Source organism: Gemmatimonadaceae bacterium (assembly GCA_036496605.1).
Taxonomy (GTDB): Bacteria; Gemmatimonadota; Gemmatimonadetes; order Gemmatimonadales; family Gemmatimonadaceae; genus AG2.
The window spans coordinates 1-95,956 of the sequence record DASXKV010000001.1 but is presented as its reverse complement, the minus strand read 5'-3'; the positions used below and the strand labels follow the sequence as shown (position 1 = coordinate 95,956).

General features: G+C 63.7%; 85 protein-coding genes and 1 tRNA gene. 48 read left to right on the top strand and 38 right to left on the bottom strand.

Translation table 11 applies throughout. The annotated features are described in order from the left end of the window. The 5 genes from VGH98_00430 to VGH98_00410 form a co-directional block, all read left to right on the top strand. The coding region (locus VGH98_00430) for a hypothetical protein (GenBank protein HEY2374412.1) at positions 1-292 on the top strand (292 nt) is incomplete at its 5' end. Between the two features lie 16 nt (positions 293-308). Continuing rightward, the gene (locus tag VGH98_00425) at positions 309-1,844 is read left to right on the top strand and encodes a glucoamylase family protein (protein ID HEY2374411.1); all 1,536 of its coding nucleotides are present in this window, start codon (positions 309-311) and stop codon (positions 1,842-1,844) included. A gap of 1,407 nt (positions 1,845-3,251) precedes the next feature. Further along, complete coding sequence (locus tag VGH98_00420; protein HEY2374410.1) at positions 3,252-4,562, top strand: sugar ABC transporter substrate-binding protein; 1,311 nt, start codon at positions 3,252-3,254, stop codon at positions 4,560-4,562. Next, a complete protein-coding gene (locus VGH98_00415; protein HEY2374409.1) occupies positions 4,559-5,449 on the top strand; it encodes a sugar ABC transporter permease in 891 nt (296 codons plus the stop codon). The genes VGH98_00420 and VGH98_00415 overlap by 4 nt, the downstream gene beginning before the upstream one ends. Before the next feature lie 2 nt (positions 5,450-5,451). After that, on the top strand, positions 5,452-6,312 hold the full coding sequence (locus VGH98_00410; GenBank protein HEY2374408.1) for a carbohydrate ABC transporter permease: 861 nt from the start codon (positions 5,452-5,454) through the stop codon (positions 6,310-6,312). A gap of 9 nt (positions 6,313-6,321) precedes the next feature. Here the strand turns inward: VGH98_00410 and VGH98_00405 are convergent, their stop codons facing one another. Beyond that, on the bottom strand, positions 6,322-7,668 hold the full coding sequence (locus VGH98_00405) for a GH1 family beta-glucosidase (protein HEY2374407.1): 1,347 nt from the start codon (positions 7,666-7,668) through the stop codon (positions 6,322-6,324). 26 nt (positions 7,669-7,694) lie between these two features. Between VGH98_00405 and ugpC the strand changes: the two genes are divergently transcribed. The 5 genes from ugpC (at position 7,695) to pth (ending at position 11,546) form a co-directional block, all read left to right on the top strand. Then, positions 7,695-8,792, top strand: a complete 1,098-nt coding sequence (gene ugpC / locus VGH98_00400; protein HEY2374406.1) for a sn-glycerol-3-phosphate ABC transporter ATP-binding protein UgpC — start codon at positions 7,695-7,697, stop codon at positions 8,790-8,792. A 72-nt stretch (positions 8,793-8,864) separates the two neighbouring features. Further along, positions 8,865-8,935: transfer RNA gene (locus VGH98_00395), tRNA-Gln, on the top strand. A gap of 48 nt (positions 8,936-8,983) precedes the next feature. Continuing rightward, on the top strand, positions 8,984-9,937 hold the full coding sequence (locus VGH98_00390) for a ribose-phosphate pyrophosphokinase (protein HEY2374405.1): 954 nt from the start codon (positions 8,984-8,986) through the stop codon (positions 9,935-9,937). Positions 9,938-10,221: 284 nt separating this feature from the next. Next, complete coding sequence (locus VGH98_00385; protein ID HEY2374404.1) at positions 10,222-10,884, top strand: 50S ribosomal protein L25/general stress protein Ctc; 663 nt, start codon at positions 10,222-10,224, stop codon at positions 10,882-10,884. A gap of 68 nt (positions 10,885-10,952) precedes the next feature. Beyond that, a complete protein-coding gene (gene pth / locus VGH98_00380; GenBank protein HEY2374403.1) occupies positions 10,953-11,546 on the top strand; it encodes an aminoacyl-tRNA hydrolase in 594 nt (197 codons plus the stop codon). A gap of 161 nt (positions 11,547-11,707) precedes the next feature. Here pth and VGH98_00375 read toward each other — a convergent pair whose 3' ends face one another. Next, the gene (locus VGH98_00375) at positions 11,708-12,079 is read right to left on the bottom strand and encodes a four helix bundle protein (protein ID HEY2374402.1); all 372 of its coding nucleotides are present in this window, start codon (positions 12,077-12,079) and stop codon (positions 11,708-11,710) included. 87 nt (positions 12,080-12,166) lie between these two features. On the opposite strand from VGH98_00375, the gene ychF reads away from it, so the two are divergent. Continuing rightward, positions 12,167-13,267, top strand: coding sequence for a redox-regulated ATPase YchF (ychF, locus tag VGH98_00370; protein ID HEY2374401.1), 1,101 nt, complete (start codon positions 12,167-12,169; stop codon positions 13,265-13,267). Positions 13,268-13,281: 14 nt separating this feature from the next. On the opposite strand, the gene VGH98_00365 is transcribed toward ychF, so the two are convergent. Next, positions 13,282-13,698: a hypothetical protein gene (locus VGH98_00365; GenBank protein HEY2374400.1), complete on the bottom strand. Its 417-nt coding sequence runs from the start codon at positions 13,696-13,698 to the stop codon at positions 13,282-13,284. A gap of 290 nt (positions 13,699-13,988) precedes the next feature. Here VGH98_00365 and VGH98_00360 point away from each other — a divergent pair, with 290 nt between their 5' ends. The 13 genes from VGH98_00360 to lolA all read left to right on the top strand — a co-directional run bounded on the left by VGH98_00360 (position 13,989) and on the right by lolA (position 29,767). Then, entirely contained in the window at positions 13,989-14,381 is a 393-nt protein-coding gene (locus tag VGH98_00360) for a lipocalin family protein (protein HEY2374399.1), read from the top strand. A gap of 239 nt (positions 14,382-14,620) precedes the next feature. After that, on the top strand, positions 14,621-14,986 hold the full coding sequence (rpsF, locus tag VGH98_00355) for a 30S ribosomal protein S6 (GenBank protein ID HEY2374398.1): 366 nt from the start codon (positions 14,621-14,623) through the stop codon (positions 14,984-14,986). Positions 14,987-14,988: 2 nt separating this feature from the next. Beyond that, positions 14,989-15,210, top strand: a complete 222-nt coding sequence (gene rpsR, locus VGH98_00350; GenBank protein ID HEY2374397.1) for a 30S ribosomal protein S18 — start codon at positions 14,989-14,991, stop codon at positions 15,208-15,210. Between the two features lie 10 nt (positions 15,211-15,220). Next, positions 15,221-16,294, top strand: coding sequence for a DUF2232 domain-containing protein (locus VGH98_00345; GenBank protein ID HEY2374396.1), 1,074 nt, complete (start codon positions 15,221-15,223; stop codon positions 16,292-16,294). A gap of 96 nt (positions 16,295-16,390) precedes the next feature. Next, positions 16,391-16,834: a 50S ribosomal protein L9 gene (rplI, locus tag VGH98_00340; GenBank protein ID HEY2374395.1), complete on the top strand. Its 444-nt coding sequence runs from the start codon at positions 16,391-16,393 to the stop codon at positions 16,832-16,834. A gap of 262 nt (positions 16,835-17,096) precedes the next feature. Further along, on the top strand, positions 17,097-17,474 hold the full coding sequence (gene rsfS / locus VGH98_00335) for a ribosome silencing factor (GenBank protein ID HEY2374394.1): 378 nt from the start codon (positions 17,097-17,099) through the stop codon (positions 17,472-17,474). After that, positions 17,471-20,692: a hypothetical protein gene (locus tag VGH98_00330; GenBank protein HEY2374393.1), complete on the top strand. Its 3,222-nt coding sequence runs from the start codon at positions 17,471-17,473 to the stop codon at positions 20,690-20,692. The genes rsfS and VGH98_00330 overlap by 4 nt, the downstream gene beginning before the upstream one ends. A gap of 98 nt (positions 20,693-20,790) precedes the next feature. Next, positions 20,791-22,248, top strand: a complete 1,458-nt coding sequence (locus tag VGH98_00325) for an SPOR domain-containing protein (GenBank protein ID HEY2374392.1) — start codon at positions 20,791-20,793, stop codon at positions 22,246-22,248. Positions 22,249-22,250: 2 nt separating this feature from the next. After that, positions 22,251-23,606, top strand: a complete 1,356-nt coding sequence (locus VGH98_00320; protein HEY2374391.1) for an SPOR domain-containing protein — start codon at positions 22,251-22,253, stop codon at positions 23,604-23,606. Continuing rightward, complete coding sequence (gene smc, locus VGH98_00315; GenBank protein ID HEY2374390.1) at positions 23,606-27,151, top strand: chromosome segregation protein SMC; 3,546 nt, start codon at positions 23,606-23,608, stop codon at positions 27,149-27,151. The genes VGH98_00320 and smc overlap by 1 nt, the downstream gene beginning before the upstream one ends. Then, entirely contained in the window at positions 27,148-27,933 is a 786-nt protein-coding gene (locus VGH98_00310; GenBank protein ID HEY2374389.1) for a ribonuclease Z, read from the top strand. Before smc ends, VGH98_00310 begins: the two co-directional genes overlap by 4 nt. A gap of 32 nt (positions 27,934-27,965) precedes the next feature. Continuing rightward, complete coding sequence (gene aroF / locus VGH98_00305; GenBank protein ID HEY2374388.1) at positions 27,966-29,033, top strand: 3-deoxy-7-phosphoheptulonate synthase; 1,068 nt, start codon at positions 27,966-27,968, stop codon at positions 29,031-29,033. 74 nt (positions 29,034-29,107) lie between these two features. After that, positions 29,108-29,767 carry an outer membrane lipoprotein chaperone LolA gene (lolA, locus tag VGH98_00300; protein ID HEY2374387.1) on the top strand — a complete coding sequence of 220 codons (660 nt, stop codon included), beginning with the start codon at positions 29,108-29,110 and terminating at the stop codon, positions 29,765-29,767. 3 nt (positions 29,768-29,770) lie between these two features. Here lolA and VGH98_00295 read toward each other — a convergent pair whose 3' ends face one another. From VGH98_00295 to rpmE, 6 genes are all read right to left on the bottom strand, one after another. Further along, positions 29,771-31,357: a S41 family peptidase gene (locus VGH98_00295; GenBank protein HEY2374386.1), complete on the bottom strand. Its 1,587-nt coding sequence runs from the start codon at positions 31,355-31,357 to the stop codon at positions 29,771-29,773. A gap of 51 nt (positions 31,358-31,408) precedes the next feature. Next, complete coding sequence (tmk, locus tag VGH98_00290; GenBank protein ID HEY2374385.1) at positions 31,409-32,059, bottom strand: dTMP kinase; 651 nt, start codon at positions 32,057-32,059, stop codon at positions 31,409-31,411. 101 nt (positions 32,060-32,160) lie between these two features. Then, positions 32,161-32,511, bottom strand: a complete 351-nt coding sequence (locus VGH98_00285; GenBank protein ID HEY2374384.1) for a YlbF family regulator — start codon at positions 32,509-32,511, stop codon at positions 32,161-32,163. 27 nt (positions 32,512-32,538) lie between these two features. Continuing rightward, positions 32,539-33,453 (bottom strand): peptide chain release factor N(5)-glutamine methyltransferase, encoded by a 915-nt coding sequence (gene prmC / locus VGH98_00280; GenBank protein ID HEY2374383.1) that lies wholly within the window; start codon positions 33,451-33,453, stop codon positions 32,539-32,541. After that, positions 33,450-34,448 (bottom strand): peptide chain release factor 1, encoded by a 999-nt coding sequence (gene prfA / locus VGH98_00275; protein ID HEY2374382.1) that lies wholly within the window; start codon positions 34,446-34,448, stop codon positions 33,450-33,452. The genes prmC and prfA overlap by 4 nt, the downstream gene beginning before the upstream one ends. 69 nt (positions 34,449-34,517) lie before the next feature. Further along, on the bottom strand, positions 34,518-34,724 hold the full coding sequence (rpmE, locus tag VGH98_00270; GenBank protein ID HEY2374381.1) for a 50S ribosomal protein L31: 207 nt from the start codon (positions 34,722-34,724) through the stop codon (positions 34,518-34,520). 182 nt (positions 34,725-34,906) lie between these two features. Between rpmE and VGH98_00265 the strand changes: the two genes are divergently transcribed. The 4 genes from VGH98_00265 to VGH98_00250 all read left to right on the top strand — a co-directional run bounded on the left by VGH98_00265 (position 34,907) and on the right by VGH98_00250 (position 39,408). After that, on the top strand, positions 34,907-35,587 hold the full coding sequence (locus VGH98_00265; GenBank protein ID HEY2374380.1) for a Crp/Fnr family transcriptional regulator: 681 nt from the start codon (positions 34,907-34,909) through the stop codon (positions 35,585-35,587). A 192-nt stretch (positions 35,588-35,779) separates the two neighbouring features. Continuing rightward, entirely contained in the window at positions 35,780-36,556 is a 777-nt protein-coding gene (locus tag VGH98_00260; GenBank protein ID HEY2374379.1) for an MBL fold metallo-hydrolase, read from the top strand. Positions 36,557-36,581: 25 nt separating this feature from the next. Next, entirely contained in the window at positions 36,582-37,373 is a 792-nt protein-coding gene (locus VGH98_00255) for a CsgG/HfaB family protein (protein HEY2374378.1), read from the top strand. A 151-nt stretch (positions 37,374-37,524) separates the two neighbouring features. Continuing rightward, on the top strand, positions 37,525-39,408 hold the full coding sequence (locus tag VGH98_00250) for an HD domain-containing phosphohydrolase (GenBank protein ID HEY2374377.1): 1,884 nt from the start codon (positions 37,525-37,527) through the stop codon (positions 39,406-39,408). Between the two features lie 48 nt (positions 39,409-39,456). Here VGH98_00250 and VGH98_00245 read toward each other — a convergent pair whose 3' ends face one another. The 16 genes from VGH98_00245 to VGH98_00170 form a co-directional block, all read right to left on the bottom strand. Beyond that, the gene (locus tag VGH98_00245) at positions 39,457-40,479 is read right to left on the bottom strand and encodes a Gfo/Idh/MocA family oxidoreductase (GenBank protein HEY2374376.1); all 1,023 of its coding nucleotides are present in this window, start codon (positions 40,477-40,479) and stop codon (positions 39,457-39,459) included. Beyond that, positions 40,466-41,140, bottom strand: coding sequence for a hypothetical protein (locus tag VGH98_00240; protein ID HEY2374375.1), 675 nt, complete (start codon positions 41,138-41,140; stop codon positions 40,466-40,468). Before VGH98_00240 ends, VGH98_00245 begins: the two co-directional genes overlap by 14 nt. Continuing rightward, the gene (locus VGH98_00235; protein HEY2374374.1) at positions 41,124-42,422 is read right to left on the bottom strand and encodes a SpoIID/LytB domain-containing protein; all 1,299 of its coding nucleotides are present in this window, start codon (positions 42,420-42,422) and stop codon (positions 41,124-41,126) included. The genes VGH98_00240 and VGH98_00235 overlap by 17 nt, the downstream gene beginning before the upstream one ends. Then, positions 42,419-43,708: a glutamate-1-semialdehyde 2,1-aminomutase gene (gene hemL, locus VGH98_00230; protein HEY2374373.1), complete on the bottom strand. Its 1,290-nt coding sequence runs from the start codon at positions 43,706-43,708 to the stop codon at positions 42,419-42,421. The genes VGH98_00235 and hemL overlap by 4 nt, the downstream gene beginning before the upstream one ends. Then, entirely contained in the window at positions 43,705-45,090 is a 1,386-nt protein-coding gene (rimO, locus tag VGH98_00225; GenBank protein ID HEY2374372.1) for a 30S ribosomal protein S12 methylthiotransferase RimO, read from the bottom strand. Before rimO ends, hemL begins: the two co-directional genes overlap by 4 nt. A 109-nt stretch (positions 45,091-45,199) precedes the next feature. Continuing rightward, complete coding sequence (locus VGH98_00220; protein HEY2374371.1) at positions 45,200-45,700, bottom strand: YajQ family cyclic di-GMP-binding protein; 501 nt, start codon at positions 45,698-45,700, stop codon at positions 45,200-45,202. Between the two features lie 136 nt (positions 45,701-45,836). Then, positions 45,837-46,697 (bottom strand): RNA polymerase sigma factor RpoD/SigA, encoded by an 861-nt coding sequence (locus VGH98_00215; GenBank protein HEY2374370.1) that lies wholly within the window; start codon positions 46,695-46,697, stop codon positions 45,837-45,839. A 91-nt stretch (positions 46,698-46,788) separates the two neighbouring features. Continuing rightward, positions 46,789-47,571, bottom strand: coding sequence for a signal peptidase I (gene lepB / locus VGH98_00210; GenBank protein HEY2374369.1), 783 nt, complete (start codon positions 47,569-47,571; stop codon positions 46,789-46,791). 162 nt (positions 47,572-47,733) lie between these two features. Beyond that, positions 47,734-49,233 carry an aldehyde dehydrogenase family protein gene (locus tag VGH98_00205; protein HEY2374368.1) on the bottom strand — a complete coding sequence of 500 codons (1,500 nt, stop codon included), beginning with the start codon at positions 49,231-49,233 and terminating at the stop codon, positions 47,734-47,736. Between the two features lie 141 nt (positions 49,234-49,374). Further along, positions 49,375-49,833 (bottom strand): hypothetical protein, encoded by a 459-nt coding sequence (locus VGH98_00200; GenBank protein ID HEY2374367.1) that lies wholly within the window; start codon positions 49,831-49,833, stop codon positions 49,375-49,377. A 22-nt stretch (positions 49,834-49,855) separates the two neighbouring features. Beyond that, positions 49,856-51,223: a sigma-54 dependent transcriptional regulator gene (locus VGH98_00195; protein HEY2374366.1), complete on the bottom strand. Its 1,368-nt coding sequence runs from the start codon at positions 51,221-51,223 to the stop codon at positions 49,856-49,858. 127 nt (positions 51,224-51,350) lie between these two features. Then, entirely contained in the window at positions 51,351-52,010 is a 660-nt protein-coding gene (locus tag VGH98_00190) for a hypothetical protein (protein ID HEY2374365.1), read from the bottom strand. Next, a complete protein-coding gene (gene thpR, locus VGH98_00185) occupies positions 52,010-52,573 on the bottom strand; it encodes an RNA 2',3'-cyclic phosphodiesterase (GenBank protein HEY2374364.1) in 564 nt (187 codons plus the stop codon). Before thpR ends, VGH98_00190 begins: the two co-directional genes overlap by 1 nt. Next, a complete protein-coding gene (locus tag VGH98_00180; GenBank protein ID HEY2374363.1) occupies positions 52,551-52,796 on the bottom strand; it encodes a hypothetical protein in 246 nt (81 codons plus the stop codon). The genes thpR and VGH98_00180 overlap by 23 nt, the downstream gene beginning before the upstream one ends. Continuing rightward, positions 52,793-53,683, bottom strand: coding sequence for an ATP-dependent sacrificial sulfur transferase LarE (gene larE / locus VGH98_00175; GenBank protein HEY2374362.1), 891 nt, complete (start codon positions 53,681-53,683; stop codon positions 52,793-52,795). The genes VGH98_00180 and larE overlap by 4 nt, the downstream gene beginning before the upstream one ends. A 55-nt stretch (positions 53,684-53,738) precedes the next feature. After that, complete coding sequence (locus VGH98_00170; protein HEY2374361.1) at positions 53,739-54,260, bottom strand: isoprenylcysteine carboxylmethyltransferase family protein; 522 nt, start codon at positions 54,258-54,260, stop codon at positions 53,739-53,741. A 105-nt stretch (positions 54,261-54,365) separates the two neighbouring features. On the opposite strand from VGH98_00170, the gene VGH98_00165 reads away from it, so the two are divergent. Continuing rightward, positions 54,366-55,952 carry a M28 family peptidase gene (locus VGH98_00165; GenBank protein HEY2374360.1) on the top strand — a complete coding sequence of 529 codons (1,587 nt, stop codon included), beginning with the start codon at positions 54,366-54,368 and terminating at the stop codon, positions 55,950-55,952. Here the strand turns inward: VGH98_00165 and VGH98_00160 are convergent. Continuing rightward, positions 55,949-57,568, bottom strand: a complete 1,620-nt coding sequence (locus tag VGH98_00160; GenBank protein HEY2374359.1) for a YifB family Mg chelatase-like AAA ATPase — start codon at positions 57,566-57,568, stop codon at positions 55,949-55,951. The genes VGH98_00165 and VGH98_00160 overlap by 4 nt on opposite strands. A gap of 87 nt (positions 57,569-57,655) precedes the next feature. On the opposite strand from VGH98_00160, the gene VGH98_00155 reads away from it, so the two are divergent. Then, the gene (locus VGH98_00155) at positions 57,656-60,232 is read left to right on the top strand and encodes an ATP-binding protein (GenBank protein ID HEY2374358.1); all 2,577 of its coding nucleotides are present in this window, start codon (positions 57,656-57,658) and stop codon (positions 60,230-60,232) included. Positions 60,233-60,308: 76 nt separating this feature from the next. On the opposite strand, the gene VGH98_00150 is transcribed toward VGH98_00155, so the two are convergent. The 4 genes from VGH98_00150 to VGH98_00135 all read right to left on the bottom strand — a co-directional run bounded on the left by VGH98_00150 (position 60,309) and on the right by VGH98_00135 (position 64,279). Then, positions 60,309-62,990 (bottom strand): M56 family metallopeptidase, encoded by a 2,682-nt coding sequence (locus VGH98_00150; protein HEY2374357.1) that lies wholly within the window; start codon positions 62,988-62,990, stop codon positions 60,309-60,311. A gap of 2 nt (positions 62,991-62,992) precedes the next feature. After that, complete coding sequence (locus tag VGH98_00145) at positions 62,993-63,382, bottom strand: BlaI/MecI/CopY family transcriptional regulator (protein ID HEY2374356.1); 390 nt, start codon at positions 63,380-63,382, stop codon at positions 62,993-62,995. Positions 63,383-63,548: 166 nt separating this feature from the next. Beyond that, entirely contained in the window at positions 63,549-63,905 is a 357-nt protein-coding gene (locus VGH98_00140) for a hypothetical protein (protein HEY2374355.1), read from the bottom strand. 89 nt (positions 63,906-63,994) lie between these two features. After that, entirely contained in the window at positions 63,995-64,279 is a 285-nt protein-coding gene (locus VGH98_00135) for a hypothetical protein (protein ID HEY2374354.1), read from the bottom strand. Between the two features lie 260 nt (positions 64,280-64,539). On the opposite strand from VGH98_00135, the gene VGH98_00130 reads away from it, so the two are divergent. The 3 genes from VGH98_00130 to VGH98_00120 are packed head-to-tail and all read left to right on the top strand — an operon-like array spanning position 64,540 to position 68,025. Beyond that, on the top strand, positions 64,540-64,851 hold the full coding sequence (locus VGH98_00130) for a hypothetical protein (protein HEY2374353.1): 312 nt from the start codon (positions 64,540-64,542) through the stop codon (positions 64,849-64,851). 5 nt (positions 64,852-64,856) lie between these two features. Beyond that, positions 64,857-66,623 carry a serine/threonine-protein kinase gene (locus VGH98_00125; GenBank protein HEY2374352.1) on the top strand — a complete coding sequence of 589 codons (1,767 nt, stop codon included), beginning with the start codon at positions 64,857-64,859 and terminating at the stop codon, positions 66,621-66,623. Between the two features lie 4 nt (positions 66,624-66,627). After that, entirely contained in the window at positions 66,628-68,025 is a 1,398-nt protein-coding gene (locus VGH98_00120; GenBank protein ID HEY2374351.1) for an NAD-dependent succinate-semialdehyde dehydrogenase, read from the top strand. Positions 68,026-68,089: 64 nt separating this feature from the next. Here the strand turns inward: VGH98_00120 and VGH98_00115 are convergent, their stop codons facing one another. Then, complete coding sequence (locus VGH98_00115) at positions 68,090-72,175, bottom strand: ATP-binding protein (GenBank protein ID HEY2374350.1); 4,086 nt, start codon at positions 72,173-72,175, stop codon at positions 68,090-68,092. 16 nt (positions 72,176-72,191) lie between these two features. Between VGH98_00115 and VGH98_00110 the strand changes: the two genes are divergently transcribed. The 13 genes from VGH98_00110 (at position 72,192) to VGH98_00050 (ending at position 86,929) form a co-directional block, all read left to right on the top strand. After that, positions 72,192-72,953 (top strand): creatininase family protein, encoded by a 762-nt coding sequence (locus tag VGH98_00110; protein HEY2374349.1) that lies wholly within the window; start codon positions 72,192-72,194, stop codon positions 72,951-72,953. Positions 72,954-73,046: 93 nt separating this feature from the next. Then, positions 73,047-73,700: a hypothetical protein gene (locus tag VGH98_00105; GenBank protein ID HEY2374348.1), complete on the top strand. Its 654-nt coding sequence runs from the start codon at positions 73,047-73,049 to the stop codon at positions 73,698-73,700. 140 nt (positions 73,701-73,840) lie between these two features. Next, positions 73,841-75,352 carry a TolC family protein gene (locus VGH98_00100; protein ID HEY2374347.1) on the top strand — a complete coding sequence of 504 codons (1,512 nt, stop codon included), beginning with the start codon at positions 73,841-73,843 and terminating at the stop codon, positions 75,350-75,352. Between the two features lie 17 nt (positions 75,353-75,369). Continuing rightward, on the top strand, positions 75,370-76,647 hold the full coding sequence (locus tag VGH98_00095; GenBank protein ID HEY2374346.1) for an efflux RND transporter periplasmic adaptor subunit: 1,278 nt from the start codon (positions 75,370-75,372) through the stop codon (positions 76,645-76,647). 2 nt (positions 76,648-76,649) lie between these two features. Further along, a complete protein-coding gene (locus VGH98_00090; protein HEY2374345.1) occupies positions 76,650-77,444 on the top strand; it encodes an ABC transporter ATP-binding protein in 795 nt (264 codons plus the stop codon). 79 nt (positions 77,445-77,523) lie between these two features. After that, positions 77,524-78,765, top strand: a complete 1,242-nt coding sequence (locus tag VGH98_00085) for an ABC transporter permease (GenBank protein ID HEY2374344.1) — start codon at positions 77,524-77,526, stop codon at positions 78,763-78,765. A gap of 10 nt (positions 78,766-78,775) precedes the next feature. Next, the gene (locus VGH98_00080) at positions 78,776-80,032 is read left to right on the top strand and encodes an ABC transporter permease (GenBank protein HEY2374343.1); all 1,257 of its coding nucleotides are present in this window, start codon (positions 78,776-78,778) and stop codon (positions 80,030-80,032) included. A gap of 111 nt (positions 80,033-80,143) precedes the next feature. Further along, positions 80,144-81,385, top strand: a complete 1,242-nt coding sequence (locus VGH98_00075; GenBank protein ID HEY2374342.1) for an ABC transporter permease — start codon at positions 80,144-80,146, stop codon at positions 81,383-81,385. 4 nt (positions 81,386-81,389) lie between these two features. Next, on the top strand, positions 81,390-82,661 hold the full coding sequence (locus tag VGH98_00070; protein HEY2374341.1) for an ABC transporter permease: 1,272 nt from the start codon (positions 81,390-81,392) through the stop codon (positions 82,659-82,661). 77 nt (positions 82,662-82,738) lie between these two features. Continuing rightward, on the top strand, positions 82,739-84,031 hold the full coding sequence (locus VGH98_00065; GenBank protein HEY2374340.1) for an ABC transporter permease: 1,293 nt from the start codon (positions 82,739-82,741) through the stop codon (positions 84,029-84,031). Then, complete coding sequence (locus VGH98_00060; GenBank protein HEY2374339.1) at positions 84,028-85,326, top strand: ABC transporter permease; 1,299 nt, start codon at positions 84,028-84,030, stop codon at positions 85,324-85,326. The genes VGH98_00065 and VGH98_00060 overlap by 4 nt, the downstream gene beginning before the upstream one ends. 95 nt (positions 85,327-85,421) lie before the next feature. Then, positions 85,422-86,141, top strand: a complete 720-nt coding sequence (gene bshB1, locus VGH98_00055) for a bacillithiol biosynthesis deacetylase BshB1 (protein HEY2374338.1) — start codon at positions 85,422-85,424, stop codon at positions 86,139-86,141. After that, positions 86,138-86,929 carry a tryptophan 2,3-dioxygenase family protein gene (locus VGH98_00050; GenBank protein ID HEY2374337.1) on the top strand — a complete coding sequence of 264 codons (792 nt, stop codon included), beginning with the start codon at positions 86,138-86,140 and terminating at the stop codon, positions 86,927-86,929. Before bshB1 ends, VGH98_00050 begins: the two co-directional genes overlap by 4 nt. A gap of 797 nt (positions 86,930-87,726) precedes the next feature. Here the strand turns inward: VGH98_00050 and VGH98_00045 are convergent. Beyond that, a complete protein-coding gene (locus VGH98_00045) occupies positions 87,727-88,515 on the bottom strand; it encodes a hypothetical protein (protein ID HEY2374336.1) in 789 nt (262 codons plus the stop codon). Between the two features lie 80 nt (positions 88,516-88,595). On the opposite strand from VGH98_00045, the gene VGH98_00040 reads away from it, so the two are divergent. Both VGH98_00040 and mnmA read left to right on the top strand, forming a co-directional pair. Then, positions 88,596-89,777 carry a cysteine desulfurase family protein gene (locus tag VGH98_00040; GenBank protein HEY2374335.1) on the top strand — a complete coding sequence of 394 codons (1,182 nt, stop codon included), beginning with the start codon at positions 88,596-88,598 and terminating at the stop codon, positions 89,775-89,777. Between the two features lie 2 nt (positions 89,778-89,779). Then, complete coding sequence (gene mnmA, locus VGH98_00035) at positions 89,780-90,880, top strand: tRNA 2-thiouridine(34) synthase MnmA (protein ID HEY2374334.1); 1,101 nt, start codon at positions 89,780-89,782, stop codon at positions 90,878-90,880. Here the strand turns inward: mnmA and VGH98_00030 are convergent. The 6 genes from VGH98_00030 to VGH98_00005 all read right to left on the bottom strand — a co-directional run bounded on the left by VGH98_00030 (position 90,877) and on the right by VGH98_00005 (position 95,927). Then, positions 90,877-91,194, bottom strand: coding sequence for a hypothetical protein (locus VGH98_00030; protein ID HEY2374333.1), 318 nt, complete (start codon positions 91,192-91,194; stop codon positions 90,877-90,879). The genes mnmA and VGH98_00030 overlap by 4 nt on opposite strands. A 52-nt stretch (positions 91,195-91,246) precedes the next feature. Then, complete coding sequence (locus VGH98_00025) at positions 91,247-92,377, bottom strand: J domain-containing protein (protein ID HEY2374332.1); 1,131 nt, start codon at positions 92,375-92,377, stop codon at positions 91,247-91,249. A gap of 16 nt (positions 92,378-92,393) precedes the next feature. After that, positions 92,394-92,996, bottom strand: a complete 603-nt coding sequence (locus VGH98_00020; GenBank protein ID HEY2374331.1) for a nucleotide exchange factor GrpE — start codon at positions 92,994-92,996, stop codon at positions 92,394-92,396. A 131-nt stretch (positions 92,997-93,127) separates the two neighbouring features. Further along, entirely contained in the window at positions 93,128-94,387 is a 1,260-nt protein-coding gene (locus VGH98_00015; GenBank protein ID HEY2374330.1) for a competence/damage-inducible protein A, read from the bottom strand. A 27-nt stretch (positions 94,388-94,414) separates the two neighbouring features. Further along, positions 94,415-95,107, bottom strand: coding sequence for a CDP-alcohol phosphatidyltransferase family protein (locus tag VGH98_00010; GenBank protein ID HEY2374329.1), 693 nt, complete (start codon positions 95,105-95,107; stop codon positions 94,415-94,417). Between the two features lie 142 nt (positions 95,108-95,249). Then, positions 95,250-95,927 carry an ADP-ribosylation factor-like protein gene (locus VGH98_00005; protein ID HEY2374328.1) on the bottom strand — a complete coding sequence of 226 codons (678 nt, stop codon included), beginning with the start codon at positions 95,925-95,927 and terminating at the stop codon, positions 95,250-95,252. Positions 95,928-95,956 lie beyond the last annotated feature (29 nt).

The following is a 95,956-nucleotide window of genomic DNA, read 5'->3' as shown; positions in this document are numbered from 1 at the left end:
CCTCAATCCATATGTACGTGGTGGCTTCACTGTCCCGGGAACGTTCCCGTATCAGAATGTCGACGTCCGCTTCCGAAAGGATTTCCCCAACCTCGGACAGCAGCGCCTCTCGTACGGCGTCACGTTCGATCTGTTCAACGTGTTCAACCGAGCGAACCTCGGTTGCTACGAAACGGGTTCCCCTCTCATCAACCCCGGTGGCGTCGTGAAAAACAATCCGGCGTTTGGTACGGCGGACTGCACGCTCAACGACCCTCGGCGGTACCAGCTCGGCCTGGAGGTGAACTGGTAGAAACGACGATCGGGCGGTGGGCGCAACCCACCGCCCTGCCGTTAGGCAGTATCTGCTGGCGCAGCATCTGCACCACGTGCAGTGGTCCGGCCTCAATCCCCGTTGCGTGACAGGAACCTCGCCACTGCCGAGCTGCGCGCGAGCCGGCTGCATCGCTCTCCTGGCCGTGATCGCTCTCCTTCCCGGCTGCAATAGCCGGGGCACGACGGCGATTGCTGGCCCCGCGCCCGACTTCCGCGCCGATCCCTTCCTCGACACGCTCGAGAACCGAACCTTCAGTTGGTTCTGGGAAACCACGAACCCCACGAACGGACTCATTCCCGATCGCTGGCCGACGCAATCCTTCTCGTCGGTCGCGGCGATCGGGTTCGGCCTAACGGCATACCCGATCGGCGTCGAGCGCGGCTACGTCTCGCGCGCCGACGCCCGCGCGCGCGTCCGCACAACGCTCACCTTCCTCTATCAAGCACCGCAGGGACCGGCAGCCACCGGCGTCACCGGCTACAAAGGCTTCTACTATCACTTTCTCGACATGAACACCGGTCTGCGCTTCCAACAGGTCGAGCTTTCCACCATCGACACGGCTCTGTTGTTAGGCGGTATCTTGGTTTGTCGCGAATATTTCACTGGCAGCGATTCCGACGAGACGGCCATTCGCGCCCTCGCCGATTCCATCTATTCGCGCGTCGACTGGACGTGGGCGTCGCCTAACGCACCACTCGTCAGCATGGGGTGGCACCCGGAGTCCAATTTTATCGCGGCCGATTGGCGCGGGTTCAACGAGGCAATGCTCCTCTATGTCCTCGCGTTAGGCTCACCGACGCATCCGATCGATTCGACGGCGTGGAATCAGTGGACGTCGACGTACCAATGGAACACGTTCTACGGCCAGGCGCACGTCAACTTCGCGCCGCTCTTTGGCCACCAGTATTCACAACTGTTCATCGACTTCCGCGGCATTCAGGACGCGTATATGCGCGCCCGAAATATCGACTACTTCGAGAACTCGCGTCGCGCGACGCTGTCGCAGCGCGCGTATGCGATCGACAATCCGTCGAAGTTTCGCGACTACGGCGCCGACATTTGGGGACTCACGGCCTCGGATGGACCTCTCGATACGACGATGGTCGTCGCCGGCGTCACGCGGCAATTCCACACCTACAACGCGCGTGGCGCGGCCGCCAACGATATTCGCGACGACGGCACCATCGCACCGACCGCCGCCGCCGGCTCGATCGCCTTCGCGCCAGAGATTGTCGTGCCGGCCCTCAAGGCAATGCGCGCCAAATATGGCGATCCGCTATTCGGCCAATACGGATTTCTCGACGCATTCAATCCCACGTACGACAACGCGAGCGTGCGCGTGCAGCAGGGTCGCGTCGTGAACGGCGTCGGCTGGTTCGACACCGACTACCTCGGGATCGACCAGGGCCCGATCGTCGGCATGATCGAGAATTATCGGACCGGCTTGATCTGGAGACTGATGAGGCAGAGTCCCTATATCAGACGCGGGCTCCAGCGGGCCGGATTCACAGGCGCCTGGCTCCAGTAATTCCCCGAAGCGTGAGCACACAACCCAGCGTTCGCTAACGGCCGACGTCAGTGAGCGAAAGCTCATTTACATTCAGCACCGGGAATCGCACAAAACTGACTGTCTCGTCCTTTTGCGCTTGGCACGCGCTGACATACACCGATTCAGGCGCGACATCCATCGACATGTGCGCCACTTCGCCGAGACGACAGCCGATTTCCGTCGGGATCTTCGATTTTACAGAAGTTTGCGGGAGACTTTCATTGCTCGGCGCGGCACAATCACCACGCGAACGCCCACTTTTTACGTCCGTCGCCGACTTTTGGCAATCGTGCCGCGGACAATCGCCACGCGGTCTCATAGAAGCCGTTCGATGGCTCGCAATTGCTCGGACGTAACGCGTACTTAGGCAACGACGGCATCTATTATGACTGGGCGGGGATAGACTCGAGTCGCGTGCTCTTCCACTATCACGAGGGCGTTTAGAGTTAGCCTTTCCTTATACTCGACAAGCACGCAGCGAACGAGGATTAACATCTCGAGGGGTGGCTCTTTCAGATGGCCGACGGCGGCATGCCTCGCGAGCGTGTGACATCTCATCGCGAAGCTCGGCTCTTCACGCAGCGGTCGCGGGCCGGCACGCGCCGAGTACCAGCGATCACACGCGGACTCTTACGCGCGCGGCCGCGCACCCACCGCATCACCGCGCCAACACACTCCGACAGGCAGCGTCCTCGCGCGACAACGTGTCCCGTCCCTTCCGTCAGCCCCGGCTCCTGCGAGAACACGCCTCTTGCCCAGCGCACCACGCTGTGCACATCATTGCAACGCTCCGGCCTTCGAGTGTCCACGACCAGACCCTGGTGAGGTACCACCGTCACTGCTACCGCCACTCACGACGCCTCACCAACCACTTCGCACTCTCCCGCCACTCGGCGGCTTTCCCAGATAGGCACGACCAGTCCCCATCGCTCCACGCGTCTTCCCCTGTCGCACACGAACCGTTCGGAGCCTTACACCCGCAGACCTGAGTGCAACACCTCATTTGCCTCGCTTCATGAGCACCGTACTCGGCGAATCACGCACAGTCCTTCGCGCACGATCACCGTGACTCCACCACCCACCATCCACCCCCCAGACCCGCTACTCGCGTGAAGGAGCGCCAGGAACGTCAAATCCGGACGCTCGCGGACATCGTGAGTTACCTTCGGAGTATTACGTTCACGAACGCGCGGGTGCTGCATCTCAAGGAGTAAGTGCTTGCGCATCACGCCCGCGTTAAGATACTGGCCGGCGAAAACTGGGCCGCCAGGACGGACCCCAAAGTGCGGCGCCGAGGAAACGCCGACTTGCGGCGCGCGAACGCGCGGCGGCGAAGGCACAGCATTGGCGTTGACCGGCGTCCACGGCCCGCGCTGGAGTGACGGCGTGCCATGTTTGTCCGTGTTCCGTCGGCGTTTGTCGGTTTGTGCGATGTTGGTGTTGGCGGGGGCCTGTCGCACGGTTCCCGACAACAGCATCACCCTTCGCTTCTGGGCGATGGGCGCCGAAGGCGAAGTCGTCGCCCGGATGATGCCGGAGTTCGAGCGGGAGAATCCCGGCGTCCACGTGCGCGTCCAGACCATGCCGTGGTCCGCGGCGCACGAGAAGTTGCTCACGTCGTTCGTCGGCGAAGCGACGCCGGACGTCGCACAGCTCGGGAACACGTGGGTGCCCGAGTTTCAGGCGATTCACGCTCTGGAGCCTCTCGAGAGCTACATCGCGCGATCGAACGTCGTTAGGCCCGATGCCTTCTTCCGCGGAATCTGGGACACGAACGTCATCGACGATACGACATTCGGGATTCCATGGTACGTCGACACGCGCGTCATCTTCTATCGCAAGGATCTCCTCGCAAAGGCGGGCTACCCCTCGATTCCTGACACATGGGCGGGATGGCGCTCGGCGATGGAGGCGGTGAAGCGACAACAGGGACTGACTCGTTATGCAATCTTTCTCCCCACGAATGAATGGGCGCAGCCGATGGTCCTCGGCCTCCAAGCTGGGTCGCCGATTCTCAAGGACGGAGGGCGATATGGCGCCTTCAGCGACAGCGCCTTCGCTCGGGCCTTTGATTTTTACCTGAGCCTGTTTCGCGACCATCTCGCTCCGGTGGCCGGGACGAACGACGTCGCGAATGTCTATCAGGAATTCTCGCGCGGAATGTTCGCGATGTGGATCACGGGACCGTGGAACGTCGGCGAGATGCGTAAACGACTGCCCGCGGAGCTTCAGCACGCCTGGGGTACCGCTCCCCTGCCCGGCCCAACTGGCGATGCCTCCGGTGTGTCCCTCGCCGGCGGATCGAGCATCGTCATTTTCCACGCGTCGCCGCACAAGGAGGCGGCGTGGAAGCTCGTCGAATATCTCGCTCGACCGGAACAGCAGCTTCGGTTCTCGCGCCTAACGGGCGACCTCCCCGCGAGCATCGCCGCCTGGCGCGATAGCTCGCTCAGTGGCGACGAGCATTTCCGCGCGTTTTACACCCAGCTCCAGCGCGTGCGCCCGATTCCGAAAGTCGCCGAGGTCGAGATCATCTCGAGCAAGTTGATCGAGGCATCGGAGTCGGTGATTCGCGGCCACGTGCCGCCGCAACGGGCGCTGGCGTCGCTCGACCGCGACGTGGACCAGATCCTCGAGAAGCGTCGCTGGATTCTCGCGCACGAAGCCAAGGCCGTCGCCCGCGAGGCGGCACGGTGAAGCGAGGGCCGGAAGGCGCCCAGGCGCGTGCCGCCTGGTACTTCCTTGCGCCGGCACTCGTTCTCATCGGTCTCTTCTTCTTTCTCCCGGTTGCCGCGTCGCTCCTCCTGAGCGTCACCGACTTTGATATCTACGCGCTCGGGAACGCGTCGCTCGCCCGCTTCGTTGGCCTCGGCAATTACGCGAACCTGATTCACAATCCAACGTTCTGGACCGCGGTCAAGAACACCTTCTACTTCGCGCTCGTCGGCGGCCCGCTCACGGTCGCCGTGTCGTTAGGTGCTGCGCTGCTCGTGAACGCCCGCGCCGTGCGGCTGCGTGGTGTGTTTCGCACGGTCTACTTCACGCCATTCGTGACGACGCTCGTCGCCATCGCCGTGGTGTGGCGGTATCTCTACCACCCGCGGTACGGTTTGCTCAACTACCTGCTCGCCCACGTCGGCATCGGGCCGATCGACTGGCTCGGCGATCCGCGCTGGGCGATGCCGGCGATCATTGTGATGGCCATCTGGAAGAACTTTGGCTATAACATGCTCATCTTCATCGCCGGCCTCCAAAGCATCCCCGAAGAGCTGTACGAAGCGGCGCGTATCGATGGCGCGGGTGCGCTCCGGCGCTTCCGGCACGTGACCATCCCGCAGCTCGCGCCGACGTTCCTCTTCGTCGGCGTCGTCACGATGATCGGCTACTTCCAGCTCTTCGCGGAGCCATACGTCATGACCGGCGGCGGCCCGCTCAGGGCAACGACGAGTCTCGTCCTCTTCATGTACGAAGAGGGGTTTCGGTGGTGGCGGATGGGCGTCGCGGCAGCGATCGCGTTCGTGCTATTTGCCATCATACTGATCTGGACGCTGCTTCAGATGCGCCTCCAACGGGAGCGCGCCTGACGATGACCACGGCCGCCAAGCCGGTCGTCGCTCGGAGCCCCGGCGCGGCAGTACTCGCAAGAGGACTGCTGTATGGCTTGCTCATCGGCGGCGCCATTGTCGCGCTCCTACCGACGTTGTGGATGATTTCCGCCTCGTTCATGGCGACCGGTGAGGCCAACTCGTACCCGCCGCACTTCCTGCCGCACGCTCCGACTCTAGATCACTATCGAACGCTCTTCAGTCGGCTCAGCCTCGGCCGCTATCTCGCCAACAGCACTTTCGTGTCGATCGTCGTGACCGTGCTCTCGCTCGCCGTGAACTCACTCGCCGGATATGCACTCGCGAAACTGCGTTTCAAAGGCCGCGATCGACTCTTTCGTGGCCTGGCATTGGGCCTCGTAATTCCGGTGCAGGTCTCGATGCTCCCGCTGTTCCTCCTGATGAAATCACTGCACCTCGTGAACACGTACTGGGGCGTGATCATTCCGGGCATGGCGAGCATCTTCGGAATCTTCCTCATCCGCCAGTATGCGCTTGCCATTCCGGAGGATCTGCTCGACGCCGCGCGCGTCGACGGCGCGAGTGAGTTGCGGATCTACCGATCGGTGGTGCTGCCGGTGATCACGCCGATTCTCGCGACGCTCGCGATCTGGACCTTCCTCGCGACGTGGAACGACTTCATGTGGCCGTTGATCATCCTCAGCGACGATCGGCGATTCACGTTGCCCGTCGCGCTCGCAGCGCTCTCGGGTGAGCACGTGCAAGACACGGAACTCATGATGGCCGGATCGGTGGTGACGGTCTTGCCGGTGCTATTGGCGTTTCTGATTCTGCAACGCTATTACGTGGCCGGCATCATGATGGGGAGTGTGAAGGAATGAGCAGCCCTGTCAGGCGTCGAGCGCGCCCCCATGCGTCCTGATCACCTCGGAATAGAACCGCGCGCTGGCCTTCGGCGTTCGTTGCTGCGTCGCGTAATCGACGTGCACGATTCCGAAACGCTTCGAGTAGCCGAGGCTCCACTCGTAGTTGTCGAGCAGCGACCAGGCATAGTATCCGCGCAGATCGACGCCCTGGCAGAGTGCTTCGTGAGCAGCGCGAAGGTGCGACCGGTAGTACGCGACGCGGAGTGGGTCCTCGACGCGACCGTCGATCGCCTGCGGCGGATCATAGAACGCAGCGCCATTCTCGGTGACGTACAACGGCATGCGGCCGTACCGCTCGGTCACCCATTTGAGCGTATCCATGAGGCCATCGGCGTAGACCTCCCAATTCGTCGCCGTGTACGCGTGCCGTGGTTGATCGACTCGTCCCGCGCGCACCGGCCACGCAGTGGGATCGTTTCGCGTGACGCTCCGCGTGTAGTAGTTCACGCCGACGAAATCGAGCGGCTGCTGGAGATGCTCGAGCTCCGCGGCCGGATGATCCGGCCACGCCTCGCCGAAGATCTCGCGCAACTCGTTAGGGTAGCCGCCGCGAAAAAGCGGATCGAGATATTGCCGATTCATGTACGCGTCGGCGCGACGCGTCGCCGCGTGATCCTCTTCCCTCTCCGACGCCACGTACTTCGGCTCGAGGTTGACGACGATGCCGATGCGGTGCGTCCCGCTCGCGCGGTATGCTTCCACGGCCGCGGCATGCGCGCGCAGCAGATTGTGCGTCGCGATCGGTACCTCGTAGAGATTGCTGTGCCCCGGTGCGAGGGCGCCACGCAGGTAGCCGCCATCGGTGACGACCCAGGGCTCGTTCAGCGTCGCCCACATTCCCACGCGGTCGTCCAGCGTATCGAACACGACGCGCGCGTATTCGGCGAACCACTGAGCGATGTCGGGATTGAGCCAACCGCCGCGGTCGTCCAGCGCGGCGGGCAGATCCCAGTGATACAGTGTGACGTTAGGCGCGATGCCCGCCGCGAGGAGCTCGTCGACGAGGCGATCGTAGAATCCGATGCCCGCGGAGTTGACGCGCCCTCGTCCCTCGGGCAGCACGCGACCCCAGGAGATGCTGAAGCGATATGCGTTCAGGCCGAGCTTTCGCATCAGCTCGACGTCGTCTGCATAACGATTGTAGTGGTCGCACGCCACGTCGCCGGTCTCGCCATTGGCGGTGCGACCGGCGCTGTGCGAAAAGCGGTGCCAGATACTCGGGCCAGCCCCATCGGCCAGCGGCGACCCTTCGATCTGATACGCCGACGTCGCCGCTCCCCACAGAAAGCCATCTGGAAAACGAATCGTCAAAGCATCTGCCTCATCGAGAGGAGCCGATGGCCCGGGTAACGCTCACGGGAGTGAGAAAGGTATACGAAAACGGCTTCGTCGCCGTGCACGGTGTCGACCTCGTCGTCGAAGATGGCGAGTTCGTCGTCCTCGTGGGGCCATCCGGTTCGGGCAAGAGCACGACACTGCGCATCATCGCCGGACTGGAATCGCTCACGGACGGTCAGCTCACCATCGGTGGACGCGTCGTCAACGACGTGCCGCCCAACGAGCGCGACATCGCGATGGTCTTTCAGAGCTACGCGCTGTATCCGCACATGTCGGTGTATGAGAACATGGCGTTCGCGCTGCATCTGCGGAAACTGCCGCGCCCCGAGATCGAGACTCGCGTTCGCGAAGCCGCGAATATCCTCGGCATTACCGCCGTCCTCGACCGTCGTCCCCGGCAACTGTCGGGTGGACAAAGGCAACGCGTTGCGATCGGACGCGCGATCGTGCGACAGCCGCGCGTTTTCCTCTTCGACGAGCCACTCTCGAATCTCGACGCGAAGCTCCGCGTGCAGATGCGTCGCGAGATCGCGCGGATTCGGCGCGATCTCAAGGCGACGGTCGTATACGTCACGCACGACCAGGTCGAGGCGATGACGCTCGGTGACCGCATCGTCGTGATGAACGAGGGACGCGTCGAGCAGATCGGCTCGCCGCTCGAGCTTTACGATCACCCGCAGACTCTCTTTGTCGCGACCTTCATCGGAAGCCCTGCCATGAACCTGTTCGACGGCGCGGCGGAGTTCGACGGAACACCGCGTTTCGTAGCCGCGGACGACGAGGCATTTTCGATTCCTCTCGCCCCCAGCCAAACCGAGCGGTTGGCGGCAATGACACCGGAGCGACTCGTCGCCGGCATCCGCCCTGAAGACTTGCGCGTAGCCTCGTCCGCGAGCTCCAGATCGGCGATCCAGGCGGTCGTGGACGCGAGTGAGCCGTTGGGCAACGAGGTTCTTCTCTATCTGCGTGTGGGCGGGCAGGACGTCACGGCGCGTGCGGCGCCCCAGGCGCTTGCACGGCCGGGAGATCGGCTCTCGCTCACGATCGATCCGGCGAGGGTGCATTACTTCGATCGCGCGAGCGGTCAAAGTATTTGACCCAGCTTCTGCCATCGGTTTATTTCAACTGCTCCGGACGTCCTTCGTCGCTGGCGCTTCTCAGGACAAGTCTGCCCCGTCGTCCAATGGCAGGACATGCGGCTTTGGACCGCAGAATCGTGGTTCGAATCCACGCGGGGCAATTCGCTGCTCGCTGACGCTCGCTCCTCACTGCCACGTACACTGCGTCAATGGACGGACTCGCAGTACCTAGTCACGGCCTGAAGCTGCTGTCTGGCTCGGCCAATCGCGCGCTCACCGAGACTATCGCCGATCACCTCGGCGTCGATGTCGGCCGAGTGAGCCTTGGGCGGTTTGCCGACGGCGAGATTTCCGTCCGCATCGACGAGAACGTGCGCGGGCTCGACGTGTTCATCGTCCAGCCGACGAACCCGCCGGCCGAGAACGTTCTCGAGCTGCTGCTTCTGATCGACGCCGCACGACGCGCCTCGGCGGCGCGCATCACCTGCGTCATGCCGTACTACGGCTACGCCCGACAGGACCGTAAGGATCAACCACGGGTACCGATCGGCGCAAAGTTGTTGGCGAACATGATCGTCTCCGCGGGCGCGGATCGCGTCCTCGGAGTCGATTTTCACCAGCACCAGCTACAGGGCTTCTTCGACATCCCCGTCGACCATCTGTATGCGATGCCGGTGTTCGTGAATCACTATCGTCGCAAGCAGCTCACGAATCCCGTCGTCGTCGCCCCCGACGTGGGTTCGGCGAAGATGGCGCGCGGGTTCGCGAAGCGGCTCAATGCGTCGCTTGCGATTATCGACAAGCGGCGTCCCGCCCCGAACGTGTCGGAGGTGGTGAACGTCGTCGGTGAAGTCGAGGGAATGGATTGCATTCTCGTCGACGACATGATCGACACCGCGGGCACAGTGTCCGAGGCGTCGAGCGCGCTCAAGAACCTCGGCGCGCGCGACATTTATTGTTGCGCGACGCACGCGCTTTTGTCGGGCCCGGCCACCAAGCGCTTATGCGAGTCGGCGATCGCGGAGGTCGCGGTCACCGATACGATTGCGATCCCACCGGAGCGATGCTTTTCGACGTTACGCGTGCTTTCAGTCGGGGAACTGTTGTCGAAGGCGATCCGCTTCACGCACAGCGAGCAGTCGGTGAGTAGCTTGTTCGATTAGTTTTGATGGTGGTGAATGGTGAATGGTGGTTGGTGGTTGGTGAATGGTGGTTGGTGAATGGTGGTTGGCGAACTGCATCAACAACCAACAACCAGCCGCCAACGACCAAGAACCAGCCACTAACGACCAACAACCAGCCACCAACAACCAACAACGCTGATGTTCGCCGCGGTGACTCGTGCGCGGCCCGGTATGGTAGGAAGGATGCAGCCTTCCGAGAGTAGCAGCCGTTCATCAGCCGATCGCTGCTTGACGAGTCGGTTTTAAACTTTGGTAATTCAGCAATGGCAACAGCAAATCTCAATGCCAACGTCCGAAGCGACCGCGGCACCGGCGTCGCGCGGAAACTGCGGCAGAGCGGACAGGTACCGGCGATCATCTACGGCCACAGCCGGCAGCCGCAGTCACTGGCGATCAACACGCGTGACCTCGAGAAGCTGCTCGAGCGAGTCGCCGCCGCGAGCACAGTGATCGAGCTTTCGATCGATGGCCGATCGGCGCGCACGCTCATCCGTGAGATCCAGCGCCACCCCGTAAAGCGGTCAATCCTGCACGTCGATTTCCAGGAGCTGGTCGCGGGCGAGAAAGTGACGGTGAGCATCCCGCTCGTTTTCACTGGCTCGGCCGAGGGCGTACGCGAGGGCGGCATTCTCGATCAGGTCATGCACGAGCTGCGCATTCACGTCGATCCAGCGAGCATTCCGAATCACGTCGACGTCGATGTCACGCCGCTCGCGATCGGGCACTCGATTCACGTTCGCGAGCTGAACATTCCAGCGGGCGTCGACGTGCTGGACGAGGGGGACGCGACCGTGTGTACGGTGTCGGCGCCACGCGCGGCGGAGACGCCGGCTGCTGGTGTTGCAGTGGTCCCCGAGGCAGCCGTTGAGCCGGAGCTCATCCGCAAGCCGAAGGAAGGCGAGGAGGAGGGCGGCGAAGAGGCGTAAGGCTCTTCGCTATGCTCCGCGCGCTCGCTCGTCTTTTTGCACGCCAGAACACAGGAGACCCGGGCCCGATGAAAGTGATCGTCGGTCTCGGCAATCCAGGGAAGGAGTACGAGCGCACGCGACATAACGTCGGCTGGTGGGTGCTCGACCACCTGGCCGACGTTTGGCGTTTCGAGGGGTGGCGCCGAGACGGCGACGCCCGTGTCGCGAGTGGACAGGTCGGCGCTGCGAGCGTGCGCCTGGTGAAACCGCAGACGTACATGAATCTGAGCGGCGCGGTGCTGAGGCCATACCTGCGTCGTGCGGGGTGGTCGCCGCAGCACGATCTGCTCGTGATCCTCGACGAAGCGGCATTGTCGTTAGGTACGATCCGGTTTCGAGCGCGTGGCAGCTCGGCGGGTCACAACGGGTTGAAGAGCATCGAGGGGGCGTTGGGCCATCAGGACTACGCGCGGCTGCGGATCGGAATTGCTCCTCCGCCTGGGCGGCATCGTGGGAACCTGGCGGATTATGTGTTGAGTGAATTTGGAAAGTCGGATGCGAAGGTGGTCGAGGAGCTGATGCCGACGTTCGTCGAGGCAATGGAGACATGGATCAGGGATGGGATCGAGCCGGTGATGAATCGATTCAACCGCAAAGCTCGTGGCGAAGAGGCGCCCTAGGCGGAGATCTGGGCGCCGGGTGGGAGATCGCGACCTCTAGCCGTCAGTGCGACAGTAGGTCAGTACGGCGTAACGAGTAGCCCAGCCCGCAAGCGGCGAGATACGAGAAGATCCTCGGCGAGTACGCAATACTCGCTACTGGCGTACTGTCGCACTGAGGGCTAGCGGTCGCCGCCGTGTTGGCGGCGAACTTCCCCAGCAAGAGACCAAAGCATCCGGCGAATCTCGTCGATCCGTCCTTCAAATTCCTCATACTTTCGGTGCGACAAGAACCCCTGGTCCCTAGCTCTGAGTAACTGCCCCAACGTCTCGTTCGCGGACGCCGCGGACATGTCGGCGTATCTCGCAAGCTCTAGCGGTGACTTCTTGCCACATCCTTCTGCAATCGTGTCAGCAATCGATCCGGCACCCCTGAGTGTTTTACCGCGCAATCCGGGAAAATTCCACCTTGGCCCCTTGTCGATCTCACGCTTCAGATCGATCGCAAGGCGGTGGGCCTTTTGCCACACCTTAAGCTTGGTGAAGTCTTGCATCGCCACCCCTTCGTAGGCGGCGGCATTTTGAGGCCATTTCCACCGTCCATCGCACTCGTTTCGTCGCAACTCGCCTCATAGTTCCGCATGCTCAAACTCGGAATCGTCGGCCTTCCGAACGTCGGTAAGTCAACGCTCTTCAACGCGCTCACCGCCGCCGGCGCGGAAGCGGCGAACTATCCCTTTTGCACCGTCGAGCCTAACGTGGGCATGGTCGAGGTGCCCGACGAGCGGCTTCACAGGCTCGCCGACATTGTACAACCCAAGAAGGTGGTGCCCGCAGTCGTGCAGTTCGTCGACATTGCTGGACTCGTGAAGGGTGCGGCGGAAGGCGAAGGGCTCGGCAACAAGTTCCTCGCCAACATTCGCGAGACCGACGCGATCGTGCACGTCGTTCGTTGTTTCGAGGACGCTGACGTCGCGCACGTCATGGGACCGGTCGACCCGGCGCGGGATCGCGAGGTCATCGAGTTCGAGCTCGCGCTCGCCGATCTGTCGGTCGTCGAGAAGCGGCTCGATCGGACGCAGCGCGCGGCGAAAACGGGCGACAAGGACGCGAAGGCAGAGCTCGCGGTGCTCGAGCTCGCGTTGGGAGTTCTGCGCGAAGGACGCGGGCTCTGGGAGGCGCGTCTCTCATCCGGGCAGTTGGCCGCACTGCAGCCGTTGTCGCTGCTCACAACGAAGCCGGTACTCTACGCGGCCAATGTCACCGATCACGAGCTCGCGGGCGACGAAGGGCCGCATCTGCGGCGGTTGCGCGAGGCGGTGGCGGCGAGCGGTGAGCACGCCGAGATCGTTCCCTTCTCCGCCAAGATCGAAGCGGAGCTCGCCGAGCTGGCGCCCGACGAGCGCAAGGAGTTTCTCGCGTCGTTAGGCATCGACTCGGCCGGGCTCGATCGACTCATCCACGCGGGCTATCACCTGCTCGGCCTGCAGACGTATTTCACGGCCGGCGAGCAAGAGGTGCGCGCGTGGACCATTCATCTCGGCGACACCGCACCCGTCGCGGCCGGCGCGATTCACACGGACTTCGAGCGTGGCTTTATCCGCGCCGAAACGGTCGCCTATCCAGACTTCGTCGCCAATGGCGGATGGAAAGGCGCGCGCGAGAAAGGTGTCGCGCGCGCCGAAGGCAAGGAGTATGTCGTTGCCGATGGAGATGTGATGCTGTTCCGCTTCAATGTTTGAGCGTTAGACTTCACTCATCTCCCATCCCGGTTCCACCGCCCGTCGCGATTGCCGTTCGTCGAGCGCGAGCGCGACGCCGAGTCGTGGTCGCCGACGCGCGACGGAATGCCGGCTGCCCCATAGGCGCCATACCCGTTCGTGGACCGCTGGCCATACTGCCCGTACTGGTCGCGGCTGTCGTTGCGCCCGTTGCGATCATCGTCATCGCGGTCGCGATCCCGACGCGCCTTGTCGTCGTCATGATGCCGCTTCCGCGACGTCGTCGAGTACTGCCCTGGGTACGTCGGATACTGCGATGGATATGCGTAGCCGCCCTGCACGCGAGCCGGCACGTCCGTCGTCTTCGGATAGAACGCCTGCGCCTGGGCGCGACCAGCCATGCCAAGTGTCGCCACAGCGCCAATTGCGGCTACGACCAAGAACTTTCTCATCTCTTCCTCCTCATCGTGTCGTGCGACCAGCCGTCGAACGCAACGGCTTCACATCGTGAGACGCCGCGACGCATCAAAAGATCCGGCCCCATGCACCAGTTGCAGCCCCACGTCACGAATCGCTCATCCATGATCTGAGTTGTGGACGGGCCGGTGATCCACGTCGAGGACACGCTCCAGCACGCTCTGCGTCCCTCGGCTACGCTCGACGCCGCAACGCAGCGGTACGGTTCCTGACTAATGAACAGCTTCGATAGAGCAGTTCGCATCAACCTCAGCAGGAACCCTCTATGCGAAAGTTTGTTCTCTTGGCGGCTGGGCTCGTGGCGCTTGCCGCGTGCAACAACGACTCGACGTCGCCTAACGGCAACGTCACCGGTACATATTCGCTGCGCACCGTGAACGGCAATCCGTTGCCCTACACGTTCTCGGATGGGTCCGTGCTGGTGAGCGACCGCCTGAGCCTGAACGGAGACGGGACCTATGTCGACATCGCGACGTTCTCGAACGCGGGCAGCGCCACCGAGCAGGGTCTCTGGTCGGTCAACAACAACCTCATCACGTTCAACGATCAGACCGATGCCTTCAATTACAACGGCTCACTGAGCGGCAACGTGCTCACCGAATCGTTTCCGAGCTCGCAATCCGGCGGCAGTGTCACCGAGGTGTATCAGAAGGACTGAGCAGAGGGTAGAGGGTAGAGCGTAGAGAGCAGAGGGTAGAGAGCAGAGAGTTGAGAGAAGAGAGTTGAGAGTAGAAGGGCCTCTACCCCTCTACCCTCTACCCTCTACCCTCTACCCTCTAGCGCGCGCTACATTACGCGTCTCAATCGGCCGCGCCTCGGCGGCCGGTCACATTTCCCCTCCTCGCGCTTCGGCAACCAGCGTGGGGCGGTCACGACCAAAGGGAGGATTGCCCACGCATGTCCCGCCAATATGAGGCGGTGTATGTCTTCGATTCTCAACTCGAGGACGCCGCCATCAACGATCGGCTCGGCCGCTTCCACGCTCTCCTCGGTAAGGCCGAGGACATTCAGGTAAATCACTGGGGCCGCCGCCAGCTCGCATTTCCCATTAAGCGCCGCGAGAGCGGCTACTACGTTGTCGCCCGCTTCGGCGTCGACTCCGAGCTGCTCCCTGAGTACGAGCGCGCGATAAAGCTCGACGACGGGATCCTCCGCCATCTGCTCACCCTGTACGAACACGAGCTGGGCGCTCCACCGATGAGCGAAGAAGAGCTTGCCGCGGCGAACCGTCGCCGTGATGACGAAGACGAGGACGAGGAATAACCATGCGTCGACCGACCAAGACCTGCCCATTCTGCGAGACGCGCGTTCACTTCATCGATTACAAGGACGATCGCGCGCTCGGCCGCTTCATCACCGATCACGGCAAGATCCTGCCGAGCCGTCTCAGCGGCGTCTGTGCGCGCCATCAGCGCCAACTGTCGACGGCGATCAAGCGTGCGCGGTATCTCGCGCTCATTCCGTACATCCGCGGCATGCAAAGCTGAGCACGTCTCGATGACGACGCCCGACACGTCTGTCACATCAGTTCCCGTCGCGGCGGGAGAGCGAGGTTGGCGCAAGCTGATCCTCGCTCTCGTGGCATTCGTCCTCGTTCCACAGATCCCGCATCTGCGCGCAATTCTGCCCATCGAGCAAACGATCTACCTGCTCGTTCCCGCCCTGGCCGCCTGCTTTCTGGTCGGTTGGTGGGCAGGCGGACGCGCCTTGTTGGCGCTCGGTTGGGTCGCGCTTGCCGCGTGGATGATGTGGCAGCGGCCGGGCCTGCCGGATGCGTTTCACAACCTCGAACGTGGCTGGAGTCTTCTGCTGGCCGGTGCGTTCGGAATGACCTGTCTGTTCGGTGAGCGCCGTCCCCTCTTTGCCCGAGCGCTCGGTGCACTGTCGATTGCGATCTTCCTCGCAATTGCCATGAGTACGATGGGACCAGTGCCGGTGAGCGCGGCGAAGGAAACGATCGCGAGCGAGTTCGTGCAGCGAAATGCCGAGTACATGTCGCGCATCAATAGTGTCATTGGCGAACACCCCAAGGAGTGGAACGACCTGGTCGCGCGCTTTCCGACGTTCGCTTCGATGCCGGCGGAAACTGACAAGCAGCTGACGACGTTGTCGCGCGTCGGCCTAACGGTGTTCCCGTCGTTGCTGGCGCTCGAGTCCTTGATCGCGCTGGCGCTCGCGTGGGCGATCTATCATCGACTGAGCCGGGCGCGGCTCGGCGCGCCGTTACGACCTCTGCGCGAATTCCGTTTTAACGATCAGCTGGTCTGGGGCTTGATGGTTGGCCTCACGATCGTGGTCTTGCCGACATTGCAGAGCTTCCGTGGTGTCGGACGCAATCTTCTCGTCTTCTTCTACGCGCTCTACGCCATTCGCGGTCTTGCCGTGCTCGCGTGGTTCCTCGCGCCAGGTGCGCTCGCAGCGACATTCACCGTCGCGTTCGCGATGCTCTGGCTCCCGATCGTCCAGTATGCGGCCGCCGCGGGCTTCATCGTGCTGCTCTTCGCCTCATTCGTGCTTGGCCTCGGCGATACCTGGGCCGACTGGCGCCGGCGCGTACGTCCAACTTCGTGATCGCCCGCTTCGCTCGCGGGAAGCTGACTGGTATCGCTCGCGCGTTGCGCTCGCTCCCGCTCCTCTATCCAAACGCCAACCATTGGAGCACTTGAAATGGAAGTCATTCTTCGCCACGCCGTCGAGAACCTCGGCAAGCCGGGCGACGTCGTGAAGGTCAAAAACGGATACGCTCGCAATTACCTACTTCCTCACAACCTCGCGTACGAAGCGACGCCTGGAAATCTGAAACGCATCCAACAGGAACGTGCACGCCTCGAGGCTGCCGAAGGCCAGCGCCGCGATTCAGCGCAGGAAGTGGCGACGAAGCTCGAGCAGGTTTCGCTCACCTTCTCGGCGCGCGTTGGCGAAGAGGGAAAGTTGTTCGGTTCCGTGACTGCGTCGGATATCGCGCAGCAACTCGATCAGCAGGGCTTCCATGTCGAGAAGCGGCAGATCGACCTTCACGAGCCCATCAAGTCACTCGGCGTGTACCGGGTACCCATCCGATTGCACGCGGACGTGAAGCCCGAGATTCGAGTTTGGGTCATCAAACAGTAGATCGAGCGTTCCACGAGGACTTGACAGAATGACATTCGGCCCCGCGCGGCAGCGCGGGGCCGACTTTTTTACTTGAGGACCCAATCACACAAGCGCCATGGGCGGGCGTTTTGCCCCGAGTCCTAACTGCAAGAACTTGGTGGCCTGATATCTGATAGCTCACTTCACCGTGTTGCAGTTTGGTTCCGCGCATTATGCTAAGGGACCGGCCTGCGACGCCGGTTCCAAGACAACCGAAATCACCGGAGCACCCAGGACGCTGATGAACACGACCACTTCGCTTCCTTCTTTGGCGCTTGCTCAACGGGCCGCCCAGATCTGCCTCGAAAACAAAGCGAACGACGTCGTGATTCTCGACCTGCGTGGTGTCTCCGATATGACTGATTTTTTTGTCCTGGCGAGTGGCACGTCCGATACGCACGTGCGCGCGCTAGGTGAGCATGTGTTGGAGGAGTTGAAGCGGGATGGGGCGGCGGCGCATCACGTAGAAGGTTTGACCCAGGGCCGCTGGGTATTGCTCGACTACGTGGATTTTGTTGTTCACCTTTTTCATCCCACGCTGCGGAGTTTCTATCAGCTCGAGCGCCTCTGGAACGACGCGGCGCTGATCCCGGTAGAGTCTCAAGGAGCCGGTGCGTGACGTCGCAGAAAAGTGTGGTACTCGCCGCTGTAGTTGTCGCGGCGCTGCTGCCACACACGCCTGCAAAGGCGCAGAGTTACTTCGGTCAGAACCAGGTTCAGTACGATCGGTTCAACTGGCGGATCAAGGAAACTGAGCACTTCCTGATTTACTACTATCCGGAAGAAGCTCAGGCCACGATGGACGCCGCGCGCATGGCTGAGCGAGCCTACGCGCGCCTATCGCGCGTTCTCGATCACCAGTTCCGCGAGAAGAAGCCGATCATGCTGTTCGAGTCGCGCAACGACTTTGGACAGAACAACGTGACGGGCGACCTCGGCGAAGGAACCGGCGGCGTCACCGAAGCGCTGCGGCATCGCATGCTGCTGAACTTCACCGGCGACTACAAGAGTTTTGAGCATGTACTAACGCACGAGATGGTACACGCATTTCAGTACGACATCTTTGCGCATGGAAAGGCGGGCGCCGGGTTGCAGACGCTGCAGCAGGTCAATCCTCCTCTCTGGTTCGCGGAGGGCATGGCGGAGTATCTCTCGCTCGGCCCGAACAGCTCGCTCACCGATGCCTGGATGCGCGATGCAGCCCTCAACGGAAAGATCCCGACGATCGATCAGCTCACCGATTATCCCGAGCGCTTTTTCCCCTACCGCTACGGACACGCACTCTGGGCATTTGTCGGCCGCAAATGGGGGGATGAAGCAATTGGTCAGATCATGAACGCGGCGCCCAGCGTCGGCATCGAGCGCGCGTTCAAGCGCGAGCTGGGCATCTCGCTCGAGGATCTCGGCGACGAGTGGAAGGAGGACATGCAGCAGCGCTACCTCCCGGCGGTCGCCACACTCGATCGTGCGCGCAAGTTCGCGAGCCCATTGTTGACGCAGCGCCGCAGCGGGGGCGAGATCTTCCTTGCACCGTCGCTCTCGAACGATGGGAAGTACATTGCCTTTCTCTCGAACGGCAGCTTCATGCGCGGCGAGGTTTTCATCGACCTCTGGCTCGGCGACGCCGAGACCGGCAAGCGCATAACGAGACTCGTCAAGAGCACGTTCGATCCGAATTTCGAGGAGCTCCGGCTTCTCTACTCACAGAGCGCCTTCTCGCCAGACGGACGTCTGTTGGCATTCACGGCGCAGCGCGAAGGACGCGATGTGCTGTACTTGCTGGACGTGAAGTCGCGGAAGGAGATCAAGCGCTTCGACCTGCCCCTCGAGGGTGTCACGGGTCCGAGCTGGTCGCCGGACGGCAAGCGGATCGTCTTCAGCGGCAGCAACGGCGGTCTCACCGATCTCTACATCGTCGACGTCGAGACGAATAACCTCGAGCGCCTAACGAGCGATCGCTACGGCGACCTGCAGCCGCAATGGTCACCCGACGGGAAGATGATCGCGTTCGCGAGCGACCGCGGTGACACGACGAGCTTCACCTACCTTCGCTTCCCGAAGTGGCGCATCACCGTGCTCGATCTCGAGAAGGGCACGATGACCGTGCTGCCTGCTCAGTCAGGGCTGAACATCAATCCGCAGTGGTCGCCCGACGGACGGTCGTTGGCGTATGTCTCCGACCGCACGGGCATCGCGAACATCTTCCTGTACGAGTTCGACTCCGGGGAGCATTATCAGCTCACCAACGTCGTGGGCGCCGTCTCCGCGATTACGGAGTACAGTCCCGCGATCAGCTGGGCGCGAAAAGCCGATCGCCTCGCATTCACCTACTACGAGAACGGCGACTATACGATCTGGTCGGTCAACAATCCGCGCGGCCTCAAGAAGCTTCCGTATCGAGAGAAGCCGTCGGACAAGCCGATCGTCGTCGCCGACGCGACGCAAGGCAACGATGCCGGTGCGCCGATGCCGGCGTTAGGCGATCCGCAGAGCGGCCACGCCTCCGTGTACCGAAGCTCCGGGGGCGATCTTCGGAGCTCGGCAGACCTGCCGACGCTCGCGGATCGCAGTGCGAAACCGCCGGTGAGCATCAAGGACTTGCTCGACTCTGCCGACTTTGCGCTGCCCGACACGACGAAGTTCCGCGACGAACCGTATCGCGTGCGCTTCCAGCCGGACTACATTGCTCGGCCCAGCATTGGCTACGTGCCGGACAATTATGGCCGGAACGTGTTCGGCGGCACGACCGTGATCCTGAGCGACATGCTCGGAAACAATCGCCTCGCTCTCTCGGGCGAGGTGAATGGCAGGATCAGCGAAGCGCGCATGTTCGTCGGCTATACGAGTCTCGCACACCGCTGGCAGTATTCGACGGGCATCTCGCAGGTGCCGTACTACTTCCTGTCCGGCGACACGCTCTATAAGGCCGACCCAACGAACGGGACATCGGCGGCCGAGAAGCAGGAGATCACGACCTTCGTTGCTCGACAGGCATTTGGCGTCACGGCGTACCCGCTGAATCGGTTCACGCGAATCGAATTCGGCGGTGGCTTCAATAACGTTGGCCGTCAGCGGTGGTTCATCAGTCGCGACATTCTCGACAATGGCCACGCAGCGTCGCCATTCAAGTTCGACAGCACGGGACGCGATCCCACGCTGAACTATCTCGACGGACAGCTCGCATACGTCTCGGACAACACGCTGCTCGGCTATACCGGTCCGATATACGGGCGACGCTATCGCTTCCAGGTGAGTCCCGTCATCGGCTCGTTCCGCTGGGTGGAGTACCTGGCCGATTACCGGCGCTACGATCCAATCCTGTTCAACTTTCTGACGGTCGCGACGCGATTCTACACGAGCATGTCGTTCGGACGGAACGAGACGGCATTCCCGAAGTACATCGCTCGTCCCGATTTCGTGCGCGGCTACGATCGGAACAATTCGTTCTATCTCACGTGCCCGATCATCGGTGCGAATCCGTCGAACTGCAGCGCGGTGCAACTCCTTGGCAGCCGCGTCGCGGTCGCCAATGCCGAACTGCGCTTTCCGCTTATTCGGCGCTTCGAGCTCGGCGTCTTGCCGATCGCACTGCCGCCCGTGGATGGACTCTTCTTCTACGACGTCGGTGCCGCGTGGTCGAAGGACCAGTCGTTGTATCTGACACGGCCAGATAACTACGACGTGACGAGGCAGCGCTATCCGCTGCGGAGTTACGGCGCTGGCTTGCGGCTCAACCTGTTCAACTACGCCATCGTGCGATGGGATTACGCCATCCCGCTCGACCAGCCGGGTTCGCATCGTGGCTTCTGGACGTGGAGCCTGTGGCCATCCTTCTAAGGGAGCGGGGACTAGGGGCTAGGGCCTAAGCGATCAAAAAATTCGCTCAGTGTCCTAGACCCTAGAGCCTAGGCCCTAGCCCCTACTAAGTTCTCTCCGTGCGCCCGCTAATCGCGTTTGCGCTCGTGCTCGCTGCTTGTGGTCAGGGTGACCGGGCTCCCGCCGCGCACGAGGCGACCTCGGCTCTCAAGACGCAAGGTCCCGATCTCCTGATGATGCGGATACCGCATTCAGGCGGACGGCTCCGTGTCTTCGCCTACCCGCGGCTCGACTCCGTTGTCTGGACGTCGAGCGATTCGGCGCCATCGATCACGCGCGTGCTCGCGTTCGACGAAGAAGCAGGACTGCTTTCCTTCGTCGACGCGAAAGGGATCCCGGCCCGCGTCGATTTTCGGCTCGACAATGTCGGTATCGCGACGCGCACGCGCCTGACGGATGTGTCGTCGGTCGATGGCGCGACGATCTACGGCCTAACGAAAGACGGAACGCTTTTGCGCTCGACGCCGAGTGGCGACTGGACGTTCAAGCCGCCGCGACCGGCGCGCGCCGCGGTGCCGCTGAGCGATGGCTCGTTGTTACTCGTTGGAACGCGGGAGAAATCGGCCATCGTGTGGCGAATGCGTCCGCCGGACACGAAGATTCTCGACTCCGCGGAGATCCCTGGCGCCGCGCACGCTGCCTGGGCGCAAGCGGGTGACCGGCTGTACTTCACCGTCGACCGCAACCTTGTCGGCGTGCGAACGCGCGATTTGAAACCGCTCAACGTCATCGAGCTCGACGGTCACGTCCGCGCGCTCGTCGCGACGCCGAGCGGAGACCGTATTTTCGCGCTGGCAGATTCGTCGAAACAGGTCGATATCATCGATCGCTATCGAGAGAAGGTCAGCGAGCACATCGACCTCCCCGGCATGGCCGAGGATCTGCGGATCGATCCGCTCGGCCGGTATCTGCTCGTGCGCGCCACGGGAAGCGACTCGATCTGGGTCGTGGACATCGGTACCGATCATCTCGAGGGCGCGGTGCGCACTGTCTGGCGCGACGATCTGCCCTTCGTGGCAGTCGACGGAGCAATCGCGCTCGCGCAAGGCAGGGACGTCGTTTTCGTCGACGGCTCGAACCTCCACGAGCGGCGTCGAGTGAACGGGGCCGCGTCGGATTACTGGTATAGTTTCGCCTGGAGTGGCTTCCGGCCCCGCGCGGCCGCGCTCGATCAACCGGTCCGGTTCCCCGGCGCCGATAGCGTCGACAGCGCCGCTCGGGCGAATGCGGACACGTCGCACGCGGCGACGGCGCCGCCACCGGTCGATACGACACCGGCGCCCGCCGCGGCGAAGGGTTGGATCGTTTCGTTCGCGGCGCTGCTCAACGAGCAGAAGGCTCACGAGCTCGCCGCGTCGATCAAGGTGCGTAACGAGACCGCCCGCGTGATGTCGACGCCCCGCGAAGGGCAGACGATCTTTCGCGTCGTCCTCGGCCCGTATCCGACGCGAGACGAAGCCGAGCGGGTGGGACGCGACTCAGGGCAGAACTATTGGGTCTACGAGACGACGCCGTGACGATGCCCCACGATCTACCGCAGCCGGACGCGGGCTCTGGGGACGACGCGGTCGTTGCGGAGGGATTGCGCGTCGGTGCATCGCTCGACGCGACGCATCTGGTGCTCGTGCTCGGCGATGACGCTCGATCAACCGCGCTCGCAGCGCTCGGTGTCGCTCGTGCTCAATCCGGCCGCCGACGGGTCGCGCTTGGCGATCTGCTCGGCGACGCCGAACCGATTCAGCAACTACTCAACACCGACGATCCGCATGGTCTGGCCGACAGCTTCGTCTACGGCGTATCGCTGAACAAGATTGCGCAGGCCGTTCCGCAGTACGGCGATCTGTACGTGCTGCCCAGCGGTTCGGAAGTGCCAGCCTACGAGGAGATTTTCACGAATTCGCGCTGGCGGCGACTCGTGGCGGGTTTTCGTGAGACCGGAGCCTTGCTCGTGGTCGCTGCACCGGCGACCGCGTCACACGTCACCGACATCGTTGATCTCGCGGATGGCGCGCTCCTCGTGGGAGACGCCGAGCCGTCGGGCATGGATCCGAACAAGCTGATCGGCCGTGTTCACTCGACGATGCCTAACGGGGTTCCGACGATTCCAGCGGAGCCGGACGCGAGTGTCACGTTCGCGGACGCACCGCAGCCGTGGTGGAAACGTCTTCCGATCTCGCCCGTGCCGGCGGCAATCGGAATCGGGCTCGCGCTCGGCTTGGCAGGTCTTGGCATCTGGTTGGCGGCGCGGCCGCTCGCCCGTGGACATGAGCCGCTGATTGCTCAGCGACGTCAGACCGCGACCGCTGCCGGTGCGGTTCCGAGCACGCTCGACTCCATCCGTCCCGAGTCGGCGAGCACGAACGCGACAAATCTTCTCGTCCCGGCGAATCCGGATGATTCGTTAGGCGCGGCCGCTTTTGCGGTGGTGATCGCGCGCTTCAATACGCTCAATGGCGCGCAACTGTGGCTGCAGGCGCAGGCGCGCGGTCTTCCCAGCCCGACATTTGCGCCGCAGATCATACGCGGCGAAACCTGGTATCGCGCGCTCGCCGGCTCGTATCCGAGCCGTGGTCAGGCCGATTCCCTACTGGGCGCGTTGAGCGCGAAGGGGCTTTCGCGGCTCGATTCGAACAACGTCGTGCGCTCGCCGCTCGCCTTTCTTCTGGATTCGGTGAGGGCCGAAGCGGTACCCGGTATGCTCAAGTACTACACGGACCATGGTCTGCCGGTATATGCGCTGCGTCAGTCCGATGGGTCGGCGCGATTGTACTACGGCGCATACAAGTCACCCCAAGAAGCAGCATTGGACCGAAACGCCGTTCAAGTCGCGGGCATTCGCCCCGTGCTCGTCTACCGCATCGGGAGAGTATACTAGTGAGGCTCACCAAGCTCGAGCTCCACGGCTTCAAGTCGTTCGCGGATTCCACCGACCTCGTGTTCGAGCCGGGCGTCACGGCGATCGTCGGGCCTAACGGCTGCGGCAAATCGAACGTGTCCGACGCCGTGCGCTGGGTGCTTGGCGAGCAGCGCGCTCGCCTGCTCCGCGGATCGAAGATGGAGGAGGTGATCTTCCAGGGCTCGTCGGCTCGGCGTGCAGTGAACCTCGCCGAAGTCTCGCTGCATTTCGAGAACGATGACGGCTCATTGCCGGTGCCCTTCCGCGAAGTCGTCATCACTCGCCGCCTGTCGCGATCGGGCGAGGGTGAGTATTTCATAAACCGCGCGCCGGCGAGACTGCGTGACATCGCCGACATGCTGCGCGGGACGGGGCTCGGCGCCGACACCGGCGTTGTCATCGAAGCGAGAATGATCGACGCATTGCTCTCCGATCGGCCCGATGACCGGCGTGAGCTCTTCGAGGAGGCAGCTGGCGTCGGCCTGTATCGCGATCGTCGTCGAACGACGGAGCGGCGGCTCGAGGAGACCACGGTCGATCTCCAGCGGCTGGACGACCTCATCTCCGAAGTGCAGACGCAAGTTCGGTCGCTCGCCCGGCAGCGCAAGCGCGCCGAGCGTCATGCCGAGCTCACGCAGCGCCGCTTCGCCGTCGAGCTCAACCTCGCCTCTCGCGAGATGGCGGCGTGGGAGGAAGAGTTGGAGCACCTCGAGGCTCGCGTCGCCGTATTGCGTGACGAGCTGCCCAATGTTGAGCGTGGCTCCGCCGAGGCCGAACGCGCGCGCGACGAGGCCCACGGACGGCGCACGGCCGCCGAAGCGCAGCGCGCCGAACTCTCCCGGCTCGTGGCCATTCAGCGCGACCAGGTGCAGCAGATTCGGTCCGAGATGGCCGTCGCCGAAGAGCGCCAACGCAACGCGATTGCCCGTCGGCAGCGAGCGGAGGCAGAGGAGAGCGAAGGGAGCGCACACGGCCAGCGGATTTCCGACGATCGTGAGCACGCCGCGGTCGAGCGTGATCGTCATGCGCAGGCGCTCGCCGCCGCGCGCGACGAGCTCGCGCATCGGCAACGGGAGGAAGAGGCTTCACGCACCGTCGTTGCCGCCGCACGCGCGGCGGTCGACCACGCCGAGCAGCAGCTCCGCGACGCCAATGACCGAACGTTGCGCGTCGACCATGAGCGCGAGCGCGCTCGTCGCGAAGTCGACGAGATCGCGCAGCGCGTCGATGCCCTGGATGCCGAGCGCGCCCAACTCGCCGACCTTCTGTCGATGGTTAGGCGCGAGCGAGACGAAGGTGCTCTCGCCGCCGTCGATGCGGTCGCCCGCCTCGGTGTCAGCACCACCGAGCTCGAAACGACCCGGGCCGAAGATCGTGAGATGCGTGAGCGCGAGGCGGAAGCACGGGCCGAGCTCTTCCGCGCCGACGAGGCATTCGTCGGCATTCAAGGCAAAGTGCACGCGCTCGAAGGCCTCGAGCGTGAGCGTGTCGGTCTCGCGCCAGCCGCGGCGCGACTGCTCAAGGAGCGCGAGCGGTTCGGTGATGGCGCTGTCCTCGGCCCGTTGAGCGACTTCATAACAGCGGACCAAGCGTCGGCGCTTCTCGTCGAGCGATTTCTTGGCGCGACGGTACATGCAGTTCTCGTCCGTGATGCAGCGGTTGCCGCAGCGGTGCGCGAATGGCACAGTGAGGCGAATCCGGGGCCGCTGCTGCTGCTTCCGCTGGACGCATCACCTTCGCCCGACGCCAGCGGGAACGAGTCGCTGTCTCAGATCGTCGACGCGACGCCCGCGGCGCGGGACTGGGTACGCGCGTTGCTCGGCGGCGTTCGCGCGCTGGAGGAAGGAGCATTTGTCGACGCACGGGGCGCGGTGTGGCTACCGGGACAAGGCGGCGGCCCGGGACCACTGCGTCGACGCGCCGAGCTCTACGCGCTTCGTGCCGAGCTTTCGGCGAGCGAGGTTGCGCGTCACGAGGCCAGCGCCGCCGTCGACGCGCTCCGCGTCGCGACACTGCAAACCGCGCAGCGATTGGCCGACGCGACGGAGACGATGTCGGCGGCGCAGCTGGAAGTCCGGCGCGCGACCGATCATCACGCCGAGCTCGAACGTCGCCTGCAGCGTGCGGAGCGCGAGCTGCGCGAAGCCGACGCACTGGCCGAGCGATTGCGCGCGCGTCATAACGAGCTCGCACAACGGTTAGGCACGCTCGACGCGGAAGCCGCCTCGCTTACCGTTGTACTGGCGAACGCCGACGTGGAGATCGCCGACGCGCGCGCTCGAATGGGTGAAGCCGAGCGCGCGCAGGAAGAAACGCGCGAGCTCCGCACGCGCTTTCAGATCGAGGAAGCGCAGGCCCAGGCGCGGCTTCAGGTCGGGGTCGATCGGGAGCGCCGTCTCGCCGAGGAGCTGGAATCGGCGGCCGCTCGACTGGGCGCACTGCGCGCGGAACTCACCGATCTCTCGCAGGCCGATAGCGTGCTCGCCGAGCAGATGGCGACATGGCAGCTCGACCTCGAGACTCGTGAGGCAACCCTCGCCGACGGCGAAGCGCGACTCAGCGCTGCGGAGCGCGCCGTGGTCGACGCTGATGAAGGCCTCACCGCCGCCGACCATGCCCTGGACGAGATGCGTCACAAGTCGAGCGCGATGAGCGACGAGCTGCATCGCGCCGAGATGCGCTTCACCGAGTTGTCTGGCCGACGGACGGCGATTCGCGAACGACTGGAGGCCGAGTGGCGTCGACCGCTCGAGGAGATGCTCGAGGCGTTGCCGCCGGTGGAGCTCGAGGACACGTCGCTTCGCGACGAGGCCGAGATGCTTCGTCAACAGCTCGAAGCGCTCGGTCCCGTGAACGTGCTCGCGATCGAGGAACACGCGGAGACGGCCAAGCGTTTCGATTTCCTAACGACGCAACGCACCGATCTCGCCGACGCCAAGCAGTCGCTGCAACAGGCGATCCGCGAGATCGACGCCACGGCGCGCGAGCTCTTCCTCGCGACGTTCACGCAGGTCCGTGAGAACTTCCGCCAGATCTTCCTCACGCTCTTCGGGGGCGGCGAATGTGACCTCCGGCTGGAGAATCCCGAAGCGCCCCTGGACTGCGACATCGAGATCCATGCGTCGCCGCGGGGCAAGCGCACGCAGCGGATCCACCTGCTCTCGAGTGGCGAGCGTGCGCTCGTCGCGCTGTCACTGTTGTTCGGCATCTTCCTCACGAAGCCGAGCCCATTCTGTCTCCTCGACGAAGTCGACGCGCCGCTCGACGACGCGAACGTGGGTCGCTTCGTGCGCATGCTCAACCAGTTCAAGACGCGCACGCAGTTCATCGTGATCACGCACAATCCGCGCACGACGACGGAAGCCGCCGACGCGGTGTACGGGGTGACAATGCAGGAACCAGGCGTCTCGTCGATCGTGAGCGTGCGCATGCGCGGCGCGATTGTCGACGACATGCCGGCGATCGACGGGCTTACATCCGTCGCTGTGCGGACAACAGCGGACACGGTCGCCGCTCCCGCGTGAGTGGCGCTCGCTTCACGACGCTCGGGACCGGTACGGTCGCACTCAAAGACGAGCGAAGCTGCGCGGGATATCTGTACGAAGCCGACGACGTTCGCCTGTTGTTGGATTGCGGAAGCGGCATCACGCGACGCCTCGCGGAGTTTGGCATCGCGTGGCCGGCAATTACACATGTGGCGCTCACGCACTTCCACATCGACCATCACGGCGACCTGCCGACTTTGGTGTTTGCGTGGAAGTACGGCCAGCTGCCGCCACGCAGCGCGCCGCTCGATCTCATCGGACCTATTGGCACGCAGGCGCTTCTGGAACGCCTTTCCGCGGCCTACGGCGACTGGCTGCTAACGCCGGGTTTTCCGATCACGATTCGCGAAATCAGCCCCGGGGAGACGATCCAGCTGTCCGACGCAGTGCGTCTTTCCGCGTTTAAGGTTCCGCACACCGTGCAGAGCGTGGCATATTCTATCGAGCGCAGGGGGTGGCGGGTGGTGTACACCGGCGACACGGGGCCCGACGAGGCGCTCGCTGATTGGGCGCGGGGATGCGATCTGCTTGCGTGTGAGTGCTCGCTTCCCGAGTCTATGGCGATCAAGGAGCATTTGACACCCGAGCAGTGTGCGACGCTTGCCGCGCGAGCACAGCCACGGTACCTCGTCCTCACGCACTTCTATCCTCCGGTCGAACGAGTCGATATTCTCGCTACAGTTAGTACAAAGCACGCTGGCTACCTGACACTCGCTGAAGACGGATGGCAGATCGAATTGGACGATCCGCTAGCCACCTAACACCTAACACCCGCACATAGCACCTCTTTCGCATGCTCGTCGTCATGGAGAATCACGCGACGCCGGAACAGATCGACCGCGTCGTTCGTGTGATCGAAGAGATGGGATATCACGCCCGGCCGATGCCCGGCGGGCAGCGCATGGCGGTGGGCCTCGTCGGCAACGACGGGCGCGTCGACGCCTCGCGCATCGAAGCGCTTCCTGGCGTTGCCGAGGTCATTCACGTCAGCAAGCCGTACAAGCAGGTGTCGCGAGAATGGAAGCAGGAGAACACGCTCGTGCGACTGGCGCCTGGCGTCGTGTTCGGTGGAGAGCAAATTCAAATCATCGCGGGCCCCTGCTCCGTGGAGTCGGAACACCAGATCGTGACCGCAGCGCGGCAGGTACGCGAAGCGGGAGCGACGGCGTTGCGGGGTGGCGCATTCAAGCCGCGCAGCTCACCGTATTCGTTTCAGGGGATGGGCAAGCACGGACTCGAGTTGCTCGCCCTGGCGCGCCGAGAGACGGGCCTCGCCATCGTGACCGAGGCGCTCGATGAGGAGGGACTGCATCTCGTCGCCGAGATTGCCGACTGTGTTCAGATCGGCGCTCGTAACATGCAGAACTATTCGCTGCTCCGTGCCGCGGGGCGCATCGGCAAGCCTGTGCTGCTGAAGCGCGGCATGGCGGCGACGATCACCGACCTGCTGCTGAGCGCCGAGTACATCCTCGCCGAAGGGAACGAGCAGGTCATTCTCTGTGAGCGCGGTGTCCGCAGCTTCGACACGATGACCCGCAACCTGCTGGACCTCACCGCGATTCCTCTCGTACAGAAACTGTCGCATCTGCCGATCATCGCGGATCCGAGCCACGGGACGGGTCTTCGGGACAAAGTGACGCCGATGGCGCGCGCGGCGATCGCGGCCGGCGCCGACGGCATCATTGTGGAGGTGCACCCGAACCCCGACGTTGCTCTCTCTGACGGTGCGCAGTCGCTGTATCCGGAACAATTCGTGAGCCTCGTCGCCGAGCTCCGGGCCATCGCCAATGCAATTGGCCGCAGCGTGGCAACATTGCCTGCCCCACGTGTCGCCGGAACGGCAACGCTGTCGGTCGGGTAGACGAAGGGAGGGGGCGAGGGGTTAGGGGTTATTAGGGGTTAGAGCGGAGGGGCCAGGTCACACGGAGCGGTCGAATGAGGTTGCGCGCAATAAGCCTGGTGTTCGTTATGCAGTTCTCGCTCGTGGGAGCGCTCGCGGCGCAATCGACGGATGCCGTGCTGGATCGCGCGGTGGCAGCGTGGGCCAAAGTGAAAACCGCTCGCGCGTCGTTCGAGCAGACGATCACGAACTCACTCACTGGCTCGACCGGTAACGCGCGCGGCGAATTCCAGGAACAGCGGCCGAACAAACTCGCGATCCGGTTCAACGAGCCGTCGGGAGATCGGATCGTGTCGGATGGCGCGTCGGTCTGGGTTTACCTGCCCAGCAGTTCTCCGGGACAAGTCATCAAGCGCTCGGCCGCGGACGCTTCGACGCTACCCCTCGACATTTCGGGTGAGTTCCTCACCGATCCGCGCAGTCGCTACGATGTGAGCAGCGCGGGCACTGGCACCGTGTCGGGCCACGCCGTGCACGCGCTGCTTCTGACGCCAAAGTCCGAGACGCAGGCGCTGTTCACGAAAGCGACCATCTGGGTCGACGACGACGACGGTCTCATTCGCCAGTTCGAGACCGTCGAGTCGAGCGGCATCACGCGGCGAGTGCGCATCACGTCGCTCGAGCTCAACGTTCCCGTGGACCGCGGCGCGTTTACCTTCTCGCCACCCCCGGGCGTCCGCGTCGTGGAGCGTTGACGACTAGCGCTTCGGCGTGCCCGCTCGCATCAGCTGTTCGGGCGTGTGCGCTTTTTCGAGAATGCTCAACGCTGTGGTGATGTCGCGGTCCCGAGTCACGACGCGCTCGAATTCCGCGTCCATGCCGAACACGTAACGGGCGATCTGATCCGCCAGCAAGCGATCGATCAGCGGCGCGCTCGTGTCGAAGACTGGTCGCGGGAGATTGACCTTCTTCGCACGAAGGCGGTCGTAGAGCTCGTTTCGCATCTGTGGCGTGATCGTGAACGACCGTGATGTTACGACGCCGCGTGCTTTCACCGCGAGCGCATCACCGGTGAGTGCGTCGCGAAACTCGGCCACGTGCTTGCCGAGCGCCGCCTGGAGGATCAGCTCCTGCGCGTCCTCGACGGAATCGCTCACCGGTACGTCCGGAGTGATGCCGCCACCGCCCATTACCGTTCGCCCAGCATCTGTCTTGAAGCTCGGCCGCGGCGCTTCGCCGCCGAGGGCTCGCACCGCATCCTGATCGTCGTCGTCGGGGCTGAGATGCTCCTTGTTGATGCTGCGTCCCGATGGGGTGTACCAGAGAGCCGTCGTCAACTTCAACGCGCCGCTGTCCGAGACGGGGAAGAGACTCTGCGCGCTGCCCTTTCCATACGAAATCGTGCCGACGATCAGCGCGCGATCGTGATCTTGCAGTGCACCGGCGACGATTTCGGATGCGCTCGCGCTTCCACTGTCCACGAGCACGACGAGCGGTAGATCCGGCCACGCCTGCGGGAATCGATCGATGAAGTCGCGATCCGCCTCGCGGCGGCGTCCACGCATGCTGACGATCTTCTGCCCTGGATTCAGGAATAGATCGGCGACGGCGACACCCTGATCGAGAAGACCGCCCGGGTCACCGCGCAGATCCAGCATCAGCGCGCGCATTCCTTTCCCGCGCAGCGAATCGATTGCGGACCGGAGCTCCTGATCCGAGTTCTCGCTGAAGATCGTGAGATCGACGTAGCCGATATTATCGCGCAGCATCAGCGCGTGCTGCACGGAATGGAAGCGGATCTCTTCGCGCGTCAGCGTGAAGGGCAAGCGCATTGGGTTGCCGGGGCGCTCGATCGTTAGGTCGACGGACGAGCCCGGCGAGCCGCGCAACGCCTTGATCGCTTCGTCGGATGACCATGCATGCGTCGAACGCCCGTCGATGTCGACGACACGATCACCGGTGAGAATGCCCGCGCGCTGCGCGGGCGTACCCGGCAGCGGTGCGACGACGGTGATCCAACCATCGCGAACGTCCATCTGAATGCCGACGCCCGCATAACGACCCGTCGTACTCTCGTTCAACTTCGCGAGGCGATCCGGCGGGAGAAACACCGAATGAGGATCATGCAACTCGAGCAACATGCCATCGACGGCCTTCCGGTACAGATCCGGCTCGCTGACCGTGTCGACGTAATAGTTCTCGACATGAGCGAGCACTTCGTCGAATAACCGTGCTCGGGCACCAGTCTTCGATCCTGATCCGTCGTAGCCGGCCTGCATGAGCCAGCCGCCGGAAACGAGCGCGCCGGCAAACACGGCCGCGACGATCACTGCACGTGAGCGCATCAGCTACTTCTCCCTAGATGGTGATGCATCGCCCTCCAACAGAGGGGCGAACTACACCTCTAGAGGGAAAGAAGCGGGCCAGTGCAACCGCAGCACCTCGTGGACGCGAGCGAAAACCTCGCCCTCACTGTCGCGTGCGTCGACGACAACGATCGGACCGCACTCGGGATGCTGGTGCTGCCATTCAGCGGTTGCGAATCGTCTGAATTCTGCCGCCACGCGTGCATGAAAGCTGTTCGTTGCGCGCTCGATGCGGTCGTGCGCGCCGCGTCGCGCGACGCGAGCGAGACCTTCGTCGGCGGAGAGATCCAGCAGCAACGTGAGATCGGGTGCCAAGCCTGCCGTCGCCATTCGATTCGCGGCAGCGAGATCATCCTCGGAAATCCCACGACCCGCACCTTGATACGCATAGGTCGAGAGAAAGAAGCGATCCACGAGCACGATCGATCCCGCGTTCACGGCGGGCCGCAGTACCCGTTCGACCAATTGCGCGCGCGACGCCATGAACAGCAGTGCCTCAGCCGGCGGTACGATGTCGGAGTCGGGGTCGAGCAGAATGCGACGAATCTCGTCACCGAGCACCGTGCCTCCAGGCTCACGAACGGCGACGACATCGTGTCCGCGCGCGACCAGCCATTCGCTCAGCAACCGGAGCTGCGTGCTCTTGCCGGCGCCCTCAGGGCCTTCGAAGACGATCAGCACTCGTTAGGGACTGGTGATCGGTGGCTGGTTAGTGGTGGTTGGTCGCTGGCGGTGGTCGTTGCTGGTTGAATCAACTGATGTCACCAACCACCAACCACTAATCACAACGTAATGATGCTGCTCGTCGCTCCCTTCTCGATTCCTTCCAGAATCCAGTCATTCACCTTCGACATCACCTTGTCGAAGTTCTCCTGAGCGACGAGTAGACGCTGATACGTCGTCTTCGACTGAATCTGCGAGAGCAACGTATCGAGCTTGCGTTCCATCTCCTCGGTCGGCCGCTCGCCACGTTGCAGCAAGCGTTGCGCTTCGAGCCGAAGCTGCTCCATCTGCTGCAGCAACGTGACCGTCTCGTGATCCTCGTTCAACGCGTCGCTCGCTCGCCGCACTTCCTTGTACTCCGTGCTCTGCCCGATCGTGCGACCCAGGTCCTTGGCTTTGTCTTCGATCATTCGTTCTCCAGAGTACGTGCGACGCGACTAGCGACGGACGGCGAGCACGAAGCGCTCGCGCCCAGTGAGGTCGAGGTGGACGCCTATGTCACGATAGCGTGCATCGTGCGCGACGCACTCGGCGACGAGTGATGCGCGCCGCGCATCGACCTCGAGCGCCAACAATCCCCCAGCAACGAGCACATCGCCGGCATCGCGCACGAGTCGCGCCGAGACGTCGAGCCCCTGACCGCCGCTGAAGAGCGCGAGCGGCGGCTCCCAGTCCCGGACATCTCGCGGAAGTTGCGACGACTCATCGTACGCGATGTACGGTGGGTTCGAGACAACGACGTGCGCCGTCCGCTTCGTCGCGGTGAGGGGAGCGAGCAGCGATCCGTGCTCGAGCGAAACGTGCGCACGCAGCGCGCCGCGCGCGCGGAGCATCTCGGCGTTCGCCCGGGCGACGGCCAGCGCGTCGCGCGATACGTCCGTGCCGACGACTTCGCCGTAGGATCCCTCCGAGGCGAGTGCGAGTGCGATCGCGCCCGAGCCCGTCCCGACGTCGACGACGACTTGGGCGCGCGCCGCCGCGCGCTCCAGCACCAGATCGACGAGCAGCTCGGTCTCGGGCCGAGGAATGAGCACACGCTCATCGACGTCCAGCGTCAGATGACGGAACGGCGCGCGGCCGACCGCGTAGGCGAGCGGCGCGCCGCGCGCGCGTTTGGCTGCCGCCGCCCGCGCACGCGGCCACATTTCCGATTCGACCGGCACGTGTGCGTTCGCCGCTGGCCAGAACCGGGGCACGTCATACAAGGCGGCGACGATCTCGCGCGCCTCGTGCTCTGCCTCACGAGCGCCGAAAGCGCCCTGGCGAAGCACCACCGCAAGCTCCTCGACGAGCGCGCCGATCGAGCCTGGACGCGTCGTCACTGCCTGACGCGACGGTGAGGGCTCGCTCACGATCGCTCCTCGTCCTCGGCCATTCGCAGCGCATCGATCACCGGCTCGAGCGCGCCATCCAGAATTGCCGGCAGATTGTGGGACGTGAAACCGATGCGATGATCGGTCACACGACTCTGCGGAAAATTGTACGTCCGAACCTTGGCCGATCGATCGCCCGTGCCGACCTGGGTCTTTCGCATGCGGGCACGCTCTGCTTCCTGTTCCGCGACCCGCATGTCGAGCAGGCGCGCGCGCAGAATCTCCATCGCTTTCGCTTTGTTTTGAATTTGCGAACGCTGATCCTGCTGCTTGACCTCGATCCCCGTCGGCAGGTGCGTGATGCGTACGGCGGAGTCAGTCGTGTTGACGCCCTGCCCCCCGGGACCACCGGCACGAAACACATCGATGCGAAGATCCTTGTCTTCGATCTTGATATCCACGTCTTCGGCCTCGGGAAGCACGGCCACCGTTGCCGCCGACGTATGGATTCGACCCTGACTTTCCGTCGCGGGGACGCGCTGCACGCGGTGGACGCCGGACTCCCATCGGACCAGGCCATAGGCGCCCGCGCCAATGACCTTGAACACCGCTTCCTTGATTCCGTTGAGGACGCCTGACGAGAGCGTAATCGTCTCCAACTTGAAGCCCGTGCGCGTCAGGAATCGCTCATACATCCGGTACAGGTCCGCGGCGAACAGGGCGGCCTCGTCTCCGCCCGTGCCGGCGCGGATCTCGACGATTGCATTCCGATCGTCAAGCGGATCGCGTGGAACGACAAGCGGCTTGAGTTGCTCCTCGAGCTTCGCAATGCACGGCTCGAGTCGGCCCAGCTCTGCGCGCGCTTCCTCGACGAGCTCAGGGTCGTCAACGAGAACGAGCTCGCGTACTTGCGCGAGCTCGTCTTCGTATTTGCGGAGTCGGCCTGCCAGCTCGACAGCGGGAGCGAGACGTCGGTGCTCTCGGCCCAGGTCGGCCAGCTTGTGCGAGTCACGGAGCGTAACCGGATCAGCCAGAGCCCGCTCGACCTCGGCCGCGCGAGCCAGTACGTCGGCGAGTCGGTCTCGAAGTGACAGGATCGAGCCTCAGCTCGACTGCTTGCCGAATTTCTGCCTGAACCGCTCGACGCGTCCGGCAGTATCTACCAGGCGCTGCTTGCCTGTAAAGAACGGGTGACACTGCGAGCAGACGTCCGTGTGAATCTCGGCCTGAGTCGATCGAGTCTGGAACGTATTGCCGCAGGCGCACTTTACAGTCGCCGTATGGTACTCGGGATGGATATCGGTTTTCATTGCGAACCTCGATGTACGGGATGAAACAGCTGCGAAATATATCCGGTCATTAGCGTAAAAGACAAGCCGACAATGGGTTGGAAGTTTGACACCGGCCCTCGGCGCGCGTAACTTCGGCCCGGCCAGAGCGCCCGCATCAAGTCCACCGTTTCTTCGCGTCCGACGGAGTCCTCGTGAGCCAGGTGACCACTCAGAACGTCGATTTTCTGGCGACGGTTCCGCTGTTCAACGGACTCGATCGCGTCGAGCTCGAACGCTTCGCCGAGGTGACGCGCGAGAAGTCGTATCCGAAGGGAAGCGTCATTCTCTTCGAAGATGATCCCGGCGACTCGTTATTCGTCGTGCGCGACGGCCGCGTGAAGGTCGTTCTCATCGGCGAAGATGGCCGCGAGGTGATTCTTGGCGTGCTCGGCGTCGGCGAATACTTCGGTGAGCTCTCACTCATCGATGACCGGCCGCGCTCCGCGCACGTCATCGCCATGGAAGACTCGAACCTGCTCGTATTGCGTCGTGAGGATTTTCGCAAGCGAGTCGAATCCTCGCCGAGCGTCGCGTGGTCGCTGCTCACCGAATTGTCCCGCCGGTTGCGCCGGGCAGACGATAAGATCGGCGGGCTGGTTCTCCTCGATGTCCCGGGGCGGATCGCCCGGCTCCTGCTCGACCTTGCCGAGGAGAGCGGCACGAACGCAATTGAGAAAACGCTAACCCACCAGACCATCGCGCAAATGATTGGCGCCAGCCGCGAGACGGTGTCACGCGCGATGAAGGATTTCCAGGACGCCGGCTGGATCACCGTCGAGCGCCGTCGCATCGCTCTTGCCGATCGATCCGCCCTCGAGCAGCGGGCGCAAGTCCGCATGTAAGCTGTGATAACTGTCACGGGGGTGTCGTGACAGCCTTCCTAGCCTTGGCGCGTTCGATGCCGACATCGTGTCGGTCGCGCGCCAAGGCGGTACGCAATGAGCTTGCGACTACAATTTTGGGGGACGCGGGGCTCGATCCCGACGCCGGGGCGCGACACGGTCCGCTACGGGGGTAACACCCCCTGCGTTGAAGTGCGGACCTCGGAAGGATGGCTCATCATCCTCGATGCCGGCACCGGAATTCGAGAGCTCGGACGCTCCCTCATCTCGCGCGCGAACGGCGCGCCAATCGCCGGCGACATCTTCCTGACCCACGCTCACTGGGATCACATCCAGGGAATACCCTTTTTTGGTCCCATTTTTCAGCGTGGAAATCACTTCACGATCTGGGGCGCCAAGGCACTCCAAACCGATATCGGCCGCGTCGTCCGTGACCAGATGTCGCCCGTGGTTTTCCCGGTCGCGTTCGAGGAATTGAACGCCACCATCAACTTCTCCGAAATCGCAGACGAATGCCGTCAAGGAAACGGTTACGAAGTGCGCGCCTATCAAGTCAGGCATCCAGGCGGCGCCCTTGGGTACCGATTTACCGAGCAGAGCGACGGAAATCGTCCTCTTGTTTACATCTCGGACAATGAGCTCGGGCCAGGCGCCAAGTACGACCGACGCGAAGCCTGGCGCGATGGGCTCGTCGAGTTCGTTCGTGACGCAAGTGTCCTGGTGCACGACACCATGTACACCGCGGAGGAGTATGATCATTTTCGCGGCTGGGGACATTCGACGTACAACGAGGCAGTCGAGTTGGCGCTGGAGGCTGAGGTAGAGCAGCTCGTGCTCTATCACCACAAGCCCGAGCGGAGTGACGACGAAGTGGATCGGCGTGTGGACGAGTGTCGCGCACTTGCCGCGCGCCGAGGTGGTACTCTCGAAGTTTTGGCGGCGGCGGAGGGAATGACGCTGCTGGTTTGAGCGAACCGGTCAGGAGGAAAGAGAGATGAGAGCACGGACGTCGACGACGTGGATCGCCGCGATAGCGCTGATCGGCGCACCCACTATTGCTATCGCGCAGGCGAATACTCCCGTCGTGGCAGTGTTGTACTTCGATAACAACTCGTTTGGCAAGGATCGCGCGGACTTCGAAGGCCTCGGGAAAGGAATTGCCGATCTGCTCATCACGGACATGGCCTCGAACGGCGCCATGCGCGTCGTCGAGCGCGATCGCCTTCAGTCGATCCTGCAGGAGCAATCGCTCGTACAATCGAAGAGCATCGATCCACAGACCGCCGTGCGCCTGGGCAAGCTGCTCGGGGCCCAGTACATGATCACGGGCGGTTTCATGAGCGACGGAAAGGGTACGTTGCTCGTGACGTCGCGGGTCATCAACGTCGAGACCGGCGCGATCACCAATCCGGTAAAGCTGCAGAGCAAGGGCGATGACGTGCTGGGGCTCGTCGGCCAGCTCTCCACCAAGCTGAACACGGAGCTCAAGCTGCCAGCTCCCGTTCGAACGGGTGATGCGGAGAAGAAGCCGGCGAGCGTTGGCGATGCATCGGCCACGAAGCAGACAGGGCGTCAGGCGGCGGCGACGCAGGTCGCGCAGAACGTGCCGGCGAAGTCGCGGAAGCTGGACGTCAAGACCGCCCTACTCTACTCCAAGGCGCTCGACGAGCAAGACAACGGCAATCGGCAGAGAGCCGCAGAGTTGTATCGCGCGGTGCTCGAGAAATTCCCGGACTTCGGTCCCGCGCAGCAGAATCTGGCCAAGGTCCAGAAACCTGGGTACTGATCGCGCGTCGAAAGTTTCTCAATCGCCGGCGATCTATACCAGGTCGCCGGCGACAAGTTCGTTAAGTACCCCTGCCGCACGACCACTGCTCATCGCACCGACCGGCCGCGCAACGAAGGGGTTGCCGTTAGGCAACAGCGACGCCATCGAAGTGCGTCGCGTCGCATCGCTGCCCGCGGCAGCAGAGTTGGATCCAGCGCGCCCCACCGTCATTCTCGTCGATCAGCATTTTCTCGAGCGCGCCGAGCACGACCGGCGCCGCCTGGCCGAGCTGGCGGGCGTCGCCGCACTCGTGGGCTTCGGAGAGGCCGGAGAAGCGGAGCCCGGTCCTCAATTCCCAATCGATCTGCTCACGAGCTACGTCGCCGCCGATGCGCCAGCCGGCGCCATGCACGCGCTCCTCCAAGGGGCGTTCCGCCACGCTGTGAGCCTCGTGGGCGCGTTCGCGGCGCGCGAGGAGCGTGCGATGCGTCATCGCGAGCTCGCCGAGCTCACGAGCGTTGGGGTCGCACTCTCCACGGAGCGAAATCTGCTCGCGCTGCTGGAGATGATCCTCACACAGGCGCGTCGCATCACGTCGAGCGACGCCGCATCGCTTTATCTCGTCGAGCGTGCCGACAACGGCGCCGTGCCGACCACGTTGCGCTTCCGCCTCTCGCAGAACTTTTCACTCAGGGATCTCCCGTTCCCGGAGATTACCGTTCCGATCGATCACTCGAGCCTGGCTGGCTACACAGCGGCCACTGGCGAACCACTCGTGATCGAGGATGTCTATCTCCTGCCGCACCACGTCTCGTACCGGCAGAACCGCAGCTTCGACGACAAATTCGGATATCGCACGAAATCGATGCTGGTGATCCCGCTGCGAACGCACCGCGACGAGATCATCGGCGTGCTGCAATTGATCAACCGGAAGCGCGATCGGAGCACGGTGCTGTCGTCGAAGGAGATCACCGAGCGCGAGGTGCTTCCCTACGACCAGCAGTCGGTGGAGCTGGTGAGCGCGCTGGCCTCACAGGCGGCAGTCGCCATCGAGAACAGTCTCCTCTACGAAGACATCGAGCGTCTGTTCGAGGGATTCGTGACCGCGGCGGTGACGGCAATCGAGCAGCGGGATCCCACGACGTCTGGTCACTCGGGGCGCGTCGCGACATTCACGGTGGGTCTCGCGGAAGCGGTGACACGCGGCGGTATCGGCCCGTATCGCGGACTCTCCTTCACGCGCGAACAGCTGCGAGAGCTGCGTTACGCCGGACTGCTCCACGACTTCGGGAAGGTTGGCGTCCGTGAGCAAGTACTCATCAAGCAGAAGAAGCTCTATCCATGGGACCTCGACGTCATTCGTCACCGGTTCGCCTTTCTGCTGCAGCGGTCTGACCTTCAGTTCGAGCGCGAGCGCGCCGATTATCTACTCTCCCACGGCACGGCCCAGTACGAGGAGTTCATCGCGCGGCTCGAGCAGTTGCGGCGCACGCGACGGACTGAGCTGAATCAGTTCCTCGACGCGATCGTTCTGGCAAACGAGCCGACGATCTTGCCCGAAGGCAGTTTCGAGGAGCTGAAGGAGATCAACGAGCGGATGTACATCGACTTCGAGGGAATCGAACGACCGCTGTTGGGCGACGAAGAGCTCCGATTCCTCATGATTCGCAAGGGGAATCTCGACGATCGCGAGCGTCGCGAAATCGAATCGCACGTCACGCACACCTTCCGTTTTCTCGAACAGATTCCCTGGACGCGCGAATTGCGCCGCATTCCGGAAATCGCCTACGGACACCACGAGAAACTGAACGGAAGCGGCTACCCTCGTCGCGTGACGAGCGCGGAGATCCCAGTCCAAACGCGGATGATGACGATCTCCGACATCTTCGACGCGCTCACGGCCACCGACCGTCCCTACAAGCGAGCAGTGCCCGCCGAGCGTGCGCTCGACATCCTCTCCGAAGAAGCGAGAGATGGAATGATCGACGAAGATCTATTGCAGACGTTCATCGAGGCAAAGATCTATCTGGCGCTCCTGAACGGTGGCGCGTGACGGTGTGGGCTGGCGGTTGGTGATCGGTGGTTGGTGGTCGGCCACCAACTACAGTTTGACCTCTTTCTCCTCTTCCGCCGACTTGTACACCGCCTCGACGATCTTCAACAGCCGTACCTGATCCGTCGGCGGCTCGTACGGACTCGCCTCACGAACGACGGCGACGAAATGCGCGAGCTCCGCTCGGTACGATTGAATGAATGCGCTCTCGCGGCCTGCAGCGCCCGTCGGTGACACGTCGGTCGCGCGACCGTTGAGATCTTTCACAACACGAAGCGGCGCCATGCGCGCGCTCCCACGCGTCGCGATGACCTCGAACCACCAGCGCTCTTCCTGACCGACGTAGTCGTTCGCCACATCGCACGCGAAGACGAGCCCATTCGCAAACGTGATCTGAACGAGCATCCCCTGCTCCACGGTGCTCGCACCTTTCGCGCGCTCCATATGCGCGGCGACGCGCACGGGATCGCCGAAGTCCGTGAGCCATAGGGCGAGATCCAAGAGCGGAACGCCGAGATCCAGAAATGCTCCGCCTCCCGCCTCGGGACGACGGAGCCGCCAGCCTTCTGTCGTACGCTGCAATCGATAGTCGCCAGCGCGGATACCCGTAATTTTCCCGAGCTCACCGCCGCGAACGAACCGATCGAGTCCCTGCACGTCGGTGCGGAATCGGTGATTGTTCGCGACGTGGACCATTTTCCCCGCGCGTTGTGCCGCCGCGAGAATGCGCTCCACGCCACGCGCGTTGAGCGCCAGCGGTCGCTCGCACAACACATTGACCTTCGCCGCCAGCGCGCTCAGCACGTGTGGCTCGTGAAGGTGATTCGGCGTCGCCACGACCACGGCATCGAGATCGGGCAGTTCGAGCAGATCCTCGATGTCGTTGAGCGTATCGCGAATCCCAAAGCGATCCGCGAGCGCCCGTGCCTTGGCGCGGTCGTTGTCGCAGATGGCTGCGAGCTCGGCACCTCGCATCTTCGAGAGAACCGGCAGGTGCGCTAGCTGCGCGATTGCACCTGCACCGATGACTCCTATTCGAACCCGCTCCTTCATCTCGTCAGTGCTCCTCACGTCGAGTCGGGCCGAAAAGGTACAAGGCTCCCGCGCGAAGCTGCAGTGATCTGAATCCACTCAACACGTCGGCGCGTGCTTGGGTTTCGACGACGACGCGGCCCCACGGACGAAAGAGGATCCCGGCGTTCCCGAAGAACCCAGTCGAAACGTTGTCCAGGGCGCGCTCGACAAAGGTACCGTTGATCAATCGTCCCTCGGCGTTGACCACGTGAGCCGCGATTCCGAAGCCCGCGAAGGGCCGGAACGCCACCGCCGACGAGCTTTGCCACCGCGCGGCGGCGCTGAAAATGACGTCGTAGACTTGGACAGGCGAACTCGCCAGGGAGAAATCGCTCGTCGGATCGACCACGCTATGGCGCAGTGAATCGAGAAAAGCGCCAACGGCAGCGTCCGTATAGCGTGACTCCCAAAAGCTGACGTCGATGACGGCGCGCCAGTTTCTCGTGATCTCGCCGTAATCGGTGCTCAGCGCATAGATCTGCGTTGGCACGACCTGCGACGGCGCGACACGTCCCATCGAGACACCAAGCGAGACGAACTGCAGGCGATCGAGGCCGACCCGCTGAAAGAACGAAGTGTCCTGCGCGCGCGCCGAGTACGGTAACAGGAGAAAAAACGCGAGCAGGCTTTTCATCCACCGCTTAGTCGATCGGGCCAACGCTCGTTCCGGGATAGTACGTGCGCAGAATCGAGCGGAAATCCTGGCCTGCTCGCGCCCGTCCAATCGCGCCCCACTGGCACATTCCTACACCATGGCCGTAGCCGGTACCTCGCAACACGAGCTGCGAGATCGCACCGTCGCGACCTGTCGTGACCTGAATTTCGAAGGCAGTGCTGTTGAGAATCTCGCCGCCGGGCGCGCGGAGCACATATCGAATGTCGTTGCCGCGGAGGACGTAGTTCCCTCGATCGGTCGCGATCTTGAGCGTCCCGACACGCCCTGACGGCGTGTGTGTATCGATCTGCACGTCACGCGGGGTGCCTGGATATCCGCCCGGTGTTTGCGTGTATGTGCCGAGATAACGAATGAGTGCGGCACGCAGCGTTTGTCCATCGAGCGTTCGCGTCCAGCGAAAGCGGGGTGCGATGTCGCAGTAGAGGCGCTCGGTACCGGGAATCTGATCGCTCACGCTTTGCAGATACGGTTCGCTCGAGGTGCGCCAGACTTCATCGGCCGCGGCGGTGGAACCTCCGCACGCCGAGTGATACGGTGCGTTGACGACGCGGCCGTCGTACTGCAACACGAGGCCGCGCGTCGAGTTTACCGCTGCATTGGACACCCCGGTTTCGGCGTCAGCGCCTCCGTACAGCTGATCGTTGACGCTCGCGGTGACGTCATAGGGCCGCGATGGCGACGTCCCGCCCAGGTGCACGTATGCGTAGCTCCGAGCACTGACGGCCTGGGCTTGTACGGCCGCGGAGTCACGCGCGTCTCGCGTCCCGATTTCCAGAGGCACGACGCCGCGCAGGTAATCGTCCATGCGAACCCGATTCACGATCGTGATGCTGGTGTCGCCCTGCAGGAAGAGCAGTTCGCCGCGATATCGCTTGCCGTTGACGGCGATGAGGGCGCCACTGCTCGATCGGGCAACGAGCCCTCCTGCCTGCCATGTGCTCGTGATGCCATCGGGCCCCACGCCGCGGAGTCGCGTGCCGGTGCGCTCCACGCGCCACGCCTCACCGGAGGGAACCCTCGCGACGAGGCGATCGCCGACAGCCGAATACAGCTGCCAATCTCCAGTGGCGGAGAGGGTCGGACTGCCCGTCGTCGCCAACGCGACACGGAGCGTGCGATCGCTGGCATTGCGCGCGTTGCGCGGCGGCGATCGCTCGACAGTTCCACTGCTCATGGTGATGATGCGGCGTGCGCACGCCGCTCCCGACGCCGTCGCCAAACCGGTGACGAGGGTCAGGAAATGCCTAACGGTTGCGCGCCTCACGACGCCGCGCGACGCATGGCCTCGTCGAGTCGCTCGAGGGCGAGCCTGATTTCCCCTTGCGAGTGCGCCGCCGACATGAACGCGGCCTCGTACGGCGACGGCGCAAGGTACACACCGCGCTCGAGCGCGGCGTGAAAGAAGCGGCGGAAGCGCTCTCCGTCCGCGGTCCGCGCATCAGCAAAGCTGCGCACCGGCTCCTCTCGGAAGAAGAAACCCCACATACTCCCCGCGGAATCAGCGGTGAACGGCACGCCGTGCCGTGCGGCGCTCGCGATCAGTCCCTGCACCAACGCTGTCGTGCGCTCCGACATCTCATCGTGCAGTCCGGGTGTCAATGCCTCGAGCGTCGCGATTCCGGCCGCCATCGCCAGTGGATTGCCGGACAGCGTTCCCGCCTGATACACCGGTCCGCTCGGCGCCACGCACTCCATCGTCGTTCGCCGCCCGCCGTACGCGCCGACGGGTAGTCCGCCGCCAATCACTTTGCCTAACGTCGTGAGATCGGGTACGACGCCGAAACGCTCGCGCGCGCCACCGTAGGCGATGCGGAATCCCGTCATGACCTCGTCGAAGACGAGCAACGCGCCAGATCGCTCGGTCAGCGAGCGAAGACCTGGCAGAAACTCCGGATCGGGCGCAATGAAACCCGCATTCCCGACAATTGGCTCGACGATTACCGCTGCAACGTCGTGCTGCGAGACTGCGCGCTCGACTGCTGCGAGGTCGTTGAATGGTGCGGTGATCGTCAACTCCGCCAGCGCCGCCGGTACGCCCGGCGAGTTAGGCAAGCCAAGCGTAGCGACACCGGAACCTGCTCTAACGAGAAAGGAATCGCCGTGTCCGTGATAACAGCCTTCGAACTTGACGATGACATCGCGTTTGGTGACCGCGCGCGCGACCCGGATCGCACTCATCGTCGCTTCCGTCCCGCTGGAAACGAAGCGCAGCATCTCGATGTGCGGCATCCGCTCGACGATCCGTTCCGCGAGGAGGACCTCGAGCTCGGTCGGAATGCCGAAGCTAGTACCGCGGCGCATCGTCTCCTCGAGCGCGGCGAGGACGACTGGTGGCGCATGGCCAAGCACGAGCGGTCCCCACGAAAGAACGAAGTCGATGTACTCCTTCCCGTCCACGTCCCAGATGCGCGAACCTTCACCGCGCTCGGCGACGAATGGCTCGCCGCCGACACCGCCGAATGCACGAACCGGAGAATTGACACCGCCCGGAAAGAGCTCGCGTGCGCGAGCCATCAACTCCCTGGAGGTGGTGTCTGTAGCGCCAGTCATCGCCCGTAGCTTCCCATCGCGCTCGCGATGACCGGCAGCGCGCGGACGCGCCTCGCGGTCTGCCGCTCGGCGACGACGCGCACGAGCGAGGCCTCGAAGTCGTAGTCGTCAACGACGCGTTCGATAGCGACGTCCACGAGGCTCCCCGGAACGATCGCGCTCGTGTCGCACGCCAGTCGCGTGATGCCATCGATGTCATCGGCCTGCCAGAAGGTGCGCGTTTCGGCAAAGCCGCGTTCATCGGCTCGATCGACAATCGCGCGCGCGATTCGGCCGACGCGCCGCTCATATCGTTCCGCCGTGATGAGGCGCTGAAGCTCCACTAGCCGCTCGAGACGCTCGCGCTTCGTCGCCTCGGGCACGTCGTCCACCAGCGCGGCGGCGTGCGTGCCCTCCTGAGGCGAGTAGGTGAACGCGCCGACGCGCTCGAATTGCATCTCCTCGAGGAAATTGAGCAAACGCTCAAAGTCGTCGTCGGTCTCGCCAGGGAAACCGACAATGCACGTCGTGCGGATCGCGACATCGGGCACGGTTTCCCGGATGCGCGCGACGCGCTCGCGAATCGTCGGCTGTCGCTCAGGCCGACGCATGCGCTTCAGCACTTCGTCGGAACCGTGCTGAATCGGCATGTCCAGGTAGGGCAGGACCCGTGGCTCTCGCGCCATCAGCTCGAGCAACTTCGGCGTGAGCCCCGCCGAATACACATATAAGAGCCGGAGCCACGGCACCGACGTCTCGGCCAACAGCGCGGCGAGCAGCTCGGGGAGAGCATTGCCGTCGCGCACGTCGCGGCCGTAGTGCGCGAGGTCCTGCGCGACGAGGTTGATCTCGACAGCGCCCTGCGCCTCGAGGAGCTGCGCCTCACGCACCAGTTCAGCAAGCGCGAAAGAGCGATGACGGCCGCGCATCAGCGGGATCGCGCAGAACGCGCAACCATGATCGCAGCCTTCGCTGACCTTGAGATAACGCACGTGATCGAGATCGCCCGTGAAAACGCGCACTCCGGGATGGATGACGGGCGCGTCGTCGATCAGACCGCGTTCGTGCAACTCGGGAATGAGTCGATCGACCTCCGAAGAACCGAGGAAGAGATCGACTTCGGGGAGGGCCTCGATGAGCTCGTGCTTATGCCGCTGCACCATGCACCCCAAACCCACGACAGCTCGGCAGGAGCCAGCTTCCTTGAGGCGGCCCGCCTCGACGAGTGCGTCGATCGACTCCTTCTTGGCCGCGTCGATGAAGCCACAGGTATTGATGACAATCACCTCCGCCTGGTCCAGGTCGGCGGTGAATTCAGCGCCACAATCCGTGAGCTGAGCGACGTATCGCTCGCTGTCGACGGTGTTTTTGTCGCAGCCGAGGGTGAGGAGAGAAAACTTCAATGGTGGTTGGTGGTTGGTGGTTACGCCAGGCGATCGGTAGGTAGTCGTTTTAGATCTAGCAAGCGTGCGCACTCGCGCCTAGCACGAAGAACCAATAACCAACCACTAGCTACCGATAGTTTCCGAACTTCAACTCGACTCCGAAATCCTGACTCCTGAGGAGTTGAATCGCGCCCTGGAGATCGTCCCTCGAGGGTGACGAGATGCGCACCTGCTCGCCCTGGATCGCAGCCTGTACCTTCTTGAGCTTCGCGTCCTTGATTGCCGCTGCGACCTTCTTCGCGGTCTCGGAGTCGAGCGCCGTTTTGAGCTTGATCTCCTTCCGGACCGTGTCGCCCCCTGCCGGTTTCGTCTCGCCGATATCGAGATTCTTCACGGGCACCTGGCGCTTGATCAGCTTCGTCTGCAGCACATCGAAGAGCGCGCGCATCTTGAAATCATCATCCGCGATGAGCACGAGCATCGACTCGGCGCGCTTGAATTCGATTGACGCCTTCGAGCCTTTGAAGTCGTAGCGTTGCCCGATCTCTTTCTGCGCCTGGTTCACGGCATTGTCGACCTCCTGGAGGTCGACACCCGTGGTGACGTCGAAGGAACTGGTTTGAGCCATGGAACGAGGGGCTAAGGCCTGGGGCTAGGGGTTAGGGCTAGGGAAATAAACAAGGGTCGCGAGGCATTCCGCGACCCTACGCGCCTTTCATTTAGCCCCTACCCTCTAGCCCCTAATGCCCCTAGGCCCGAGCCCCTCAGCCCAAATAGCTCTCCAGGGCTCGCGCGCGGCTCACGTGTCGAAGCCGAGACAACGCCTTCTCCTTGATCTGCCTCACGCGCTCGCGCGTGATCCCGAGGAGCGACCCAATCTGCTCGAGCGTCATCGGCTCCTCTCCGTCGAGGCCAAAGTACAAGCGGAGAATCTTCGACTCGCGCTCCTTGAGGTGCGACAGCGCCTCCTCGATCGACTCCGTGAGCGCTTTCTCGAAGGTCTGCTCGTCAGGCGGGGGGTTCAGATTGTCCGGAAGATAGTCGAGGAGCTTGTTATCCTCGCCCGGCGTCATCGGAGCATCGAGAGAAAGATGCGTCTGCGAGATCGACATCGTCTTCGCGACTTCCTCCTCCGTGATGTCCATGCCGTCCGCGATTTCCTCGTGCGTGGGCTCGCGGCCGAGCTCTTGAAGGAGTGCGTTCGCGCGTTTGCCGATCCGGTGAAGCGTGCCGGCACGATTGAGCGGAACCCGGACGATGCGCGATTGCTCAGCCAACGCCTGCAAAATTGCCTGACGAATCCACCAGACCGCATAGGAGATGAACTTGATCCCCTTCGTCTCGTCGAATTTGTGCGCAGCGCGAATGAGACCGAGGTTCCCCTCGTTGATCAAATCAGAAAGCGAGACGCCCTGATTCTGATACTTTTTCGCTACCGACACGACGAAGCGCAGATTCGAACGGACGAGCTTGTCCAATGCCTCCTGATCGCCCAATCGAATGCGCTGTGCCAGGCGGACCTCCTCGTCCCGCGAGATCAGCGGATAGGCGCTGATGTCCCGCAGATACTGGTCGAGCGAGCCTTCCTCGTACGAGGATTTCTTGTGGTTGCCGGTCGCGGCCATGAGGACAGCTGCTCCTTGGTGCGGAACAAAAATAGGGGTCCGGGCAGCAGACGCTGCGACGGTGTTCCGGGTAACGAACGAACCGATCTATCTAGTGAACTCGCTCACCCACGCGCTGCCAGCGAATGCGAGTGAGCCACGCGAAGTCCACACTGTCAGGAGCGTAGCTGTAGTAAATCACGAATGGCCGGCCCTTTACTAAAGAATCGGCCACGAAGCCCCAGTAACGACTATCGAGGGAATTGTCTCGATTGTCACCGAGGACAAAGTAATTTCCCTTCGGAACGACGAGCGGGCCCCAATTATTTCGTGACGGATGGTACCCGACGGTTGCGTTCGCAGTCTTCACGAGATAATCGCGCTGCCAGCGGAAATCCTCCGGCGCGGGATCGATGTCGGGCTGTGTGTGCAGGACGTACGGCTCGGTGAGACCGCGGCCATTTCGGATGAGTTGTCCGTCGCGCATCTCGAGTGTGTCGTCCGGTAGCCCAACGAGTCGTTTCACGAAATTCTTCGTCGGGTCCTCTGGCCACTCGAACACGATCACGTCGCCATCCTGGGGCTCACGCAATTTCGGCAATCGGCGGTGCGTGAATGGCACTTCTGCTCCATAGGCCAGTTTGTTCACGAGGAGAAAATCGCCGACGAGGAGCGTGCGTTCCATGCTGCCGCTCGGGATCTTGAACGCTTCGACGAAGAATGTGCGGAGGAAGAAGAAGAGTACCACCGAGACGAACAGGATCTTCGCCCACTCCCACAGGAACGACAACGGTCCGGCGCCACGATTCACGCTGCGCAGGGCACCGACGCGTTGTTCGGCTGTGATCGCCCGGGCGGGCGTCAATGACGGGAGGGATCCTGCAGGCTCGCTCATGCGTATGCGACGACGGAACAACTCCTGATTCTCACACGACGAGGCCGAGCGACCTCGGCGCTGTGAGACGCGAGACGTCGCCGGCTATCAGACAGACGACCGTCCCCTGCAGGAATTAACGACGGTGAGTAAACGGACGCAAGAATAGGCCATCCACCTAAGTTAGTCCGGCGTCCCAAGATAGTTGTCGATCTGAGCGCGTTGCAGCGATCCCGAGAAATCCACGTATCCGACCTTCGTCTCAGAGTAGAACTCGTAGACTGCCCAGCCGCCCTCACGATGCCCGTTACCCGTCTGTTTTACGCCGCCGAATGGCAGATGTGCCTCGGCGCCAATCGTCGGCGCGTTCACGTAGGTGATACCGTTGTCGAGCTCATTCAATGCTCGAAAGGCGAGACCAACATCCCGCGTATAGAGAGACGAGGATAGTCCGTATTTCACGTCATTATTGATTGCGAACGCCTCGTCCGCTGAGTCGACGCGGACGACCGAGAGCACAGGACCGAAGATCTCTTCCTGCTCGAGTCGTGTGCCTGCTTCGACGCGGCCAAAGATCGTCGGCTCGAAGTAGAAACCCTTCTCGAATTCCTTGCCCGGCGGCCGCCGTCCCCCGCAGAGCAGATCCGCGCCGTCGGCCTGCCCGATGTCGACGTACCGCTCGACCTTCGTGCGTGCTCCTTCGTTCACTAGTGGACCAACGTCCGTGCCTTTCTTCCGTCCATCGCCAAGCTTGAGCGAACGCGTACGATCGATGAGCTGCCCGAGGAAGTGATCGTGGATACCGCGCTGAAGAATCAATCGACTCGTTGCGGTGCACCTCTGGCCGGTCGTTCCGAATGCGCCCCAAAGCACGCCCTCGAGTGCAAGATCGGCGTCCGCGTCGTCGAGCACGATCATGGCGTTCTTCCCACCCATCTCCAGCGAGAGTCGCTTGTGCATGCGACCACAGACCTCGCCGACGATGCGCCCCGTCTCGGTTGAACCCGTGAACGAAATCACGGGGATCTCCGGGTGAGACACGATCGCGGCGCCAACGGTTTCGCCCACGCCATGAACGAGCTGAATGACTTCCGGCGGAAGTCCCGCCTCGAGGAAAACTTCCACGAGTATGGCCCCGGTGTGCGGAACGTCTTCGGCGGGTTTGAAGATGCACGCGTTGCCGCACAACAGAGCGGGGAACATTTTCCACGTGGGGATCGCCATCGGAAAGTTGAACGGCGTCACGATACCGCAGATTCCGATTGGACGCCGGTAGCTCATCGCCCACTTGTTTCGGAGCTCGCTCGGCACCGTGTGACCAAAGAGACGCCGCCCCTCCGACGCGGCGTAATACGCCGTGTCGATGCCTTCCTGCACGTCACCCCGCGTCTCGGCGAGCGGCTTCCCCATCTCGCGCGTCATCAGATCCGCGATCTCGTCCTTTCGACGCGTGAGGATGTCGCCAACGCGACGGAGCACGTCACCGCGCGCCGGCGCTGGCGTTTTTTTCCAGACGTCGAAGCCGCACTTGGCCGACTGCACCGCGCGTACAACGTCGTGTTCACCCGAGAGCGGAAAGCGGCCGATCGTGTCCCCGCGATCGGCAGGATTCACATTTTCGAAATATTCGCCCGTCGAAGGGGCAACCCACTTACCGCCGATGAAGTTCTTGAAGTCGGTCATGAAGCGTCGATAATTAGAGTTCCCTCAAGTGGAGCTAGGCGTCAGGGGCTCGAGCCTAGGGGAAACCTAGCCCGTATTCTCTCGCCCTAGCCTTTTCTCTAGGCCCTAGCCCCTAGCCCCTATTGTCTATCCCCTAGCCCCTCATTTACACGTCCAGGTCGCCGGGTGCAGCGCGTCGGTTTTCGCGTAGCCGATACGCGGAAGTATCTCCATCGCGCCAAGCGTCGCGCCCCAGAGCACGAGCAGCAACGACAACATGTGGCCGCGCGCGGAGCGATGACGCCAGGTCCAGACCGCGCTCCAGATGCCGCTCGCGGTGACAACGCCGACAGCGGCAAGATAGCCGAAGAGTCCGAAGCCGCATCGGGCATCATACGGCCAGAAGTAAATACCGACGCCCAAGGCGACGGAGAGGAGCAGGCGCAAGAGTACGCCGAACGTGCTCGTCGTTCGCTGCTTCTCGAGATTCTCCGCCTTCGTCGCGGCCGCTTTCGGTCCTTTCGCCGAACCCGTCTTCGTCGGGAACAGTGCTTCGTCGGAGATCGATTCGAGCTGCCGATCGATCTTCTGCATCTCCTTCGCCCAGTCGCGCTCGGCCATCGTCAGAATCCTCTCAGCGCGGTCACGCCGCTGTCTCTCGCGTTAGGCGATACCGCTCGATTTTCTTGTACAGGTTGGAGCGCGGCATATCCAGGGCCCGGGCCGTCTCCGAGACATTCCAGTCGAAGGTGCGGAGCTTGGCAAGAAGGAAAGCACGCTCCGCGGCGTGCTTGAACTCCTCGAACGTCTTGCACTCCAGCAACGATCCGAGACCTGCCTGCTCCGGATCGCGCTGGCCGACCAATCGCGCCACGTCGTCGCCGGTAATTCGCGGCCCGCTCGCCAGAATGAGCAACCGCTCAATCGTATTCCGCAGTTCACGGACGTTCCCCGGCCAATCGAGCTGCTGCAGCCGGTCGATCGACTCCGTCGCGATCGTGCGCGGCGCGACCCCCTCACGCTCGGTCAGCTGGTTGAGAAAATGAATGACGAGCAATGGGATGTCCTCCCTCCGCTCACGGAGCGGAGGCACATTGATCGGCACGACATTCAACCGATAGAACAGATCTTCACGGAACCGACCGTCCGCGATCTCTTCCTCGAGCCGCTTGTTCGTTGCCGCGAGCACGCGCACGTCAACCTGCGTCGGTTTGGAGCCGCCGATACGTGTCACGACGCCATCCTGCAGAACACGCAGAACCTTTGCCTGTGCTGCCAGGCTCATGTCGCCCACTTCGTCGAGAAAGAGCGTGCCCCCATCGGCCTGCTCGAATTTGCCCGCGCGATCCTGCACCGCACCCGTGAATGAACCCTTCATATGACCGAACAGCTCGCTCTCGATCAGCTCGCTCGGAATCGCGGCGCAGTTGACCTCGACGAACGGTCCGTCGGCGCGCTGCGACTGCCGATGGATCGCACGCGCCACAAGTTCCTTGCCCGTGCCATTCTCTCCCGAGATGAGCACCCGCGCCGGCGATTTCGCAACCCGTTCGATCTTGTCGATCACGGCGCGAATCGCATACGATCGACCGACGATCTCGTAGCGCGATTCGATCGTCTCGCGCAGACGCGCATTCTCTTCGTGGAGATCCAGATGCTGCAGCGAATTGCGTAGCGTGACGAGAATGCGGTCGGTGTCGAGCGGTTTCTCGAGTATGTCGTACGCTCCGAGCTGCGTCGCTTCGACCGCCGTCTGGATCGTTGCATGGCCGCTGATCATGACGATGATCGCGCCGGGGTCGTGCTCCTTGATGCGCCGCAACGCCTCGAGCCCGTCGATTCCCGCCATCTTCACGTCGAGGAAGACGAGATGTGGTTTCCACTTTGCGTATTCGCTTATTCCGTCGACGGCATTCGCGACGGCGTGCACTTCGTAGCCCTCGAATTCCAGCAGTTGTCCGAGGGCCGCGCGAATACCCTGCTCGTCGTCGACGATGAGAATGCGCCTCACGAGACGCTCCTCGACGCGACGCCGACGGCGTGCTGTTGGCACACGCGGCTTTCCATAGACGAGTCCATGCTGCCGCGGAAAGCTAGGCGGCGGTAAAGGACGCGCAACGCGAGAAGGCACCCGTGTCTCATTGCGGCACCGTCTTGTAGAGCGTCACGCTGCCGTTGGCGATCCGTACATCGCCCAGGTACGCCGGAACCACGATCGGTAGCCCGTCTGGTGAGAGTCCCTCTGGACGGGACCCGCGTTCGCTCTGACGTAGCACGCGCGGAATCATCGTCGTCGGAATGCTGAGATCACGAATCCTGATGTCTTTCACCTCGTACTCGGCGAGCTGCGGCCGAACCACGTGGAATGTCCCGCCGAACTGCATTCGCTCTCGGTCGCCGAGCATCGCCGCGAGTGGGCCAAGCACGGACGTGCCACCGAGATCCTGCAATTGTACCGACGCCCGGATATACAGCCGGTCCCCGATGACGGCCGCTTCGATGCTGTCGGCCGATGGTGGCAACTGCTTGGATAGCGATTGGTAGACGTACGACGCGACATCGCCGCCGGAGAGATTCCCGAACACGGGACCGGTGGGCTGACTCAGTCGCGCCAACAACTGGCGCGTTCGCTGGGCACCTTGTGCGGTGAGTGGTTCCCACACCGGGCCTGATGCGGCGGACGTCGCCGTGTGGCCAGTAATTCGGGGCAGCCAGCGATCGCTGGTGAGCCACGCGATCAGCGCGATGATAACGACGAGCGCGAGACATCCCAACCGCGACAGGCAACCCATTCGCATCAGTATTTCAGTGGCGACGACGAGAGCAGGCGATAGCGCGAGCCCACCGTCGTTAGCTCACTCTCCATGAGGTCGATCGACGTGATGACAACTTCCTCTACAAACGAAACGGTCTTCGCCGCGCGCGCCAGATTGCGCATCGCTTCGCGATTCGCCGCCCGAGGCTTCACCCGCGCCAGCGTGAGATGTGGACGAAAAGGCTTGCCATCGAGCGGCAGTCCGAGAGACTCGCACGCCGACTCGACGTCATGGTGAAGCAGCTCCAGCTTCGGTTCCGGACTCACCCCGATCCATACGACGCGGGGACGTCGAAAGTTCGGGAATGCGCCGACTCCGCCGATTTCGACCTCCACGGCGCGATTACGCGCGGCCACCGTATTCAACGCCGCGGCGATCTGCGGTGCCAGTTCGTCTGACTGTTCACCGAGAAATTTGACCGTGAGATGGAGCTGCGGCTCCCTGATCCATGAGAGATCCGGCGCGAGGGCACGAAGCGGCGCCGACGCCTCGGCAATCGCTCGACGGACTTCGGGCGCGAAGTTAATCGCCAGAAAAAGGCGCACGATTCGGGTCGGCGTGCTCGGAGTTGCGCAACTCTACGGCGAGATGTGAGAATCCGTGAGACCGGGCAAGCTCGATGGCGCGCCGCCGGATGTCGTCGCGCTCGAAGCTTCGCTCACCCATCTCAGGGATCGCAACGGCGAGGCCGTCGAATGTTTCGACGCGACAGCGGAGTCCAAGCTCACGCAGCGCGTTCTCGAGTCCTTCGTGCGAGCGCGTCGTCACGCGGCCGGAGCTTCACGTGAATCGTTAGGCTCCGCGTCGGCAACGATGCCACCGAGAACGTTGAGCGATCCCGACCGAAATCCACGGACGTCGACGGTGACGCGAGCGAAACCCGCGTCGAGAACGGCGTCGCGGATCCGCGCCGCCGCCTCCGGCACGAGCCAATGACCTACCTCGTTAGGTGGGAGCTCGATTCGCGCCAGCTCACCATGAAACCGGACCCGCAGGTCGCCGTCGATGCCGAGCGCCCGCAACGCGGCCTCCGCCGACTCGATACGCCGGAGCCGCTCCCGAGTCACCGCCGTACCGTAGGGGATGCGAGACGACAGACACGGCGCGGACGGTTGGCGCCACGTCGGTATGCCTCGTTGTCGCGATAACGCGCGAATGTCGCTCTTCGTGAAGCCTAACGATGCAAGGGGCGACGCGACTGCCCACTCCGCAGCGGCGCGCGAACCCGGCCGGTAGTCGGCCAGATCGTCGGCGTTACTGCCGTCGATCACGCAGGCGAGCGCGTACTCCCTCGCAATCGGCGCGAGCCGTGACCAGAGCTCGCTCTTGCAGAAGTAGCATCGGTTCGTCGAATTCGCGGCGTAGCGTGGATCCGCCAGCTCGTCGGTGTCGACTTCGAGGATGGGGACGCCAAATCGACGTGCCACGTCGCGCGCGGCCGCCCACTGTGCTGCCGGGTACGAAGCGCTTCGTCCGATGACGGCCAGCGTCCGCTCGCTCCCGAGTGCGTCAACCGCAACGCATGCGAGATATGCCGAGTCCACACCGCCGCTGAATCCGATGAGAACGGATCCGCGCGCACGGAGCCACTCGATGAGACGCTGCTCCTTGTCACGAAGCTCGGCGTCGTTTGACCCTAGCTCTACTGGCTGCATCCTCGAAACGTAGTGGCGCGCGAAAATCCTGGCAGGGTCGCACCTTCGGCCGGCCTCAGGAGGGGTTTCGACTTCCAGGGCCGGGAATCCACCGGTTTACGCGTTCCCGGTAGGTCAGGTATGCGTCGCCGAACTCGCGCGTTAGGCGGGGCTCCTCGTACAGGACGACCCGCAGATGGAAGGCCACGGCGACCGTCGCTCCGTAGACGCCGGCGCTCCAGGAATGCCTCGCGAGCGCGATGCCGGAGATGGCCGTCACGACGCCGACGTACATCGGGTTCCGAACGAAGCAAAAGAGTCCGGTCGTCACCAACTCCACCGGAGCGCTGTTCGGCGACGGCGTTCCGCGTCCGCGTTGAACGAACTCGAACGTGCACCACAGAAGAATCGACCAACCGACAACGAAAAGCACGACGCCGAGCACTCGGTCCGCCGTCCACACCGGAATTCGGGAATGGCCGCCAGCGATGAGATACGGAATCCATCCTCCGATCGCGCCCGGCATCAGTACGATGAAGATCGCCGCACGAAGAGCGACGCGAGACGTCTTACGGGAATCCTCTGACTCGGAGGTCATGGGTTCGCACCATTCGGGGCGAAGAAAGTAGCTCCGATGCAGAAGTCCCGCGCGATCGGTCTGCGCCACTGGCGAGAAGTGATCTTCGCCGGGTAACGTCGGTGCATGCGACAACCCCTCCGATTCTCGACTGTTGTTACACTCGCGCTGTTTCTCCCTACGCGCGCGGTGCTGGCGCAGGACAACCCGACTGGTGATCCCGTCGTCCAGCGGATCTACGACGAAGGCATGCATCGCTCCCAGGCGAGCCGGCTCGCCCAGGTGTTGATGGACTCCATCGGTCCCCGTCTCACGGGCTCACCCGCGAATCGCGCCGCGAACGACTGGTTGCTGCGCACATACAAATCATGGGGAATCGACGCGAAGAACGAGCAGTACGGAACCTGGCGCGACTGGACCCGCGGTGCGAGCAGCCTCACGCTCGTGGCGCCGCGCACGCGCGTGCTCGAGGCGACGATGCATGCCTGGAGCGCCGCGACACCACCGAACGGCGTGACGTCGGATGTGGTGATCATCCCGCGCGCCGCTGAGAATGACAGCGGCTTCACCAGATGGCTTGCCGGCGTGCGAGGGAAGCTGGTGCTCGCGTCGATGCCGCAACCAACCTGTCGGCCGGACTCGGATATTCACTTCTGGGCAGATTCGGGCGTGTATCACCACGCTCGCGCGCTGCGGGACAGTGCCGGCGCCGCGTGGGCGGCCCGTTTCTCCGCGGCGCACGTGAATCCGCGCTCGATTCTGACGATGCTCGAGCACGCAGGCGTCGCGGGCGTTCTCACGAACTCGTGGTCGCGTGGCTGGGGCGTCGACAAGATCCAGTCGGCGCGGGTGCAAACCGTTCCATCGTTTGACGTCTCCTGTGAGGACTACAGCCTCCTCGCGCGGCTCGCCGAGAATGGCCAGCATCCTCGCGTGCATGCCGTTGCCGAGTCGCATCTTGCTTCCGCTGAATCCCCCGTATTCAACACCATCGCGCGCATCGAGGGCACGGTGCCTAACGAATACGTCATGCTGTCGGCGCACCTCGATTCATGGGACGCGGGCAGCGGCGCAACGGACAACGGCACCGGCACCATCACCATGCTCGAGGCGATGCGCATTCTCAAGACGGCGTATCCACGCCCACGGCGCACGATTCTCGTCGGCCACTGGAGCGGCGAGGAAGAGGGTGATATCGGCTCCTCGGCCTTCGCCACGGATCACGCCGACATCGTGAAGGGACTTCAGGCACTCTTCAATCAGGATAATGGCACGGGTGAGATCGACACCGTGCAGACGAATGGCTTCGTGGACGGGGCGTCTTTCCTCGCGCGGTGGATGGCGCGCATGCCGGCGGATCTCACTCGCAACGTCACGCTCATGCTGCCAGGCGTCGCGCACAACGAGAGCACCGACAGTGACGCCTTCGATTGCCGCGATGCGCCGGCGTTCTTCCTCACGTCCTCGGATTGGTCGTACACCGACTACACGTGGCACACCAACCGCGACACCTACGACAAGGTCGACTTCGACGAGGTGAAGCGAAACGCGACGCTCGTCGCGATGTTCGCGTATCAGGCCGCAGAGGATCCGACGACCGTCTCGCGAACTCGCCGTGTTCCGCCGACCGACCCGAGCACCGGCCAACCGCTGCGAGTGCCGAAATGCGACGAGGCACCCCGAAGCTGGGCCGCCACGCAGCGCCCGCGCTAGGCCGATCGCGCGGAGGGCTCGTCGAGCTCCCGCGACGACACGGGGCGAAAGCGCAGCGCTTCGGCGACGTGCGCGGGCTGAGTGACATCGTCCTCGTCGAGGTCCGCGATCGTTCGCGCGACGCGCAACACGCGGTGAAAGGCGCGCGCCGATAGTCCGAGCCGCTCGGCGGCCGTTGCCAGTAGCTCTCTTGCATCCGGTTCTATTGGCGTCGAGCTCTGGAGCCAGCGGCCAGGCGCTCGCCCGTTGGCTTGCGGCCATCCCAGCGGCGCGTAGCGCGTCCGCTGACGGGCGCGCGCTCGTTCGACGCGCGCTCGCGCCGCGAGCGTCCCTTCGCGCTCGTCGCGGGCAGCGAGCTGCCTAACGGGAACGGCTTTCACGTTCACGTTCAGATCGATGCGATCGATGAGCGGTCCGGAGAGTCGGGCGCGGTAGCGAACGACGTCGGCGGCGGCGCAGGTGCAACGGTGCAACGGGTCGCCGGCGCGGCCGCAGGGACAGGGGTTCATCGCTCCAATCAAGGTGAATCGCGCGGGATAGCGCACACTCCCCGCCGCCCGAGCGATCACGACATGTCCATCCTCGAGAGGCTGCCGCAGCGCGTCGAGTGTGTGTCGCGGAAACTCCAGCATCTCGTCGAGAAAGAGCACGCCGAGGTGGGCGAGCGAGACTTCTCCGGGCCGCGGCGGTGAGCTGCCGCCGACCAGGCCCGCTGTCGAGATCGTGTGGTGCGGCGCGCGAAATGGCCGTACGACGGAGGGCGCGCGCTCCGGCAGAAGGAGTCCGGCGACTGAGTGCACGGCAATCACCTCCAGTGCCTCGCTGCCGCTGAGCGCAGGGAGAAGTCCCGGCATGCAGCGCGCCAGCATCGTCTTCCCTGCTCCGGGCGGACCGATGAGAAGGAGACCATGATCGCCTGCGGCCGCGATTTCGAGCGCGCGCTTCGCCGCTTCCTGACCGATGACCTCGCAGAGGTCGGGTATGTCGGCGACAGTCACCGATTCGTTAGGCACCGGATCGGGCGTCTCGAGGCGGCGGTGGCGCAGTTGCAGCACCAGCTCGCCCAGCGTTGGTGGAGCGGCGAGGCGGGCGTCGCTCACGAGCTGCGCCTCTCGAACGTTCCCTCGCGGCACCACGAGCGTGGTCTTGCGCTCATGGGCAACGCGCCGCGCAATCGGCAGTACACCGCGCACGGGTCGGATTGCGCCATCGAGGGCCAGCTCGCCAATCGCGGCGATGCCGGCGACGCTTTCGGGGAGGAGCTGTCCCGTTGCTACGAGCACTCCTAATGCGATCGGGAGGTCGAAACCCGTGCCGTCTTTCCGCCGGTCCGCGGGCGCGAGGTTCACCGTCGTCCGTCGCGCTGGGAGCAGAAACCCGGAATTCACGATGGCCGCGGAGACCCGCTCTCGGCTCTCCTTCACCGACCCCGCCGGCAACCCGACGATCGCGAATTGCGGCAGACCGCGTGCGCAGTCGACCTCGACGGAGACGTCGTAAGCATCGATGCCAATGACCCCGGCGGAGCGAATGGTGGCCAGCACGCAGGCACCGTAGCGAAGGCGCGCGGCACGCACGTCATCATTTCTTTGCAGCCCGAACCGTTTTGCCTTCACGCATCGACGTCGTGACTGTACCCCCGGCTCGGTAGTCGTTTAGGAGTCGTGTAACCGCCGCGATTCGGCAGCTCAAGAACCTGTATCGTGCCGTCTTTCTTCTCGCAGCAGCCGCTTCGTCGCAAGCTGCCCATCTTCATCTCCGCGCTCGTGGTCGTCGTCGTCGCCATTCTCTCCGGCTTCGGCTACGACGAGGTCGAGCGCGCCATGCTCACTGCTACTGGACAGCGCGTCGCCAACGCCGTGCAGCAGGTAGGGGGGATGCTGCACGAGTCGGTGCTCACGCTCCGGCACGGTGCGCGAACCTTCGCTGCGGATTCGAACGTCGTGGCCTTCCTACGGCGCGAGACGCCCCAGAATCGGGCCAACGTCGATCGTTTTCTGCGCGCGGACCTCGCGCGAATGCCGCAGGTCCTCTCCCGCTCCCTGTGGTCGAGAGAAGGCCTCCGTTTCACAGTACAGCCGAATGATGCGGGACGATCGAGCTTGCCCGAGCTTGCTCCATCAGATTCGCTCACCGGGACGAACCTTCGCGCCTGGGTCGGTCCTCTGCGTATTCAGCAACACCTCGTCGTCTACGACGTCGTCGCGCCGGTCCTGGCCGGAACGGCAACGGTTGGCTACTTCGTCGAGTCGCGACGGCTCGGCACCGGACAGTCGCTGCAGTTCGTTCGCGACATCATCGGCTCTGGCGCCTCATTCCTCCTTGGCAATGCAGACGGCAGCCTCTGGACGGATCTCTCCGGCGAGGTGGCGGCGCCGCCTAATGCCACGCTGCGAGACGAGCCGAGTGAATATCGGCGTGGCCAATCGATTCAGCTCGGCGCGACGGGTGCAGTCGCCTCGACACCCTGGCTCGTCACCATCGAGATTCCGCGGCACATCGCCATCGCGCCCGCGCGGCAATTCATTTACGGTGCGCTCGCCATCGCGCTTCTCATGATCGCTCTGGGCTCCCTCGCTGCATGGGCGATGAGTCGCTCGATCACGCGACCGCTCGATGACATCGCGCGCGCAGCGCAGGGCATCGCCGAAGGCGATTACTCCCGACGAACGAGCGTAACGGCTCAGAATGAGCTCGGGCTCCTGGCGACCTCGTTCGATGCGATGGCGGACAAGGTGGAGGCGGCCGCGCGCGAACGGGAGAATACGCTCACGTTGCTGGACGTCGTACTCGCCAGCGCGCCAATTGGCTTCGCTCTTCTCGACCGGGAGCTCCGCTATCTCCGCGTCAATGAAGCGCTCGCGCAGCTCAACGGACAAACATGCACCGCGCACCTGGGGCGGCCCGCGAGCGAATTCCAGCCCGAGCTTGGCGAAGACCGCGAGCAGCTCCTCCATCGAGTGCTCGACGAGCGGAAGGCGATCGTTGACGTCGAGCTGGTGCGCGGCCCCGATCGCAACGGCGGGAACGATCGGCAGCTGCGGGCGAGCTTTTTCCCTGTCGTCGTGGCCGAGGGACCGCCGATCGGCGTCGGAATGTTCGTGGCCGAGACTACCGAGCGTCGTGGCCTCGAGGCTCAGCTGCAGCAGGCGCAGAAAATGGAAGCAGTCGGCCAGCTCGCCGGTGGCATCGCCCACGACTTCAACAACCTTCTGACCGTCATCACGAGCTACGGCGCGATGGTCATGGCCGACCTTCCACGCGAGAGTCCGCACGCGACCGACGTTCAGGAAATACTCAATGCCGCCAATCGCGCATCGAGCCTCACACGGCAGCTGCTGGCGTTCAGCCGCCGGCAAGTGCTGCAGCCAAATGTGCTCGATCTGAATGCGCTCACGGGTAATCTCGAAAAGATGCTGCGGCGCCTGCTACGCGAGGACATCCAACTCGTGACGCACTTCGATCCACAGCTGGCGCTCGTGAACGCGGACGCCGGCCAGCTCGAGCAAGTGATCGTGAATCTCGTCGTGAATGCCCGCGACTCGATGACGCGCGGCGGCCGCATCTCGCTCCAGACCTCCAACGTCATGCTCGGCGAAGGCTACGGGCCTATGCACGCGAACGCCGCGCCCGGACCGTACGTGCTGTTGTCGGTCAGCGATACCGGCAAGGGAATGGACAAGTCAACGCAGGCCCACATCTTCGAGCCCTTCTTCACGACGAAGCCCGTCGGTCAGGGCACTGGGTTGGGCCTCTCGACCGTGTACGGCATCGTGAAGCAGTCCGGCGGTTACGTGTGGGTTTACAGCGAGATCGAGCGCGGCACGACGTTCAAGGTTTACCTGCCGGCCGTCTCTGGAACGCCTAACGCCGCCGAAGTCGATCGCGAGGTGATGCCGCAGCTCCCGGGCGGTCCGGATAGAATTCTCCTTGTCGAAGACGAGCCGAACGTGCGTCGCATCGCCAAGCGGATTCTCGAGCGCAACGGATACACCGTGGTCGAGGCGTCGAACGGCGTCGAGGCGCTGCGGGTCATGGAGCGCCGCCAGGAGCCCATCGCCCTCGTTCTCACCGATCTCGTGATGCCGGAAATGGGTGGTCGCGAGCTCGCGTCGCGGCTGCGCATCGTGAGTCCCACGTCGCGTGTGCTCTTCATGTCCGGCTACACCGAAGATGCGGTGCTACGGCAGAGCGTCATGGAACCGGGCTCGATCTTCCTCGACAAGCCCTTCACGTTCGAGACGCTGATTCGGAAGGTGCGAGAGGCGCTCGCGGCGTAAGCAAAGCGCGCCGAGCGTCCCCTGAACAAACATCGCGCCGCGGTCAGGCGGCGCGATGTCGCTTCATACGGCAGCCTCAAGAAGTGAGAGCCGCCTCCATCACGCGGCGATATTCCGCGTCGGAGGAGAGTGAGCGGGTGATCTTCATGAACACATCCTTCAGCGCCTGGTTCGTGATGAGGCGCTTGCGAAGGATCGTGACGAGCAGTTCGCTCTTTTCGCCGTCGGAGCTGATGTCTTTCGCCGACTCCAGCACGCCGAGGAGCACGGCCGGGCGCTGCGCAAATGGAAGCGCGCCATTCAGCACCTCGTGTCGTTCCCCATCCGAGGAAATCGTCTGGACGACGTCGAAGAACAGCTTGCGCAGCGTCTCGTCATCGTTGGCCAGATACGAGTTCGCCGTCGCCTTCAGGAATTCCGATTTCTCGCCGTCGCTGGAGATCGACTTCGCCTGCCGCGCCGCGATGCAGAGCATCTCGCGATCGCCCTTGAGCGCGTACTGCTGGAGCAGCTCGCGTTTCTCGCCATCCGAGCTCATATGTTCCACGGCGTTGCCGAACGCCTCCGCCATCGTCGACGAGCCACGACCCATCTTTCCGACTTCGCCCAGCACGGCGGCGAGCTCGCCGTCGCTCGATGACAGGTCATCGCCCGCCTGACGAGCGATCTTCGCCAGATCGTCCTCCGAAAGGTTGCCTTCGTGCAGAAGCGCATCATACGCCGCGCGTTTAGCGCTCGTGCTCTCCGTTCGCGAGATATCCGCGAGCACCGCGGGCACACCGCCGCCGCGTCGGATGCGCGCGACGCGCGAGGGGGCGTTGAGACCACTCTCGCGGAGGATCTGCGGCAGCAGATCGCCGAGCCACGCCCGTGCGTCGTCGTCAAAGCCCGCGCTCTCACCATCAACCCGATAAGCATAACGAGGCTCGGCGTCGTCTCCCGGAGTAACCTCGACTTCGCGATCGACGTTGGGACGCCGCTCGCGAATGTAGATTCGCCCGTCGCGACTCACGCGCTGTATCTCACGCTCGTCCGATGAGAATTCGACGTGGCCCCACACGGCCACTTGCACGCAGCGGCCCGCGCTGGAGCTGATGTATTGGAAGCTGTTGTCGTCATCGTCGCTCGACGAGCTGACGGAGGTCGACTTTCCGGAGCGCTTGAGTGCGACCGAGCTACACGAGGCTTTCGCTCCTGACCAGGACGACGCAATGACGGCGGACGCCGCGACGGGTGCCTCGGCGGCCACCGACGCCACCGCGGCCTGCACGGCCGCGGTCGATGCTTGCGTGGCCGCCGCTGCGGCCGTCATGCGCGCCTGGACGGCTGCGAGTGCCGCCTGCGTACCGGCTAACTTCGCCTGGATCTCGGCTCCCTCAGCCTGAATCCTGTCAATGTCGGGCACCTCCGAGACCTCTGGGACTTCTGGGACCTCGGGTATCTCCGGCAGATCGACATCGGCGACAGCAGATGGCGCCCATTCGACGCGGCCGAAAGACGGCGCCCGGCGACCGCCGAATGGACGGAATGCCGCCAACGGAACGAGCAGCAGCAGTGAACAGAGCGCGAGGCCTAACGCGGGCGCGCTCCGAAGCGAACGACGATCCTGACGCGGATCGAGAATCGCCTCCATGCGCGTCTCGAGCTCTCCCGGACGCGCCATGGCGAGCGCGGCGAACGCCGGCTGCGCCGCGCGGCCGCGCATACCCAACGAACGAACCATCTCGAGCAGGTCGGCCGCGTACGCCGATGCCGGCGTTCCTTCGTTGAGCACATAATCATCACACGCGTGCTCGCGCTCGACGCGCATGCGGTGCGCCGCGATCCACACGAAGGGATCGAACCAGAAGATCGCGACCGCGAGCTGAGCGATGACCTGCGTGAATGCGTCGACACGCTTGACGTGTGCCATCTCGTGCACCAGCACGTAGCGGCGGCGCTCGTCGGTCCAGGCATCGGCGTCGTCCGGGAGCAGCACGACGGGGTAGACGATTCCCCACGTCACCGGGACGTCGAAACGCCTGCTCCGCAGCAATGTCATCGGCCGCGCCACGCCGAGGCGAATGGCGATACGCTGCGCGAGCGAAAGCCAGCGTCCGTCCTCGACGCGCTCGCTTCGCCGCGCCAGCCGCGACACCGCGACCGTGCCAGCAATGAAGCGACCGAAGATCGCAAGCGCGCCGAGCAGCCACAGGACGGCCGCGCCGCGGATCCACCACGCCGGCGTGTGATTGCGCAAGGAGCGGAGCGCGCCGATGACCGAGAACCGCGGCTCCTGCCTAACGGCAAAATCACCGCTCGTGATGAGAAAGGGCTCGCCGCTTCGCGTAACACGGATTGCACGCGGCGTGACATACGAGTAGCTCGCGTGTCGCGGACCATGGCCTCGGCCGATACCCATTCCGCGTCCCACATCCGGTGCAATAGCGATCGCGACCGGTGCATCGATCTGCACGTCGACGGGCGCCATCGCGAACGCTGCCGGCGTGGGCGCCGCGAGGCGTTGGTCGAGCCGCTCGATGATCGGCACGCGCCAGGCGGGCAGGAGCGCCGATAGTATCGGCAGCGTGAGCTGCGCCGCGACGGCGCCCGCCAGGATCGCGTGACGTGTCGCTGCCGAGCGGCGGCGACAGAGTGCGACGGCACAGGCCGCGACACCGAACACGACGATGCCTTTGATGGCCGCGTCCGCGAGCACAGGGAGAAGTTTGACCGCCGTCGCGCCGGGCGACGTAAGAACATGAAGTACGTTGACCATGGCTACCGCCCCTCCCTCTTGGCTACCTCGATCCGCTCCACCATGCGATCAAGCTCGGCTTCACTCATCTTCGTTCCCTTGAGGTCGAGCAACGCGGCCATCGCCTGCTCCGCGGAATTGTCAAAGAAGGTGCGCAACAGGTGCGTGAGCGCCGAACGGCGGGCGCTCTCTCGGCGCGTCGTCGGGAGGTAGACGTAGGCACGCCCTTCCTCCTCGTGCCTAACGTGACCCTTGTCCTCGAGCGTCCGCAACATCGCACGGACGGCAGAATAGCTGGGCGGATCGGGCATTCCCGCGAGAACGTCGGCAGACGTCGCGCGGCCGACCCGAAAAAGATGATCCATGATCTGCCGCTCGCGCCGGCTGAGGTGGATCCCGTCGTCGTGCGCCATCGCTTCGCTCCAGTGAACTGAGGCGGTTTCCGAGGGGCTGCTGCTACGAAACTAGCATATGCTAGAAAAATAGCAATACTGCCTTCCTCCGCGGGAAATCCTCTGAATCGACCACACGAAGTCAGCACACGGCGCTAATCCCCTGGCGCTGCCGGTTCGTCGCCGATTATCGAACCGGTCGACGTGACGATGCTCCGTCCCGTCCCTCGCTCCAGTAGCCAGGTGCCCGCCATGAGCCCGCGGCGACGCAGACGCCGAGGCAAATGACCCACAATACGCTCGGGGCCACGCTATACAGGAGTGTCCCGCCGATCGGCGCAGGCATCAGACCCAGGCTGAAGGTGAATGCCCACGCCGCTTGATAACGGCCGCGCAGATCGACCGGCGCGATGTCGGCGATGTATGCTGCCCCGACCGGTGAGAAGACCATCTCACCGAAAGTCCATATGATTACCGTCACGGCGAGCGCGCTCACGTTTTCCGCGACTAACGCGCGAAGATCCTCCCAGAGCGGCGACGCCATCTTCCTGTATACGCCGTTAGGGCGTGGAAGTGCTGGCGGTCGGGCTACGTGCTAGCCATTAGGATCGAGCTGCTAGACCGAGTGTCGGCTCAGGCGGTGCCGCTTCCAATTTGCTTCCGGATCTCGCGAGCACCCGACGACACGCCCGCGCCGACGCCGAGTCCAAAAAGGATCGCGGTGCCCTTGCCGACCAGCGGTAACAGCCAGACGACCGGCGTCGCGATGAGCATCGCCGCGAGCCCCGCAAGCAGCGGTGCGGCGAAGTGCTGGACCGCGTCGACAAACCGTAACTTGCTCTGTACGAACGAGCGCGCCTGTACGTAGCCGATAACGGCGGCCGCGAGCGCGAGGGCAATACTGATCATCGTGAACACGTTTTTCGACTCCTGGTCAACGGACTGTCAGCGCAACCGTACGCCGCCATCGGCGCATGGTTTCAGCATGGGAGAGTCGCCGGAGCGAGCCAAGTGGGCGAGCGACTCCGCGGAGCGTCGGGAGCGCTAGCGAGCGACTGGTCCCGCGTCTCCGCCATTGATAAGCTTAGCCGCCTATGCCACGTCTCCCGAAGCGCCCGCCTTCGTCCCCCCCGGGCGACGTCCAGGTTCCCCCTCCCCCTCCTCAACCCGTTCGCGACATGATCAACCTGCGCATCCTCCGCCATGACCGCGAACAGGTGCTCGCGGACTGCGAGAGCATGGTGATTCCGGCGAGCGGCGAAGTGGTGCAGCTCGACACGGTGGACGCCGATGGCGAGAAGCGGCGTCCCAGCACGCTATGGCGCGTAGTCAGCGTCACGCTGCATGTGCCATCGCTCCAGAGCGCGTCGCGTGATGACGGTGTGAAGCATCGCGTCCAACAAGTAGACGTGGAGGTGCTGCCAGACGTTGCGCTCGTGCCCGAGTTCGCGCACCACGCCGAGAAGGTGTTGTCCGAATCGCGCATGTAGGGGCGATGAAAGACGGATCCTCCACCGACGTTTATCGCGTCACGCACGAGCTGCCGCCGCACCTCAGCGACTGGGAGTTGCCGCCTGGCTGGACGTGGGGCGCGGAAGGATTGATGAGCGAGACGCGTCACTATCAGGAAATCATCGACGCGCTTGGCCGCTCGCTCTCACTCGTCAGCGCTCCCGATCCGGGCCATGCTGCCTGGCTCGAGAGTGAGGCGCGACACCTCGCGCATCGAAACCACCCGGCGATTCCGACCACATATCACTACTGGGCGTCATTCAAAGAGAGTCGCCGCGGGCCCGGTTACCTTCGACGCTGGATCGCTGGCGAGACGCTCGGTTCGCGATTGAAGCGCGGCGGTGCGGACGACACGCCGACGACGCTGCGCATCATGCGCGAGATGGGGTCGGCGCTGAGCTACCTCCACGACTCGGGTAGCGTTCACGGGAGCGTCTCACCCGACGTGGTCTGGATGGCGCCGATGGCAAGGCTGTGGCTCATGGGATGGGAGTGGGCCGTGCCGATCGCCGAGATTCCAGCGGGCGTGCAGCCGGATTTCCGCCATCTGCCGGTACCTAACGAGTGGAGTGATGCGCGCTGGGCGCCGACCGCGGCGAGCGACCAGTGGCAACTTGCCGCGACGTGCTTTGCGTGCCTAACGGGCGAGCCTCCTCCGTCAAAGGGCATCCCGCCGATCCACCTCCTGCGGCCGGACACGCCGCAGGCGGTCGCCATGGTGATCGATCGCGCGCTGAGCGACGATCCGGAGGAGCGCTTTCCCTCCGTTGCTTCGATGTTGCGCGCGATGGATCGAGTGGTTGGCAGCCGGACGATGGTCATGCTTGCCGGGGATGAGCCGGCTGTCACGGAGCATGAATCGGAAGAGGTGCGCCTGCGCTGGGCATTGGCCGACGACTATGAAGTGCTCGCGGCCATCGGATCCGGATCGTTCGGTTCCGTGTGGCGCGTTCGCGATCTGAGCCTCGGCCGCGAGGTCGCGCTCAAGCTGCTTCACCCACACGTCTCGCGCGACGAGCGGGCGGTCTCCCGCTTCCGCCGGGAGGCGAAGCTGGCGGCTCAGCTCGCGCACCCAGCAATCGTCCCGATCTACGATTGGGATAGCCGCGGCGATGTGTCATGGTACACGATGGAGCTCGCCGAAGGCGGATCGGTCGCCGAGCTCGTCGCGCGCGCCGGACCGCGCGCGCTCACGGAGATTGCGCCGCAGGTGGACTTCATGCTGAGCGGCCTAGCTGCCGCGCACGCGATTGGAATCGTTCATCGCGACCTGAAGCCCGAGAACATTCTCATCGACCGTTATCGGCGATGGCGCATTGCCGATTTCGGCATCGCACAAGCCGGGGGAGAAGAACGCGCCGGTACGAGCGGCACGCCGGCGTTCGCGGCTCCCGAACAACTCCTCGGCGAACAGCAGGACGCCGCCGTCGACTGTTTCTCGCTCGCGGCCATCGTTGCGTTCACGCTGAGCGGTGAGGCGCCGTTCGGCGAGCGCGACGGTCGCATGATTCTCGCCCGCGAGCTTCAGGGTGACGTCGACCTCGGCCGCTACCCGTCCGACGTCGCCGATTGGCTGCGACGTGGTCTCTCGCCCGATCCCGGCGAGCGATTTGCGGATGCGATCGCGATGCAGAGTGCCTGGCGCGACAGCGTGCAATTGTTCTTCGATCGCGAGCATCGCGCCCCGTGGTGGCGGCGGCTGATCGCCGGTGACACGGCAGGGGTCGTGTGGACGGACGAGGGTGCGTGACGCGATGGCAATTCGGACGATCAATCCGGCAACCGGCGAGCAGTTGCGCGAATTCAGCGCGCTTTCCGCCGACGACATCGATGCGAAGCTCGCGCGAGCGGCGCAGGCGCGCCTAACGTGGGCGCGAACGCCCGTGGCCGAGCGCGCGCGGATCGTCCGACGCGCCGGGGATCTCCTGGAGAAACGCAAGGATCAATACGGCCGTTTGATGACACTCGAGATGGGCAAGACGTTGCGTTCCGCCGTCGAGGAGGCGGCGAAATGTGGCCTCGGCTGTCGCTACTATGCGGACCACGCGGAAGCATTCCTCGCCGACGAGCCGATCGACATCACAGGCGAAACCGGATACGTCGCGTTTCAGCCGCTCGGCGTCGTGCTCGCGATCATGCCATGGAATTTTCCATTCTGGCAGGTAATTCGCTTCGCGGCGCCGGCGCTCTGCGCCGGCAACGTTGGGCTCCTGAAGCACGCGTCGAATGTCCCGCAGTGCGCACTCGCCCTCGAGGCCCTCTTTCGTGATGCAGGTGCGCCCGATGGAGTCTTTCAGACTTTGCTCATCGGATCCGAGACGATTCCAGCGCTGCTCGACGACGAGCGCATCGTTGCCGCCACCCTCACGGGCAGCGAGCACGCTGGCAGCGAGGTCGCGGCGCGCGCTGGACAACGCATCAAGAAAACCGTGCTCGAGCTCGGAGGCAGCGATCCCTTCATCGTCATGCCGAGTGCCGACATCGAGCGCGCGGCGACAACGGCGGTGAAAGCACGAACGATCAACAACGGACAGTCGTGCATCGCCGCGAAGCGGTTTGTCTTGCACGAACAGATCTACGAAGAGTTCTGCGAGCTGTTCGTACAGTACACTAAAGCGCTGGTCGTGGGCGACCCGATGGATGAGAAAACGGATGTCGGGCCACTGGCGACCGATCAGATCCGGAAAGATCTCGATCAGCAGGTGAAGGAGAGCGTCCGTCGCGGTGCAAAAGTGCTTACGGGTGGCCGGCCGAGATCGGGGACCGGCTTCTACTACGAACCGACTGTGCTTGTCGAGGTGCCCGCCGACTCACCCGCGTATCGCGAGGAAGTGTTCGGTCCCGTGGCTGCGCTCATCCGCGCGCGAGACATCGACGATGCCATCCGCATCGCAAACTCGACCCGTTTTGGACTCGGCGCGAGCGCGTGGACGACCGAGGGAGCCGAAGCGCGTAAGTTCGCTCTCGAGCTGCAGGCCGGAAGCGTATTCATCAACGGCATGGTGGCCTCCGATCCGCGCTTTCCGTTTGGTGGGGTGAAAGCCAGCGGCTATGGTCGCGAGTTGAGCAAGTTTGGATTGCGCGAGTTCGTGAATATCAAAACGGTGCGGATGGCGGGACCGGGAAAGGCTGATCTTGGGCTCACGGGATAGAGGGGGCTTCTAAGTGCCGTGGGAGAGCCGAATGACCCCTGACGATGGACCGAGGCTCTATGCCCTAGCCCCTGGCCACTCTCAACTCGATGCGAACCGTGGTTCCATGCCCCGGCTCGCTCTCGACCGAGATCGCGCCGCCCCACGCATCGATGATCTGACGGCTTATGGCGAGGCCGAGGCCGCTACCGCTCGTGCGCGTCGAGAAGTGCGGCTCGAAGATGCGCGGCAGCACATCGGGGGGAATGCCCTTTCCGTCGTCGCGAACCGAGATCTCGACGCGCGACTCCCCATCGCTGTGCTCCGGCTCGATCCCGTTCTGGCCCACCGCGATCGTCACTTCACGCGCTCCGGCGAGCCGCGCATTCTCGAAGACGTTGAGCAACACCTCACGAAGCTCCTGGCCGGTGGCCATGGCGGTCACGGATTCGTCTGCACCGTCGACCCGCCAGCGCACCGTGTCCTGGCCTTCGCCGCCCTCCGCCATGGATTCGAGCGCCACGACGTCGCGAACCACCGCCGCCACGTCCGTCGCTTCGGCCGGAGCGCGCTCGTTAGGCGCCGACCCGTAGCGGCTGAACGCGCGGGCGATCTCGTCGAGCCGATCGATCTCGGCCAGAATCCGATTGACGTTCTGCTCCAGCACCCGATCGAAATCGACCCGACGGTCGGCACGCGCACGCCGGAGATGTTGCACGCCCAGGCGGATCGGGGTGAGCGGATTCTTGATCTCGTGCGCCACCTGCCGCGCCATCTCTCCCCAGGCCAGCACGCGTTGCGCGCGGGCAACCTGGGTGACGTCGTCGAGCGTGATGACGACGGCATCGGCGAGCGGCGTTAGGCGCACGCGGAGCTCCTGTTCACCGCCGCGCATCGGGAGCTCGAACGCAACCTCCTCTGGCGCGCCGGCGAAGACGCGCTTGACCGCGTCGCTGAGCTTCGGAGGCGCGACATCGGCAAGCTGTGTCCCCGGTGGCAGCGAGGCGTCGAGCATGACGTCGGCGCGTGGATTCGCGAGAAGGACATGCCCCGTCGAATCGACGGCGATGACGCCGCTGGCAACGTTGCGGAGGATCGCGGCAATGCGCCGCTGAGCTTCCTCGAGCGCCGAGCGGCTGGCATTGAGATCGGCCGCCATCCGACGGAACGCGGCGAACACCGGCCGAAATTCGACCGTCGGCTCGGCCTCGAGCGGCGGAAGACGCTCACCGGCCGCGAGGGAGAGTGCCGCGGTTCGGAGGCTGCCGATCGGCCTCGCCAGTTGGCGCGCGGCGATGCCGCTCAACCAAAGTGCCGCGACGGCACCGACGGCGGTTGCAAAGAGTACAAAGATGCTCAAGTCATCGCGACCCAGGCCGAGCGTAAGCTCCTCAGGGCCCGCTGGGGCCGCGACGACAAGGTCGGGGAGCCCCTGCCGATCGATCGATCGGAAGCCGACAAGCGAGGTCGCCGATCCAATCGAAAGGGCACGACTGAGAGACTCTTCGTCGCCGAGCACGAGAAGACGCTCGACGTCGTCGCGGAGAAAGCGTCCGACCGGCGCGAGCGACGTCAACAGCGGGTCGCTCGCGTCCCGCAACTCACCGCCGAAGTAGGCCATGAGCGGCGTGTCGAGGCGCACGCTTTCATCGGCGAGCCATGTCGAGCCGGTATCGTTTGGCGAGACGGCGCGCAGCGTCTCGCGAACGAGGACGTCGCGCGCCCCTACGGCTTCGCCCGAGAGCTGCTGATACGACCAGACCGCGAACGCAATCGCGGGAATGACGAAGAAGGCGAACAATGCGAGCGTTAGGCGTAGCCGGTAGCTGCGCGCCCACGTGCGTCGCCGCGCGCGAAGCCATCGGACAAAACCGCCATCGGCGACGACGCTGAGAATCCAGAGCAGACCAACGATACCAAGATCGAGGAGCACGATCAGTGTACCGCGCTCCACGAGCGCAACAGTGTTCCTCAGCTCTACCTCGATGTGCACTCGCGCCAGGCCACTGCCGGTGTGCGCCAACCAGTCGCCGTGCAACGCACTCTCGCGTCGTCGCCAGATCACTCGCCCTTCTTGTGCCGGCGCAGAACGCGACGCATCGAGCTGCGTAATCTGCAGTGTGTACGGCGGAACTCCCTCCGGCTCCGCCTCGAGACCGAACAAGGAATTGAACGGATCGGCGTGGATCAGGCGCGTGCGCGGCGCGAGCACGACGACCGTCGCCGAGCCGCTGTCAGATTGGGTCGTTGCGGGAACGGCAAGTACGAGCTCCGTCGCCGGATCGGCTGAAACGCTACTCGTGACCGCATGTCGCACCCGGGTTGCCTCGATGACGGCGCGCCTAACGGCATCGAGGGGAACGTTGAACCGCGCCGTGCTGAGCGAGGCGATCGGAACGCCCGCGTCGGACCAGGCAAATAGCGCCGTTGGATAGTCAGCAGCAGCGAGCGCCGAACCGACATAGTGCTGCAGTAGTCCGGCGCGCGTGGCAGGTAAGGGTTCGCCTTCGAGTGACGCGGCGAAGCGGTCGAGAAGTGAGCGCGCGGCTCCCTGCGGATCGGGATCGCTCAACCCGGCGAGATCGCGCTCGGCGAGCTCGACGCGGCCGCGGGCGGTGCGTCCCCACACCAGCGTCGATGCACCAAGCGCCGCAACGATCGCCGCATTCAATACGACGAATCGCGTTTGACGACCTAACGCGAGCGCCACAATCGCGGCGATCCAGAGAAACGTGTACCACCACGGCCATTGCCCCGGTGCTTGCCACACGATCGGCGCGATCACCGCGGCAATGGCGGCGATTGCTGAGCCGGCCCACGCGGGCAGCCCTCGAGAGCGACCGAGAAGTACGCCGCCGGCGCCGGCTCCCGCGAGCAAGACGGAAACGGCCGCCAGGAACAGTGGAATCTCCCAGATGAGCCAGAGCGCCGAGCTCACGCCATAGGTCGGCGGTCGAATGCCTCGGGAGAGGTCACGGAGAAGGAACGGTCCGAGGCCAGCGGCGATGACGACCATGGCTGCGGCAGTGATGCGTGTTGGTCGACGGCCTCGACGGAGGAGCGTGAGAAGAGCGAGTAGGACGATGGCACTCGTTAAGGCAAGCGCGCCCGCACTCGCGGTCAACGCCCCTGCAATAGAGGTGAAGTAGACCGTCGGGTCGAACAGGCGCGTGAAGTTCGAGTACTCGTTGAGCGGTACGAGCGCAACGCAGGCGAGCGAGATGCCTAACGTTACGAGGCGGGGCCCGACTCGGCGCGTCTCTCTCCATGCCGCGATGATGAAGCACGCGAGCGCCGCGCCGAGCAGCAGTCCGACGTCGATGCGCAACGACTCGTGCAGCTTCTGAATTACCTCGCCCGATTGCAACGGCGCGGCGCGCGCGTCCAGAATCGCGTTGCCGTCGTACTTGAAATGCAGCACCGGGCCCGGGCCAGCCACCGTTCCCGGCGAAGAAAAGGTGAAATCGTCCAGCGCGGAGGCGTGCGCGACACGCTGTGAGAGGGGACGCGAAAGTCGATCGGCTGGGGCCGCGGCCGAGAGCAGCACCGTCGCGATGGCGCGGTCATTCCCGCGCCGTGACGTAGCATAAAGCGTGAGGTAGAAGTCGGACGCCGAGACGGCTCTTTGCGCGGTCAACGTGTCTGGCGCAGCCCGAAATCGTCCGGCCCAGGCATAGGCGCTATCACCAACGAAGACGACAACGCCGCGTTCGTCTTCACCCTCCACAAGTGTCTGCAATCGCGAGAATGCTTCCTCGCGGTCGACTGGCAGCGTGAGCGCCGCCGTCGCGCACTGCGCGAGGTCTCGCTCGGCGTCGGCAAGCGCCGCACCAAGCGCCTCGAGACCAGCGCGCGCACGCGCTTCCTGCCACTCGCCCCAGTGCGTGGTGATGCGCGCCAATTGATACTGAGCGCGTGCTGCGACAATGACGCCGACGCCGAGCAGTGTGACGCAGCCGATCGCCCAGCGCCTCTCCGCGCCGCGGAGCCGAGCGGCCATCAGCCCGGCCGCGATGGTGGCGAGCGTCCAGATTGCCAAGTACTGTACCGTCGGCACGTCGAGCCAGCGACTCGCGGTGAGTGCTGCGACCGCGATGACCGTCGCCCAGGCGGCGCCGGGCGTAAGAAGTCGGCGCGGTGAACCAGACGATGTCGGAGATGCGCTTTTCAACGTCAGCTCATCGCGAATGACTCAGCCACTCCCCGCGCCTGACGCGCGTCCGGAGCTGAACTCCTGGCGCCTGAAGGAGCTTCGTCCCGACCAGGTTGCGCACGCGCTCGCTCAGGATCCGCGATTGATCATTCCGATTGGTACGTGCGAGCAGCATGGTCCACACATGCCGTTGGGCTGCGATACGATCATCGTCGAGCATCTCGCGGACGACTTGTCGGCTGAGTTCAGCGTGCTTCGCGCGCCCACGCTCGAATACGGTGTGAACGTCGACACGGAACGCGGTTTCCCCGGCAATGCATCGCTGCGGCGCAAGACGCTTCATCGGATGCTCAACGATCTGATCGACTCCTGGGAGGCCACAGGGGTTGAGGAATTTGTACTATTGACGGCCCACGAACACGATCCGCATCTCGAAGCGCTTTCGACCGTCGTCACGTCGAACGCTCGCGTTCGCGTCGTCGATATCTTCGAGGTGGATTTCAGCGACCTGCTCGAGGGGCAATCCGAACCCATGCACGGCGACGAGGTAGACACCTCCCTCCTGCTGTATTTGGCGCCGGACCTGGTAGCGGCCGACCTCGCTCAGGATTATATGATGTCGCGAGATGAGCTTCGACGGTACCGTCGCGGCTGGTTGCGCGTGCCAAAGGGAAGCCCAGGGTCGATTGGGCGACCACGCCTCGCCACGGCGGCGAAAGGAGAACGGATCTATCAGCGGATTCGGGAGCGCATTCGAGAGCGCGTGTTCCTCGCCCCACCCCTCGACGAATCGTGACAATCGGGAACCGACACCGGCCACATGGGTAGGATGAGCCGCATGAAACTCGGCTCGCTGGCAATAGTCCAAGCAGCGCTGGCGGTTAGCGCTGTGATCCCCCTGTCCGTGACGGGTGCTCAGGCCCTCAGCCACACTCTGGACGAGGGGACGTTTCTGATCTCGCGCAACGGCGCACCGATTGGTCGCGAATCCTTTCGAATCATCCACGCGTCGGGCTCGGGTATCAGCGAATCGTACCGTGCGACGGCCCAAGTTGCGCTCGGCGATCGCCGAATCGTGCCGACGCTGACCTGCGACTCGACGGGAGCTCCGCTCACGTACGACGTCTCCGTCCAAGGCAGTTCGAATGGTGTTCGCCTACAAGCCCGAGCCAGACCCGGCCGTTTCAGCTCTATGCTCCGCACACGTGACGGAGAGTCGACCCGGGAGTATGTGGTCCCCCGGGGAGTCGTCGTTCTCGATGAGGACGTCATACATCAGCTGTACTTCGTCACCCTCGGCCGACGATCCGGCTCGTTGACTATTCTCTCGCCGCGAGCGGGGCTGCAGGCAGTCGCCAATCTCGAGGATCGGGGCGCGAGCCCGGTTAGTATCGGCGGGACCCCGATCCCTGCCACGCACTTCGTACTGAGCGCCCAAGGATTTCCCCGGCGGGAGTTCTGGATCGACGGTGCCGGACGCGTGCTCAAGGTCGCCATCGCCGAGAGCGGAATCGTCGCCCTGCGAGACGAGGCACCCCGCTAGATTTCTGGGCTCCGCCTAACGTTCCAAGCCTGCTCCCCCGGCTTGGCCTTTCATCGCTTTCGGAACCGGTCGATCCTTGAAACCGGCCGGATGCGCACCCCGTACTGCCCGCAGACTTCCAGCCATAGGACCCACCTACAATGCGTTTGCTGAAGCCGGTCGCCCTCTCGGCGCTGCTCGGCGCCTTCTCGCCCGCTGCTCTTGCGGCACAGGTGCCCAGCTCTCTGAAGCAGTCCTCCCCAGCCTCGCCGACCTCACTCACTCTCGACGAGGCCATTTCACTGGCCCGACAAAACAACCCGCTCTACCTCACCGTTGCCAACGAGCGGAAGACCGCCGACGCGCAGGTAAGGGCTGCCTACGGCGCACTGCTGCCATCGTCGAACGCGCAGTTCTACAGCGGCTACCAGCAGGGCGGCCAGATCTTCGTTCAGGGTGGCTCGCTGGCCGTCGGATCCGATCAGCTTCAGTCACAGTATTTCCTCGGGCTGAACTATCGCATCAATGCCGGCACCCTCGTGCAACCGCGCGCGGCAAAAGCGAGTCGCATCGCCGCAGACGCTGACATCGTCGGCACGTCAGAGACGATGCGATCGCTCGTGACGGAGCAGTACATCACGGCGCTCGGCGCCGAGGCGAATGGCGCGCTCCAAGACACGCTCGTCCAGGTTCAGCAGGCGAATCTCGAGTTGGCAAAGGCGCGTGTGGCGGTCGGCGCCGACAACATTCTCGCCGTGCGACGAGCGGAGGTGACGCTCGGGCAAGCCGAAGTGGCGGCACTCACCGCCCACAACACAGCCGAAGTCGAAAAGGTCAAGCTGTTCCAGCAAATCGGCGTGCAGCCGCCATCGGGCGGCGTGCAGCTGACGACGACTTTCACGATCGCGAAGCCGAGCTTTTCACTCGACTCGGTGCTCGATCTCGCGCGTCGCGTGAATCCCGCGGTGCACGCGCTGCGTGAACGAGAGCGCTCGGCCGGCTGGAACGTCCGCGTGGCGCAGTCCAACTATACGCCGACGCTGAGCCTATCGACCGGATGGAGCGGGACGTCGTTCCAATACACGAACTCTGATTTTCCGGTGCAGCAAGTAATGCTCTCGAACCAGCGAGGCCTCAGCAGCTGCCTCTCGCAGGACTCGATTCGGACGGCGCTGAACATGGCGAGCCTGAACTGCAACAATGGTCGGTTCGCGCTCACGACCGATCAGGCCGCGCAAATTCGGTCCGAGAACAGCCAGTTTCCCTTCAAGTTCCAGCGCGCACCGCTCGCTTTTTCGGCGACGTTGTCGATTCCGATCTTCGACAACTTCAACCGCGAGCAGCGTGTGGAGCAGGCGCAGGTCGATCGTGACAACGCGCGTCTGAATGTGAGGTCGCGCGAGCTGCAGATGACGGCCGACGTGACGCAGGGGTACCTGAATCTCGTGACCGCGGCGCGAACGGTAGAGATGCAGGAAGTGAATGCGCAGAAGGCTGCTGAAGAGTTGACGTACGCGCAGGAGCGATATCGCGTCGGCGCGACGACGTTCCTGGATGTGACGACGGCCGTTGGCACGTACGTGCAGGCGCGGACCGATCGGATCAACGCGATTTATGCCTATCACCGGGCGTTCGCCGTGCTGGAAGATGCGGTCGGACGTCCCCTCCGTTGAGCGACAGAGGCTCATACATGAGTAAGAAAACGAAGCTGTCGGTGGCAGGCGTTGTGGGGATCGCTCTCATCATCGTCATCACCCTGACGGCGATGCGCAGCGGGGCGAAGGAAGTGAGCGTGCGCATCGAACCGGTCCAGAAGCGCGATCTCATCGCCTCGGTGACGGCGAGCGGCAACGTCACACCGCATACGAAGGTCGACCTCAGCTCCGACATCACCGGCAAGATCGTTAGGCTGGCGGTGAAGGAAGGCGAGATGGTCTCGAAGGGCGAGTTCCTCCTGCAGATCGATCCGCAGGAAGCGCAGGCGAACGTGCAGCGCGCGGAAGCGGCACTCTCGGCGGCGAAGGCGTCGGCCGCCCAGGCAAGAGCGAACTTGCTCCAGGCGCAGAAGAGCTACGAGCGCTCGCTCGAGATCAAGAAGGCCAATGCCCAACTGATCTCCGACGAGCAACTGGAACAGCTTCGCACGACCGTGGACGTCGATCAGGCCGTTCTCGAGTCGCAGAATCACCTCATCGATCAGAACACCGCCGAGCTCGCGCAGGTTCGCAGTGCGCTTGGTAAAACGACGATCTACGCGCCGATGGCCGGCCGCGTCACTCGGCTCAACGTCGAGGGCGGCGAGACCGCGATCATGGGAACGCTGAACAAGGACGCGGCGACGCTGCTCACGATCAGCGACATGTCCGTCCTCGAGACGAAGGTGAAGGTCGACGAGACGGACGTCGCGCGAATCCAGATCGGCGATTCGGCCCTCGTGCAGATCGATGCATTTCCTGATACGACGTTCATCGGGCGCGTGACCAAGATCTCCAACAGCTCGGTCAAGTCGGCGACGGCGACGCAGGCAACGGGCGATCAGGCCGTCGACTACGAGGTCACGATTCAGCTGCTCAACGTGCCGCCGGAAACGCGTCCGGACTTCTCGGCGACGGCGAAGATCGTGACGGATTCGCGGAAGAATGTCCTGTCCATCCCGATCATCGCGCTCACGGTACGTGAAAACGAGACCGTGCAGTCCGGCGATACCGCGGTCGGGTTAGGCAAGCCGAAGCCGAAGAAGGAAGTCGGCAAGAAGGACGTCGAGGGTGTGTTCGTCGTCGGCAGCGACAGCAAAGTGACTTTCCGGCCCGTAAAGAGGGGGATCACCGGCGAGAAGCACTTCGAGGTGCTGAGCGGTCTGAAGGAAAACGAGAAGATCGTCGCCGGAACCTATCAGGCAATTCGCGAGCTGAAGGACGGGACGCTCGTGAAGGAAACCAAGCCTGACGTCAAGAAGCCGGGAGCGTAGGCGTGAACCAGGAGATCGTCGAGCCAGCGATGGGGACGACCGCCGAACGGCGGATCGTCGTCGAAGCAGCGGGGGAGGCGCCGGAGAAGCGATGGGTGATCGTGACGCGCGGCATCAAGCGCGATTACGACATGGGCGGCGAAGTCGTGCGCGCATTGCGTGGCGTCGACATCGCCATTGGCCGTAACGAGTACGTCGCCATCATGGGCCCCTCCGGCTCGGGCAAGTCGACGCTGATGAACCTCATCGGCTGTCTCGACACGCCGACGGCTGGTGAGTATTGGCTCAACGGCACGCTTGTGTCACGCATGACTGATGACGAGCTGGCGCGCGTCCGCAACAAAGAGATTGGATTCGTCTTCCAGACGTTCAATCTGCTCCCCCGCGCGACGGCGCTGCATAACGTGGAGCTTCCGCTCGTGTACGCGGGGGTCGCCGCCGACGAGCGAAAGCGCCGCGCGAAACATGCGCTCGCGCAGGTGCAGCTCGAGAACCGCATGGACCACAAGCCGAACGAGCTCTCCGGCGGTCAGCGGCAGCGCGTCGCCATCGCGCGCGCGCTCGTGAACAATCCGTCGATCCTGCTGGCAGACGAGCCGACCGGAAACCTCGACTCGCAGACGTCGGAAGAGATCATGAAGGTGTTCGAGTATCTCGCGAACAATGGTCAGACGGTGATCATGGTAACGCACGAGCAGGACATTGCTGCGCATGCTCGGCGCGTCGTCGTGCTGCGCGACGGTCTCGTGTCGTCCGATGATCGGCGCGAGGCGTTCACAGCGCGCGTGGGACTATGAGCAGAGGGTGGAGGGCAGAGAGCAGAGGGTGAACCGCCGCCCTTCTACCCACCGCCCTCAACTCGCCGCCCTGCCATCCATGCCTCTTTTCGAAGCCGTTCGCCTCGCTCTGGGTACGCTGCGCGTGCAGAAGCTCAAGAGCTTCTTCACGCTCATCGGCGTCACGATCAGCGTGATGTTCCTGATCGCCGTCGTCTCGATCGTGCAGGGGATGAATCGCTACGTGGAGGAGGATTTCGCCGGGAAGTTCCTCGGCGTGAATACGTTCAACCTGCGCAGGTTCCCGGACATTCAGAACGACGTCACCGAGGACGAGTGGAAGGCGTGGCAGCGGCGGCCGAAGATCCAGGTCGACGACGCGCTCGCGGTGCGAGAGGCATTACCGCCCGGGTCGCGGTGGGCGATGCACGACGTCACGCGTACCGATGCGAGCTCGCCATTCGCGCAAGGCGGCCCCAAGGTCATGGCTGAAGCAGCGACGCCAGAGTACTTCCTGATCAAGGATCTCGCGCTCTCGAAAGGACGCGTGTACAACGAGCAGGAGGATGCGCTTGGTGCGCCGGTGATCGTCATCGGTCAGGAGGTTGCCGAGCGGTATTTCCCAAGTCTCGATCCGATCGGCCGCGAGATTCGCATTCACCGCTTCCCGTTCACTGTCATCGGCGTTCTCGAGAAACAGGGCACGGTATTCGGGTTGGCGCTGGATCGTCAGGTCATCGCGCCATTCCATTCGGAGATGTCACGCATCACCGGCGCGCGGAACAATCTTTACGGCGTCGTGGTGCAGGCTCCGAATCCGGCGGCGTTCGGTGGTCTCGAGGAGATCGTGCGGGAGTTGATGCGGAAGCGCCATCGTCTCGGACCCGCCGAAGGCGACGACTTCGTGCTCGAGAGCTCGGAGTCGGCGCTGAGCCAGTGGCGGACGATCCGCAAGTTCATGGTGATGGCGGGCATTTTCTTGCCGGCGATCGGGCTCGTCGTTGGCGCGATCGTGATCATGAACATCATGCTCGTCGCCGTCGCCGAGCGGACGCGGGAGATTGGAATCCGCAAGTCGCTAGGTGCGCGCCGGCGTGATATCCTCGCGCAGTTCCTCGTGGAATCGGCGACGTTGAGCTCAATGGGCGCACTCATCGGCGTCGGCCTCGGGGTGACGCTCGCGGAGGTGGTGGCAAAGGTATCCCCGCTGCCGGCGGCCGTCGCGCCATGGTCGATCGTACTCGCCGTCGCCGTCGGCGGCGGCGTTGGCGTCGTTGCCGGCGCGTATCCGGCCAGCCGGGCGTCGCGCCTCGACCCGATTCTCGCGATGCGCAGCGAATGAGGAACTACTCATGACGCGATCCATCACGAACACGTTGTACCAGCTCACCGAAGGCATCTTCATCGCCTTCGACGCAATTCGCACGAACAAGGTACGCGCCGGCCTCACCATTCTCGGCATCGCGGTCGGCGTGTTCGTCGTGACGGTGATGTCGGCGGCGGTGCACGGCATCAACTCGGGCGTCTCGCGAAGTCTCGCTGCTGCCGGGCCGACGACGTTCTTCGTCTCCCGTTGGCCAGCCGAGTTCACCTCGTGCGACGGCGGTGGCGAGTCCTGTCCCTGGATTCGCTTCCGTCCGCTCACGCTCGACCAGGCCCACGAGATTCAGCAACTGCCGATGGTGAAGGACGTGAGCGCGTCGATCGAAACGTCGGCGAGCACGAAGTACGCGGATCGCGAGCTGCCTGGAGTAGGAGTGACCGGCTACTCGACCAACTGGTTCGACATGGCGGGTGGCGATATTACCAGCGGTCGGAACTTCACCTCGTCCGAATACGACGCGGCCGCGCCCGTCGTCCTCGTGAACGACAAGGTCGTTGAGCGTTTGTTCAACGGCGAGGAAGCAGTCGGGAAGGAGATTCGCCTCAACGGCGAGCTGTTCACGGTCATTGGCGTCTACAACCCGATCCCGAACCTCTTCGACAGCGGCGACAAGGGGAAGCTGATCGTTCCCATCACCACCGCGCAGCGCCGGTTGAACGTGAGCCTCTGGTGGCTGGAGCTCTCGGTGAAGCCCCGAGACGGCGTCGATCGGGACGCCGCGATGGACGAGACCATCGCAACGCTGCGCGCCGCCCGGCATCTCCGACCTGGGCAGACGAACGACTTCTTCACCACGACACCCGAGAAGATTCTCGCGCTCTACAACAAGATCGTCGGAATGTTCTTTCTCGTGATGATGGTGCTCTCGGCGATCGGGTTGCTGGTCGGCGGCGTTGGCGTGGTCGCCATCATGATGATCTCGGTGACCGAGCGGACGCGCGAGATCGGCGTGCGCAAGGCGTTAGGCGCGACGCGCCGCCTGATTCTCTGGCAGTTCCTCGTCGAAGCGGCGACGCTGACAACGGTCGGAGCGATCGTCGGACTGATCATTGGCGGCACCCTCACGCTCGTCATTCGCAGCCTGACCCCGATCGACGCGTCCACGCCTCCGATCGCCATCGTCGCCGCGCTCGCATCGAGCGCAATCGCGGGCGTGCTGTTCGGCATGCTCCCCGCCTTCCGGGCATCGCGCTTGGATCCGGTGGAAGCACTTCGATATGAGTGAGTGCCAGGTGATTGGTTGTTGGTTGTTGGTGAGAGGAGAAGGCCGGCGAGCTCTGCTCGCCGGCTGAGACAGGGGCACCAATCACCAACGACCAATCACCGACAACCATTGATGTCTCTCCTCGAAGCCGTCCGCCTAGCGCTTGCACAGATCCGCGTGCAGAAGCTCAAGAGCTTCTTCACGCTCGCGGGCGTGACGATCGGCGTCATGTTCCTCATCACTGTCGTTTCGATCGTCGAGGGCATGAGCCGATATGTCGAGAACGACTTCATCGGTCGCATCCTCGGGGCCAATACGTTCACCCTGCGGCGCTTCCCCTGGTTCGGCAACAACACCACGCGCGAGCAGTGGCGCGAGTGGCAGAAACGACCGCCCTTCTACCAGAAGGATGTGCGCGCGATCGTCGCCGTGCTGCCTAACGGGACGCGTTGGGCCGTCGAGAGCCAGGAGAATCTCTGGGCGACGTCGCCGTACGCGCGCCCGCGTCAGGTTGAAGCACACGCGGTCGATGGCGACTACTTCACGATAAAGAAGTACGATCTGAGCAGCGGACGGGCGTTCACCCAACAGGAAGTCGAGCTCGGCGCTCCCGTCGTCGTCATTGGCGACGAAGTGGCCAAGTTCTTCTTCCCGGGCCTCAACGCTATCGGCCGCGAGCTCCGAATCGGCAGCATGCCGTACTCGATCATCGGCGTCATCGAGCATCAGGGCTCCCTGTTCGGCATGTCGATGGACAAGATGGTCATCGCGCCGTTCAGCTCACCGATGCATCGGCTCACCAATCCTCGTGGAGACATCGACGGATTGATGGTGCAGTCGGCGTCGCAGCTCCTCATGTACGACTCGATGGAGAACGTACGCGAGTTCCTCCGTGGCTTCCGGCATCTGCGACCCGTCCAGCCCGACGACTTTGCCATGGAAACGTCGGAGACGGCGCTCGTGGCGTTCGAGAAGACGCGCAAGGTGATGACGGTCGCGGGGACCGCCCTGCCCTTCGTCGGACTGATCGTCGGCGGACTCGTGATCATGAACATCATGCTCGTCGCCGTCGCCGAGCGAACGCGCGAGATCGGGATCCGCAAATCGTTAGGCGCTCGGCGCCGCGACATCCTGGGCCAGTTTCTCGTCGAGGCGGCGACGTTGAGCACGCTCGGCGCGCTGATCGGCATTGCGCTGGGTATCGCGATCGCCAAGGGAATCTCCTGGAAGTTCCCGTTCCTCCCCGCCGCCGTCGCACCCTGGTCGCTCGTCGCCGCCACCATGCTGGGCCTCGTCGTCGGCATCGTTTCGGGCGTCTATCCCGCCCGGCGCGCCTCGCTGCTCGATCCGATCGAGGCGCTTCGACAGGAGTGATGAGATGCGCATTCTGAATCGACTGCTGCTCGCGTTCGAAGGCGTTACGCTCGCGATCGACTCGATGCGATCCAACAAAGTCCGCGCGATGCTCACGATCATGGGCGTGGCGGTCGGCGTCTTCGTTGTCGTCGCGCTCTCGTCCGTCGTGCGCGGTATCAATGAGAGCTTCGCGCGAGACGTCGAGGCGGCCGGCCCAACGTCCTTCTTCATCTATCGACGGAACATCGCCGCGTTCCAAGCGTGTGATGGTACTGACGAAACCTGTCCCGATCGACGCAACCCTCCGATCACGATCGACGAAGCAAACGCGATCGAGCGGCTGCCGAGCATCCTGGCGGTGACCTCGCACGTCGCCAACGGCGGCACGTTCAAGTACAAGGATCGTGAGCTCAACGCGGGCATGGAAGCGTACACGCCGAATTGGACGGACGTCGACGGCGGCGACATCTATCCGGGGCGAAGTTTCACGTACGCCGAGAACGCGAATGCCGCCCCGGTCGTCGTCATCAACGACAAGATGGCGGAGATGCTCTACGGGGATTCCGATCCGATCGACAAGGACCTAACGATCAACGGCGTCCCATTTCGAGTGATCGGTCTGTACCACTACATGGCAAGTCCGATGGGCACGCCGACGTCCGCGGGCGGCGGGGATTCGCCAAAAGCGATTCTTCCCTGGGAGACCGCGCGGCGTCATCTGAGCTTCTGGATGCGCGGCAACAATCTGATCGTGAAGCCGCGAGCCGGAGTCAGCGTCGACGAAGCGACAGACGAAGTCACGGCACAGTTTCGTGCGATGCGCAGTCTGGGTCCGAGTGAGCCCAATAACTTCGCCATCGTTACGCAGGACCGTCTGCTGGAGACGTACAACAAGCTGTTCGGAACGTTCTTCCTTGTCGGGATTTCCCTGTCGGCGGTCGGACTTCTCGTGGGCGGCGTCGGGGTGGTCGCCATCATGATGATCTCGGTCACCGAGCGCACGCGAGAAATCGGCATTCGTAAGGCGCTCGGCGCAACGCGCGGGACGATTCTCTGGCAATTCCTCGTCGAAGCCGTGACACTCACGGCGATGGGCGCCGCGGTCGGGCTCGTGCTCGGTATTGTCGTCGCCGTCGTCGTCCGCACGAAATGGCCGGCGATACCAGCGTCCACGCCGATGACGTCGATCGCCGCGGCACTCGGTATGAGCGCCCTGACGGGCGTGGTTTGCGGTATCATGCCCGCCTATCGCGCCGCGCGATTGGATCCGATCGAGGCACTCCGGTACGAGTGAGTGGTGCGAGTGGCGAGTGGCGCCGCCACGTTGCTCCAGAAGAACGTTGTAGCATGTCGCGAAAAAGAGCGGTAAGCTTGCTTACCGCTCTTCGCGTGTACTCGGTACTGGCCACTCGTCGCTTCCACGTGCGCTTCGACGATGTTCTCCTGACGGCGTTCCGGCAGCTGCGGGCGAATAAACTTCGCTCGTTTTTCACGTTGCTCGGCATCATTGTCAGCGTGGCCTTTCTCGTCGCCGTCGTCGCGATCATCCAGGGGATGAACGCGTACGTCAAAGAGAATATCGCCGACAATGTGGTCGGCACGAACACCTTCGAGGTGCGACGCATGCCGGCACGCGTCGGACTCTTCAACGAGGATGATTGGCGCGTTGTGCTCCGACGCCCGAAGATCACACCCGAAGACGCGGCGGGGGTGCGACAGGCGCTCCCCGAGGCGACGGCGATCAGTCTGACGTCGGGTTATCCAACGCCGCAATCGGACATCGTCTGGGGCGATCGCACGTTAGGCGATGTGCTCGTTTTCGGCATCACGCCGGACTACCAGGTCGTGAAGGATTACCGTTTCTCGTCGGGTCAACCGCTCAGCGACGTGGACGTGCGCGAGCGACGCTACGTCTGTGTGGTCGGCGCCGAGATCGCGGAGAAGCTGTTCGAGACGATCGATCCGGTGGGCCGTCAGATTCGTATCCACGGAGATCTCTTCACGATCGTTGGCGTCGTCGCGCGAAAAGGAAAGATCCTCGGCCAGTCGTTCGACGGCTTCGTGATGCTTCCGTTCTCCACGTTCGAGTCGATGTACGGCCGGCGCCAGACGACGACGATCTCCGTGAAGATGCCGGATGCGACCATGGTCGGAGACGCCATGGCACGAGCGCAGGAGGCGATGCGTATTGCGCATCGCCTGAAACCTAACGATGGCGATAATTTCTCGATCGAGACGTCCGACGCGCTGATCAGCTTCTGGAAGAGCCTGACGAGCGTGCTGTTCAGCGTCGTTCCGGCGGTCGTCGGCATCGGCATTCTCGTCGGCGGCATCGTCATCATGAACATCATGCTGATGTCGGTTCGTGAGCGCACCCACGAGATCGGGCTGCGCAAGTCGGTGGGCGCGACCCGACGCGACATCCAGGCGCAATTCCTCGCCGAGGCGGTGATGCTGGCAACGCTCGGCGGTGCCACGGGTGCGCTCGGCGGCTGGCTGTTCTCGACGGCGATCGCCGCGGTGTCGCCGCTGCCGGCTCGCGTCACGACCTGGTCCGTCGTGATGGCATTGTCGTTAGGCGCCGGCGTCGGCGTTCTGTTCGGGGTCTACCCGGCGACTCGAGCGGCGCGTCTCGATCCAGTCACCGCGCTGAGGGCGGAATGATGGCGTCCAAAGCCCCTCGCGAACGTACCGTGGTGCGGCGCGCCGCGTGGATCAGATTCCTCGCCAATCTCCGCGAGACGATCACGCTCTCGTTCGATTCGCTGCGCGCGAACAAGCTTCGTTCGGGGCTCACGGTACTCGGAGTGGTGATCGGCGTCTCGGTCGTCATGGCGATGGCGTCGATCGTCCAGGGGATTCGCGATCAGATCGTGGAAACGATCGAGATTGCGGGCCCGACGACGTTCTACGTGATGAAAGTCTTTTCGCAGACCCCGCTCAATCCGGACCGGCTCCCGAAGTGGATTCGCGTTCGCCCCGATCTGACGCGAGATGAAGCCGAGCGCATCGCTACCCTCCCGATGATCGCGTACGCGAGCATCTGGGCGCAGGTGATCCAGCGCGTCGAATACAATGGGGTGCGCACGCAGCCGCAGGCCATCATGGGAGCGGACGACGGCTTCACCGAGATTCAAGGTGGCGATCTCGCCTCGGGCCGGTGGTTCACCCACGCCGAGCTCACCAGCGGCGCCGCGGTCGTCGTGCTCGACGCCGACGTGTCTCGAAAGGTTTTCGGGGCGGTCTCGCCACTCGATAAACTCGTTAGGCTCGGCGGTCGTCCGGCGCGTGTCGTCGGTATCTACCAACCGGCGGCGAACATCTTCAAACCCCCAGGTCAGGAGATCGCTGGAATCGTGCCGTTTGCGATGCTCGATCATCAGTTCACGATCGACAAGACCGTCGCGCTGTACATACCGGTGAAGCCGAATCCCGGAGTCACGGTCATCGATGCACAGGAAGCGGTGACGATTGCGCTGCGCGAGATGCGGCGCCTCCGTCCGGCGGACCATAACACCTTCGACATGATCACGCAGGATCAGATACTCGATGTGTTCAACAAGCTGACGGGTGTCTTCTTCCTCGTGATGATCGCGCTCTCGGGAGTCGCGTTGCTGGTCGGCGGGATCGGCGTGATGGCGGTGATGATGATCAGCGTGACGGAGCGAACGCGCGAGATCGGTGTGCGCAAAGCGGTCGGTGCGACGCGCGCCGACATTCTCTTGCAGTTCCTCTTCGAAGCAGCGACCCTCACTGGCGCCGGCGGCGTGATTGGGATTCTCGTCGGACTCGGGCTCGGCCGCGTGATCACACTTCTGATGCACGTCCACGCGGTTCCGCCGTTGAATCTCACCGCGGTGGCCGTGCTGGTGTCGGTGTCGCTCGGGCTCGTGTTCGGTCTTCTCCCGGCGCGGCGCGCGGCGCGACTCGATCCAATCGATGCGTTGCGGTACGAATAACCGATGTGAGATGCGTAGCGGCAATTGGGGCTGGAAGGTAAGCTTCGCCGCGGAAGGGACGACACTCAACGCCCAACGCACTACGCTCTACGACCGTGACCGACGTTGATCTGCTCGCCATCGCCGCGCATCGCGACGATGTCGAGCTGACGTGTGGCGGAACGCTCATCAAGGCGGCGCGCCAGGGTTACCGCACAGCCGTGATCGATCTCACGCAAGGTGAGATGGGAACCCGCGGCTCGGTGGCGATGCGCGCCGCCGAGGCGAGTCGTGCCGCCGAGATTATGGGACTGGCGGCGCGCGAGAATCTCGATCTCCCCGATGCGGGAATCGTCAATGATCCACCGACGCGCGAGCGACTCGCCCGAGTCATTCGTCGATTCCGGGCGCGCGTCGTGATCGCGCCGGCGCCGACCGGCCGACATCCCGATCACATCGTGACGTCGCAGCTGGTGCGCGATGCCTGTTTTGTTGCCGGCCTGGCCAAGCTGGCGCCCGATGTGCCGAAGCATCGGCCGCACAAAGTCGTACACACGCTGTCCTTTCGGCAGGATGCGCCGAAGCCGACGTTCGTCGTCGACGTCAGCGAGGACTTCGATCGCAAGATGGACGCGGTGCGCTGCTACGATTCGCAGTTCGGCGGCGTCACGCAGGCGGGAGAGGTCTACCCCAACGGTGAGCCGCTGTACGACATGGTTCGACACTATGCCGCGTACTATGGCTCGCTGATCCGGCGTCGGTTTGGTGAGCCGTTCCTTGCCGTCGAGACGATGCTCGTGGACGACATCGTCGCACTCGAGGTCGCGACCTTTTGAGCTCATCCAAACGATCGCGCGCTCGTAAGGCGCCGGCATCTCGAGGCGACGATGAGGGCATCGACTACGGGAGCTATCTCGCACTGGACGAGCTGCTCGCGCTCCAGCGGCCGCGATCGACGCCCGAGCACCCCGATGAGTTGTTGTTCATCGTCGTGCATCAAGCGAGTGAGCTCTGGTTCAAGGCGATCCTCTTCGATCTGGACCAGCTGACCGTTGCGCTCGAACGTTTTGACGCCGGCCGGTCGCTGTGGCACATGGGCCGGCTCAACGCGCTGATGCGCATCGTGTCGGCACAGCTGGACTCGCTCGAGACGCTGCCGCCGCAGCACTTCGCCCAGTTTCGCGGGTATCTTGGCGCGTCGAGTGGGTCGCAAAGCGTGCAGTTCCGCGCGATCGAAGCAGCGTCTGGTTTACGAGATGCTCATTTCATGCACGCGCTCGAGGAGCATGGGCCGATCCCGCCGCTCGTTCAACGCTGCGTGGCGCGACCAACCCTCCAGGATCTCTTCTGCCGGCTCCTCGCGAAGGAGAAGACGACGCTCGAGCAGCTGTACGTCGGTCCGGGGCCGAGCCTCCTCTTCTTCCTCGCCGAGGCGTTGCTCGAATACGAACAGCAGTTCGCGCAGTGGCGATTCAAGCATGTACAACTGGTCGAGCGCATCATCGGTCCAACGACCGGCGGCACGGGAGGTACCCTCGGCGCCCGGTATCTGCAGCACACGATCAATCAGCGGTTCTTTCCCGAGCTCTGGGCGGTACGGGGGAAGTTTTACAAGAGGGGCTAGGGTCAGCGTAATCGAGTTATTGATAGCGGAGCCGCTCGCTCCTGGGGCCCACTCCAGACTGCCCCGACGGCTCCTCCAAGCTATGCCGCGTGCAGAGTCCAGGGTTTCTTGGACGCGAATCACGCGAAGGCGGTCGAATCGAATCCAGCTACCTGCGACTCCATCGTTCTTTTGATGGAGTCGACGAAGCGATGGAGCTTTGTGTCTTGTGGGATTCGCCCCTCATTCGCGCCATGCGCGTCCCGACAGCTGTCCGAGCCTGCCCTGCGCCTACTATCGGACGCACGGAACTCTGGAGCGACCCCTCCTCCGTCGGCAGCTACGACGACCTCCAGGCCGCGTCCCGCTCGTTGCGACAGCTGCTGACGCAGGATGCCGAGACTTCACCGCCGTCGATCGCTCGCTCTGGTTCGATCGCATCGAGGCGGTGCGCAAGCGCTACCACGTCGTGCTCCTGCGCCTCGACTCCGGCAAAACAGGCGAACGTTCCAACTCCCAAGGCGAACGCTCCAACTCCCAAGGCGAACGCTCCAACTCCCGAGGCGAACGCTCCAACTCCCGAGGCGAACGAGGTAATTGCTCGCAGTCACGCTGACTAGTCGGCAGGCGAAGGTCGCATTTCCCAACACGAACGCGGCTTCACCCGACACGAACGCGGCTTTCCTCGAGACGAAGGCGGCTTTCCTCGACACGAACGCGGCTTCCCTCGAGGCGACTTCTAACTTTCGGGGGGCAGGGCTTCCGTCCCGTGGTCGCTATCCCCCGAATTCCCATAACGCACGCTAGCCCCTATTCCCCTATCCGCGTCTGCGAGGCCCGACCCAGGCTCCCGCATAGATCGTGATCACATTTGCCGAGCCGTAGAACGGCGACACGACAGCTGCGCCGTTCGATAGGCTGCTCAACGAGCGGTCATTCGCGTAGTGCGCGCGTGCATTACGACGAAATCGTACGCCGATATCGAACGCGCCGGAACGTGCGTTCCGAGGACCGATGCGGAGCCCGATGCCCGTGCTCCAGGCGAAGTTTTCCGCGCCGAAGATCGTTCGATCGTCACCACCGTCGCCGTCGTACTGCGGTGGCCTGACGTTCATCGTGCTCCGGAAATACGACAACCCCGCGGTGGCGAAGGCGTACGGTCGAACAGTGCCACGGCCCGCCGTCACTTCGGGACCGAAGTCGAGTGAGTACATCTGGTGCTGCCGCACCGCGTAGGAGACGTCCGTACTCCCCTCGTAGATCCCGAATTCATCGTACTGGGGGACATTCACGTCGCCGCTGACATAGCCATAGGCGAGAAAGCCGCCCTCGAGACGTAGTGCGAAATGTCGCGCGCGATCGAGCGCGTAGGCTCCCTGGAGGCCGAAGCCACCGCCACCATCTTCATTTCGGTGAAACGCGCCGACCGGAACGCCCCAACCGGCGAAGATCGATCCCGACAGCGGATCGCTCCTGCTTGGCTGCTCTTCGGGCGCGGGCGGAGAAAGATCGATCGGTGGCCGATCGGGAGTCTTCTGTCCGTGTAGCCGGGTGGAGAGGAGAAACACGAGCAGCAGGGCGAGCGGGTGCATGCGGGGCATAGGCATATGCGCGCCTTGGTTGTGTCCCAAAGTACAGCCCTGATACACGCGCTGAAAAGAAGTGTTCGACGCGCTATATTCTTGCCATGCCTGAGCCTATCTATCTCGATCACGCGGCGACGACGCCGGTTCGGCCCGAGGTGCGCGAGGCGATGGAGCCGTTCTTCGGTCCGCGTTTCGGAAACCCGTCGAGCATCCATCGCTGGGGACGCGAAGCCCGCGTAGCGCTCGATGAGGCGCGAGAACGCGTCGCCGCCTGTCTTGGAGCACGCACTGACGAGATCTGCTTCACCTCCGGCGGCACCGAGTCCGACAACCTCGCGGTCCTTGGCGGCTGGCGCGCGCGACGGAGTGAAGGGCGTAACGCGGTGGTCAGCACGCCGATCGAGCATAAGGCAGTGCTCGCGGCCGTGCACCAGGCGGGTCGCGAGGGCGCAGAGGAGCGACTCTGCCAGATGACGCGCGACTGCGTCGTGGACACGAGCTCGTTCGATCGGCTCGTCGGTGACGACGTCGCGATCGCATCGGTGATGTGGGTGAATAACGAGATCGGGACGATTCAGCCGATCGACCAGCTGGCGGCGACCGCTAACGCGCGCGGCGTGCTCTTTCACACCGACGCAGTTCAGGCGTATGGAAAGGTGGAGATCAATGCCGGCGCGATGCCATTCGATTTCCTCTCCATCTCCGGCCACAAGATTGGCGCCCCCAAGGGGTGCGGCGCGATGTTCGTTAGGCGCGGCACGCCGATCGAGCCGCTCTTTCATGGCGGCACGCAGGATCGCGGGCGACGTCCGGGGACGGAGAATGTCGCGATGGCGGTCGGCCTGGCGCGAGCCGCGGAGTTGACGCTTGCCGAGCGCGAGGAGGAGTGTCGACGTCTCACGACGCTCCGCGATCACCTCGAGCGGTTAATCACCGAGCAGGTACCGGACGCGATCGTCCACGGACGCGGGACGCGGCGCGCGCCACACATCTCGAGCATTTCGGTGCCCGGCACCGATAGCGAGTCGCTCTTGATTGCGCTCGATCTTCAGGGAATTGCATGTTCGGCGGGATCGGCGTGCCAGAGTGGAAGTGTGACGCCATCGCACGTGTTGACCGCGTGCGGCGTACGCCCCGACATCGCCAGCGCGGCGATTCGAATGAGCCTCGGAAGCCTAACGACCGACGCGGGCATCGAGCGCGTGGCGCAGGTTTTCCCGAATCTGGTCCGCAAGGCGCGCGGTCAGTCGCCGGCGGCACGGCCGCAGCCCGTCGGCGCCTGACGATGCCGGAGCGGGTGCTGGTCGCGATGTCCGGCGGCGTCGACTCGTCCGTCGCCGCGGCGTTGCTCGTCGAGCAGGGCTACGACGTCGTTGGCGCGACGATGAAGCTCTTCTGCTATGGCGACGATGGGCCCGATCGCCCCTGCTGCTCGCTGGATTCCATCAACGATGCGCGGCGCGTGTGTCAGCAGCTCGGCGTCCCGCATTACGTGCTCAATCTCGAGAGCGCATTTGGCCGCGACGTCGTCGGTAACTTCGTCGACGAGTACGCGCGCGGCCGCACGCCGATTCCGTGCGTTCGCTGCAACACGTTCACGAAGTTCCGCGACTTGCTGCGCAAGGCAGACGCCGTCGATGCACGCTGGATCGCGACGGGACACTACGCTCGCGTCGTCGACGGCGCCCTGCACCGCGGGCTCGATCCGCGAAAGGATCAGTCGTACTTCCTGTGGGGCATCCATCGCGACGTCGTTAGGCGGATGCTCCTGCCCGTCGGTTCGCGCACGAAGACGGAGACGCGCGCCGTCGCTCACGGCCTCGGGCTCGAGGTGGTGGCCGAGAAGACGGAGAGCCAGGACATCTGCTTCGTGCCCGACGGCGATCACACGAAGATCATCCGCAAGCATCTCGGCGCCGACGCTCCGTCACTCTCGGCCGGGCCCGTCGTGCTCTCCGATGGTCGTCGCGTTGGAACACATCAGGGCTTCGCGGGCTTCACCATCGGTCAGCGACGCGGCCTGCCCGGCGGCTTCCGCGAGCCGATGTACGTCGTCGCTATCCGCGCCGAGGATCGGGCGGTGGTCATCGGACCGCGCGAGGAGTTGCTCGGCCGCGGTCTCATCGCGCGCGAGCTGAATTGGCTCGGTGAGACGCCCGCCGTCGGCGCGCGCGTTTCGGTACAGGTGCGTCATCGTGCCCCGGCTGCGGCCGCCGAGATCGTTCGCCTAACGACAAACGAAGTCGAGTTGGCGCTCGACGAGCCCGTCGCCGCAATCACGCCGGGCCAGTCGGTGGTGGTCTACGACGAGGCGCGTGTTCTCGGCGGCGGCATTATCGAAGCCGCGCGGCACTCGCGATCACCGCTACCGATTCTCGCCGCCTAACACGACTCGTCGGATCGACGGCGGCCTTCGGTGGCGGTGGCGGTCACGGCCTGTTGCAGGCATTGGTCGAGCGCTGAGCTCGTCAGGGCGCGCCAGTCGTCAGGAATCGGGGCGAGCCGCCGCCGCTCGCCGTGCTCCGACTCGAATAGCAGCCACCCCTGACGCCGCTCAGGATGCGGGAGCATCGCCATCAATCGTTCGGAGTAGTCGAGTCGAGCGATTTCCGACACCATCCAGAGCGTGCCCGAAAAGTCGGTGAAATCCAGCGCACCATTGGCGTGACGCACGATGGATGGTCGAGTCGAGTCAGCCATGGAAAGGCTAATATGTCGACCAGCGAGCACGGCGGGGAGACCTCGGATTACGTCAATATTTGAGCCCGCTAGCTTCCGCAAACTCCTTCATCGCCCGCTCCTGGTCTTCGGTTAGCTTCTCCGGCACCTGGACGTCTACCTGCACGATGAGGTCGCCCTTGGCGCCCTCGCGCTCGATACCCTGGCCGCGGACGCGGAATCGCTTGCCGTTCGCGGTGCCAGGCGGAATGCGAATCGCCACGCGTTTTCCGTCGAGGGTCCGCACACTGATACGCGAGCCCAGCGTGGCCTGAGCGATGTTGATCGGTACCGGCGCAATGACGTCGAGGCCCTCGCGGCGGAAGAAGCGATCAGGCTCCACCTGAAACGCGATGAGCAGATCGCCCGGCGTACCGTTGTGCTGCCCGCGACCGCCCTGGCCCTTCAGGCGAATTCGCGATCCATCGTCCGTGCCCGGCGGCACGGTGATTAGAACTTTCTTACGCGTGCGCACTTCGCCGGCGCCGTTGCAGGTTGGGCAGCGCTCCGTCGGTACCTGTCCGCGACCGAGGCACATCGGACAAGGACGCTGCACGGCGAACCCGCCCTGGCCGAAGGAGATCGTACCGCGACCGTTGCACTCCGGACACGTCTGCAGCTTGGCGCCTGGCGCGGCACCCGAGCCGTGACAGGTCGGGCATTCTTCGTTGACCTCGAGCTCGACGGGCACTTTACCGCCCAGCGCTGCGACGCGGAACGGAACCTGGAGCTGCATCTCGATGTCCTGACCGCGCTCCGGAGTGCGACTACGAGTGCGACCCGTGTTTCCACTGCCGAACATCGAGCTGAAGATGTCTCCGAGCCCACCTAACCCGCCGATGTCGAAATCTTCGAAATGGAAATTTCCGCCACCAGGGAAACCACCCGTGGCCGTACCAGCACCCGGACGAGCTCCTGATCGCCCACCGAAGCCGCCGAATGCGCCCAGCTGCCGCATCTGGTCGTACTGCTTGCGGCGGTCGGCGTCGCCGAGCACCTGATACGCCTCGGAGATCTCCTTGAATCGATCTGCTGCTTTCGCGTCGTTCAGGTTCTTATCCGGATGATATCGCGCCGCAAGCTTTCGATACTGCTTCTTGATCTCGTCTTGCGTCGCGGAGGCGGAGACACCGAGCACCGCGTAAAAGTCTTTGTTTTGCGCCATGGCGCCTAGTACGTCCTCAGCCGTTCCACTGCTTCACAACGACACGTGCTGGCCGCAACAACTGGCCGTTGAACAAATAGCCCTGCTGATAGACTTTCGCGACGACGTGATCGTCTTCCGGCGCCAACGCTGGCTCAGTCGCAACTGCTTCCATCCTCGCGGGGTCGAAGGTCTGATCGACTGGATTGATGATCTCCAGCCCGACACCAGTCACCGTCTTCAACATCTTTCGCTCGACCATTGCGACGCCGTCCACGACCGTTTTCGTGTCCGTGGTCGCGGGATCGACATGCGCAAATCGCGCAAGATCGTCGAGCGCATCGAGTAGCCCGCGGAGCAATTCCGCCTGCCCGCGCAGCGACGCCTCCTGGCGCTCGCGCACGGACCGCTTGCGGTAGTTGTCGTACTCCGCGGCGAGTCGCAGGTATTTATCCTGCTGCTCCGCGAGTATGCGCTCCATCTCGGACTCGACGCTGGTATCCCCTTGCGGGTCGGGTGCGGTGCTTTCGGCAACCGGCTCGCCAGCGTCGTCACCAGCGACCGATGCGAATTCGTCAGTCATCGCGTCGCCCTGCTCAGCATTGGGGCGACGCGCAGGATCCTTGTCGGAACGATTCATCGTGAGTGGGTCCTCGCGAGCAAGCTCGCTTCTCGGCGCTGGAACGCGCTGGCAATCGATAGCAAGCGCGAGCATGCTGCAATATGAAAAGTTGCTCGGGGCAAGCGATGCGTGCAACCTCCATGCACGCCTCAATCACGCTCCAGCAAGGCTCGTCGTACAAGCTCGAGTGAGCTCTGAGTCGCACGACGGCGGATCTCTTCACGATCGCCGATGAGTCGGAGCTGCAGCGCTCGCGTATTCTCGGGCAAAGCGACCGCAATCCAGACTGTGCCAACGGGCTTCTCCGGCGTTCCGCCGCTGGGGCCGGCGACACCGGTGATGGAGATGCCGATGGTCGCCTCGAGCCGGCGACGCACGCCCTCTGCCATCTGTCGGGCTACCGGTTCGCTCACCGCGCCGTGTGAAGCGAGCGTGCTTTCATCGACTTCAAGAATGCGAACCTTCACGTCGTTGGCGTACGCGATCACGCCGCCGAGCACGACGTCGCTCGACCCAGCGATCGACGTCAACCGTGCACCCAGCAGTCCGCCTGTGCAGCTCTCGGCGACGGCAATCGTGTACCCCAACTGTCGACAGCGATCGAGCACGATGGAAGTGAGCTCTGTGTCGTCTTGAGCGTAGATGGACTTGCCAAGCGTCGAACGCAGAACCGCAGCGGCATTGCTCAGAGTTTCGTCGGCGCCGTCAGATGGAACGCCACGAATCGTAAGGCGCAGGTCAACGCCGTCGGCGCCGGGCAAGTATGCAAGTGCGACGGAGCCGAGCCGCTCCCGAATCGGATCGATCTGATCGGCGAGCAGCGACTCTGCAACTCCTGTCGTGCGCAGCGTCAGCGAGCGAACGACCGACGGGGCGCCTGCAGCCGCGGCTCGCTCCCGAAGAATGGGAAGAAGCGTATCGGCGAGCATGCCCTTCATTTCGCGAGGCACGCCTGGCAGCATCGCGACCCATCGTCCGCGCTCGTCATCGAGCCAGATACCGGGAGCGGAGCCGTGCTTGTTGACGAGCTTCGTCGCGCCCTCGGGGAGCATGGCTTGAGCCCGATTCGACTCGGGCATGCTGCGGTTGAAGCGCTGTAGCCAGCGTTTCTCCATCCAGACAACGTGCTCCTCGTCGAGACACATGCCGCGTCCGAAGAGCGCGGCGATCGAGGGCTTGGTGAGATCGTCGCTCGTAGGCCCGAGTCCGCCAGTCGTTATGACGGCGCCAGTTCGTTCGATCGCGTCTCCGACGGCGGCGGCGATGTCCTCGGCCACGTCACCGACGCTAGCGCGTCGTCGTATGCCGATACCGATCGACGCGAGCTCACGCGCGAGGTACGCGGCGTTCGTGTCGATCGTGAAGCCGAGCAGGAGCTCGTCGCCGATGGTTATGAGCTCTACGTCCATGTCCCGAAACGCGACGGCAGAGCCGTATCAGCCACGCGCGCGGGCCTGAACGAAGACGCGCCCGTAGCGGCTCACGTATAGCCACAGCGAGTAGAGCGTGAGCAGTACGGCAACGCTCATCACGATCGTTCCGACGGTTCCGATGAACAACGCCACGCCGTGCCAACCGGCGCCATGCCACTCTCGCGTCAATGCCATCGTCGCGACCACGAACCAGAAATACGCGGCACCTTGCCAGATGAGCTGAAAGATCGTCTTGACCTTTGCCGGCCCGATGGCCGCGATCACGACACCTCGTCGCGCGGCCGCCTGACGAAAGATCGTCATCGCCAATTCTCGCCCGAGGACGATGACGACGATCCACCACGGCAAGCTCATGTCACCCCACGGCGTGACGAAGGGCAGCGTGTGCGGAGACAGATCGCTCGTCGCGAACGAGGAGGCCGGCATCCCACTGTTGGCGCTCTGCATCAGCGCCCACATGGGCACGAACGTGCCGATGAGGAGGAGCTTGTCCGCGAGCGGATCGAGAAGCTTCCCGAGCGTCGTTTCCTGCTTTCGCGAGCGCGCGAGAACGCCGTCGGCATAGTCCGAGACGGCGGCGACAAGGAACAGGATGAACGCGATCATCCGTGGAGCAGTTGCGGGCCAAAAAGGGAGCCACGCAATCAGCGGCGTGATCGCGATGCGACCGACAGTCAACCCGTTCGGGAGATTCATTCGCGGCTGCTTCTGCTATCAGGTCGAAGCTATCGTGGAGCTCGACGTGTGCTTCGTACTGGTGTAGGGCAAAGCTCCGGACCCATCCTCAATTCTAGTCCGTTGCGCTGATAGCGAACAGGCGATCTTCGATCGCCAGCCGTCAGGCGAGCGACTTGAGAACCAACTTGCTGACCGCTTTCAAGGTATCGAATACGCCCTCGCCGGTGACGGCAACGGCGTCGAAGTACGGCGCATGCTCCACCCACTCCCCGCTTCCAAGCTGTTCCACGAGGTGCTCGCCAGCGTGGAAAGGATCCGGCGTCACGCGCATGCGCGACGCCTCGCCAACCTCCCAGCCAGGATTGAGCGCCGACTGAAGCTCGCGAATTGGCGCGGCGTTGGGCAAATCACGCTTGTTGTACTGAATCACGAAGGGCATGCGCGTCAGATCGTACCCGTACTCCGACATGTTGTCGTACAGGTTCTGCATGGCCTCCTGATTCGCCTCCAGCCGCTCCATCTGCGAGTCGCCGACGAAGACGATGCCGTCGACGCCTTTCAGAATCAGCTTGCGGCTCGCGTTGTAGTAGACCTGGCCGGGCACCGTGTAGAGGTGGAACCGGGTCTTGAATCCACGGATGGTGCCGAGGTCCACCGGAAGGAAATCGAAGAACAGGGTGCGCTCGGTCTCAGTGGCGAGGGAGATGAGCTTGCCGCGAGTGTCCGGCTCGACCTGGCCGTAGACGTGCTCGAGGTTCGTCGTCTTCCCCCCCAACCCGGGACCGTAGTACACGATCTTGCAGTTGATCTCGCGTGACGCGTAGTTGATCATCGACATGGCTGTCTTCCGCTATTGAAACAGCTTGT

Coding starts and splice junctions, on each gene's coding strand:
- VGH98_00005 (HEY2374328.1), bottom strand. CDS start 95,927: ATGTCGATGATCAACTACGCGTCACGCGAGATCAACTGCAAGATCGTG.
- VGH98_00375 (HEY2374402.1), bottom strand. CDS start 12,079: ATGCAAGACTTCACCAAGCTTAAGGTGTGGCAAAAGGCCCACCGCCTT.
- mnmA (HEY2374334.1), top strand. CDS start 89,780: ATGCCGGAGCGGGTGCTGGTCGCGATGTCCGGCGGCGTCGACTCGTCC.
- VGH98_00125 (HEY2374352.1), top strand. CDS start 64,857: ATGAAAGACGGATCCTCCACCGACGTTTATCGCGTCACGCACGAGCTG.
- ugpC (HEY2374406.1), top strand. CDS start 7,695: ATGGCCCGGGTAACGCTCACGGGAGTGAGAAAGGTATACGAAAACGGC.
- hemL (HEY2374373.1), bottom strand. CDS start 43,708: ATGACTGGCGCTACAGACACCACCTCCAGGGAGTTGATGGCTCGCGCA.
- VGH98_00255 (HEY2374378.1), top strand. CDS start 36,582: ATGAGAGCACGGACGTCGACGACGTGGATCGCCGCGATAGCGCTGATC.
- VGH98_00120 (HEY2374351.1), top strand. CDS start 66,628: ATGGCAATTCGGACGATCAATCCGGCAACCGGCGAGCAGTTGCGCGAA.
- lepB (HEY2374369.1), bottom strand. CDS start 47,571: ATGAGCGAGCCTGCAGGATCCCTCCCGTCATTGACGCCCGCCCGGGCG.
- aroF (HEY2374388.1), top strand. CDS start 27,966: ATGCTCGTCGTCATGGAGAATCACGCGACGCCGGAACAGATCGACCGC.
- VGH98_00295 (HEY2374386.1), bottom strand. CDS start 31,357: ATGCGCTCACGTGCAGTGATCGTCGCGGCCGTGTTTGCCGGCGCGCTC.
- rpsF (HEY2374398.1), top strand. CDS start 14,621: ATGTCCCGCCAATATGAGGCGGTGTATGTCTTCGATTCTCAACTCGAG.
- VGH98_00215 (HEY2374370.1), bottom strand. CDS start 46,697: ATGGCCGCGACCGGCAACCACAAGAAATCCTCGTACGAGGAAGGCTCG.
- VGH98_00060 (HEY2374339.1), top strand. CDS start 84,028: ATGATGGCGTCCAAAGCCCCTCGCGAACGTACCGTGGTGCGGCGCGCC.
- VGH98_00385 (HEY2374404.1), top strand. CDS start 10,222: ATGGCAACAGCAAATCTCAATGCCAACGTCCGAAGCGACCGCGGCACC.
- VGH98_00165 (HEY2374360.1), top strand. CDS start 54,366: ATGCGACAACCCCTCCGATTCTCGACTGTTGTTACACTCGCGCTGTTT.
- VGH98_00390 (HEY2374405.1), top strand. CDS start 8,984: ATGGACGGACTCGCAGTACCTAGTCACGGCCTGAAGCTGCTGTCTGGC.
- VGH98_00365 (HEY2374400.1), bottom strand. CDS start 13,698: ATGAGAAAGTTCTTGGTCGTAGCCGCAATTGGCGCTGTGGCGACACTT.
- VGH98_00100 (HEY2374347.1), top strand. CDS start 73,841: ATGCGTTTGCTGAAGCCGGTCGCCCTCTCGGCGCTGCTCGGCGCCTTC.
- VGH98_00075 (HEY2374342.1), top strand. CDS start 80,144: ATGTCTCTCCTCGAAGCCGTCCGCCTAGCGCTTGCACAGATCCGCGTG.
- rsfS (HEY2374394.1), top strand. CDS start 17,097: ATGAACACGACCACTTCGCTTCCTTCTTTGGCGCTTGCTCAACGGGCC.
- VGH98_00020 (HEY2374331.1), bottom strand. CDS start 92,996: ATGAATCGTTCCGACAAGGATCCTGCGCGTCGCCCCAATGCTGAGCAG.
- VGH98_00095 (HEY2374346.1), top strand. CDS start 75,370: ATGAGTAAGAAAACGAAGCTGTCGGTGGCAGGCGTTGTGGGGATCGCT.
- rpsR (HEY2374397.1), top strand. CDS start 14,989: ATGCGTCGACCGACCAAGACCTGCCCATTCTGCGAGACGCGCGTTCAC.
- VGH98_00010 (HEY2374329.1), bottom strand. CDS start 95,107: ATGAATCTCCCGAACGGGTTGACTGTCGGTCGCATCGCGATCACGCCG.
- VGH98_00320 (HEY2374391.1), top strand. CDS start 22,251: ATGCCCCACGATCTACCGCAGCCGGACGCGGGCTCTGGGGACGACGCG.
- VGH98_00360 (HEY2374399.1), top strand. CDS start 13,989: ATGCGAAAGTTTGTTCTCTTGGCGGCTGGGCTCGTGGCGCTTGCCGCG.
- VGH98_00205 (HEY2374368.1), bottom strand. CDS start 49,233: ATGACCGACTTCAAGAACTTCATCGGCGGTAAGTGGGTTGCCCCTTCG.
- VGH98_00130 (HEY2374353.1), top strand. CDS start 64,540: ATGATCAACCTGCGCATCCTCCGCCATGACCGCGAACAGGTGCTCGCG.
- VGH98_00030 (HEY2374333.1), bottom strand. CDS start 91,194: ATGGCTGACTCGACTCGACCATCCATCGTGCGTCACGCCAATGGTGCG.
- VGH98_00170 (HEY2374361.1), bottom strand. CDS start 54,260: ATGACCTCCGAGTCAGAGGATTCCCGTAAGACGTCTCGCGTCGCTCTT.
- ychF (HEY2374401.1), top strand. CDS start 12,167: ATGCTCAAACTCGGAATCGTCGGCCTTCCGAACGTCGGTAAGTCAACG.
- VGH98_00190 (HEY2374365.1), bottom strand. CDS start 52,010: ATGCGAATGGGTTGCCTGTCGCGGTTGGGATGTCTCGCGCTCGTCGTT.
- VGH98_00080 (HEY2374343.1), top strand. CDS start 78,776: ATGACGCGATCCATCACGAACACGTTGTACCAGCTCACCGAAGGCATC.
- VGH98_00140 (HEY2374355.1), bottom strand. CDS start 63,905: ATGGCGTCGCCGCTCTGGGAGGATCTTCGCGCGTTAGTCGCGGAAAAC.
- larE (HEY2374362.1), bottom strand. CDS start 53,683: ATGCAGCCAGTAGAGCTAGGGTCAAACGACGCCGAGCTTCGTGACAAG.
- rpmE (HEY2374381.1), bottom strand. CDS start 34,724: ATGAAAACCGATATCCATCCCGAGTACCATACGGCGACTGTAAAGTGC.
- VGH98_00015 (HEY2374330.1), bottom strand. CDS start 94,387: ATGGACGTAGAGCTCATAACCATCGGCGACGAGCTCCTGCTCGGCTTC.
- VGH98_00040 (HEY2374335.1), top strand. CDS start 88,596: ATGCCTGAGCCTATCTATCTCGATCACGCGGCGACGACGCCGGTTCGG.
- VGH98_00110 (HEY2374349.1), top strand. CDS start 72,192: ATGACTCAGCCACTCCCCGCGCCTGACGCGCGTCCGGAGCTGAACTCC.
- VGH98_00285 (HEY2374384.1), bottom strand. CDS start 32,511: ATGATCGAAGACAAAGCCAAGGACCTGGGTCGCACGATCGGGCAGAGC.
- VGH98_00220 (HEY2374371.1), bottom strand. CDS start 45,700: ATGGCTCAAACCAGTTCCTTCGACGTCACCACGGGTGTCGACCTCCAG.
- pth (HEY2374403.1), top strand. CDS start 10,953: ATGAAAGTGATCGTCGGTCTCGGCAATCCAGGGAAGGAGTACGAGCGC.
- VGH98_00145 (HEY2374356.1), bottom strand. CDS start 63,382: ATGGCGCACGACGACGGGATCCACCTCAGCCGGCGCGAGCGGCAGATC.
- VGH98_00345 (HEY2374396.1), top strand. CDS start 15,221: ATGACGACGCCCGACACGTCTGTCACATCAGTTCCCGTCGCGGCGGGA.
- rplI (HEY2374395.1), top strand. CDS start 16,391: ATGGAAGTCATTCTTCGCCACGCCGTCGAGAACCTCGGCAAGCCGGGC.
- VGH98_00085 (HEY2374344.1), top strand. CDS start 77,524: ATGCCTCTTTTCGAAGCCGTTCGCCTCGCTCTGGGTACGCTGCGCGTG.
- lolA (HEY2374387.1), top strand. CDS start 29,108: ATGAGGTTGCGCGCAATAAGCCTGGTGTTCGTTATGCAGTTCTCGCTC.
- VGH98_00070 (HEY2374341.1), top strand. CDS start 81,390: ATGCGCATTCTGAATCGACTGCTGCTCGCGTTCGAAGGCGTTACGCTC.
- VGH98_00150 (HEY2374357.1), bottom strand. CDS start 62,990: ATGGTCAACGTACTTCATGTTCTTACGTCGCCCGGCGCGACGGCGGTC.
- VGH98_00025 (HEY2374332.1), bottom strand. CDS start 92,377: ATGGCGCAAAACAAAGACTTTTACGCGGTGCTCGGTGTCTCCGCCTCC.
- VGH98_00410 (HEY2374408.1), top strand. CDS start 5,452: ATGACCACGGCCGCCAAGCCGGTCGTCGCTCGGAGCCCCGGCGCGGCA.
- VGH98_00200 (HEY2374367.1), bottom strand. CDS start 49,833: ATGGCCGAGCGCGACTGGGCGAAGGAGATGCAGAAGATCGATCGGCAG.
- VGH98_00045 (HEY2374336.1), bottom strand. CDS start 88,515: ATGCCTATGCCCCGCATGCACCCGCTCGCCCTGCTGCTCGTGTTTCTC.